This is a genomic window from Candidatus Brevundimonas colombiensis (genome assembly GCA_029202665.1).
Classification (GTDB): domain Bacteria; phylum Pseudomonadota; class Alphaproteobacteria; order Caulobacterales; family Caulobacteraceae; genus Brevundimonas; species Brevundimonas colombiensis.
The window spans coordinates 2818440-2930901 of record CP119326.1 but is presented as its reverse complement, the minus strand read 5'-3'; the positions used below and the strand labels follow the sequence as shown (position 1 = coordinate 2930901).

The 112462-nt window shown below is 67.0% G+C and carries 107 protein-coding genes and 2 tRNA genes (2 of these 109 only partly in view); 56 read left to right on the top strand and 53 right to left on the bottom strand.

All coding sequences use genetic code 11. The features are described from left to right. Nucleotides 1-1411: the beginning of a monovalent cation/H+ antiporter subunit A gene (locus P0Y50_14370; protein ID WEK39700.1), read on the bottom strand. Its footprint begins 1508 nt before the window's first position; 1411 of the gene's 2919 nt are visible here — the first part of the coding sequence; it begins with the start codon at nt 1409-1411; the stop codon falls past the left edge of the window. A 276-nt stretch (nt 1412-1687) separates the two neighbouring features. Next, nucleotides 1688-1762 (bottom strand) — tRNA-Asn (locus tag P0Y50_14365). Between the two features lie 49 nt (nt 1763-1811). Here P0Y50_14365 and P0Y50_14360 point away from each other — a divergent pair. After that, nucleotides 1812-2636 carry an RNA methyltransferase gene (locus tag P0Y50_14360; GenBank protein ID WEK39699.1) on the top strand — a complete coding sequence of 275 codons (825 nt, stop codon included), beginning with the start codon at nt 1812-1814 and terminating at the stop codon, nt 2634-2636. A 47-nt stretch (nt 2637-2683) separates the two neighbouring features. Here P0Y50_14360 and P0Y50_14355 read toward each other — a convergent pair. Then, nucleotides 2684-2757 (bottom strand) — tRNA-Cys (locus P0Y50_14355). Between the two features lie 136 nt (nt 2758-2893). Here P0Y50_14355 and P0Y50_14350 point away from each other — a divergent pair. From P0Y50_14350 to P0Y50_14330, 5 genes are all read left to right on the top strand, one after another. Further along, entirely contained in the window at nt 2894-3523 is a 630-nt protein-coding gene (locus P0Y50_14350) for a protein-L-isoaspartate O-methyltransferase (GenBank protein ID WEK39698.1), read from the top strand. A gap of 138 nt (nt 3524-3661) precedes the next feature. After that, nucleotides 3662-5197: a TolC family outer membrane protein gene (locus P0Y50_14345; protein WEK39697.1), complete on the top strand. Its 1536-nt coding sequence runs from the start codon at nt 3662-3664 to the stop codon at nt 5195-5197. Between the two features lie 164 nt (nt 5198-5361). Further along, nucleotides 5362-5973, top strand: coding sequence for a DUF2497 domain-containing protein (locus P0Y50_14340; protein ID WEK39696.1), 612 nt, complete (start codon nt 5362-5364; stop codon nt 5971-5973). 123 nt (nt 5974-6096) lie between these two features. Next, nucleotides 6097-8829, top strand: a complete 2733-nt coding sequence (locus tag P0Y50_14335) for a valine--tRNA ligase (protein ID WEK39695.1) — start codon at nt 6097-6099, stop codon at nt 8827-8829. A 142-nt stretch (nt 8830-8971) separates the two neighbouring features. After that, complete coding sequence (locus tag P0Y50_14330) at nt 8972-9721, top strand: TlyA family RNA methyltransferase (GenBank protein ID WEK39694.1); 750 nt, start codon at nt 8972-8974, stop codon at nt 9719-9721. A gap of 162 nt (nt 9722-9883) precedes the next feature. Here the strand turns inward: P0Y50_14330 and P0Y50_14325 are convergent, their stop codons facing one another. Then, on the bottom strand, nt 9884-10549 hold the full coding sequence (locus tag P0Y50_14325; GenBank protein ID WEK39693.1) for a glycine zipper 2TM domain-containing protein: 666 nt from the start codon (nt 10547-10549) through the stop codon (nt 9884-9886). A gap of 201 nt (nt 10550-10750) precedes the next feature. On the opposite strand from P0Y50_14325, the gene P0Y50_14320 reads away from it, so the two are divergent. After that, a complete protein-coding gene (locus P0Y50_14320; GenBank protein ID WEK39692.1) occupies nt 10751-11995 on the top strand; it encodes a class I SAM-dependent RNA methyltransferase in 1245 nt (414 codons plus the stop codon). Between the two features lie 7 nt (nt 11996-12002). After that, complete coding sequence (locus P0Y50_14315; protein ID WEK39691.1) at nt 12003-12410, top strand: hypothetical protein; 408 nt, start codon at nt 12003-12005, stop codon at nt 12408-12410. Nucleotide 12411: 1 nt separating this feature from the next. On the opposite strand, the gene P0Y50_14310 is transcribed toward P0Y50_14315, so the two are convergent. After that, the gene (locus P0Y50_14310; GenBank protein ID WEK39690.1) at nt 12412-13494 is read right to left on the bottom strand and encodes a PA0069 family radical SAM protein; all 1083 of its coding nucleotides are present in this window, start codon (nt 13492-13494) and stop codon (nt 12412-12414) included. A gap of 62 nt (nt 13495-13556) precedes the next feature. Continuing rightward, nucleotides 13557-15071: an SPOR domain-containing protein gene (locus P0Y50_14305; GenBank protein ID WEK39689.1), complete on the bottom strand. Its 1515-nt coding sequence runs from the start codon at nt 15069-15071 to the stop codon at nt 13557-13559. Nucleotides 15072-15380: 309 nt separating this feature from the next. Between P0Y50_14305 and phaP the strand changes: the two genes are divergently transcribed. The 3 genes from phaP (at nt 15381) to clpA (ending at nt 18686) form a co-directional block, all read left to right on the top strand. Continuing rightward, nucleotides 15381-15872, top strand: coding sequence for a TIGR01841 family phasin (phaP, locus tag P0Y50_14300; GenBank protein WEK39688.1), 492 nt, complete (start codon nt 15381-15383; stop codon nt 15870-15872). A 167-nt stretch (nt 15873-16039) separates the two neighbouring features. Further along, nucleotides 16040-16369 (top strand): ATP-dependent Clp protease adapter ClpS, encoded by a 330-nt coding sequence (clpS, locus tag P0Y50_14295; protein ID WEK39687.1) that lies wholly within the window; start codon nt 16040-16042, stop codon nt 16367-16369. Between the two features lie 13 nt (nt 16370-16382). Further along, nucleotides 16383-18686, top strand: a complete 2304-nt coding sequence (gene clpA / locus P0Y50_14290; protein ID WEK39686.1) for an ATP-dependent Clp protease ATP-binding subunit ClpA — start codon at nt 16383-16385, stop codon at nt 18684-18686. Between the two features lie 54 nt (nt 18687-18740). Here clpA and P0Y50_14285 read toward each other — a convergent pair whose 3' ends face one another. Continuing rightward, a complete protein-coding gene (locus P0Y50_14285; protein ID WEK39685.1) occupies nt 18741-19886 on the bottom strand; it encodes a GNAT family N-acetyltransferase in 1146 nt (381 codons plus the stop codon). Nucleotides 19887-20031: 145 nt separating this feature from the next. Then, nucleotides 20032-20490, bottom strand: coding sequence for a RidA family protein (locus P0Y50_14280; protein ID WEK39684.1), 459 nt, complete (start codon nt 20488-20490; stop codon nt 20032-20034). A gap of 108 nt (nt 20491-20598) precedes the next feature. Here P0Y50_14280 and P0Y50_14275 point away from each other — a divergent pair, with 108 nt between their 5' ends. Next, on the top strand, nt 20599-21492 hold the full coding sequence (locus P0Y50_14275) for a hypothetical protein (protein WEK39683.1): 894 nt from the start codon (nt 20599-20601) through the stop codon (nt 21490-21492). 119 nt (nt 21493-21611) lie between these two features. Here the strand turns inward: P0Y50_14275 and P0Y50_14270 are convergent, their stop codons facing one another. The 3 genes from P0Y50_14270 to P0Y50_14260 form a co-directional block, all read right to left on the bottom strand. After that, nucleotides 21612-22352, bottom strand: a complete 741-nt coding sequence (locus P0Y50_14270) for a polysaccharide deacetylase family protein (GenBank protein WEK39682.1) — start codon at nt 22350-22352, stop codon at nt 21612-21614. Between the two features lie 36 nt (nt 22353-22388). Further along, entirely contained in the window at nt 22389-23684 is a 1296-nt protein-coding gene (locus P0Y50_14265; protein WEK39681.1) for a nicotinate phosphoribosyltransferase, read from the bottom strand. 177 nt (nt 23685-23861) lie between these two features. Then, nucleotides 23862-25130, bottom strand: coding sequence for a DNA polymerase IV (locus P0Y50_14260; GenBank protein ID WEK39680.1), 1269 nt, complete (start codon nt 25128-25130; stop codon nt 23862-23864). Nucleotides 25131-25236: 106 nt separating this feature from the next. Between P0Y50_14260 and P0Y50_14255 the strand changes: the two genes are divergently transcribed. Both P0Y50_14255 and P0Y50_14250 read left to right on the top strand, forming a co-directional pair. Then, nucleotides 25237-25602: a response regulator gene (locus P0Y50_14255; protein ID WEK41586.1), complete on the top strand. Its 366-nt coding sequence runs from the start codon at nt 25237-25239 to the stop codon at nt 25600-25602. Beyond that, nucleotides 25599-26960 carry a PleD family two-component system response regulator gene (locus P0Y50_14250; protein ID WEK39679.1) on the top strand — a complete coding sequence of 454 codons (1362 nt, stop codon included), beginning with the start codon at nt 25599-25601 and terminating at the stop codon, nt 26958-26960. The genes P0Y50_14255 and P0Y50_14250 overlap by 4 nt, the downstream gene beginning before the upstream one ends. Nucleotides 26961-27072: 112 nt before the next feature. On the opposite strand, the gene rpmG is transcribed toward P0Y50_14250, so the two are convergent. Further along, a complete protein-coding gene (gene rpmG / locus P0Y50_14245) occupies nt 27073-27240 on the bottom strand; it encodes a 50S ribosomal protein L33 (protein WEK39678.1) in 168 nt (55 codons plus the stop codon). A gap of 126 nt (nt 27241-27366) precedes the next feature. On the opposite strand from rpmG, the gene P0Y50_14240 reads away from it, so the two are divergent. Beyond that, nucleotides 27367-27933, top strand: coding sequence for a hypothetical protein (locus P0Y50_14240; protein ID WEK39677.1), 567 nt, complete (start codon nt 27367-27369; stop codon nt 27931-27933). Between the two features lie 4 nt (nt 27934-27937). Here P0Y50_14240 and P0Y50_14235 read toward each other — a convergent pair whose 3' ends face one another. From P0Y50_14235 to rnr, 3 genes are all read right to left on the bottom strand, one after another. After that, the gene (locus P0Y50_14235) at nt 27938-28351 is read right to left on the bottom strand and encodes a DUF5990 family protein (protein WEK39676.1); all 414 of its coding nucleotides are present in this window, start codon (nt 28349-28351) and stop codon (nt 27938-27940) included. Nucleotides 28352-28355: 4 nt separating this feature from the next. Next, nucleotides 28356-29066 carry an NUDIX domain-containing protein gene (locus P0Y50_14230; GenBank protein ID WEK39675.1) on the bottom strand — a complete coding sequence of 237 codons (711 nt, stop codon included), beginning with the start codon at nt 29064-29066 and terminating at the stop codon, nt 28356-28358. Nucleotides 29067-29205: 139 nt separating this feature from the next. Then, nucleotides 29206-31515, bottom strand: a complete 2310-nt coding sequence (gene rnr / locus P0Y50_14225) for a ribonuclease R (GenBank protein WEK39674.1) — start codon at nt 31513-31515, stop codon at nt 29206-29208. A 118-nt stretch (nt 31516-31633) separates the two neighbouring features. Here rnr and P0Y50_14220 point away from each other — a divergent pair, with 118 nt between their 5' ends. The 4 genes from P0Y50_14220 to P0Y50_14205 are packed head-to-tail and all read left to right on the top strand — an operon-like array spanning nt 31634 to nt 34867. After that, nucleotides 31634-33034, top strand: coding sequence for a cystathionine beta-synthase (locus P0Y50_14220; protein ID WEK39673.1), 1401 nt, complete (start codon nt 31634-31636; stop codon nt 33032-33034). A gap of 8 nt (nt 33035-33042) precedes the next feature. Further along, complete coding sequence (locus tag P0Y50_14215; protein WEK39672.1) at nt 33043-33270, top strand: DUF4160 domain-containing protein; 228 nt, start codon at nt 33043-33045, stop codon at nt 33268-33270. Next, entirely contained in the window at nt 33267-33704 is a 438-nt protein-coding gene (locus tag P0Y50_14210; protein ID WEK39671.1) for a DUF2442 domain-containing protein, read from the top strand. The genes P0Y50_14215 and P0Y50_14210 overlap by 4 nt, the downstream gene beginning before the upstream one ends. Further along, nucleotides 33704-34867 carry a cystathionine gamma-synthase gene (locus tag P0Y50_14205; protein ID WEK39670.1) on the top strand — a complete coding sequence of 388 codons (1164 nt, stop codon included), beginning with the start codon at nt 33704-33706 and terminating at the stop codon, nt 34865-34867. The genes P0Y50_14210 and P0Y50_14205 overlap by 1 nt, the downstream gene beginning before the upstream one ends. Nucleotides 34868-34888: 21 nt before the next feature. On the opposite strand, the gene P0Y50_14200 is transcribed toward P0Y50_14205, so the two are convergent. The 5 genes from P0Y50_14200 to P0Y50_14180 form a co-directional block, all read right to left on the bottom strand. Further along, nucleotides 34889-35143 (bottom strand): hypothetical protein, encoded by a 255-nt coding sequence (locus P0Y50_14200; GenBank protein WEK39669.1) that lies wholly within the window; start codon nt 35141-35143, stop codon nt 34889-34891. Nucleotides 35144-35166: 23 nt separating this feature from the next. Continuing rightward, on the bottom strand, nt 35167-35361 hold the full coding sequence (locus tag P0Y50_14195; GenBank protein ID WEK39668.1) for a hypothetical protein: 195 nt from the start codon (nt 35359-35361) through the stop codon (nt 35167-35169). Between the two features lie 51 nt (nt 35362-35412). Continuing rightward, on the bottom strand, nt 35413-35625 hold the full coding sequence (locus P0Y50_14190) for a cold-shock protein (GenBank protein WEK39667.1): 213 nt from the start codon (nt 35623-35625) through the stop codon (nt 35413-35415). 176 nt (nt 35626-35801) lie between these two features. Continuing rightward, nucleotides 35802-36515, bottom strand: coding sequence for a TorF family putative porin (locus P0Y50_14185; GenBank protein ID WEK39666.1), 714 nt, complete (start codon nt 36513-36515; stop codon nt 35802-35804). A gap of 35 nt (nt 36516-36550) precedes the next feature. Further along, nucleotides 36551-37483 (bottom strand): nitronate monooxygenase family protein, encoded by a 933-nt coding sequence (locus P0Y50_14180; protein ID WEK39665.1) that lies wholly within the window; start codon nt 37481-37483, stop codon nt 36551-36553. A gap of 370 nt (nt 37484-37853) precedes the next feature. Here P0Y50_14180 and queF point away from each other — a divergent pair, with 370 nt between their 5' ends. Beyond that, the gene (queF, locus tag P0Y50_14175) at nt 37854-38315 is read left to right on the top strand and encodes a preQ(1) synthase (protein WEK39664.1); all 462 of its coding nucleotides are present in this window, start codon (nt 37854-37856) and stop codon (nt 38313-38315) included. A gap of 550 nt (nt 38316-38865) precedes the next feature. On the opposite strand, the gene P0Y50_14170 is transcribed toward queF, so the two are convergent. Both P0Y50_14170 and P0Y50_14165 read right to left on the bottom strand, forming a co-directional pair. Further along, on the bottom strand, nt 38866-39528 hold the full coding sequence (locus P0Y50_14170; GenBank protein ID WEK39663.1) for a DedA family protein: 663 nt from the start codon (nt 39526-39528) through the stop codon (nt 38866-38868). 72 nt (nt 39529-39600) lie between these two features. Beyond that, entirely contained in the window at nt 39601-40194 is a 594-nt protein-coding gene (locus P0Y50_14165; protein ID WEK39662.1) for a nitroreductase, read from the bottom strand. Nucleotides 40195-40239: 45 nt separating this feature from the next. On the opposite strand from P0Y50_14165, the gene P0Y50_14160 reads away from it, so the two are divergent. Together P0Y50_14160 and cysE are read left to right on the top strand one after the other, a co-directional pair. Continuing rightward, nucleotides 40240-40866, top strand: a complete 627-nt coding sequence (locus P0Y50_14160) for an NUDIX hydrolase (protein ID WEK39661.1) — start codon at nt 40240-40242, stop codon at nt 40864-40866. A gap of 20 nt (nt 40867-40886) precedes the next feature. Then, nucleotides 40887-41714, top strand: coding sequence for a serine O-acetyltransferase (gene cysE / locus P0Y50_14155; GenBank protein ID WEK39660.1), 828 nt, complete (start codon nt 40887-40889; stop codon nt 41712-41714). Nucleotides 41715-41724: 10 nt separating this feature from the next. On the opposite strand, the gene P0Y50_14150 is transcribed toward cysE, so the two are convergent. Further along, nucleotides 41725-41868 (bottom strand): hypothetical protein, encoded by a 144-nt coding sequence (locus P0Y50_14150; protein ID WEK39659.1) that lies wholly within the window; start codon nt 41866-41868, stop codon nt 41725-41727. Nucleotides 41869-42059: 191 nt separating this feature from the next. On the opposite strand from P0Y50_14150, the gene P0Y50_14145 reads away from it, so the two are divergent. Then, nucleotides 42060-42269 (top strand): DUF3126 family protein, encoded by a 210-nt coding sequence (locus P0Y50_14145; protein WEK39658.1) that lies wholly within the window; start codon nt 42060-42062, stop codon nt 42267-42269. A gap of 92 nt (nt 42270-42361) precedes the next feature. Here P0Y50_14145 and P0Y50_14140 read toward each other — a convergent pair whose 3' ends face one another. Then, nucleotides 42362-43162 (bottom strand): DUF4198 domain-containing protein, encoded by an 801-nt coding sequence (locus P0Y50_14140; GenBank protein WEK39657.1) that lies wholly within the window; start codon nt 43160-43162, stop codon nt 42362-42364. A gap of 123 nt (nt 43163-43285) precedes the next feature. Between P0Y50_14140 and P0Y50_14135 the strand changes: the two genes are divergently transcribed. Further along, a complete protein-coding gene (locus P0Y50_14135) occupies nt 43286-43987 on the top strand; it encodes an AIM24 family protein (protein WEK39656.1) in 702 nt (233 codons plus the stop codon). A gap of 6 nt (nt 43988-43993) precedes the next feature. Here the strand turns inward: P0Y50_14135 and P0Y50_14130 are convergent, their stop codons facing one another. Both P0Y50_14130 and P0Y50_14125 read right to left on the bottom strand, forming a co-directional pair. After that, nucleotides 43994-44236 (bottom strand): DUF2164 domain-containing protein, encoded by a 243-nt coding sequence (locus P0Y50_14130; GenBank protein ID WEK39655.1) that lies wholly within the window; start codon nt 44234-44236, stop codon nt 43994-43996. Beyond that, a complete protein-coding gene (locus P0Y50_14125) occupies nt 44233-46122 on the bottom strand; it encodes an ABC-F family ATP-binding cassette domain-containing protein (GenBank protein ID WEK41585.1) in 1890 nt (629 codons plus the stop codon). The genes P0Y50_14130 and P0Y50_14125 overlap by 4 nt, the downstream gene beginning before the upstream one ends. Before the next feature lie 46 nt (nt 46123-46168). Between P0Y50_14125 and P0Y50_14120 the strand changes: the two genes are divergently transcribed. From P0Y50_14120 to P0Y50_14105, 4 genes are all read left to right on the top strand, one after another. Further along, entirely contained in the window at nt 46169-46510 is a 342-nt protein-coding gene (locus P0Y50_14120; protein WEK39654.1) for a type II toxin-antitoxin system Phd/YefM family antitoxin, read from the top strand. An 8-nt stretch (nt 46511-46518) separates the two neighbouring features. Further along, nucleotides 46519-46926 carry a type II toxin-antitoxin system VapC family toxin gene (locus P0Y50_14115; protein WEK39653.1) on the top strand — a complete coding sequence of 136 codons (408 nt, stop codon included), beginning with the start codon at nt 46519-46521 and terminating at the stop codon, nt 46924-46926. Nucleotides 46927-47018: 92 nt separating this feature from the next. Further along, on the top strand, nt 47019-47438 hold the full coding sequence (ndk, locus tag P0Y50_14110; GenBank protein WEK39652.1) for a nucleoside-diphosphate kinase: 420 nt from the start codon (nt 47019-47021) through the stop codon (nt 47436-47438). Nucleotides 47439-47569: 131 nt separating this feature from the next. After that, on the top strand, nt 47570-47770 hold the full coding sequence (locus P0Y50_14105) for a hypothetical protein (protein ID WEK39651.1): 201 nt from the start codon (nt 47570-47572) through the stop codon (nt 47768-47770). Between the two features lie 79 nt (nt 47771-47849). Here the strand turns inward: P0Y50_14105 and P0Y50_14100 are convergent, their stop codons facing one another. Both P0Y50_14100 and purN read right to left on the bottom strand, forming a co-directional pair. Further along, nucleotides 47850-49904, bottom strand: coding sequence for a peptidase M13 (locus P0Y50_14100; protein WEK39650.1), 2055 nt, complete (start codon nt 49902-49904; stop codon nt 47850-47852). Between the two features lie 244 nt (nt 49905-50148). Beyond that, the gene (gene purN / locus P0Y50_14095; GenBank protein ID WEK39649.1) at nt 50149-50751 is read right to left on the bottom strand and encodes a phosphoribosylglycinamide formyltransferase; all 603 of its coding nucleotides are present in this window, start codon (nt 50749-50751) and stop codon (nt 50149-50151) included. A gap of 140 nt (nt 50752-50891) precedes the next feature. Here purN and P0Y50_14090 point away from each other — a divergent pair, with 140 nt between their 5' ends. Continuing rightward, on the top strand, nt 50892-52502 hold the full coding sequence (locus P0Y50_14090) for a peptidase S10 (protein ID WEK39648.1): 1611 nt from the start codon (nt 50892-50894) through the stop codon (nt 52500-52502). A 55-nt stretch (nt 52503-52557) separates the two neighbouring features. Here P0Y50_14090 and purM read toward each other — a convergent pair whose 3' ends face one another. Then, nucleotides 52558-53595: a phosphoribosylformylglycinamidine cyclo-ligase gene (purM, locus tag P0Y50_14085; GenBank protein WEK39647.1), complete on the bottom strand. Its 1038-nt coding sequence runs from the start codon at nt 53593-53595 to the stop codon at nt 52558-52560. 79 nt (nt 53596-53674) lie between these two features. Here purM and rnd point away from each other — a divergent pair, with 79 nt between their 5' ends. Then, on the top strand, nt 53675-54823 hold the full coding sequence (gene rnd / locus P0Y50_14080) for a ribonuclease D (protein ID WEK39646.1): 1149 nt from the start codon (nt 53675-53677) through the stop codon (nt 54821-54823). Nucleotides 54824-54980: 157 nt separating this feature from the next. On the opposite strand, the gene P0Y50_14075 is transcribed toward rnd, so the two are convergent. The 5 genes from P0Y50_14075 to P0Y50_14055 all read right to left on the bottom strand — a co-directional run bounded on the left by P0Y50_14075 (nt 54981) and on the right by P0Y50_14055 (nt 60458). Beyond that, the gene (locus P0Y50_14075; protein ID WEK39645.1) at nt 54981-56468 is read right to left on the bottom strand and encodes a Ppx/GppA phosphatase family protein; all 1488 of its coding nucleotides are present in this window, start codon (nt 56466-56468) and stop codon (nt 54981-54983) included. Next, nucleotides 56468-58684 carry an RNA degradosome polyphosphate kinase gene (locus P0Y50_14070; protein ID WEK39644.1) on the bottom strand — a complete coding sequence of 739 codons (2217 nt, stop codon included), beginning with the start codon at nt 58682-58684 and terminating at the stop codon, nt 56468-56470. The genes P0Y50_14075 and P0Y50_14070 overlap by 1 nt, the downstream gene beginning before the upstream one ends. A 96-nt stretch (nt 58685-58780) precedes the next feature. Further along, a complete protein-coding gene (locus tag P0Y50_14065; GenBank protein WEK39643.1) occupies nt 58781-59281 on the bottom strand; it encodes a DUF3617 family protein in 501 nt (166 codons plus the stop codon). A 127-nt stretch (nt 59282-59408) separates the two neighbouring features. Next, nucleotides 59409-60083, bottom strand: coding sequence for a DnaA/Hda family protein (locus P0Y50_14060; protein ID WEK39642.1), 675 nt, complete (start codon nt 60081-60083; stop codon nt 59409-59411). An 87-nt stretch (nt 60084-60170) separates the two neighbouring features. Further along, nucleotides 60171-60458 (bottom strand): YciI family protein, encoded by a 288-nt coding sequence (locus tag P0Y50_14055; protein WEK39641.1) that lies wholly within the window; start codon nt 60456-60458, stop codon nt 60171-60173. A 163-nt stretch (nt 60459-60621) separates the two neighbouring features. Here P0Y50_14055 and aspS point away from each other — a divergent pair, with 163 nt between their 5' ends. Next, on the top strand, nt 60622-62454 hold the full coding sequence (gene aspS / locus P0Y50_14050; protein ID WEK39640.1) for an aspartate--tRNA ligase: 1833 nt from the start codon (nt 60622-60624) through the stop codon (nt 62452-62454). Nucleotides 62455-62513: 59 nt separating this feature from the next. On the opposite strand, the gene P0Y50_14045 is transcribed toward aspS, so the two are convergent. From P0Y50_14045 to P0Y50_14035, 3 genes are all read right to left on the bottom strand, one after another. Further along, the gene (locus P0Y50_14045) at nt 62514-63401 is read right to left on the bottom strand and encodes a pentapeptide repeat-containing protein (protein ID WEK39639.1); all 888 of its coding nucleotides are present in this window, start codon (nt 63399-63401) and stop codon (nt 62514-62516) included. An 81-nt stretch (nt 63402-63482) separates the two neighbouring features. Beyond that, on the bottom strand, nt 63483-63977 hold the full coding sequence (locus P0Y50_14040) for a pentapeptide repeat-containing protein (GenBank protein ID WEK39638.1): 495 nt from the start codon (nt 63975-63977) through the stop codon (nt 63483-63485). Between the two features lie 57 nt (nt 63978-64034). Beyond that, nucleotides 64035-66683 (bottom strand): TSCPD domain-containing protein, encoded by a 2649-nt coding sequence (locus P0Y50_14035; GenBank protein WEK39637.1) that lies wholly within the window; start codon nt 66681-66683, stop codon nt 64035-64037. Nucleotides 66684-66899: 216 nt separating this feature from the next. Between P0Y50_14035 and P0Y50_14030 the strand changes: the two genes are divergently transcribed. From P0Y50_14030 to P0Y50_14020, 3 genes are read left to right on the top strand one after another with little or no spacing between them, the layout of a single operon-like run. Then, nucleotides 66900-67292: an NADH:ubiquinone oxidoreductase subunit NDUFA12 gene (locus tag P0Y50_14030; protein WEK39636.1), complete on the top strand. Its 393-nt coding sequence runs from the start codon at nt 66900-66902 to the stop codon at nt 67290-67292. An 11-nt stretch (nt 67293-67303) separates the two neighbouring features. After that, complete coding sequence (locus tag P0Y50_14025) at nt 67304-67948, top strand: DUF2155 domain-containing protein (protein ID WEK39635.1); 645 nt, start codon at nt 67304-67306, stop codon at nt 67946-67948. 17 nt (nt 67949-67965) lie between these two features. Beyond that, nucleotides 67966-68307, top strand: coding sequence for an EF-hand domain-containing protein (locus P0Y50_14020; GenBank protein ID WEK39634.1), 342 nt, complete (start codon nt 67966-67968; stop codon nt 68305-68307). A 191-nt stretch (nt 68308-68498) separates the two neighbouring features. Here P0Y50_14020 and lepB read toward each other — a convergent pair whose 3' ends face one another. The 5 genes from lepB to aroQ all read right to left on the bottom strand — a co-directional run bounded on the left by lepB (nt 68499) and on the right by aroQ (nt 72446). After that, nucleotides 68499-69260: a signal peptidase I gene (gene lepB, locus P0Y50_14015; protein ID WEK39633.1), complete on the bottom strand. Its 762-nt coding sequence runs from the start codon at nt 69258-69260 to the stop codon at nt 68499-68501. Between the two features lie 146 nt (nt 69261-69406). Beyond that, nucleotides 69407-70132 carry a leucyl/phenylalanyl-tRNA--protein transferase gene (aat, locus tag P0Y50_14010; GenBank protein WEK39632.1) on the bottom strand — a complete coding sequence of 242 codons (726 nt, stop codon included), beginning with the start codon at nt 70130-70132 and terminating at the stop codon, nt 69407-69409. Beyond that, the gene (gene accC / locus P0Y50_14005; protein WEK39631.1) at nt 70102-71454 is read right to left on the bottom strand and encodes an acetyl-CoA carboxylase biotin carboxylase subunit; all 1353 of its coding nucleotides are present in this window, start codon (nt 71452-71454) and stop codon (nt 70102-70104) included. Before accC ends, aat begins: the two co-directional genes overlap by 31 nt. Before the next feature lie 9 nt (nt 71455-71463). Next, on the bottom strand, nt 71464-71952 hold the full coding sequence (gene accB / locus P0Y50_14000; protein ID WEK39630.1) for an acetyl-CoA carboxylase biotin carboxyl carrier protein: 489 nt from the start codon (nt 71950-71952) through the stop codon (nt 71464-71466). Between the two features lie 47 nt (nt 71953-71999). Further along, nucleotides 72000-72446, bottom strand: a complete 447-nt coding sequence (aroQ, locus tag P0Y50_13995; GenBank protein ID WEK39629.1) for a type II 3-dehydroquinate dehydratase — start codon at nt 72444-72446, stop codon at nt 72000-72002. A 199-nt stretch (nt 72447-72645) separates the two neighbouring features. Between aroQ and thiS the strand changes: the two genes are divergently transcribed. Both thiS and P0Y50_13985 read left to right on the top strand, forming a co-directional pair. Next, a complete protein-coding gene (gene thiS, locus P0Y50_13990; GenBank protein WEK39628.1) occupies nt 72646-72846 on the top strand; it encodes a sulfur carrier protein ThiS in 201 nt (66 codons plus the stop codon). Between the two features lie 425 nt (nt 72847-73271). Then, entirely contained in the window at nt 73272-76613 is a 3342-nt protein-coding gene (locus P0Y50_13985; protein ID WEK39627.1) for a polysaccharide deacetylase family protein, read from the top strand. Between the two features lie 5 nt (nt 76614-76618). Here the strand turns inward: P0Y50_13985 and P0Y50_13980 are convergent, their stop codons facing one another. Both P0Y50_13980 and P0Y50_13975 read right to left on the bottom strand, forming a co-directional pair. Continuing rightward, nucleotides 76619-77950 (bottom strand): sigma-54 dependent transcriptional regulator, encoded by a 1332-nt coding sequence (locus P0Y50_13980; GenBank protein ID WEK39626.1) that lies wholly within the window; start codon nt 77948-77950, stop codon nt 76619-76621. Beyond that, on the bottom strand, nt 77950-79779 hold the full coding sequence (locus P0Y50_13975) for a cache domain-containing protein (GenBank protein ID WEK39625.1): 1830 nt from the start codon (nt 79777-79779) through the stop codon (nt 77950-77952). The genes P0Y50_13980 and P0Y50_13975 overlap by 1 nt, the downstream gene beginning before the upstream one ends. A gap of 241 nt (nt 79780-80020) precedes the next feature. Between P0Y50_13975 and P0Y50_13970 the strand changes: the two genes are divergently transcribed. From P0Y50_13970 to P0Y50_13950, 5 genes are all read left to right on the top strand, one after another. Then, nucleotides 80021-81373 carry a dicarboxylate/amino acid:cation symporter gene (locus P0Y50_13970; GenBank protein WEK41584.1) on the top strand — a complete coding sequence of 451 codons (1353 nt, stop codon included), beginning with the start codon at nt 80021-80023 and terminating at the stop codon, nt 81371-81373. Nucleotides 81374-81440: 67 nt separating this feature from the next. Beyond that, the gene (locus P0Y50_13965) at nt 81441-84509 is read left to right on the top strand and encodes a TonB-dependent receptor (protein WEK39624.1); all 3069 of its coding nucleotides are present in this window, start codon (nt 81441-81443) and stop codon (nt 84507-84509) included. Between the two features lie 21 nt (nt 84510-84530). Further along, nucleotides 84531-85862 (top strand): hypothetical protein, encoded by a 1332-nt coding sequence (locus P0Y50_13960; protein WEK39623.1) that lies wholly within the window; start codon nt 84531-84533, stop codon nt 85860-85862. Nucleotides 85863-85981: 119 nt separating this feature from the next. Next, complete coding sequence (locus P0Y50_13955) at nt 85982-88504, top strand: TonB-dependent receptor (protein WEK39622.1); 2523 nt, start codon at nt 85982-85984, stop codon at nt 88502-88504. Nucleotides 88505-88514: 10 nt separating this feature from the next. Continuing rightward, a complete protein-coding gene (locus tag P0Y50_13950) occupies nt 88515-90185 on the top strand; it encodes an alkaline phosphatase D family protein (protein WEK39621.1) in 1671 nt (556 codons plus the stop codon). 82 nt (nt 90186-90267) lie between these two features. On the opposite strand, the gene P0Y50_13945 is transcribed toward P0Y50_13950, so the two are convergent. Continuing rightward, nucleotides 90268-91620 (bottom strand): MFS transporter, encoded by a 1353-nt coding sequence (locus P0Y50_13945; GenBank protein WEK39620.1) that lies wholly within the window; start codon nt 91618-91620, stop codon nt 90268-90270. A gap of 212 nt (nt 91621-91832) precedes the next feature. Here P0Y50_13945 and cyoA point away from each other — a divergent pair, with 212 nt between their 5' ends. From cyoA to P0Y50_13910, 7 genes are read left to right on the top strand one after another with little or no spacing between them, the layout of a single operon-like run. Next, a complete protein-coding gene (gene cyoA, locus P0Y50_13940) occupies nt 91833-93050 on the top strand; it encodes a ubiquinol oxidase subunit II (protein ID WEK39619.1) in 1218 nt (405 codons plus the stop codon). A 13-nt stretch (nt 93051-93063) separates the two neighbouring features. Next, nucleotides 93064-95067 (top strand): cytochrome o ubiquinol oxidase subunit I, encoded by a 2004-nt coding sequence (cyoB, locus tag P0Y50_13935; protein WEK39618.1) that lies wholly within the window; start codon nt 93064-93066, stop codon nt 95065-95067. Between the two features lie 2 nt (nt 95068-95069). Then, on the top strand, nt 95070-95696 hold the full coding sequence (gene cyoC, locus P0Y50_13930) for a cytochrome o ubiquinol oxidase subunit III (GenBank protein ID WEK39617.1): 627 nt from the start codon (nt 95070-95072) through the stop codon (nt 95694-95696). Then, the gene (gene cyoD, locus P0Y50_13925) at nt 95693-96082 is read left to right on the top strand and encodes a cytochrome o ubiquinol oxidase subunit IV (GenBank protein ID WEK39616.1); all 390 of its coding nucleotides are present in this window, start codon (nt 95693-95695) and stop codon (nt 96080-96082) included. Before cyoC ends, cyoD begins: the two co-directional genes overlap by 4 nt. 46 nt (nt 96083-96128) lie before the next feature. After that, entirely contained in the window at nt 96129-96845 is a 717-nt protein-coding gene (locus tag P0Y50_13920; protein WEK39615.1) for an SURF1 family protein, read from the top strand. Beyond that, nucleotides 96842-98161, top strand: coding sequence for an ATP-binding protein (locus P0Y50_13915; GenBank protein WEK39614.1), 1320 nt, complete (start codon nt 96842-96844; stop codon nt 98159-98161). Before P0Y50_13920 ends, P0Y50_13915 begins: the two co-directional genes overlap by 4 nt. Next, nucleotides 98158-98706 carry a response regulator transcription factor gene (locus tag P0Y50_13910; GenBank protein WEK39613.1) on the top strand — a complete coding sequence of 183 codons (549 nt, stop codon included), beginning with the start codon at nt 98158-98160 and terminating at the stop codon, nt 98704-98706. Before P0Y50_13915 ends, P0Y50_13910 begins: the two co-directional genes overlap by 4 nt. Before the next feature lie 4 nt (nt 98707-98710). On the opposite strand, the gene P0Y50_13905 is transcribed toward P0Y50_13910, so the two are convergent. Beyond that, the gene (locus tag P0Y50_13905; protein ID WEK39612.1) at nt 98711-99148 is read right to left on the bottom strand and encodes an HIT family protein; all 438 of its coding nucleotides are present in this window, start codon (nt 99146-99148) and stop codon (nt 98711-98713) included. Between the two features lie 108 nt (nt 99149-99256). Here P0Y50_13905 and P0Y50_13900 point away from each other — a divergent pair, with 108 nt between their 5' ends. Then, on the top strand, nt 99257-99616 hold the full coding sequence (locus P0Y50_13900; protein ID WEK39611.1) for a phage holin family protein: 360 nt from the start codon (nt 99257-99259) through the stop codon (nt 99614-99616). Between the two features lie 16 nt (nt 99617-99632). Here the strand turns inward: P0Y50_13900 and P0Y50_13895 are convergent, their stop codons facing one another. Genes P0Y50_13895 through P0Y50_13885 form a run of 3 tightly spaced genes read right to left on the bottom strand, consistent with a single transcriptional unit; the run spans nt 99633 to nt 101757 of the window. After that, on the bottom strand, nt 99633-100265 hold the full coding sequence (locus P0Y50_13895; protein ID WEK39610.1) for a hypothetical protein: 633 nt from the start codon (nt 100263-100265) through the stop codon (nt 99633-99635). After that, nucleotides 100266-101270 carry a cobaltochelatase subunit CobS gene (gene cobS / locus P0Y50_13890; GenBank protein WEK39609.1) on the bottom strand — a complete coding sequence of 335 codons (1005 nt, stop codon included), beginning with the start codon at nt 101268-101270 and terminating at the stop codon, nt 100266-100268. 58 nt (nt 101271-101328) lie between these two features. Continuing rightward, nucleotides 101329-101757, bottom strand: a complete 429-nt coding sequence (locus tag P0Y50_13885) for an organic hydroperoxide resistance protein (GenBank protein WEK39608.1) — start codon at nt 101755-101757, stop codon at nt 101329-101331. A 171-nt stretch (nt 101758-101928) separates the two neighbouring features. Here P0Y50_13885 and P0Y50_13880 point away from each other — a divergent pair, with 171 nt between their 5' ends. Together P0Y50_13880 and prfB are read left to right on the top strand one after the other, a co-directional pair. Beyond that, the gene (locus tag P0Y50_13880) at nt 101929-104307 is read left to right on the top strand and encodes a penicillin-binding protein 1A (protein WEK41583.1); all 2379 of its coding nucleotides are present in this window, start codon (nt 101929-101931) and stop codon (nt 104305-104307) included. A gap of 95 nt (nt 104308-104402) precedes the next feature. Further along, a protein-coding gene (gene prfB, locus P0Y50_13875) for a peptide chain release factor 2 (GenBank protein WEK39607.1) occupies nt 104403-105525 on the top strand; the annotation gives its coding sequence in 2 pieces (ribosomal slippage) (nt 104403-104471 and nt 104473-105525; 1122 coding nt in all). 158 nt (nt 105526-105683) lie between these two features. On the opposite strand, the gene P0Y50_13870 is transcribed toward prfB, so the two are convergent. The 4 genes from P0Y50_13870 to tyrS form a co-directional block, all read right to left on the bottom strand. Beyond that, nucleotides 105684-106232, bottom strand: a complete 549-nt coding sequence (locus tag P0Y50_13870) for a polymer-forming cytoskeletal protein (protein ID WEK39606.1) — start codon at nt 106230-106232, stop codon at nt 105684-105686. A 113-nt stretch (nt 106233-106345) separates the two neighbouring features. Continuing rightward, nucleotides 106346-106807, bottom strand: a complete 462-nt coding sequence (locus P0Y50_13865; protein ID WEK39605.1) for a peroxiredoxin — start codon at nt 106805-106807, stop codon at nt 106346-106348. Further along, nucleotides 106800-107162 (bottom strand): GIY-YIG nuclease family protein, encoded by a 363-nt coding sequence (locus tag P0Y50_13860; GenBank protein ID WEK39604.1) that lies wholly within the window; start codon nt 107160-107162, stop codon nt 106800-106802. Before P0Y50_13860 ends, P0Y50_13865 begins: the two co-directional genes overlap by 8 nt. 44 nt (nt 107163-107206) lie before the next feature. After that, nucleotides 107207-108460: a tyrosine--tRNA ligase gene (gene tyrS, locus P0Y50_13855; protein WEK39603.1), complete on the bottom strand. Its 1254-nt coding sequence runs from the start codon at nt 108458-108460 to the stop codon at nt 107207-107209. 363 nt (nt 108461-108823) lie between these two features. Here tyrS and P0Y50_13850 point away from each other — a divergent pair, with 363 nt between their 5' ends. From P0Y50_13850 to ahpF, 5 genes are all read left to right on the top strand, one after another. Then, nucleotides 108824-109330, top strand: coding sequence for a DOMON-like domain-containing protein (locus P0Y50_13850; GenBank protein ID WEK39602.1), 507 nt, complete (start codon nt 108824-108826; stop codon nt 109328-109330). Continuing rightward, the gene (locus P0Y50_13845) at nt 109327-110529 is read left to right on the top strand and encodes a DUF1343 domain-containing protein (GenBank protein WEK39601.1); all 1203 of its coding nucleotides are present in this window, start codon (nt 109327-109329) and stop codon (nt 110527-110529) included. Before P0Y50_13850 ends, P0Y50_13845 begins: the two co-directional genes overlap by 4 nt. 30 nt (nt 110530-110559) lie before the next feature. After that, nucleotides 110560-111267, top strand: coding sequence for a hypothetical protein (locus tag P0Y50_13840; GenBank protein ID WEK39600.1), 708 nt, complete (start codon nt 110560-110562; stop codon nt 111265-111267). 115 nt (nt 111268-111382) lie between these two features. Further along, nucleotides 111383-111946, top strand: coding sequence for an alkyl hydroperoxide reductase subunit C (gene ahpC / locus P0Y50_13835; protein ID WEK39599.1), 564 nt, complete (start codon nt 111383-111385; stop codon nt 111944-111946). A 180-nt stretch (nt 111947-112126) separates the two neighbouring features. Beyond that, nucleotides 112127-112462, top strand: partial view of an alkyl hydroperoxide reductase subunit F gene (ahpF, locus tag P0Y50_13830; protein ID WEK39598.1) — the 5' portion only. The gene runs 1251 nt beyond the window's last position; 336 of the gene's 1587 nt are visible here — the first part of the coding sequence; its start codon is at nt 112127-112129; its stop codon lies beyond the right edge, outside the window.

The window sequence follows — 112462 nt, the reverse complement described above, 5'->3', positions numbered from 1 at the left end:
CGACCAGACACAAGGCCACCAGCACTTCGACCGGCCGACGCATCCAGGCGGGCGGCTCGTGCGGCGTGCGGTCCAGTTGGGTCGGCGGCGGGCCGAAGAATGTCGTGTGGATGAAGCGCAGCGAGTAAAGGACGCTGAAAGCGCTGGCCAGGGTCGCCAGGGCGGGCAGGATCAGGTTCAGGCCGTGGGTGTTCACGCTGGCCACGGCCTCGGCCAGGAACATCTCCTTGGATAGGAAGCCGTTCAGCAGGGGCACGCCCGCCATGGCCGCCGCCGCCACCATGGCCAGGGTCGCGGTAAAGGGCATGAAGCGGAACAGGCCGCTCAGCTTGCGCATATCGCGGGTGCCGGCCTCATGGTCGATGATGCCGGCCGCCATGAACAGCGACGCCTTGAAGGTGGCGTGGTTCACCGTGTGGAAGATGGCGGCGATACAGCCCAAGGGACTGCCCAACCCCAGCAGCAGGACGATCAGCCCCAGGTGGCTTATGGTCGAATAGGCCAGAAGACCCTTCAGATCATGCTGGAATATGGCGCACCAGGCGCCGAGCAACAGGGTGGCCAGACCCATGCCGCCGACAATCAGATACCAGCTCTCTGTCCCCGCGAAGACCGGCCAGAACCGTATCAGCAGGAAGACGCCCGCCTTCACCATGGTCGCCGAATGCAGATAGGCGCTGACCGGCGTGGGCGCGGCCATGGCGCGCGGCAGCCAGAAGTGGAAGGGGAACTGGGCGCTCTTGGTCATCGCCCCCGCCAGCAACAGCAACAGCGCGGGCAGATAGAGGGGGCTTTGCTGGATCGCCTCGCGCGAGGCGAGCACGACATCCAGATCGTAGCTGCCGACGATCCGCCCGATCAGGATCATGCCGACCAGCAGCGCGATCCCGCCCGTCGCCGTGACGGTCAGGGCCATGCGCGACCCTTCGCGCGCGGCCGGATTCTGATGCCAATATCCGATCAGCAGGAAGGAGAAGAGGCTGGTCAGCTCCCAGAAGACCACCAGCTGGATCAGGTTGCCCGACAGCACCACCCCCTGCATCGCACCCATGAAGGCCAGCAGGAACGAGAAGAAACGCGGCACCGGATCCTTAGGCGACATGTAGTAGCGGGCGTACAGCACCACCAGGGCGCCGATGCCCAGGATCAGGGCGCTGAACAGCCAGGACAGTCCGTCCAGCCGCAGCACCAGATTGACACCCAGCGAAGGCAGCCAGGGAATCTCGAACTTCAGCGTCTCGCCGTCCTGAAACATCGGCCACAGCGCCGCCAGACACCCCAGGCTGATCAGGGCCACGATCCACGACAGGATGGCGGCGGCCGTTCGGGCGTGACGCGGCAGGCCGGCCGCCGCGATCGCGCCCATGAAGGGCAGGATCAGAATGATGACGAGAAGAAAGCTGATGGACATCGAGGCGGCGCGTCTCTCCGAATGATCGCGGGTGGTTTGGGCGAACGCTCAAGGTTCGCCAAGGTTCTCACCTACGGACTGGAAAGCGGGGCGTCAAAGCGACACCAGGGCGCGGCGTTTGGGCGATCTTTCAAGACCAGTCCTTCGTGGAGCCCGCTTTCCCGATTCGATGGGCGACATCGGTCGAACGGTCTTCATAAATGAAGAACCGAATACTCAAACGGCTTGATGATTTTCAGGTGGAGGGGTCGAAACCTGTCGACCTTTACACCAGAGTGGCTCCGCAGGTAGGATTCGAACCTACGACCAGCCGATTAACAGTCGGCTGCTCTACCACTGAGCTACTGCGGAACATCTGCTCGGGAGGCGGGCCTATAGCAGCGGGTGTTCCAATCTTGCAATGGGAAATCGAACCATCGAGCCGATAATTGTCGAAGACCCCGAGGACCCGCGCGTCGCCGCCTATCGCGACATTCGCGAGCGTGATCTGACGGGGCGTCAGGGTCTGTTCATTGCGGAAGGGGAGGTGGTGGTGCGCGGTCTGGCGTCCGGCGCATCCCTGTGTCGGCCGCTGTCGCTGCTGCTGGCGGAAAAGCGCGTGGCCGCGTTGGATGACGTCATCCGGGCGCTTCCGGCGGACGCATCGGTCTATGTCGCGGGCCAGGCGGTGCTGGATCGGATCGCCGGGTTCGAACTGCACCGGGGCATTCTGGCCCTGGGCGAAAAGCCTGCTCCGCCGCCCTTGGAGGCGCTGCTGCAAGATGTGGCGGCGGACGATGTCTTCGTCGTCGCCAGCGGCATCGGCAATCACGACAATATGGGCGGCCTGTTCCGCAACGCCGCCGCCTTCGGGGCCAGGGCCGTCCTGCTGGATTCGACCTGCTGCGATCCCTTTTATCGCAAGGCCATCCGGGTTTCGGTCGGGGCGGTGTTGCGCACGCCGTTCGCCGTCGCCGCGTCGTCCGGCATTCTGGACGCCCTGACCCAGGCGGGGGTCGAGGTGTTGGCCTTGACCCCATCGGCGGGCGAGCGTCTGGCGGACTATCGTCGCAAAGGTGCGGTCGCCGTGGTGCTGGGCTCAGAGGGGCCGGGCCTGCCGCGGGATGTCATCGACCGTTGTCGCCCCATCGGCATCGCCATGGCGGGGGGATTCGATTCGCTGAACGTCGCGGCGACCAGCGCGGTGGCCCTGCATCATCTGACCACGACGGCGTTGGGCGCTTGAAACGAAAAGGCCGCCCGTGGGGGCGGCCTTCGTCCGTATCGTCGCAATGGAGGCCTGACCGGGAATCGAACCCGGGTGCAAGGATTTGCAGTCCTCTGCGTCACCACTCCGCCATCAGGCCGCTTTTTGATCCCCGATTTCTCAGGGGGCGGTCATTGCGAGGGGCGTTCGCTATCAGATCGGATTGTCCGCTGCAACGCACGGACCTATAAGCGCGCGAGTTTTCCTCCCGGATTATCGTTGAAGGCTGCCCACAGATGGATTTCACCGCCGAGCGCAAGGCTATGGTCGACTCGCAGGTGCGGGTGAACGACGTGACGGATCGCGCGATTCACCTGGCTATGCTGGCCGTGCCGCGCGAACAGTTCTGCGCCCCCGACCGCGCCTTCGCCGCCTATTCCGAAGAGGTCCTGGCCATCGCCGGGGACCGCCGCCTGATGCCGGCGCGCGACGTGGCCAAGCTGCTCCAGGCCGCCAATGCGCGTGAGGGCGAGAAGGCCCTGGCCATGGCCGCACCCTACGCCGCGGCCGTGTTGGCTCGGATGGGGCTGGTCGTCACCGCCCAGGAATCAGAGGAAGCCGTGTTCGGCGTCGTCGGCGACGCCCTGGCCGCAGAGGGCGTCGCGACGGCGGTGCAGCCGCTATCGCAGCCGACCGGCGAGAACTGGGATCTGATCGTGTCCGAGGGCGGGGTCGAGACCTTGCCCGAATCGTGGGGCGCCGCGCTGCGGCCCGGCGGCCGGATCGTGGTGGTGGAGCGTCGCGGCGCGATCGGCAAGGCGGCGCTGTTCGTCAAGACGGCCGAGGGGCTGTCGCGCCGCGAGCTGTTCGATTCGTCGCCGGCGGTCCTTGCCGAGTTGACGTCGGCGCCTACCTTCGCGCTGTAGCAACCTGATCGGCCGGGCGACGGATCGCGCGACCGCAACCGTGAAGAAAACTTAACTGGCGTGTGGTTCAGTCAGGCCGCAGTTACGCTTGAGAAAACATTCGGGCGTTCTTTTCGGGGCGTCGGGCAAGGACGGACAATGTTGAAACGCTCGCGTGTGCTGGCTTCGGCCGCAGTGGTCGCCGTGATGACCGGCCTGGGCGCGCCCGCCTGGGCCGAGACGCTTCAGGACGCCATCGCCCTGGCCTACCGGACCAATCCCAACCTGCTGGCCCAGCGCGCAAACCAGCGGGCCTTGGACGAATCGGTGGTCCAGGCACGTTCGGGCCTGCGTCCGACGCTCAGCGCCTCGGCCGGCGTGGACTACACCCGCAACGACTTCCCCGCCGTGACCCAGTTCGTCGACACGAACGGGGACGGCGTGCCGGACACCCAGATCTCGACCAAGTCGTCCGAAACCCAGGGCGCCAATCTCGGCGTCAGCCTGAGCCAGAACCTGTGGACCGGCGGCCGCACCGCGCGCGCCATCGATCAGGCCCGCGCCGGGGTGCTGGCCGGCCGCGAAAACCTGCGTCAGATCGAACAGTCGGTCATGCTGTCGGTCATCCAGGCCTATGTGAACGTCACCCGCGACATGGAGATCCTGCGCATCCGCCAGGAGAATCTCAGCGTCCTGCAGCGCCAGCTGGAAGAGACAAGCGCCCGCTTCGAGGTGGGGGAGATCACCCGCACCGACGTCGCCCAGGCCGAGGCGTCCCAGGCCCAGTCCGAGGCCGATCTGGCCAATGCCCAGGCCCAGCTGGCCACCTCGCGCGCCGCCTACGCCGCCGTCGTGGGCCAGTCGCCGACCGATCTGGAGGCCGCGCCGACGCTTCCGGCCGTGCCGACCGACTTCGACGTCGCCATGGAGACGGCGCTGCAACGCAATCCAGGCGTTCTGGCCGCCACCTATCAACTGCAGGGGGCAGAGGCCGCCGTCGCCGCCGCCCGTTCGGAATATATGCCGTCGGTGCGCGCCACCGCCTCCTACGGCGGATCGTCCAATGATCTGGGCGACCTGGGGCAGCTGGCTGATCGCCGCAGCTTCACCGCCGGCGCCACCCTGTCGGTGCCGCTGTTCACCGGCGGTTTGAACCAGTCGCGCGTGGCCCAGGCGCTGGAGCGCGCCAACGCTGCCCAGATGTCCATTGAGGGCGAACGTCGCACGGTGCTTCAGAACGTCAGCTCCGCCTATGCCCAGGTGCTGTCGACCCGCGCCAATGTGACGGCCGGAACCGAGGCTGTGCGCGCCGCCTCGGTCGCCGCCGAGGGCGTGCGCCAGGAGGCGCAGGTCGGTCTGCGCACCACCCTGGACGTCCTGAACCAGGAAGTGACGCTGCGCGCCTCCCAGACCGCCGTCGCCAACGCCCGCGCCGCCGAATACGTCGCCCGCGCCTCTCTGCTGGCCGCCATGGGTCAACTGGAAGGGCCGGCGCTGAATCCCACCGTTGACGCCTATGATCCCAAGACCAACTATGATCACGTCCAGGGCCGCGGCGGTCTGCCGTGGGATGGCGTGATCGAGACGCTTGACCGCGTGGCCTCGCCGCCCATCGTGGGAACTGTGGACGCGCCGGACGCGCCGATCGACGCCCAGTTGAAGGGCGAGGTCGTGCGCACCGCGCCCCGCAACTGACGCCGAACCCGCGCCCGACGAACGCGCCCGTTGATTCCAGCGGGCGAAGATGCGACGACAAGGCATAGATTCCAGACGATCCTTTGTCTGGCGTCGTCCTTTTCGCGGCGCGCGGATCGTTCCGTAAGCCACCTTTCGTCCCAGGCCACGCCCAAGGTTGCGCCATGACCGATCAGTCCGCCCAGGAACCGACCATGGAAGAGATCCTGGCGTCGATTCGCCGGATCATCTCCGAAGATGAGGCCCCGGCCGAAACCCCGGCCGCCGAATCGGCGCCTGAGGTCGCGGCGCAGGCTGAACCCGAGCCCAAGCCCGCTGCGGCCGACACGGTCTTCGCCGCCCCGTTCGAGCCTGAACCGGCCATCGCCGTCGAAGACGATGTGCTGGAGCTGACCGACCGTTACGACGCCGCCCCGACCGAGACCATCGGCGATCTGGATGTGACGCCGGCCGAAACCTATCAGGCGCCCGAGCCGCCCGCGCCTTCCCCTGTGTCGACCCCGGTCTCGGAGCCCGCCTACGACACCCTGGTCGGCGACAGCGCCGCCGCCAGCGCCGCCTCCGCGTTCGCCGGTCTGGCCGCCAGTTTCAAGAAGCCGGACCCGGCGCCCGCCGTCTCGACCGGCGATCTGCCCTTCGTCAGCGGCAATACGGTGGAGGCCATGGTCGCCGAAATGCTCCGGCCCCTGCTGAAAGACTGGCTGGACGCCAATCTGCCCGCCATCGTGGAGGCCCAGGTACGCAAGGAAGTCGAACGCATCGCGCGCAGCGCCTAGCCCTTCGCTTGACCGCAGACTAATCCGAGGGGCGGCTCCTGAAGGGGCCGCCTTTCTGCATTTTCGATATGCTCAAGGAGCGACGCGCCGCGCGCGGAGCGTTTAGCAACAAAGAAGTCCCCAATGCTTGAGAAGACTTTCGAACCCCAGGCCGCCGAGCCTCGCCTCTACGCCCAGTGGGAAGACAGCGGCCTGTTCGCGCCCCGCACCGAAGGCGCCGCAGGCGCCTATTCGATCGTCATTCCGCCGCCGAACGTGACGGGCAGTCTGCACATCGGCCATGCGCTGAACAATACGCTGCAGGACATCTTGGCCCGCTATCACCGGATGAAGGGCAAGGCGGTGCTTTGGCTGCCCGGCACCGACCATGCGGGCATCGCCACGCAGATGGTGGTGGAACGCCAGCTGGCCGCCGCGGGCAATGTCGGCCGCCGCGACATGGGGCGCGACGCCTTTATCGAAAAGATCTGGGAATGGAAGGCCGAGAGCGGCGGGACCATCGTGCGCCAGCTGCGTCGCCTGGGCGCCTCCTGCGACTGGTCGCGCGAGCGGTTCACCCTGGACGAGGGGCTGAACGCCGCCGTCCGCAAGGTCTTCGTGCAACTGCACAAGGAAGGTCTGATCTACCGTGACAAGCGGCTGGTGAACTGGGACCCGCATTTCCAGACCGCCATCTCGGACTTGGAGGTCGAGCAGCGCGAGGTGGACGGCGCCTATTGGCGCTTCGCCTATCCGCTGGCCGATGGCGTGACCTACGAACACCCCGTCGCCTTCGATGAAGACGGCAAGGCGATCGGGTGGGAGACGCGTGACTTCATCGTCGTCGCCACGACCCGGCCCGAGACCATGCTGGGTGACACTGGCGTCGCGGTTCACCCGGACGACGAACGCTACGCCGGTCTGGTCGGCAAGTTCGTGACCCTGCCGATCGTCGGCCGTCGCATTCCCATCGTCGCCGACGACTATGCCGACCCGACCAAGGGTTCGGGCGCGGTCAAGATCACGCCAGCGCATGATTTCAATGACTTCGGCGTGGGAAAGCGCGCGGGCCTGCCGTCGCTGAATATTCTGGACGCTTTCGGCCGCATCACCGACGCCGACACGCCGGATGTGCCGTCGGACTATGTGGGGCAGGACCGTTTCGCCGCGCGCAAGGCCATCGTCGCCTGCGCCGAGGAAGAGGGCTGGCTGCGCGAGATCGAGAAGACCAAACATGTCGTCCCGCACGGCGACCGCTCCGGCGTGGTCATCGAGCCGTGGCTGACGGATCAATGGTACGTCGACGCCAAGGTCCTGGCCCAGCCCGCGCTGAAGGCGGTGGAGCAGGGCGACACGGTGTTCGAGCCGAAGTCGTACGAGAAGATTTATTTCGAATGGCTGAGGAACATCGAGCCGTGGTGCATCTCGCGCCAGCTGTGGTGGGGCCACCGCATCCCGGCATGGTACGGTCCGAACGGCGAAATCTACGTCGCCGAAACGGAAGAGGACGCCCGCGAACAGGCGATGGCGGACTATGATTCCGAGGTCGCTCTGACCCAGGACGAGGACGTTCTGGACACTTGGTTCTCCTCGGCCCTGTGGCCCTTCTCGACCATGGGCTGGCCCGAGAAGACCGAGGATCTGGAGCGGTTCTATCCGACCAGCGACCTGGTCACGGCGGCGGACATCATCTTCTTCTGGGTCGCCCGGATGATGATGATGGGCCTGCACTTCATGGACGGCGAGGTTCCCTTCAAGCGGGTCATCATCAACGGTCTGGTCCGCGACGAGAAGGGCCAGAAGATGTCGAAATCCAAGGGGAACGTCATCGACCCCCTGGGCATCATCGACGAACTGGGCGCCGATCCGTTGCGCTTCACCATGGCCATCCTGTCGGGCACGCGCGACATCAAACTGTCGAAACAGCGGATCGAGGGTTACCGCAACTTCGGCACCAAGCTGTGGAACGCCGCCCGCTTCAGCCAGATGAACGAAGCGCGCCGCGTCGAGGGCTTTGATCCCGCGACAGTCGAACAGACGATCAACCGCTGGATTCGCGGCGAACTGACCAAGACCGAACGCGCCGTGTCCGACGCCATCGAAGGCGGACGGTTCGACGATGCGGCGGGCGCCCTGTACCGCTTCGTCTGGAACGTCTTCTGCGACTGGTATCTGGAACTGGCCAAGCCGGTGTTCCAGGGATCGGACGAGGCCGCCAAGGCCGAGACGCGCGCCATGACCGCCTGGACGCTGGACCAGACGCTGAAGCTGTTGCATCCGGTCATGCCCTTCATCACCGAGGAGCTTTGGGCCGAACTGGGCAAGGAAGGTCCCGCTCGTGATGGCCTGCTGATCGGCGCCGAATGGCCGGTTCTGCCGGATGCCTTCATCGACGCCTCGGCCGAGGCCGAGATCGGCTGGCTGGTCGATCTGGTCGGTGAGATTCGGGGGCTGCGCGCCGAGATGAACGTGCCGCCGTCGGCCAAGCCGCCGCTGGCCTTCGTCGCGCCCGACGCCGTGACCGCCGAACGCATCGCCCGCCATCGCGATCTGATCCTGACCCTGGGTCGGGTGTCAGAGGTCGGGTCGGCGGATGCTGCCCCGACGGGCGCCGTGACCTTCGTCTCGGGCGGCTCGACCGTCGCCCTGTCGCTGGCGGGCATCATCGACCTGACCGCCGAACGGGCGCGTCTGGAGAAGGAGATCGCCGCCTTCGACAGCGACATCGGCCATGTGAACAAGAAGCTGGGCAACCCCAACTTCGTCGCCCGCGCCGCGCCGGAAGTCGTGGACGAACAGCGCGCCAAACTGGCCGAGGCCGAGGCCGGCAAGGCCAAGCTGCAGGCGGCGCTGGCCCGTCTCAGCGAGATCGGATGACCGTCTTCTTTCCGCTCATTCCCGCGAAAGCGGGGACCCAGTTATTTCGCGGCATCAATGCCTTGGATCAGGCAGGGCGAGACCAGCCAGACGCCGGAACGCCCAAGGCGCTGGGTCCCCGCTTTCGCGGGGATGAGCGGAGATGAAGGGGCGCGTTGATCAGCTTCTGGTCGCGCGCGGTCTGTTCGACAGCCGCGCGCGGGCAGCGGCGATCGAGGCCGGTCTGGTGCTCGCCGACGGCGTGGCGGTGCAGAAGCCGTCCGAGCAGATCGACGCGGACGCGGTGCTGGAGGCCCAGCCCGCGCACCGCTGGGTCGGACGCGGCGCATTGAAGCTGGATCATGCGCTGGGCCTGTGGCCGATTGCGGTCGAGGGACGGGTGGCGCTGGACGTCGGCGCCTCGACCGGCGGCTTCACCGAGGTCTGTCTGGATCGAGGCGCGGCGCGGGTTTTCGCCGTCGATGTCGGTTTCGGTCAGATGCACGACCGGGTCGCCGACAACCCGCGCGTGGTCAATCTGGAGCGCACGGACGCCCGCGATCTGCGCCCGGCCCTGATCCCGCAGGCGCCGTCCCTGATCGTCTGCGACGCCAGTTTCATCAGCCTGTCGAAGGTGCTGCCCGCCGCCCTGGCGCTGGCGGCGGACGACGCCGATCTGGTGACGCTGGTGAAGCCCCAGTTCGAGGCGGACGGCCCGGGCGGCGTCGGCAAGAAGGGCGTGCTCAAGGACCCGCAGGCCCATGCGGCGGCGGTTCAGCGGGTCTCCGACTGGCTGGAAAGCGTCGGCTGGACCGTGCAGGCCACGACCGAAAGCCCGATCACGGGCGGCGACGGCAATGTCGAGTTCCTGCTCTGGGCAAGGCGCGCCTCAAGCAGCGCGACGGCGCGATAGGCCCCCGAAATCCAGTCTCAAGCAGCGCGACCGCGCGATAGGCCCACGAACCCGGCCTCAAGCAGCGCGACGGCGCGATAGGCCCCCAATAAAGAGAAACCGCCGGAGGACTGATCCTCCGGCGGCTCCCGTCACATCGTCGATCGACAGGGGGGCTGAAAATTAATCGACGACGCGATAGCGGCCGTATTGGTCGGGGCAGGTGCGGACATAGCGGGTGTCCGTGCGACCATCGGGCAGACGGATCTGGCTCTCGGCCAGGCGGCATCCGTCGGAGTTGCGATAGGAATCGACCGGGCGCGAACGGTCGTCGTAGTAGCCGCCGCCATCATAGGCATAGTCGCTGCGACGGTCGTAGTCGTCGTAACGATAGCCCTGATCACCAGAGTAACGGTTGTCGTAGTAGCCGTAGGTCGGCTGGCTGTAACCTTGGTTGTAATAGCCGCTGGAGCCATAGCTGCTCTGATAGCTGCGGCAGGCGTCGGAGCTGGACCGACCGACCTGCGACCCGACCACGGCGCCGAGCACGCCGCCCAGGATGCTGCCTTCCGTGCGACGACCGCGCGCCGCCAGTTGCGAGCCGATGACGGCGCCCGCGCCGCCGCCGATCACCGCGCCGGCGCCGGTCCGACCCTGGCGCTCGCGCGAGCAGGGGTCGTAGGACGGGTAGCCGCGACCATAGTTGTAGGATGGCGAATAACCGCCGGTGCCGTAGTTCTGGCTATAGCCCTGACCGTAATAGTTCTGAGCCGAGGCCGCCATCGGGGCGGCGGTGACGCCCAGCGCCAGGGCGGCTGCGGCGGCGAGCGAAGACTTGGAGAGACGCATTTTTCAACCCTTCCGAGGACCGAACGATTTCCGTCAACGGTTAACGGCAAGCCTCGTGTCTCGTTGCAGTCCGATTTAAGACAGCGAAGCTGAACGGCATTTGAGCGTTATGTTCATCTTCGTTCATCTTTCAGGCGAGTGGCGCGCGGTCGGCCCGGACGCGACTTGAGCGGCCTTTCGGCGGCGGCTAGAAGCCCGGCGATGGAGACTTTCATCATCGACCGCGTCGGCGGCCAGGGCGACGGCGTCGCCCGCTCGGCGGCGGGGCCGGTGTTCGCGGGCCTGACACTGCCCGGCGAGACCGTGCGTGGCCAGATCGTGGACGGTCGGCTGGAAGGCGTCGAGATCGTCACGCCCAGCCCGGATCGGATCGCGCCGGTTTCGCCGCAATATGGCGATTGCGGCGGTTGCTCGCTGCAGCATTGGGCCGAGGGGCCCTATCTGGACTGGAAGCGCGAGCAGGTGCGCCTGGCCCTGACGCGCGAACGGATCGAGACTGAGATCGAGGCGACAATCGCCACGCCTCCGGGCAGCCGTCGCCGCGTCGCCCTACATGCCCGGCGTGATGCGGCAGGCCGCGTGGCTCTGGGGTTCAAGGCGCGCCGATCCTGGCGGCTGGTGGAAGTCACGGCCTGTCCGGTTGCCGATCCTCGCATCGTTCAGGCCATCCCCGCCCTGACGCAGGTGGCGGCGGCCTTCTTCGAACACCCCAAGTCCGCGCCGACACTGCACGTCACCTGGACCCTGGCTGGGTTGGACGTCGATGTAACGGGCGTGGAGCGGCGTTCGGGCGGCGGCCTGTCCGCCGACGCCCGCACCCAGGCGGTTCAGGCCGCGCATCGGGCGGACCTGGCGCGGCTGAGCCTGGCGGGCGAGATTCTGGTGATGGCGCGACAGCCGACCGTGGCCTTCGGACCGGCGACGGTCGCCTTGCCGGCCGGCGGCTTCCTGCAGGCTGCGCCCCCGGCCGAGGCGGCCATGACGGCGCGCGCGGTGGCGGCGGTGAAGGGCGCCAAGAAGGTGGCGGACCTGTTCTGCGGGGCGGGGACCTTCACCTTCCCCTTGGCGACGGTCGCCCCCGTGATCGCCGCCGATGCGTCCAAGCCCGGCATCGACGCGCTGAAATCCGCCGTCGGTTCGGCCAGGGGCATGAAGGCGATCACGGCAGAGGCCCGTGATCTGTTCCGGCGTCCGATGACCCCCTATGACCTGAAGGGCTGCGACGCCATCGTGTTCGATCCGCCCCGCGCCGGGGCCGTTGGCCAGACGGCCCAGATCGCCACGACCAAGGCCGCTGTGGTCGTCGGCGTATCGTGCAATCCCCAGACCTTCGCGCGTGACGCCCGCGTCCTGATCGACGCCGGGTTCCGGCTGGAGACGGTGACGCCGATCGACCAGTTCCTGTGGTCCGCCCACGTCGAACTGGTCGGCGTTTTCAGACGATAGGACGACCATGACCGAGATGACCGATGATCTGCATGAGGAAGACGGCGGCGGCTTCGACGCCGACGATTGGAGCCGCCTGAAGCCGTTCAGGGGGGCGGTCGCGACGCTGGAGGACGTGCAGGCGCGCCGCGCCATCTTCGCCCTGGGCGACACCGACGATCCGCGCCCTATCGCCATGGACCTGCCCCAGCCGGTGATCTGGTGGGACGAGGACGGTGAACAGGCGGCCGTCGCGGTCCAGGCCGAAAGCCATCTGGGGGATGACGGGCAGGAGATGGAAGTCCTGGGCCTGGTCCTGCCGGACGGTGAGGGGGCGGTCGCCCTGATGGAGGACGTCGATCTGGTCGACGACAGCGACCCGACATGGCGCGATCTGGTGACCCGCGCCATCGACCCCACGGCCGCCGACGATTAGTTCAGATCGCGGCCTGCGGCAGGTCGAACAGGTCCATCTGCGGTCGCGCATCCGGCGGCACGCGGAACTGCGTCTCGTCCAGCAGGCGGTGGGGCGTGTCCAGGCCATAGCGTTTGACCGCCGCCTTGAACCGCGCGCCGACCAGTTCAGCGACCGGACCCGTGCCCTTCATCCGCTGGGACCAGTCGGCGTCGTAATCCTTGCCGCCGCGCGTCTGGCGGATCAGCGACATGACCCGCGCGGCGCGGTCGGGACGGGCGTCGGCCAGCCATTCGCGGAACAGATCCTTGATCTCCAGCGGCAGACGCAGCGTCACATACATGGCGCGCGTCGCGCCCGCCTTGGCCGCAGCCTCCAGAATCGACTCCAGTTCATGATCGTTCAGGCCCGGAATGACGGGTGCGAACCCCACCCCGACCGGACACCCCGCATCGGCCAGCCGGGAAATGGCCTCGAGCCGTTTGGCGGGGGTCGATGCGCGCGGCTCCATCGCGCGGGCCAGTCCGCGGTCCAGGGTGGTGATGGAGACGAAGGCCGAGGCCAGGCCCGCCTTGCCCATCGGCCCCAGGATGTCGGCGTCGCGTCCGATCAGCACCGACTTGGTGATGATGCTGAACGGGTGGTTGAACCTTTGCATGACCTCCAGGATCGAACGGGTCGATCCCAGGTCACGCTCGACCGGCTGATAGGGGTCGGTGTTGCCGCCTATGTGGATGCGTTTGCATCGGTATCGGGGTGCGAGGAAGGCCTGTTCCAACAGACGCGCGGCCTGGGGCTTGAAGAAAATCCGGCTCTCGAAATCCAGGCCCGGGGATAGGCCCATCCAGGCATGGGACGGACGGGCGTAACAGTAGATGCAGCCATGTTCGCAACCTTTGTACGGGTTGATGGAGCGGTCGAATCCGATGTCCGGGCTGTCGTTCCGGGCGATGATCGTGCGGGCGTGTTCCGGCGTGAGGGTGGTGCGCAGGGGCGCGGCCTCGGCGTCGTCGCGCGTCCAGCCGTCGTCGAACGACAGGTGCTGCTCAGGTTCGTAGCGGCCGGTGGCATTCGAACGCGCGCCTCTTCCCTTGGCGATTTCCATGGGAAGGACGATGCGGCATCAGATGGAACAAATCAAGAACATTTGTTCCGATCTATTCCGGCCTATCCTTCGGGGCCGATGACCATGCAGGTGACGCGACGCTCCGCCAGGGCTTCGCAGGCTGTTTTGGCGGCGGTTTCCGTCAGGCCCGTAAATCGTGATCGGTACCAGTCGCCAGCCGTCTGGACGTTGCGTTCGGCGGTGGAGAACTGGGCTCGGAAGCGGCGGTTCAGCTCGGTCAGCCAGTCGTTGGCGACCTTTTCGTCGCGGAAGGCCCCGACCTGAACGGACCAGCGTCCGGCGGGGGTGCGGGCGGCCGAGCGCGCCGGCTCTCGTGCGGGCGGCGGCGTGGCGCGACGCGGCGTGGTCGAAGGGGCGACGGTCGCGCTGGCTGGCGCGCCGTTCAGGGAGGCGGTGACATTGTGGGGCGCACGGGGCGCCGCGGCGACCCTGCCTGCGCCCTGGCCCGCAGCCTGGCCCGCAGCCTGGCCCGCAGCCTGGGCTGTCGCGGCGGCGCGTTGGCTGGCCGCGCGCTCGGACGGCGAGGGCGCGACGCGGGTCGGCAGGACCGCCGGCGCCGGGGCGGCCGTATAGGCGACGGCGGTGGAACCGGCGGCTTCTCCATCCTCGTCGTCGCGGATCGAGGCATAGGCGATGGGCGCGTCGCCAGTCGCGGACTCGCCTCCGACGCCGAAGCCGCGCTGTTCGAAGAAGGTTTGTGCGACCTGAATGCGCTCGCCCTGGGCGCGGCGGCGTTCAACCTCGAATCCGGTGTCCATCAGTTCGGCGACGTGTGCGTTGCGGCTGGCCGTCGAGCGCCCGCCCAGGACCACGGTGATCAGGCGACGACCATCACGAACCGCCGACGCCGCCAGATTGTAGCCCGAGGCGTTGGTGTAGCCGGTCTTCATCCCGTCATAACCGCGTCCCGTCGGCAGCAGGCCGTTGGTGTTGCGATAGTTGCGGCCGTTATAGGCCCAGTCGTGCAGGCCGAAATAGCTGTAGTACTGAGGGAAATCGCGCATGATGGCCCGCGCCAGGATCGCCTGATCCCGCGCCGAGGTCAGTTGGCGTGCGTCAGGCAGGCCGTTGGCCGTGACGTAGCGGGTCTGGGTCATGCCCAGCTGTTCGGCCTTCGTCGTCATCATGCTGGTGAAGCGCGCCTCGGACCCGCCGATATGTTCACCGATGGCCAGGGCCATGTCGTTGGCCGAACGGACGGCCGTGGCCCGCATGGCGTTGTCCAGGGTGATGGTCTGCCCCGCCGCCAGCCCCAGTTTCGACGGCGGCTGAGAAGCGGCGCGCGGCGAAATGGTCAGGACGTCGTTCAGGTTCGCCTTGCCCTGCTCCAACGCCTCGAAGGTCAGATACAGGGTCATCATCTTGGTCAGGGACGCGGGATAGCGGCGGCTGTCGGCGTGGCGCGCGAACAGAACCTCGCCGGTCGCCGCATCGATCACGATGGCGGCATAACGGCTGCTCTCCTGAGATTGGGCCTCTATCGGACGGACATTGGCGCCCAACACCAGCGAAGCGGCGAGAAGGGCGAACAGTCCGCGGCGGAGGAAAGCGATCATGGGCGATACAACCCCTTGGTAATCAAGCCCTTGGCGAGCAGGGTGCGGCAGGCCCCCCGGCCGACGCGACGAAAGGGTTAGCATAGGAACCGGGGGTTTCATGGTGGTTAACCGCCCGTCAACGTGAATTTGAACCGCCTATCGGGGTTATGCCTGCAACCTGATCGGCGATAATATTGTGCAGCGCACAAAGCAGCCTTGCATTCATTTCGCACTTGCAGCATATTGCGGTTCTGCGAGGGTTCGCCTCGCGTCAGATTTTCCGCACCGCCGCCATCCCCCAGGCGGGCACCAACCGGAGAGACGATCATGGCCGACGCCGCCGAAACGATTAAGAAGACCGCCGACCAAGCCGCCGCCGCCACCGCTTCGGTGGGTGCGAAGGTCAAGGCGCAAGCCGAAACCATCCAGGCCGCCGGAACCCAGGCTTTCCGCGAAGGCATTGACAAGTCGGTCGCCTCGCTGGGCGAACTTAACGCCCACGGCAAGAAGAACCTGGAGGCCATGGTCGAGTCGGCCACCGTCGCCCAGAAGGGCGCAGAGGCCCTGTCGCAACAGGCCCTGGGCTTCGCCAAGACGTCGTGGGAAGAGGGCGTCGCCGCCTCCAAGGAACTGTCGACCGCTCGTTCGGTGCAGGAGTTCTTCGAACTGCAGACCGCCTGGGCCAAGAAGTCGATGGAACGCTACGTCGCTGAAATGACCAAGACGAACGAGATCGTCGCCAATACAGTCAAGGACAGCCTGAAGCCGATCAACGAGCGCGTCACCGCCTCGGTCGAAACCTTCCAGGCCGCCCGCTAAGCCGCAGCGGCTTGGAAATCGAAAAGGCCCCGGGGTTCGCTCCGGGGCCTTTTTTCGTTCTGCGTCCGTGATTTGCCATTCACGCAATCCGTGACTGGACGCCGCTTCAAATCAGGCCATCATTCCCTATCTGTTAGCCAAGACGACTCCCCGATTACGGAACACGAATGCCCATTCAAAGGCCCGGCGACACGGGCGGCGGTCAAGGAACCGCCGTCGTCACCGAAACCAAGCCGAAACTTCAGAAGCCCTCGCTGTATCGGGTGCTGATCCTGAACGACGATTATTCGCCGATGGAATTCGTCGTCTATGTGCTGGAGCGGTTCTTCCAGAAGAGCCGCGAGGAAGCGACCCGCATCATGCTGCATGTGCACCAGCATGGCGTGGGCGTCTGCGGCGTCTTCACCTACGAGGTCGCCGAGACCAAGGTCGCGCAGGTCATCGAGACCGCGCGCCGCCACCAGCACCCTCTGCAATGCACGATGGAAAAGGACTGAGAGGAGCCTCCCGATGCCTTCATTTTCCCGTCCTCTCGAAGAAACCCTGCACCGCGCGGTGGGATACGCCAATGCGCGCAGGCACGAATACGCCACGCTGGAGCATCTGCTCCTGGCGCTGATCGACGACCCGGACGCGTCCGGCGTCATGGGCGCCTGCAATGTCGATCTGAATGCGCTGAAAGCGGCGCTGACCCTGTATGTCGACAATGATCTGGCCGCCCTGGCCACGGCCGACGGCGAGGACGCCAAGCCGACCGCAGGCTTCCAGCGCGTGATCCAGCGCGCCGTGATCCACGTTCAGTCGTCCGGCCGCGAGGAAGTGTCCGGCGCCAACGTCCTGGTCGCCATCTTCTCGGAACGCGAAAGCCACGCGGCCTACTTCCTGCAGGAGCAGGACATGACGCGCTATGATGCGGTGAACTTCATCGCCCACGGCATCGCCAAGAAGGCGGGCGCGTCAGAGGGCAAGTCGGCCAAGGGCGCATCCCCCGAAGAGGCCGAGGACCAGTCGGCCGTCAAACAGGGCGGCGAGGCGCTGGAAGCCTATTGCGTCGACCTCAATGAGAAGTCGCGTCAGGGCAAGGTCGATCCCCTGATCGGTCGTCAGGCCGAGGTGGACCGCTCGATCCAGATCCTGTGCCGCCGCACCAAGAACAATCCGCTGCTGGTCGGCGATCCCGGCGTCGGCAAGACCGCCATCGCCGAGGGTCTGGCGCGCAAGATCGTCAATGGCGAAGTGCCCGACGTCCTGAAGGACGCCACCATCTACAGCCTGGACATGGGCGCGTTGCTGGCAGGCACCCGCTATCGCGGCGACTTTGAAGAACGCCTGAAACAGGTGGTCAAGGAGTTGGAGAACCACGACAACGCGGTTCTCTTCATCGACGAGATTCACACGGTGATCGGCGCGGGTGCGACCTCGGGCGGGGCGATGGACGCCTCCAACCTGCTGAAGCCCGCCCTGGCTTCGGGCACGCTGCGTTGCATGGGTTCGACGACCTACAAGGAATATCGCCAGCACTTCGAGAAGGACCGCGCCCTGGTGCGGCGCTTCCAGAAGATCGACGTCAACGAGCCGACGGTCGAGGATACGGTGAAGATTCTGAAGGGTCTGAAGACCTATTACGAGCAGCACCACAAGGTCCGCTATACCGACAGCGCCATCCGAACCGCGGTCGAACTGTCGGCCCGCTACATGACCGACCGCAAACTGCCGGACAAGGCGATCGACGTGATCGACGAGGCGGGCGCCGGCCAGATGCTTCTGGTCGAATCCAAGCGCAAGAAGGTCATCGGCCAGAAGGAGGTCGAGGCCGTCATCGCCAAGATGGCCCGCATCCCGGCCAAGTCGGTGTCCAAGTCCGACACCGAGAGCCTGCGCGAGCTGGAAACTGATCTGAAGCGCGTCGTCTTCGGTCAGGAACAGGCCATCGAACAGGTGTCGGCGGCGATGAAGCTGGCGCGGGCGGGTCTTCGCGACCCAAACAAGCCCATCGGCAGCTTCCTGTTCAGCGGCCCGACCGGCGTGGGCAAGACCGAGGTGGCCAAGCAACTCGCCGCCACCCTGGGCATCGAGATGCAGCGGTTCGACATGTCCGAATATATGGAGCGGCATACGGTCAGCCGCCTGATCGGCGCGCCTCCCGGCTATGTCGGCCATGACCAGGGCGGCCTGCTGACCGACGCGGTTGATCAGCATCCGCACGCCGTCATCCTGCTGGACGAGATCGAGAAGGCGCACCCGGACGTCTACAACATCCTGCTGCAGGTGATGGACAACGGCACGCTGACCGATGCGGTCGGCAAGAAGGTCGATTTCAGGAACGTCATCCTGATCATGACCACCAACGCCGGGGCCGCCGACAACGCCCGCGCCTCCATCGGCTTCGGCCGGGGCAAGGTCGAGGGCGAGGACGACAAGGCCATCCAGCGTCTGTTTGCGCCCGAGTTCAGGAACCGCCTGGACGCCATCGTGGCCTTCAAGCCGCTGGGCGCCGAGACGATCCGCTCGGTGGTGACCAAGTTCGTGCTGCAGCTGGAAGCCCAGCTGGCGGACCGCAACATCACCATCGAACTGACCGACGAAGCCGCCGACTGGCTGGCCAAGAACGGCTTCGACGAACTGTATGGCGCCCGCCCGCTGGCGCGGGTCATTCAGGACTCGATCAAGAAGCCGTTGGCCGACGACATCCTGTTCGGTCGCCTGACGCGCGGCGGACACGTCAAGGTCCAGCTGAAGGACGGCAAGATCGACTTCGACATCGCCAGCCCCTCGGGCGCCCCGGCGAAGGCCGAGGAAGAAGAGACGGCCTGATCGTCGGCAGGCAAGACGGCAGAAGGCCCGGCTGGAAACAGCCGGGCCTTTTTCTCAGCCCTGTTTGAACGGCGACAGTTCGGCGGTCATTGCGGCCCTTTGTTCCTCCACCGCCGGGCCTTCGCCCTCCAGATAGCGGGCGACGGGGTCGCGCAGGGCGGGGTCGGCGATGAAGTGGGCGGAATAGACGGGGGAGGGCAGGTAGCCGCGCGCGATCTTGTGCTCGCCCTGCGCTCCTGCCTCGACGCGGGACAGGCCCTGCGCGATGGCGAAGTCGATGGCCTGATAATAGCAGAGCTCGAAATGCAGGAAGGGCACATCGTCCAGCGTGCCCCACTGGCGGCCATACAGGGCGTCGCGGCCGATGAAGTTCAGGGCCCCGGCGATGGGCGCGCCGTCCCGAAACGCCATGACCAGGGCGATCCGGTCGGCCATGGTCGCCCCGACGCGGGCGAAGAAGTCGCGCGTCAGATAGGGCCGACCCCATTTGCGCGAGCCGGTGTCCATATAGAAGGCGAAGAAGGCGTCCCAATGCGCCTCGGTGATCTCGACGCCGGTCAGGATGCGGATGTCCAGGCCCGCCTGGGCATCGCGCCGCTCGCGCCGAATCGATTTGCGGCGGTTGGCCGACAGGGCGGCCAGAAAATCGTCGAAGGTCTTATAGCCGTCGTTGCGCCAGATGAATTGAATGTCCTGACGCGGCAGCAGACCCGCCTCGGTCATGGCCGCCCATTCCGCCTGCGTCGGGAAGTTGACGTGCAGGGACGAGACGCCCAGCCGCTCCACCAGTGTCAGGGCGCCCTGCAACAGGGCCTGGCGCACCGTGGCGGCGTCCGCGTCGGGATGGGTCAGGAAGCGCGGCCCGGTGGCGGGCGTAAAAGGCACGGCGCCCAGCAGCTTGGGATAATAGCGGCCGCCCGCCCGCTCATAGGCGTCGGCCCAGCTGTGGTCGAAGACGTACTCGCCCTGGCTGTTTCCCTTCAGATACAGCGGCATGACGCCGAGGACGTCGCCACTGTCACCCCGCAGGGCCAGATGACGCGGCGCCCATCCCTGACGCGGCGCGGCGCTCTCGGACGCCTCGCAGGCGTGCAGGAAGTCGTAGGAGACGAAGGGATCGCCGGTGGAACGCGCACAGGCGTCCCAGGCGTCGCGGCCTATGTCGGCGATCCCGTCGTGAACGGTGATGTGAAAACTCATCCCCGCTCATCCCCGCGAAGGCGGGGACCCAGAGCTTTGGGCGAACCCGCTCGTCCCTTCGTCCCCGCTGATCGTCCAAATCTTGGCCGAGCAAAAGAACTGGGTCCCCGCCTTCGCGGGGATGAGCGGATCATGAGGTCGCCGATCAGCGGATCTCCACGATCGCGTCGATCTCGACCGCGAAGCCCAGCGGCAGCTTATAGACGCCGACGGCCGAGCGGGCGTGCTTGCCCGCGTCGCCGAAGACCTGGACCATCAGGTCCGAACAGCCGTTGATGACGGCGGGGATGGCCTCGAAGTCGGGGCCGGCCTGGACGAAGCCGCCCAGTTTGACGATGCGGACCACCCGGTTCAGGTCGCCGTCGCAGGCGGCCTTGATCTGGGCGATCAGGTTCAGGCCGCACAGGCGGGCCGCGTCCACGGCCTGTTCCGGCGTCACATCCACGCCGACCGTGCCCTTGATCCCGCCGTTGGCGTCGTTCGACAGCTGGCCCGAGATGGTGATCTGATCGCCCGACCGGACGAAGGAGACATAGCTGGCCACCGGCTTGGCGGGTTCCGGCAGGGTGAGGCCGAGTTCGGCGATGCGGGCTTCGATGCTCATGGGGGCTCCTTTTGTCTGGTGGCGGTTTAGCGCGGGGCAGGGGCGGCGTCACGCCTTGACGGGTTAAAGGTTCGCCAACCGCTGTGTGCCATGCTGGCGAACATGGATATGCACCTGACCCCCGATGTCGCCGCCTTCCATGCCGTCCTGGCGCGCCTGTCGCCTGACGACCGGGCGCGGGTCGACGCCGCCGCCGGCCCGGCCGCGCAGAAGGCCGCCGAGGCCGCGCCCCACTGGGATTTCGAAATGCCGGCCAAGGCGGTGGACGCCCTGCTGGGGCCGGACGCCTCGGACGACGTGCGACGCGGCCTGGTCGCCGCCTGGGCGCTGCAACTGCCGGACCGTGTGGCGGCGATGCGCCTGCCGTCCCAGGTCATGGCCCTCTATCCCTATTGGATCGAACAGCTTGCCGCGTTCCTGGACAAGGCTGAGGGCGACTATGTCTTCGACCACTGGTCCAAGGATGTGCGTTTCACCCTGGCGCTCAGCGTGCCGGGGGCCAAGAGCCAGGTCATCGACCTGTCGTCGCCGGTTGGGCCGGGCCAGATCGTCAAACATGTCCGCGACGGCTGGGGCGTCAAGCCGCTGTTCCGCTATCTGGCGGCGGGGGCGAAACGCGAGCCGTGGCTGGAGGTGCATACCGAAAGCCGCTGGCTGCGCGGCTTCAACGAGGACGGCTGGAACGAGGCCTGGGCGACGGCGGCCGAGCTGTGCCGGGCGCGGCCGGAGCTGGCGGGCATGATCGGCTCCAGCTGGTTCTACGACCCGCCCCTGACCGAGATCAGCCCGCGTCTGGCCCACCTGCGGCTGAACCCGCTTAACGGCGGCGCCTTCATGGTGCATCAGGGGCCGGCCCCGATCCACACCGAGCGCGCCGGCACGGCCTCGCCGTCCAGGAAGGCGTTGATCGACAGCGGCGAATACACCGCCCGGTCGTGGCTGATGATCTGGCCGCGCAAGGAACTGATCGCCTGGGCGGATCGGCGGAAGGCGGCGGCTTGACCCACCTCCGTCATCTTCGGGCCTGACCCGAGGATCGGATGCGGATCGGGCTGTGCATCATCCCTGACGCAATGCCGCTGAACGCTCGGCCCTCGGGTCAAGCCCGAGGGTGACGCGTTTTATTGGGCCGCCAACCGCCACGCCGCCGCGACCGGCTGGATGTCCAGATCGGCGGCCTTGGCCAGTCGGATCAGCCGGTCGATGTCCTCGGGACGGCAGCCATACGGGGTGGGCGCGTCGCTGACATCGTGGCCATAGGCGATCAGCCAGGCTTTCGACGCCGCTGTTTGCGCCACCAGCGCCTCCAGATCGTAACCGGGCAGGCGGCGGCTCTCCAGCCCCACGGCCTGCAGCAGGTTGCGGTCGGCCCGAGCGGCGTTGACGCCGTCGCGCACGCCGCGCCCGCACAGGAACCGCCCGTCGATGACCGGCTTGGCCCCCAGGGCGCAGTCGCCGAACGGATAGGCGAAGGTCGTCATCTGATAGCCGTCCAGCCGCTCGGCCACCCAGGCGGCGTTGCGGGCCAGGCTGGCGTCCAGTTCGGCGGGCGTCAGGGTCAGGGTCGAGACATGCTCATAGGTGTGGCATCCGACCTCATGCCCGGCGTCGTGCAGTTCCTGCAGATGCTCGACCTCGAATTGGGGCAGGTCCATGTTGCGCCCGCCCGACAGGCCGCCGCAGACATAATAGGTCGCCTTGATCCCATGCTGGGCCAGGATCGGCCCCGCCTCGGTCCAGGCCGAGACGGGGATGTCGTCGAACGACAGGCTCAAGATGCCGCGCGCCGGTCGAATGGCGACGAGGCGGATGTCGAGGTAGCGGCCGGCGCGGCGGCGCATCTTGTCGATGAAGGCGCTCATGCGGGCCTTATGTCACGACGAGCTTAAGGCCGGGTTTCACACCGTGACGGGCTGTGTCGTCAGGCCGCGCACGCCGAAGACGCGGCGATAGCGCTCGATCTCGGCTGGATCGCCCACGGCCTTTTCAGGATTGTCGGACAGTTTGACGGCGGGGCGTCCACCGGCCTCGACCACCTTGCAGACCAGTGAGATCGGCTCCAGCTCCGGCGCGAAGGCGGGCGAGCAGTCGCGGAAGTCGTTGGTCAGATTGGTGCCCCAGCCGAAGCTGAGACGGGCGCGGCGGTGGAAATGGGCGTGGGTCGCCTCGATGCCTTCGATGTCCATGCCGTCCGAGAAGATCAGCAGCTTCTCCCTCGGATCGCGGCCGCGGGCTTTCCACCAGTCGATCAGACGTTCGCCCGCAGGAATGGGCGGGGCGGAATCCGGGCGGAAGCCGGTCCAGTCGGCCACCCAGTCGGGCGCCTGTTCCAGAAACGCCTCGGTGCCGAAGGCGTCGGGCAGGACGATCAGCAGATTGCCCGCATAATGCCTGCGCCATTCGTCCAGCACGGCATAGGGCGTCTGAGCCAGGGCCGCGTCGTCGGGCGCCAGCGCCGCCAGCACCATCGGCAGTTCGTGGCCGTTGGTGCCGATGGCCTCCAGATCGTTCTCCATCGCGTGCAGCACATTGGACGTGCCGATGAAGGACGATCCCAATCCCTCCTTCAGCGCCTGAATGCACCAGCGTTGCCACAGGAAGCCGTGGCGACGCCGCGTGCCGAAGTCCGACAGGGCCAGGTCGGGCAGGGCGCGCAACCGTTCCACCTTGGACCACAGCCGGGTCTTGGCGCGCGAATACAGGATGTCCAGCTCGAACCGGCCCAGCCGCCGCATCCCGACCCGGCAACGCAGCTCGTTCAGGATGGCCAGCGCCGGGATTTCCCACAGGGTCACATCGGCCCAGCCGCCCGAGAAGGTCAGGACATACTGTCCATCCTCGACAGACAGGTCATAGTCCGGCAGGCGGTAGTCGGTCAGCCAGGCGATGAAATCGGGCGAGAAGATCTGCTTCACGCCATAGAAGCTGTTGCCCGCCAGCCAGACCAATTCCTTGTTGGTGAAGCGCAGGGTCCGGGCGTGATCCAGCTGTTCGCGCAAGGTCGCGATGTCGACCTCTTCGGCCAGCCGCACGCGTCTGGTGCGGTTGATGACCTGAAAGACGACCGGCACATCGCGATGCTCGCGCCAGATCATCTGCAGCATCAGCAGCTTGTAGAAGTCGGTGTCCAGCAGGCTGCGGACGATCGGGTCCAGGCGGAAGCCGTGGTCATAGGCGCGTTTGGCGAGGTCCATGCGGGCATTTGAGCCGATGGGGCGGGGGAGTGCACGTTCTTTTCCGCCTATTCCGCCGTCATCCTCGGGCTTGACCCGAGGATCGGAGGTTGGACGGACCGTGCGTCAGCTCGGGCGCAATGCGGCGGAAACCTCGATCCTCGGGTCAAGCCCGAGGATGACGAAACGGGGACCGCCTCACCCCTTCAGCGCCCGGCCCGCCACCACCGCGTCCTTGCCGAACTTCTCGCGCAGGGCGTCGATGGCGCGTTCGGTCTTAAGAGTGCGGGTCTCGGTCGTCTGGAACAGACCGGCGGGGGCGTCTTCGGCGTCCTGGACATCGGCCATGCCGATGCCGATCAGGCGATAGGGCCGGCCCAGTTCGGGTTTCAGCAGGTCGCGCCCGGCCGCGAACAGGGCGCGCGCCGTCTGGACCGGATCGGGCAGGGTGATGCGGCGGGTCACGATCTTGAAGTCTGCGCGCCGCAGCTTCAGCACCAGGACGCGGCTGGCCACCCCGTCGCGCCGGGCCTTGGACGCCAGTTTCTCGCACAGGGGCCACAACTCGGCCTCCAGCGCCTCGGCCGTGGTCAGGTCCTCGTTGAAGGTGGTCTCGGCGCTCATCCCCTTGCGATCACGCTCGGGGTTCACGGCGCGGGCGTCGCGGGCGTGGGCCAGGTCGTGCAGGCGCAGACCCGATTCGCCATAGCGTTTGACCAGGTCGCGCACGTCCGCCCGCGCCAGATCGCCGATGGTGGAATAGCCGTCGCTGCGCAGCGCCTTGCCGAACACCGGCCCGACGCCGGGCAAGGCGGTGACGGGGCGCGGCGCCAGCAGGCTTTGCGCGTTCGCCGCTCCCACGACCGAAAAGCCCCGCGGCTTGTCCATCTCGGACGCCATCTTCGCCAGGAAGCGGTTGGGCGCCAGGCCGATGGAGACGGTCAGGCCGGTCTCGTCCTCGATCCGCTTCTGGAACCGGATCAGCTGAAGCGCTGGCGGGCCGCCGTTCAGCCGCTCCGTGCCCGACAGATCGACCCAGGCCTCGTCCAGCGACAGCGGCTGGATCAACGGCGTCAGCTGGCCCAAGGCGCCCAGGATGCGTTGGGATTCGAAGACATATTTGGTGAAGTCGGGCTTGATGACCACGGCCTCGGGACAGGCCTTCAGCGCCTTGAACATCGGCATGGCCGAACCGACGCCGTACTGGCGCGCGACATAGCAGGCGGTGGAGACCACGCCCCGCTTGCCCCCGCCGACGATGACGGGCCGGTCGCGCAGTTCGGGCCGGTCGCGCTTCTCCACCGAGGCGTAGAAGGCGTCGCAGTCCATATGGGCGATGGACAACTGGTCCAGTTCGGCATCGGCGACGATACGTCGCGATCCGCATGCCGGACAGCGGCCATCGGGCGGCCCGGCGGGGTCCGGCCCGGTCCACAGACAGTCGCGACAGATGGCCTTGATGGCCACGTTTAAGGTCTCCGTAAGTTTGGCTTCACCCCAACTTAAGACTGGCCGGCTACCAATGCGACCAACGAGGCGTCCCGCGTTCCAGGGGCGCGCAGGTCAGGTGATGATGTCCAAGAAAGTCCTCATCGTCGAGGATAACGAGCTGAACATGAAGCTTTTTCATGATCTGCTCGATTCCCAGGGCTATGAGACCCTGCAGACCCGCGAGGGCCTGCAGGCGCTCGCCCTGGCCCGCGCCCACCACCCCGACCTGATCCTGATGGATATCCAGCTGCCGGAAATCTCGGGTCTGGAAGTCACCAAATGGCTGAAGGACGACGAGGAGCTGAACCACATTCCCGTCATCGCCGTGACCGCCTTCGCCATGAAGGGCGACGAGGAGCGGATCCGCCAGGGCGGCTGCGAGGCCTATATCTCCAAGCCGATCTCGGTCATGCACTTCCTCGAAACCATCCGGCAGCACCTGGGATGAGCGCGCGCATCCTCGTGGTCGACGACGTGGACGTGAACGTCCGTCTGCTCGAGGCCAAGCTGACGGTCGAATATTACGACGTCCTGACCTGCAACGATGGGGCGGCCGCCCTGGCGATGGCGGTCGAGCATCAGCCCGACCTGATCCTGCTGGACGTCATGATGCCCGGCATGGACGGGTTCGAGACCTGCCGTCGACTGAAGGCTCAGGCCGAGACGCGTCACATCCCGGTGGTTCTGGTCACCGCTCTGGATGGGCGTCAGGATCGCATCCGCGGGCTGGAGGCCGGCGCCGACGACTTCCTGACCAAACCCATCGACGACGTCATTCTGTTCGCGCGGGTCAAGTCGCTGACCCGGCTGAAACAGGTGATGGATGAACTGCGCGAGCGCGAGGAGAGCGGTCGGCGGCTCGGCGTCGATTTGGAAGGCGCGGCCCGGCTGCGCAACGAAGGCGGGCGCGTGCTGATCGTCGACGACGACCTGCGCCAGGCTGAGAAAATCGCTAGGGAATTGGGCGTCGAACATCGCGTCACCATCGAATCCGATCCCGACGCAGCGCTGGCGGCGGCGCGGGGCGTGCTGGATCTGATCATCGTCAATGTGGCGGCGGCGGCCTTCGATGGTCTCAGGATCGTGGCCCATGCCAAGTCGGGCGACGCGCGGCGGGCGCCGATCCTGGCCATCGTCGATCCGGCCGAGCGGCCGCGCATGGTCAAGGCGCTGGAGCTGGGCGCCGCCGACATCCTGCCGCGCCCGGTCGACACCGAGGAGCTGTCGGCGCGGGTCCGCACCCAGATTCGGCGCAAGCGTTACACCGACTTCCTGCGCCAGAAGCTGGACAGCAGCATGGAGATGGCCGTCACCGACGCCCTGACCGGCCTGCATAACCGCCGCTACATGACCGGCCAGCTTCAGGCCCTGGTGGGCCGCGCGGCCCAGGGCGGCGCGCAGGTGGCGGTGCTGGTGCTGGACATCGACCACTTCAAGTCGGTCAACGACGGCTTCGGCCACGATGCGGGCGACGAGGTGCTGGTCGAGTTCGCCGTCCGCCTGGCCACCAATGTCCGCGCCGTGGACCTGCCCTGTCGCATGGGGGGCGAGGAGTTCGTGGTCGTCATGCCGGGCGCCAGTCTGGAGGACGCGGGCCGCGTCGCCGAACGCATCCGCCGCGACGTCGCCTCCGCCCCGTTCCGCGTCATGGGCGGCAAGGAGCAGATCACCATCACCATCTCGATCGGCGTCGCCGCCACCGTCGGCGACGGCGATACGCCCGAGGGCCTGCTGAAACGCGCCGACGAGGGGGTCTATGAGGCCAAGGCCGCCGGTCGCAACAAGGTCATCGCCAAGGCGGCTTAACGCCCATCCGTCATCCTAGGGTCGAGCCCGAAGATGACGAACGCCATCGCCACAACAAAAAACGCCCGGCTGGAGACCAGCCGGGCGTTATCGATTTCAGCCGATCAAGTGTTTACTTGATCTTGCCTTCCTTGAACTCGACGTGCTTGCGCACGACCGGGTCATACTTCTTGACGACCATCTTTTCGGTCATGGTGCGGGCGTTCTTCTTGGTGACATAGAAGAAGCCGGTGTCGGCCGTGGAGTTCAGGCGGATCTTGATGGAAGCCGGTTTGGCCATCGGAATTACCTCTGCGACGGCGAAAGCCGCTTAAAATAAGAGGCGCGGAACATACTCAGGATCGCCCCAAAGTCAACGGTCGCGATGCCGCGTTGATGCGGTCGTCCGTACAGTTAGGGTGACGCCATGAAAATCGCACCCCTGCTGGCCGCTGCGGCCCTGGTTTCCCTGTCGCCCGCCGGTGTCGCGGCCGCATCCTCGGCTCCGGCTCAGGACGATTTCATGGCGCGACTGAACGCGCTGTGCGGCCAGCGATTCGAAGGCCGGGTCGTCACGACCGACGCCGCCGACGCCGGATTCGCCAGCGAGCGGCTGGTCATGCATGTGCGCGACTGTTCGGCGGATGAGGTCCGCATTCCCTTCGCGGTGGGCGCGGACCGGTCGCGCACCTGGGTCGTGACCCGTACGGATACCGGCCTTCGGCTGAAACACGATCACAGGCACCAAGACGGAACGACCGATGTCCTGCATTGGTACGGCGGCGACACGGCCAGCGCCGGCACGGCCGAGCGGCAGACGTTCCCGGTCGACGCCGAATCGATCGCCCTGCTCAACGCCAATGACGCGGCGGTCTCGACGACCAACGTCTGGGCGATGGAGGTCCATCCCGCAGGGATGTTCGCCTATGAACTGAGGCGCCCCAACCGGCATTTCCGTGTCGAGTTCGACCTGACCCGGCCGTTGGCTGACTGAGGGTTCAGACGGCGCGCCAGGTCTGAAGCGGGCGCACGGTGGCGCAGGCCGGGCCGTCGTCCTTGGCGCGACCGGGCAGGACGACTTCCAGGACATGACCCTGACGCGCCAGAGCCAGAAGGTCGGCGGAAATGTCGTGGACGTCGATCTTGGCGCGGCGGCTCCAGACGCTGTCGTGCTGACCCGCCGAGGTTCCGATGGCGATATAGACGAACCGCCGCGTCGGCCCCTCGCGCCGCACGAAAGGACCCGTCGGACGCCCGTCATCGGACAGGGTGATCGGGACATCGAAATGGATCGGACCGTCGTGGGCGGTGCGCGAATCGATAGGCCTGTTCGCCTTGTCCTGCAGGCTGTAGGCGACGCCCGCGACCGGATCGGCGATGGTCAGGCGCAGGATGATGGCGGCGCCGGTCATGACGTCAGTCCCTGTGATCGACCAGATGCCGCCCGTGCACCATGCGCACGAAGGGCAGGGGGCGGTTCGGCTGGGCCAGCCGCTCGGCCAGTTCCCCCAGCACGAACCGCGTGATGGCGGGCAGATCCAGCGCCCGCGCCCGATCCAGAGGAAGCCAGGCGATCTCGTCCAGTTCGCCCGATCCGGCCGTCGGTTCGGGCGTCAGCAGCGCCTCGGCCGGCGCCATGAAGAACCGGGCGTCGAACCGCCGCGTACGGCCGGGCGGCGTGATGGCGCGGGCCACATAGGTCAGGACCGACAGATCGGGCAGGGCGCCCGCCTGACGATAGTCGCGCCATGGCCCGGCGACAGATGTGCTTGGCGCGGACCGGCCCAGGATCAGGCCCGTCTCCTCGAACGTCTCGCGCACCGCCGTCAGGGCCAGGGCGCGGGCGCGCCGCGCCGGCAGTTCGTTCTCCAGCCGCCGGGCCACGTCTGACGACAGATCGCCCGTTGCGGCGGCGGTGAAGTCGCTGCGGTCGATCCGCCCGCCCGGAAACACCCATTTCGAAGCCATGAACACATGCCCCGGCGCCCGGCGCCCCATAAGCACCTCGGGCGTCTCGCCGCCCCGCGTCAGGATCAGGGTCGCGGCGTCCTTGGGCCTCTGACGCGCGCGCGACACGCGCGGGGCGTCGGCCAAATCCTGAGCGGCGTCGAAGGGTTGATCTCTCATTCCGTTCATCCCGGCGAAAGCCGGGACCCAGTGCTCTCGTCTGCACCGGCGGCCGGAACCCTGGCGCGCGCATCATCTCGGACGCCTATCGCCCACAGGACTGGGTTCCGGCTTTCGCCGGGATGAGCGGATGTTCGGGTCACTTCCGTTTACCTTTGCGGACGCCCTTCAGGCCGCCAGAGGGTTTGGAGCCGTTGCGGGGCTTGGGGCCGCCAGGACGGTTCTTGCCGCGCATGGGCGGGCCATCGCCACCGCGTCCGCGGACGCCATAGCGCGGGGCCGGGGCGTTGGGATCGCGGGGCTCGGGCTCGCTCAGCATTTCGAACACCAGTCCGCCGGTGACGGGCGTGGCCTCGCGCAGCTTGACCTCGACCATTCGGCCCAGGGTGAAGCGTTTGCCGGTGCGTTCTCCGACCAGGGCGTGGGCGCGGTCGTCGTGGGTGAAATATTCGCTGCCCAGCGTCGAGACGGGGACCAGACCGTCCGCGCCCGTGTCCTCCAGCCGGATGAACAGGCCGAACCGGGTGACGCCGGTGATGCGCCCGTTGAAGGTCGCGCCGATGTGCTCCTCCAGATAGGCGGCGATGTAGCGGTCCATGGCGTCGCGCTCGGCGGCCATGGAGCGGCGCTCGGTCGTCGTCACCTGTTCGGCGATAGCGGGCAGTTCGGCGATCTCGCGATCCGTCAGCCCGTCCTTGCCCAGGCCCAGCGCGCGGATCAGGCCGCGGTGGACGATCAGGTCGGAATAACGCCGGATCGGCGAGGTGAAGTGGGCGTAGCGGTCCAGGTTTAAGCCAAAGTGGCCCACGTTCTCGGGGCTGTAGATGGCCTGCATCTGGGTGCGCAGGACCACCTCGTTGACCACGTCGGCGTGTTCGGTGTCGCGCGTCTCGTCCAGCAGCTTGTTGAACCGCTTGGTCGTGCCCGGCTCGCCCTTGTTCCACGGCTTGCCGATGGTGTGCAGGAAGTCGGCCAGATTGAAGATCTTCTCCTGACTGGGCGCGTCGTGGATGCGGTAGATCAGGGGCGTCTTCTTCTGCTCCAGGGTCTCAGCGGCGCAGACGTTGGCCTGGATCATCATTTCTTCGATCAGCCGGTGGGCCTCCAGCGAGGTGCGCTTCTCGATGGAGGCGATGCCGCCATCCGGCGCCATGCGGATGCGGCGTTCGGCCGATTCGATCTGCAGCGGGCTGCGCTTCAGGCGGCCCTTCAGCATGGTGTGATAGGCGTTCCACAACGGATAGAGGATGGCCTCCATGATCGGGCCGGTGGCGTCGTCTGTCTGGCCGTCGATGGCCGCCTGGGCCTGTTCGTAGCTGAGCTTGGCGTGCGACCGCATTAGGCCGCGCACGAACCTGTGGCCGGTCTTGCGCCCCTCCTTGTCGAAGACCATCCGCACGGCCATGCAGGCGCGGTTCTCGCCCTCCTTCAGGCTGCACAGGCCGTTGGACAGCACCTCAGGCAGCATCGGCTCGACGCGGTCGGGGAAATAGGTCGAGTTGCCCTTTTCGCGCGCCTCGCGGTCCAGCTGAGAGCCGGGCCGGACATAGGCGGCGACATCGGCGATGGCGACCCAGACGATCCAGCCGCCGGGGTTCTTGGGGTCTTCGTCGCGGGCGGCATAGACGGCGTCGTCGTGGTCGCGCGCATCGGCGGGGTCGATGGTGATGAAGGGCACCTCGCGCAGGTCCTCGCGGCCCTTGAGGGTCGGCAGGGCCTGATCCTCGGCCTCGCGCTCGACGGCCTCGGAGAAGCCGGTCGGGATGCTGTGGGCGTAGATGGCGATCAGGGAGGCGGCGCGGGGATCGTCCTCCTTGCCGATATGCTCCAGAATCTTGCCGCGCTTGGGACCATAACGCTGGTCGCCTTTCTCGACGGCGGCCAGCACCAGATCGCCGTCACGCAGGTCGCCGGACTGGGCCAGGGGCACCAGCAGCACGTCCTTGGATCGGCGGTCGACCGGCTCGACGCGGGTTTCGCGCGCCGATTTGCGGATCACGCCCAGGACGCGGTTGGTCCCGACGTCCAGCTTCTTGATCAGCCGCGCCTCCCAGCCCTCGGCGCCGCGCTGGAATTTGACTAGCACGCGGTCGCCCATGCCTGGCGCGGCCTTGGTCTTGTCGGGGATCAGCAGGGCGTGGGGCGCGTCGGGGCTGGCCTCGACCAGACGGACGTACAGTTCGCCGTCCGCATCGCGCTCGATCACATCGGCGACGCCGACGGGGGGCAGGGCGCCGGCCTCGGAAAAGCCCTTGCGGCCGCGCTTGCCCAGCCGGCCTTCGGCTTCAAGTTCGCGGATCATTTCGCGCAAGGCCCGGCGGTCGCCGCCCTTCAGCCCGAAGTGGCGGGCGATATCGGTCTTCTCGGCCGATCCGGCCTCGCGCAGGAACGCGACGAGCGTGTCTTTGTCGGGGAGACCGGCGGGCGGCCTCTTGGATGAATTGGTCATTATGTCTTTCGTAGCGCGGAACCGCGCCATTTGGTCAAATCTTGAAGGTCAAAACTTGCGTGAGTTGACCCTGTGAAGGCAGGGCGTCAGCTTGCGCCGATCCCGAATGGAGTCTTCGATGTCCCTCAACGCCCCCGCCCTGAGCGCGACCGTGTCGTCGCCGCTGGATCTGATCGGCAAGACGCCGATGGTGGAGGTGACGAAGATCGACACCGGCCCGTGCCGCCTGCTGCTCAAGCTGGAATCCCAGAACCCCGGCGGCTCGATCAAGGACCGGATCGCGGTGGAGATGCTGGACGCGGCCGAGCGGGAAGGCTGGCTGAAGGAAGGCGGCACGATCGTGGAGGCGACGGCCGGCAACACGGGCCTGGCCCTGACGCTGGTGGGCCGTGCACGGGGATATAAGGTGCTTCTGGTCATCCCGGACAAGATGTCCAAGGAAAAGATCCAGCATCTCAGGGCCATGGGCGCCGATGTTCGCCTGACCCGTTCGGACGTGCCGCACGGCCACCCGGAATATTACACCGACATGGCCGAGCGCCTGTCGCAGGCCATTCCCGGCGCCTATTACGTCAATCAGTTCGCCAACCAGTCGAACGCCGACGCCCATGTGAAGACGACGGGGCCGGAAATCTGGGAGCAAACGGACGGCGACATCGACGCCTTCGTCGCCGGCATCGGCTCGGGCGGCACCATCACCGGCACGGCCCGCTATCTGAAGAGCGTGGGATCGAAGGCCCAGATCATCCTGGCCGACCCTGTCGGCTCGACCCTGGCGGGCATCGTCAACGACGGCGTGCCGGGGCCGGAGGGCGGCTATACGGTCGAGGGCATCGGCCAGAACTTCGTGCCCGACACGGCGGACATGAGCCTGATCGACAAGGCCTATTCCATCCCCGACGCCGAGGCCATCGCCACGGCGCGCGAACTGCTGCTGAAGGAAGGCATTCTGGCGGGGTCGTCGTCCGGCACCCTGATCGCGACGGCCCTGCGCTGGTGCCGCGAGCAGACGGAAGCCAAGACCTGCGTCACCTTCGTCTGCGACACCGGGGCCAAGTATCTGTCCAAGGTTTATAACGACGCCTGGCTGGCCGATCAGGGGCTGGGCGAGCGCGAAATCCACGGCGACCTGTCGGACCTGATCAACCGCAAATACGAGAAGGGCGATGTGGTCGTCGCCGGACCCGGCGATACGCTGGACACCGCCTTCAAGCGGATGAAGGGCGCCGACGTGTCCCAGCTGCCGATCATCGACGACGGGCGGCTGGTCGGCATTCTGGACGAAAGCGACCTGATCCAGGTGATGAACACCGACGAGATCACGCGCAAGGAACGGTTCGCCAAGCCGGTGTCCTCGGCCATGACGCGCGATCTGGACACGGTTCAGGTCAACGAACCGCTGGACGCCCTGATCCCCGTCTTCGACCGCGACCGCGTGGCCATCGTGCTGGACGGCGAAACCTTCGTCGGCCTGATCACCCGCACCGACCTGATCAACCACCTGAGCCTGAATCGCTAGGCTCGTTCATGGTGACGCTGCACCGAGCGCCGGCCTGGAAGATCGCCGTCTATGGCCGCGATCATGGCGTGCCGCACTTCCACGTCGAGGGGCGCGGCTGGCGGTGTTCGGTTGCAATCGCCACCCTGGAGGTCATCATAGGAACCTATGATGCGAGATCGCTCGCCGCCGCCATCGCCTGGGCCAGCGAGCGGCGGGGCGAGTTGGCGGACACCTGGAACGAGTTGAACCCATGATGGGCGTCGAAGACCAACATGAACTGACCGTAGTCAAGGCGTCCGCGCCCTGCTGGCTGGATCTGCTCTGGGGCGACGGTCGCGAGGCACGGATCGACCTGACCAGGACGCTGGAGGGCAAGGCGTTCGAGGCGTTGCGCGATCCGGCCGTCTTCACGGCCGTCGATCTGGGCGATTGGGGTCATAGTCTGGTCTGGCCCGGCGACATCGAGATCGGCGCCGACTCCCTGTGGCTCGACAGCCTGTCGGCCTGGGGCAGGGAGGATACGCGGTCGTTCCTGGAATGGCGTCTTCGCAACGGTTTCTCCGCCACGGCGGCCGCCGAAGCCCTGGGCATCTCTCGGGCCAGCGTGATCCGATATTCGACCGAGGCCACGGTGCCTCGCTCCATTCAACTGGCCTGCAAGGGCTGGGATGCGTTGAAAGCCGCGTAATGACTGACAAGAAAAACAGCCAGGGTTTCTCGACCCGCGCCATCCATGCCGGCCAGCGTCCCGATCCGACGACGGGGGCGGTGATGACGCCGATCTACGCCACCTCGACCTATGCCCAGGAAAGCCCGGGCGTGAACAAGGGGTATGAGTATGCGCGGGGCAAGAACCCGACGCGCGAGGCGTTCGAGGCCTGTGTCGCCGATCTGGAGGGCGGGACGCACGGGTTCGGCTTCGGCTCGGGCATGGCGGCGACCTCGACGGCGCTGGAGCTGTTGGACGCGGGCGATCATGTCGTGACCGGCGACGACCTTTACGGCGGATCGTGGAGGCTGTTTGAGCGGGTGCGTCGGCGCACCATGGGGCTGGACTTCGCCTATGTGGACCTGAGCGACATCGCGGCGGTCGAGGCGGCCATCAAGCCCAAGACGAAAATGCTGTGGGTCGAGACTCCCACCAATCCGCTGATGAAGCTGGCCGATATCGCCGCCCTGTCCAAGGTGGCCAAGGCGCATGGCCTGCTGCTGGTCGTGGACAACACCTTCGCCACCCCCTTCTGCCAGCAGCCGCTGAGCCTGGGCGCGGATGTGGTCATGCATTCGGCGACCAAATACCTGAACGGCCATTCGGACATCATCGGCGGGGTGCTGGTCACGGGCGACGCCGATCTGGCGACGCGGATCAAGTTCCTGCAGAACTCGGTCGGCGGGATCATGGGGCCGTTCGACGCCTTCCTGGCCAACCGGGGCCTGAAGACCCTGGCGCTGCGGATGAAGGCGCATTGCGAAAACGCCCTGACCATCGCCCGCTGGCTGGAGACGCGGGCCGGGATCGCCAAGGTGATCTATCCCGGCCTGATCGCCCACCCGCAGCATGATCTGGCCGCGCGCCAGATGAGCGGCGGCTTCGGCGGCATGGTGACGGTGATCCTGGACGGCGATCTGGAGCGCACCAAGCGCGTACTGGAGCGGGTGCAGGTCTTCACCTTGGCCGAGTCGCTGGGCGGCGTCGAAAGCCTGGTCAACCACCCGGCCATCATGACCCACGCCTCGGTGCCGAAAGAGGTGCGCGAGGCGGGCGGCGTGACCGACAATCTGATCCGGCTGTCGGTCGGCGTGGAGAACGTCGAGGACCTGATCGCCGATCTGGATCAGGCCCTGGGCTGATCGATCGGGCCCAGGCCAGCCTCAGCCCGGCAGGGCGGTCTGGTGGCCGGTGACCGGCGGCAGCTTCTTCTTGGGCGCGGCGCGCTTCACCGGGGCCTTGGCGGGCTTGGGCAGGGCGGCGCGGCGGGCGATCTCGACGTCGATGATCGGAATGATGTCGCTGGCGGCCAGGACCTGGGTCGAGGCGCCGTGCTCCACCAGACGCGCGGCGTTGGCGCGCAGGGTGGTCAGGTCGGCGTCGGTCATCGCGGGAATCATGTCGGCGAGCGGGGTCATTTGGGCATCCGTATGTAGAGGCGTCAGGGCCGGCGCGACAGGCGCCAGCCCTTCAGCGAGTTGAAGGCGATTTCCACCGTCACACGGTCACCCGGCCGCGAGACGCGCGTCCGATCGTCCAGCGAGGGCAGGGCCGTGATAAGATGGCCGTTGTCCAGACGAACCCGTCGTCCGCCGAGCGGCGTCAGCTTTAGGACTTCGCCGTCGAAGGCGATCATGCCGGCTGTAGTCGGGGCCGGTTCGTTCGTATTGGACGCCTGGAGCGTGTCCTACTCCGCCGCCTTGAGGCGACCGGCGGATTCCTTGCCCGAGCGTGCGTCGCGCTCGATCTCGTACGAGATCTTCTGGCCTTCGTTCAGCGAACCCACGTCCGAGGTTTCGACGGCCGAGGCATGGACGAAGACGTCCTTGCCGCCGTCATCGGGAGCGATGAAGCCGTAGCCCTTGGTGGGGTTGTACCATTTTACAGTGCCGGTAGCCATTTGGAGACCTCCGTCTGGCGTTGACCGCAGGGAGGGATCCCTGGTCGGCCTGTCGGATCTGAATGGGATCGGCTTTTGGACCTCGGTGCGTAGATGCAAAGGGAGCAGCAGCGTTACGCAGAGAGAGATCGACAGACACCAGATGGGAAGTCCCCCGTCCTCGCGCAAGGGCGGCGTCAGAAGTCGTAGGCGACCTTGGCCACCAGCGCCTGCTTGTACTGCTCGCCATAGGTGTCGGCGTCGGTGTCGTGATAGCGCACGTCCACCGACAGGGCGTCGGTCAGGGCATAGGTGACGCCCGCGTTCCAGCCGGTGTAGTCGGGGCCGCCCTTCTGGTCGCGCCGCCCCACCGCCGCCGTGCCGTTCAGGCGGGGGGTGAAGTCCCAGCCGATCTGGCCCTCGACCCAGGTGAAACTGTCGGTCGGGCCGGCGGCGTCGGGGGAATACTGGATCTGCAGCCGGGCGCTGGCCGGGCCGATGGCGCGGCTGACGTTGCCGGTCAGCTCCCAGGCGTCCTGGTCGTAGCCGCTATCTGCGCCCAGGCGGTTCTTGTAGGCGAGGTTGAAGTCGAACTGATAGCCGAAGGCCTCTGGCTGATAGCCGGCGACGAACTCGGCCTCGAGGTTCGAGCCGCCGGACTGGATCGTCTCGAAACCGGGGCCGGCGTAGAACAGGCCGTCCGCGCTCTGCCAGGTCGCCGAGCCGAAGGCGTAGCCGTCGCCGCCCGACTTGGAGGCGTTCTTGGAGCGGTTGTCGGTGCCGGCGCCCAGTTCGAACGACCAGGCGTCCCGAGCCGACGGAGCCGGGGCGGATTGAGCCAGGGCGGGCGTCGCCAGGGCGGCGGCGGCGAGGGCGGCGGCGACGAACGCGGGGACGGCGGTGCGGATCATGACGGCTCCAACGCGCGAGATGCGGTTCGGCGCCTTTAGCGTGCTCCGGTCTTGATGGCGAATTGATCCGTGGCCTGAGTGAACTCCTGTCGCAGGCGCGCGACCAGTTCGGCGGTCGGCAGGACGTCATGGATGGCGCCCGCGCCCTGGCCCGCCGACCAGACGGTCTTCCAGGCCTTGGCCTCGTCGCCCATGTCCAGCTTGTGTTCGGGCAGGGTCTTTGGATCGATTCCGTTTTCGATCAATGACTTGCTCATGAAGTTGGCCGGAATGCCCGAGACGGCGGGCGTATGGACGATGTCGGTCGACCCGCTGTCGACGATCATCTGCTTGTAGGCAGGGGCGGCCATCGCCTCGTTCGTGTTGATGAAGCGGGTGCCCATATAGGCGAAGTCGGCGCCCAGCATCAGGGCGGCGGCCACGTCCTGACCCGTGGAGAGCGCGCCCGACAGGATGATGGTCCCCTCGAAGAAGCTGCGGACCTCGTTGACCAGGGCGAAGGGATTGATGACGCCCGCATGGCCGCCCGCGCCGTTGGCGACCAGGATCAGGCCGTCGACGCCCGCCTCTGCGGCCTTTCGCGCGTGACGGATGTTGGCGATGTCGTGGAAGACCTGACCGCCATAGCCATGCACGGCGTCCACCACGTCACGCACCGCGCCCAGCGAAGTGATGATCAGCGGCACCTTCTCCTCGACCGACACCATCATGTCGGCCATCAGCCGGGGATTGGTCGGGTGGACGATGTGGTTGACCCCGAAGGCGGCGGCGTCGGGCTTCAGCCGGCCCTTGATCTCGTGAATCCAGTCGCGATAGCCCTCGGTCGTGCGCTGGTTCAGCGACGGAAAGGCGCCGATGACGCCCGCATTACAGGCCTCCACCACCAGATCCGGCCCCGAGACCAGGAACATGGGCGCCGAAATGACCGGCAGGGTCAGGCCCTTTTGCAGCGATGCGGGAATGGCCATGCGCGTCTCCTTGGTTTTCTTTCGCTACGGATAACCGGCTATCGTGGGGGAAGGCAATCGGGGCGTTTTCAGACGGCGGTCGGAAATACACCGTCTCAATCGTCTGAATCGTCTGAAATCCGGGCGGGGCGAAATTGCACTGCACCGGCGAAAACAGTGCAATGTGCAATAAGGTGCAATTCGCGGGGCCTCCAACAATCTGAAACCGCCTATCGTACAGCCGTTTGCGGCCGGGGATGGTCGATTGACGCTGGCGCCGTGCAGGGTGTTGAAACGATGCGGGAAGTTCGCGACCGATAGGATGGCGGGGAAAGACATCCTTCCGATGGGGAGGATTTTCATGTGCGCCGCAAACGCCTAAATCCCGCTCATGACCCATTACACCGACAACCTCAGCCAGCTGGGCGCCCAGACCGCCGCCCCGACCAGCCCGGAAACCGCCGTGCTGGAGCGGGTGCCGAACCCCCACGCGGACACCCTGTATCTGGCGCGGTTCACGGCGCCGGAGTTCACCAGCCTGTGTCCGGTGACCGGCCAGCCGGACTTCGCCCACATCGTCATCGACTATGCGCCGGGCGAGTGGCTGGTCGAGTCCAAGAGCCTGAAACTGTACCTGACCAGTTTCCGCAACCACGGCGCCTTCCACGAGGACTGCACCGTCGCCATCGGCCGCAAACTGGCCGACCTGCTGGCCCCGAAATGGCTGCGCATCGGCGGCTACTGGTACCCCCGCGGCGGCATCCCCATCGACGTCTTCTGGCAGACCGGCGCCCCGCCCGAGGGGCTGTGGCTGCCCGACCAGGGCGTGCCGACCTATCGTGGGCGGGGGTGAGGGGCGGCGCCTGTTCTCTAAGAACGATGCTTCCGTATTGGAATGAAACAGTGTTTCGAATTGGCTGTTGTCGCTAGGCAGGCATTATCCAGTTCGGCGACAAAGGCTCGAAATACCCAAGGTTCCGCCATTGCTTTCGGGCTCTATCAAACTCGGCCAACTCCCATTCCGGCTCCTCCCATCCGCGAGGGACGACGAACAGTAGTTTGGAGCCCTGCTCAGTGACGTATCCATATCCCCCGTGTTTGGCATGAGTGAATTCGCCGCGCATGGGTTTTGAGGGCCAGTCTTCTGGACGGGCCCGGCGCCATTCGATTTCTATCCGCCAGTGGTTTTCGATCTGTCGCTTCAGATCGAACCGCCTGAAAAGCCCTGCTGGACTAAACGGCGCCACCCAATAGAGCCCTGGATCTTGTCTGGTCATCGCGCGAGATGATGGTTCGTGACGAATTTGGGCGCAATAAGAATATCGCTGTTCGTGAAGGGCTCCTGCTGATGATCATTTCGGTGGTGCTGGTTTCGATCGTGCACCGACCGGAAGACGAACCGTTCAGCGGCTCTGCAACGCCCCGCGCATGATGGCCGACTTGCGGCTCATGCGGGCCTTGACCAGGCGATAGACGACGGCGACGACCAGGATGGTCGCGGCCAGGGCGCCGATCAGCAGGGTGGGGCCGTGGGCCTCGCTGAGGATTTCCATCCGGGCCAGGCCCTGGGCGGCCAGATAGCCGGGCGCCAGCATGGCCAGGACCCAGACGATCCCGGACGTGACATTGCCCAGCTGGAAGGCGCGCTGGCGCATCCTGAGCATCCCCAGCGTCAGGGGCACGAAGGCGCGCAAGGGCCCGAAGAAGCGACCGACGAAGATCGACATGACGCCGTAGCGACGGCAGTACAGGCGCGTCCAGGCGATGCGGCGGCGGTGCGGCTTGAACATGGGGCGCTGCAGGAACCGCACCCCCAGGCGCCGCCCGGCCCAGTAGGAGACGGCGTCGCCGATCACCGCGCCGATGACGCAGCCGACGATGACGTTGACGGGGTCCAGCACCCCGGCGGCGATCAGGCCGCCCGCCGCGACCAGGAGGCCGGTGGCGGGCACGAAGGCGCCGATGACGGCCAGCGACTCCAAGAAGGTGATCAGGCCCAGCAGAACGCCGGCCCACATATGGTTGCGGGCGATGAAGTCGCCCACGGCTTGCAACAGGGAATCCATACGAAGGCCTTGGGGGAGAAAGGCGGGGTCGGTCGAGGGCGAACCGACGCAGGGCGACCTTATGTCACCGGCTTACGGCAGGCGTGTGACCTTGGCTGACATCTCCGGGCGGGGACGCTCCAGCGCCGGTTCGTTCAGCGTGCCGATGTGGATGAAGCCCGCGACGCTTTCGCCCTCGCCGACGCCGAACAGCGGCAGGGCCTGCGGATCGTAGCTGTACCAGTCGGTAATCCAGCTGGCGTGGTAGCCGAAGCCGCCGGCCGCGTGTTCCAGGTTCATGCAGACCGCCCCGGCCGACAACTGCTGCTCCCAGATCGGCTTGGCGTCGGGGACGGGGGTCGACACGACCAGAATGGTGATGGGCGCGGCGGTCAGCTTGGCCAGGACCGCCTGATCCTTGGCCGGGCCGTTCCTGAGTTCGACCAGCACCGCCAGCCGGGCCGCGATCTCGGCGCGCGACTGCGGCCCCAGCACCACGAAGCGCCAGGGGAACAGCTTGCCGTGATCCGGCGTGCGGGCGCCCAGGGCCAGGATGTGATCCAGCTCGGCCTGCGACGGGCCGGGGGCCGTCAGGGCCTGGGCCGGCGCCGAACGGCGCTGGGCCAGCCGGTCCAGAAAGGCCTTGGACGGAACGGGCGGGGGGAGGGGCTCGTTAAGCGCGGTCATGCCGTCTAGCTAGGCTTTCGACCCCTCATCCGCCATAGGTGGCCCATGCGCAAAAGCGACGAACCGAAATGGGCCCAAGGGCTGGCCAAGCCGCCGGCGTGGCGCAGCGACGGAACCGAGACGGTGTTCGACAGCCCGTGGATGGCCCTGACGCGGCATCCCGCGACGGCGCCCACGGGGATGAAGGCCGACTACGCCGTGGTGCGGTTCAAGAATGTGGGGACCGGCGTCCTGCCCGTCCACGACGACGGAACCGTGACCCTGGTGGGCCAGCAACGGTTCGCCCTGGCCAACTATTCCTGGGAAATGCCCGAGGGCGGGGCGCCGCTGGACGAAGACCCGTTCGACGGGGTGCGGCGCGAACTGGCCGAAGAGGCGGGGCTGCACGCCGAACACTGGGCGCCCGCGTTGAGCGTCGAGATGTCCAACTCCATCACCGACGAGATCGGCATGACCTGGATCGCCTGGGGCCTGACGCCGGCGCCGACCGCGCCCGATCCGACCGAGATCATCGCCGTGGCGCGCGTGCCGTTCCTGGACCTGCTGGACGAAATCGAGCGGGGGACGGTGCGTGATGGACTGACGGTGGCGACGGCCTACAAGGCCTATCATATGGCTCAGAACGGCGATCTGCCCGAGGCGCTGGCGCGCGCCTTGCTGGGACGCGTATGATGAGCGGGAAGGAGCGGGTCATGGCCAAGCTGGAAGTCGTCGCGGAAACCGGAATCGACAGCGTGTGGCGTCAGCTGCGCGCCTCGGCCGAGGCCGCCTCACGCGAGGAGCCGCAACTGGGCTCGCAGATGAATGCGGTGATCCTGTCGCACGACGATCTAGCGGGCGCGCTCAGCTTCCAGATCGCGCGCAAGCTGGCCGACGGCGAGATGAGCGCCATGTCGGTGCGCGAGGTCTGCCTGTCGGCGTTCAAGGCCGATCCAGCGGTGGTCGAGGCGGCTGAGGCGGACCTTCAGGCCGTCGCCGAACGCGATCCGGCGATCCGGAACCTGTTGCAGCCCTTCCTGTATTTCAAAGGCTTTCAGGCGCTGCAGGCCTGGCGCGTGGCGCACTGGCTGTGGGGACAGGGGCGCGAGACCCTGGCCTTCCACTTCCAGAGCCGGATTTCGGAGCTGTTCCAGCTGGACATCCATCCGGGCGCGCGTCTGGGCAAGGGACTGTTCCTGGACCACGGCACGGGCATCGTCATCGGCGAGACGGCGGTGGTCGGCGACGACGTCTCGATGCTGCACAACGTGACCCTGGGCGGAACGGGCGCCGAACGCGGCGATCGTCACCCCAAGATCGGCAAGGGCGTGCTGCTGGGCGCCGGGGCCAAGGTGCTGGGCAATATCCATATCGGCGACTACGCCAAGGTTGCGTCAGGCTCGGTCGTGCTGAAGGCCGTGCCGACCGGCTGCACCGTGGCGGGCGTGCCCGCGCGTCTGGTCAACTGTCCGACCGGCGCCGAGCCGGCGCGCACCATGGACCATACCCTGGCCGACGTGGTCTATGACTTCGTGATCTGAGAGGGGAGCGTCAGCCGTGCGGCGAGACCGGCCCGTGATGGAATAGGGCCATGGCCGTCGCAGCGCAGGCCAGAACGACCGGCGAGGCCAGAAGCGCCCGTCGACAGCGGTGAGCGATATAGAGCGCTTCGCCGACCATGATCGACAACAGCATCGGCGTTTCCCTCGAAACGAACGGTGACGTTTATTTGACGTCGCCGAGGGCCGGGGGCCGTAAAGGAAAATGAACGGCGAGGCGGATTTTTCGTTCGACGGATCGCGGCGGCGGAAAATGACCGGCGGCGGTTCCCCTGACCCCCGGACTTCTCTAGGGTCCGCCGCCAATCCAAGACCATGAGGCCATCCGTGAAAGACACCGACCTGAAGCGCATCGAGGGCCACCTCAAGCGCACCTTCAACACCGGCGGCATCATCGTGAAGGCCCGCCCCAAGCAGAATGATTCGGCCGAGGTCTATGTCGGCGACGAGTTCATCGGCATCGTCTTCGAGGACGAGGACGAAGAAGGCTCGTTCATGTTCGAAATGGCCATCCTGTCCGAAGACCTGCCGGACTGAGATCGATAGGTTCGATCGATATTCGATAGATAGCCGTCATTCCGGGGCGTCCGAAGGACGAACCCGGAATGACGTTCTGCCGCGCGCGTCCTTCACCCCGCGTGGGCGATGAAGGTCAGGGTGTGGGTGTAGCTGCGCCAGGGGGTGGCCGCGCCGGGCGGTGCGGCGATGCGGTGACGCACCTGGGTCATATAGGCCCCCGGCTCGGCGACCTTCAGCGTGATCCGGCCGGCGCCGTCGGTGCGGGTTTCGCTCTCGACCTTGCGCCCGTCATACTGGCCCGCCTCGCGAAATACGGTCACATCGGCGCCCGCCACCGGCTGGCCGTCAAACAGCAGGCGGAAGGGCGCATCCTCGCCCGCCACGATGTCGCCCGGCTGGATCAGCGGCTGAAGCTCCAGCCCGTGGCCCGAAGGCTTCAGCGCCGCCTCGTCCGGCGCGCCCCTCACCACATAGACATCCGCGACGGTGATGCTCTGCACATCGACCAGTTCTGCGCCGGGCGGGGGCGGCGTATCTTCTTCCCCGACCATCTTCCAGCCCGAGGGGGTCTGGTACATCTTGGCCGCACGGCCCTCTCGCGCGCCGGACGACAGGCGGTAAAGGCCGTCCACCGGCGTCGGCGCCTCGAACACCGCCAGATCGCGCAGATAGGTGACGGTGGTGATCGGCGTGTCGCCGTTCGGCCCCACGACATGGAAATGATCCGAGCGCATGACCACCTCGGCGTTGAACACGTCCTCGGTGAAGGCCGCCTCGACCGTCACATGGTCGCGGTTGGTGGCGTCGAAGACATTGGGCCGCAGATAGGGGGAATGGGCCTGGGCGGCCCCTGCGCTCCAGACGGCCAGCAGGCTGGCCAGAAGACTGGCGTGGAGGATGGGTCTGCTCATGCTGCGCCTCTCGCGTTCGGGCGGATAGTATAAGATTGCGAGGCGTTTGCAATATTTGGGGCTTGCATGAAGCAACCCTGTTCGCCCAGGTTCGCCGTCCCCCAAACCGTTCCAGAGATCGCCATGCCCGTGAAAACCGTCGCCGAGTTTGTCGCCGCCTATAAGGAAAAGGATGTCAGCGCCGAAGCCTTCGAGCTGGAGAACGCCTATCTGCTGGAAGTCCGCCTGAACGGTTCGGTCTGGGCCAAGTCCGGCGCCATGGTGGCGCGGACCGGACAGGTGAAGTTCACCCGTCAGGGCCTGATGGAACAGGGCCTGGGCAACCTGCTGAAGAAGGCCGTCAGCGGCGAGGGAATGGTGCTGATGAAGATGGAGGGCCAGGGCCGCGTCTATCTGGCCGACACCGGCAAGAAGATCACCCTGCTGCGGCTGGATAACGAGACCATCTTCGTCAACGGCAACGACGTGCTGGCGCTGGAAAACGGCATCAGCAACCAGATCACCATGATGAAGCGCGTCGCGGGCATGCTGTCCGGCGGCCTGTTCAACGTGAAGCTGAGCGGCAGCGGCATCGTGGCCATCACCTCCCACTATGATCCGCTGACCCTGAAGGTCAGCGCGGCGACCGGCCCGGTCTTCACCGACCCGAACGCCACCGTGGCCTGGTCGGGAAGCCTGTCGCCCGAAATCGCCACCGACATCTCGCTGAAGACACTGGTCGGCCGAGGCTCGGGCGAGAGCATCCAGATGAAGTTCGCCGGCGAGGGCTGGGTCGTGGTCCAGCCCTATGAGGAAACCTATATGCAGGCCAACAACGGCGGCTGACGGACCCTATTCGGAGCGTTCCAGGCCGGCGACCGCCTCGGCGAGGTCGTCGGCCTTCTTCTTCAGCACGGCCTGGGCGTCATAGAGGGCGCGGTTGTAGAAGAAGGGGCCGATCTCGCGGGCCAGGAAGTCGATCAGCATCTCGGCCGGAAGGTCGCGCAGCTCGACGTCCAGCTCGTCGCGGAAATAGGGGCGCAGCTTCGCCGTGATGGCGGCGACCTCCTCGCGGCTGAAGCGGATCGGCTTCATGCGACCTCGGCCAGGGCTTCCTCGGCCGCGACCCAGGCGGCTTCGGCGGCGGCGAGATCGGCCTCGGTCTTGGCGCGGGCGCGGGTCAGGCCCTCCAGCGCCTTGGGATTGCTGACCGAGGCCGTGGCCATGTCGTCGTCGATGCGGGCGATCTCGGCGGTCAGGCGGCTCATGGTCTCCTCGGCCTTCTTGACCGCGTGACGGAGAGTGGACGGCGAAGGGCCTGATTTCTTGTCGTTCTTCTTGCCCTTGTTGTTCTGAACCGGCGCGGCCGCCGCAGCCTCTTCCTTCTTGATCTGGCTGGGTTTGGCGATGGCCTGTTTGGCGCGGTCGAGCACGAACTTGGCGTAGTCGTCCATGTCGCCGTCGAAGGGTTTCACCGTGCCGTCGGCGGCCAGCCACAGCCGGTCCGCCACCATCTCCATCAACGAGCGGTCGTGGGTGATCAGGATGACGGCGCCATTGTAGTCGTTCAGGGCGTCCAGCAGCGCCCGGCGGCTGTCGATGTCCAGGTGGTTGGTCGGTTCGTCCAGGATCAGGACGTGCGGCGCATCCATCGCCACCATGTTCAGCAGCAGGCGCGCGCGTTCGCCGCCCGACAGGCTGTCGACCGTGGTTTCCTGCTTCTCATAGCCTAGGCCGAACTGAGCCAGCTTGGAGCGGCGCGCGCTTTCGGGTGCATCCGGCATGGCGCGGCGGATGATCTCCAACGGCGTGTCGGTGGGGTCCATCGCCTCGATCTGATGCTGGTGGAACCAGCCCACGCGCATCTTCTTGTCACGGTGCAGTTCGCCCTCGGACACGTCCAGGGCGCCGGCGATCATCTTGGCGAAGGTGGACTTGCCCGCGCCGTTGACGCCCAAGAGGCCGATGCGGTCGTCCAGGTCCATCCGCAGGTTCAGGTTCCGCAGGATCGGCTTGCCGGTCTCATACCCGACATTGGCGCGCTCCAGCCGGATCAGCGGCGGCGCCAGAGGACGCGGCGGCGAGGGCAGGGTGAAGGGGGCGACGCGCTCCTCGATGGTCGTCGCGACCGGCTGCATCTTCTCCAGCCGTTTCATGCGCGACTGGGCCTGGGCGGCCTTGGACGCCTTGGCCTTGAAGCGATCCACGAAGGACTGGAGGTGGGCCCGTTCGGCGTCCTGCTTGGCCTTGGCCGACAGCTGCAGCCTAGCCTTCTCGGCGCGCGCCTTTTCGAAGGCGTCGTAGTTGCCGGTGTAGAGGGTCAGGGTGTGGTTCGCCAGGTGCAGGATATGGGTGCAGACCTCGTTCAGCATCTCCCGGTCGTGGGAGATGATCAGGGCGGTGTGCGGGTATTTCTTCAGCCGCGCCTCAAGCCACAGGGCGCCTTCCAGATCGAGGTAGTTGGTCGGTTCGTCCAGCAGCAGCATGTCCGGCTCGGCGAACAGGGCCGCCGCCAGGGCCACGCGCATCCGCCAGCCGCCCGAGAACTCGGACATCGGCCGGGCCTGGTTCTCCTGATCGAAGCCCAGGCCGACCAGGATTTCGGCGGCGCGCGCGGGGGCGGCGTCGGCGTCGATCTCGATCAGGCGCGACCAGATCTCGCCCATCTCCTCCGGCTCGGCGGTCTCCAGACGGCCCAGCAGGTCGTGGCGCTCGACGTCGGCCTCAAGGATGGTGTCGATGACGCTGACGGGGGTCGCGGGGTGTTCCTGATCGACCGAGCCGATGCGCGCGGTCTTGGGCAGGCTGATCTCATCGCCATTGGCGTTCAACTCGCCGAGAATCAGCTTGAACAGCGTCGACTTGCCGATGCCGTTACGCCCCACCAGCCCGACCTTGGCGCCGGGCGGCAGGCTGACGGAGGCGTCCACGAGGAATTTGCGGCCCCAGGCGTTGAAGGTCAGGTCGGTGATCTGGAGCATGGCAGGCGCATGGACTTTCTGACTGGTCATCTCTATATGACCAGTCATGACGTATGATCTTGTAAGCGGCGAGGTCGTCATAACGGCGACGGAGTTCAAGGCCAAGTGCCTGGACCTGCTGGACCGCGTGAACTCGGGCGAGATCCGCAAGGTTCATATCACCAAACGCGGCAAGGAGGCCGCCGTTCTGGTTGCTCCTGATGCCGCGATCAAGGAGCCTTGGGAGCCGCGCAGCATGTTCGGGAGCATGAAGGGGTCGCTGACAATCGACCCGGGCATCGATCTGGCGAAGCCAATTTACGAACAGGTGTTCGGAACGACGGTCGAGGCCGATATGGGCCTGAACGATCCTGACTATGATCTCGGGCTCGGGCTGCGCGAGGAATGAGTGACGGTGTGCTGCTCGACACCCACGCCTTGATCTGGATCGTTTTGGGGGAGCCTATCCGGAAGGAAGCCGCGACTGTGATCGTGGCGGCCAGCACCGCCGGCGGTGTCCACATCTCCGCAGCAACGGCCTGGGAACTTGGAATCATCAGCCAGAAACGATCATTGGAGGTCGTGATCGCGGGGGACGTCAGGGGCTGGCTGGCCAAGGCGATAAGGGCCACGCGCGCGCGGCTGCTGGCGCTTGATTTCGATCTCATGATCGATGTGGGCGAGTTGCCCGATCTGGCGCACAGAGATCCGGCGGATCGGATGCTGATCGCAACGGCGCGATCTCACGACCTCATCCTCGTCACCCGCGACCGCGCCATCCTCGACTACGCCGCCGCCGGCCATGTGCGGGCGATCGCCTGCTGAAGACAGCGGCTTGGCGCGGGGGTTGGCGCAGGTGCGGGGCGTCGCTATAAGCCCGCGACCCTCAATCGACTAAAACAGAAGAAGTCACTCCCATGACCGAACGCACCTTCTCGATCATCAAGCCCGACGCCACGCGCCGCAATCTGACCGGCGCGGTCAACGCCGTGATCGAAGGCGCCGGCCTGCGCATCGTCGCCCAGCGCCGCGTCAAGCTGACGACCGAGCAAGCCAAGAAATTCTACGAAGTCCACGCCGAGCGCCCGTTCTACGGAGAACTGGTTGAGCAGATGACCGCCGAGCCGGTCGTGGTGCAGGTGCTGGAAGGCGACAACGCCGTCGCCGCCTATCGCGAAGTCATGGGCGCCACCAACCCGGAACAGGCCGCCGAAGGCACCATCCGCAAGCAGTTCGCCCTGTCGATCGGCGAGAACTCGGTCCACGGCTCGGACAGCCAGGACAACGCCAAGATCGAGATCGCCCAGTTCTTCACAGACGACCAGATCGTCGGCTAAGCGCTGAAGCCGGGCCTGGGACCGCGTCCCGAGCATAGCGACACCATAATGAAAGGCCCGCGTCCGGAACCGGACGCGGGCCTTTTCCGTTCGGTCAACATCGTCCCCTCTCGCTGTCTCGGAGAAGACCCATGAAGACCCTCATCAAACTGGCCCCGGTCGTCGGCGTCGTGGCGCTTCTGGCCGCCTGCGGTCAGACCATGGAACAACGCGCCGCCACCGGCGCCCTGGGCGGCGCGGTCGCCGGCCAGGCCATCGGCGGCAACACCGGCTCGACCGTGGCGGGCGCCGCCATCGGCGCCGTCGCCGGCGCGGCGACCAAGCCCCGCTAAATCCAGGCGCCAGGCCCGGATGACAAAAAGGCCCGGAGCGTGCGCTCCGGGCCTTTTCTGCGTCTGAAGTCCGGCGCGCCTACCAGATGCGCGCGCGGGCGTCGGGCGCGATATATTCCTTCTGGTCGGGCGACACGCCGAAGGCGGCGTACCAGGCGTCGATGTTGCGGGGCGAGGTGGCGGCGCGCACCGGGCCGGGCGAGTGGGGATCGGTGGTCAGCTGCTCCTTCAGCGCCGCCTCGCGCGATTTCTCGCGCCAGACCTGCGCCCAGCCCAGGAAGACGCGCTGATCGCCGGTCAGGCCGTCGATGACCGGCGCGGGCTGGCCGTTCAGCGACTTGTGATAGGCGTCCAGCGCCAGCAACAGGCCGCCCAGGTCGGCGATGTTCTCGCCCATGGTCAGCTCGCCGTTGACGTGCACGCCGGGGATCGGCTCCAGCTTGTCGTAGATGGCGCCCAGAACCTTGGCGCGTTCCTCGAAGCGGGCGGCGTCCTGCGGCGTCCACCAGTCGCGAAGCACCCCGTCGCCGTCCGACTTCCTGCCCTGATCGTCGAAGCCGTGGGTGATCTCGTGCCCGATCACCGCGCCGATGCCGCCGTAGTTGACGGCCGGGTCCGCGTTCGGATCGAAGAAGGGCGCCTGCAGGATGGCGGCCGGGAAGACGATCTCGTTGCGCGGCGGGTTGTAATAGGCGTTCACCGTCTGGGGCGTCATGCCCCATTCCAGCGGATCGACGGGCTTGCCGATCTTGCCGCGCTTGTAATCCCATTCGAAGGCTGCCGAGCGCTCGACGTTGCCGTACAGATCGTCGGGCTTCAGCTCCAGTCCGTCATAGCTGCGCCATTTGTCGGGATAGCCGATCTTCACCCCGAACTTGGACATCTTGTACAGGGCCTGTTCGCGCGTCGGCTCGCTCATCCAATCGACGTGCTTCAGCCGCTCGGTCATGGCGTCGCGGATGTTGCCGACCAGGGCCTCCATCTGGGCCTTGGACGAGGCGGGGAAGTGCAGGCGGACATATTCCTGGGCCAGAACCTCGCCCAGCTGGCCATCGACCAGGGCCACGCCGCGGTTCCAGCGCGGACGATTCTCGGGCTGGCCGCGCAGGGTCTTGCCCCGGAACTCGAAGCGACTGTCGACGAAGGCCTGCGACAGATAGGGGCTGGCCTGATCGACCACATTGAACGCCTGCCAGGCCTTCAGCGTCTCGATGGGGGTGTCGGCGAACACCTGGGCGATGCCGGGGATGGCGGTGTTCTCCATCAGCACCAGGGTTTCCACGTCCGACACCTTGGCGCCGGACAGGAAGGCGGCCCAGTCGACGCCGGGGGCCAGGGTCGGCAGGTCCGCCGCCTTGGCCGGGTTGTACAGCTTGTCGATCTGGCGGCGTTCGACCGTGGTCCATTGTTTGTCGGCCACCTTGGTCTCGAAGGCCAGGATGTCGGCGGCGGACTTGGCCGGGTCGGTCCAGCCGATGGCCGTCAGGGTGCGGGTCAGATAGGCCAGATAGGCTTCGCGCTGGGCGGCGAAGTCAGGCTTCAGATAATAGTCGCGGTCCGGCAGGCCCAGCCCGCCCTGACCCAGATAGGCCGAGTTCATGTCCGGCTTCTGCAGGTCCTCGAACACGTCGATGCCGAACAGGGAGGCGCCGAAGCCCTCATGGCTCTGGCCCATCAGCCGCGCCATGCCGGCGTGGTCAGTCACAGCCTTGACCGCCGCCAGATCGGCGGCCAGCGGGGCGGCGGCCAGTTGGTTGACGCGGGCCTCGTCCATGAAGCTGGCGTACAGGGCGCCGACCTTCTGGGCGTTGGCGTTGACCGGATTGGCCGCGCTGGATTCGATGATGGCTTTCAACTGGCCCTGGGCGTTTTCGTACAGGACGTCGAACGGGCCGAAGCGGGCCTTGTCCGCCGGGATTTCCGTCGTCCGCAGATAGGTCCCGTTGGCGTATTCATTGAAGTCGTCGCCCGGCTTCACCGCCGTGTCGCGTCCGGCAAGGTCGAAGCCCCAGGTTCCGAACGGAGACGGCGCGCCCGGCAGGCCGTGCGAATGCTCCTGGGCCGAGGCGGCGCCGCCGGTCAGGGCGACGACGATACAGGCCGAACAGGCGGCCATCAGACGAATGCGTGTCATGGAGGAAATAGGTCCCGATTTTGGTCGGCGGCACCATCGCGCCGGTGCGGCGGTCTGTCGCATGACGTTTTTGTAATCTTCGGGGCGGGTTGATCGGGACCAGCGCAGCCCAATCTTGAATCCGTCATCCTAGGCCTTGCGCCTAGGAGCCATACGCTCGCTATTCGAACAGGGCGCACGCTGCGGACAGGCCGGGATTATGGATCCTAGGCACAAGGCCTAGGATGACGCATGGGGAAGGGGCCTAACCCCGCTCCAAATCCCGACAAAAGCCATCCAGCACGCGCGGATAAAGCGCATGTTCCGCCGTCTTGACCCGTTCGGCCAAGGCCTCCGGCGTGTCGTCCGCCACGATCGGCACGCGCGCCTGGCCCAGGATCGGGCCTTCGTCGACCCCCTCGGTGACCAGATGCACGGTGCAGCCCGCCTCGGCGTCGCCGGCGGCGATGGCGCGGGCGTGGGTGTCCAGGCCCGGATAGAGGGGCAGCAGGCTGGGGTGGATGTTCAGCATCCGCCCGCGCCAGCCGCCGACCAGCCAGGGCGTCAGCACCCGCATATAGCCGGCCAGGGCCACGACCTCGATCCCGGCATCCCGCAACACCGCGTCCACGGCCCGCTCATGCGCCTCACGGTCCTTGCCGAACGGCCTGTGCGGCACTGTCGCCGTCGCCACCCCCTTGGCCGCCGCAACGGCCAGCCCGCCCGCGCCCTCGATGTTGGACACCACCAGCGCGACCTCATAGCCGCTGTCGGCCGCCTGACCGGCGTCGATCAACGCCGCCATATTCGATCCGGCCCCGGAGATCAGGACGGCGACGCGGACGGGCGGCAGGGCATGGAGTGACATCGCCCCGCATTGGCCGGGCGGGCGGCGCTTGGCAAGGCGAAACGCGAATGGCCCTTGTCGTCGCCTTCGCCAAGACGTTAGCGTGTAACGTCGATCACGCGGCGAGGGGTTGCGGGTCGGCGCGTACAGGGGAGTATCGCATGAACAGACTGATCTGCCTCGCGGCCATCGCCGCGATGCTGGGCGCGCCCGTGGCGGCGCTGGCTCAGGACAGCGGCGCCAACAGCAGCAGCAACAACGGCGGGGGCGCGTCCATGCGCTCGGCGACCGACCGTTTCCGCAACGCCAACGCCGAGGCCATCGAGAAGGACTGGGCCCGCGCCCCGGTGCAGGAAACCGAGGTCGTCACCGCCCATTCGGTCAACGCCCACGGCAAGACCCTGCGCTATCACGCGACGGCGGGGACCCTGACCATCCGCGACGATGCGGGAATGCCGACCGCCAGCCTGTTCTACACCGCCTATACGCTGGACGGTCAGCCGGTCGGGACGCGGCCGGTGACCTATCTCTACAACGGCGGGCCGGGCTCTCCGACCGTGTGGCTGCACATGGGATCGTTCGGGCCGATGCGGGTTCAGACCGACGAACCGACCGTGGTGCGGCCCGCGCCCTTCGCCTTCGGACCCAACGACCAGACCCTGCTGGATCAGACCGATCTGGTCTTCATCGACATGGTGGGGGCGGGCTTCTCGCGTCCGCTGGGCGAGACGCCGGGTTCGACCTTCTGGGGTGTGGACGGCGACGCCGACGCCTTCGCCCGCGCCATCATGCGCTACACGACCAAGTTCAGCCGCTGGTCCAGCCCGAAATACATCATCGGCGAATCCTACGGCACCCTGCGCACGGGGGCGGTGGCCTTCCAGCTGGAAGACCGGGGGATGTCGCTGAACGGGGTGGTGCTGCTGTCCTCGATCATGAACTACGGCGTGCGCCAGCCGGGCTATCCGCAGAACTTCGTCACCCTGCTGCCGACCTATGCGGCGACGGCCTGGTATCACCACAAGCTGGCCAATCCCGCCGCGACGGTGGAGGAACAGGTTCAGCGGGCGCGCGACTTCGCCCTGGGTCCATATGCTTCGGCCCTGGCCAAGGGGCATATGATCTCGGACGCGGAACGCGCCCAGATCGTGCGTCAGATGAGCGAACTGACCGGCCTGTCGACCACCTTCATCGACAACGCCAATATGCGGGTGGATCTGAGCAGCTTCCGCAAGGAACTGCTGCGGGACCGGCGCCAGACCATCGGTCGGCTGGACACCCGTTATCTGGGCCTGGACGAGGATGCGTCAGGCGGCGAGCCGGAGGATGATCCGTCCAGCTCGGCGGTCACGGGGGCCTATTTCGGCATCTTCCGCGACTATGTGGCCAATCAGCTGAACTACAAGACCGACGTCGAATACCGGATGTCGGCGCGGGGCCTGCCCGGCTTCAACTGGAACTGGAACCACCGTCCGCCGGTCGGCGGGCCGCAGACAACACCCAACACCGCTGTCGATCTGGCCACGGCGATGCGGCGCAACCCGTATCTGAAGGTGATGTCGCTGAACGGCTATTACGACGCCGCCACGCCGTTCTTCTCGACCGAATTCGACCTGGCGCAGATGATGCTGGAACCCAGCATCCGGCCGAACCTGGAGTTCACCTACTATGCGGGCGGGCACATGATGTACCTGAGCCACGACGCCCTGGTGAAGCTGCACGCCGACCTGTCGCGCTTCTATGCCGAGACGGCGAACGGCGGCGCGCGATAGGGCTAAAAATTCATCCGTCACCCTCGGGACAGGCCCGAGGGTGACGAGGTGATGCTCAGGCCGCTTCCAGTTGGCCGCAGACGAAGGCGACTTCTCCCGCGTTCAGCAGGGCGGCCAGGACCGGCTCGGCGTTTTCGGGCGAGACGATCAGGATGAAGCCGACGCCGCAGTTGAAGGTGCGGCGCATCTCGTGGTCGCTGATGCCGCCGGTTTCGGCCAGCCACTGGAAGACGGCGGGCATGGGCCAGGCGTCCCAGTCGAAGCGGGCCTGAAGACCCTCGGCGATGCAGCGGGGCGGGTTCTCGATCAGGCCGCCGCCGGTGATGTGGGCCGCGCCCTTGACCAGGCCCGCCTTCATGATCGGCAGGACCGGCTTCACATAGATGCGGGTCGGCTCCATCAGGGCCTGGGCCAGCGAGCGGTCCTTGGCGAAGGGGGCGTCATCGCCCCAGGCCAGGCCGGACTTCTCGACCACCTTGCGGACCAGCGAATAGCCGTTGGAGTGCGGGCCGGTGGAGGCCAGGCCGATGATGACGTCGCCCGCCGCCTGACGGTCCAGATAGGGCAGGGCGTGGCCGCGCTCGACCGCGCCCAGGCTGAAGCCGGCCAGATCATAGTCGCCCTCGGTGTACATGCCCGGCATTTCGGCGGTCTCGCCGCCGACCAGGGCGGCCCCGGCCTGACGGCAGCCCTCGGCGATGCCGGCGACGACGCGACGGGCGGCGTCGATCTCAAGCCGGCCGGTGGCGTAATAGTCGAGGAACAGAAGCGGCTCGGCGCCCTGGGCCAGCAGGTCGTTGACGCACATGGCGACCAGATCGACGCCGACGCCGTCGTGACGGCCGGTCTCGATGGCGATCTTCAGCTTGGTGCCGACGCCGTCGGTGGTGGTGACGATCAGCGGGTCCTCGAACCCGGCGGCCTTCAGGTCGAACAGGGCGCCGAAACCGCCCAGCGACGGCTCCGATCCCGGGCGCGCCGTCGATTTGGCCAGGGGCTTGATATGTTCGACCAGCATTTCGCCGGCGTCGATGTCCACGCCGGCGTCGGCGTAGGTCAGGCCGTTTTCGAGAGGCTTTTGGGTGTCGCTCATGGATCTTGGGCCTGGAATCGGGGCGGAAATGCAGCGCGGGTCTTGCCACACATGGGTTGCGGGGGGCTATAGCATCGGAATGACGCCGATCACCACCAATGAGGCGCTGGCCGAGTTCTGCGCCCGCGTATCCTCCGCTCCCTTCATCACGGTCGATACCGAATTCATGCGGGAAACGACCTATTGGCCCCGACTGTGCCTGATCCAGGCCGCCTCGGCCGACCACGCCGCCATCATCGACCCGATGGCGGACGAGCTGGACCTGGAGCCGTTCCTGGACCTGTTGCGCGACGAGAGGATCGTCAAGGTCTTCCATGCCTGTCGCCAGGACGTGGAGATCTTCGTGCGGCTGGGCGCCATGCCCAAGCCCCTGTTCGACACCCAGGTCGCGGCGATGGCGGCCGGGTTCGGCGAGCAGGTCGCCTATGATTCGCTGGTCCGGCAGACGCTGCGGATCGAGGTGGACAAGGGCAGCCGCTTCACCGACTGGGCGCGCCGACCGCTGTCGGAGAGCCAGCTGGTCTATGCCCTGGGCGACGTGACCCATCTGGCGGCGCTGTATCCCAAGCTGCGCGACCGGCTGCAGAAGGAAGGCCGGCTGGACTGGGTGATGTCGGAAATGGAGGGGCTGACCGACCCGGCCCTCTATGACACCAATCCAGAAAACGCCTGGAAAAGGCTGAAACCCAAGAAGTTCTCGGCCAAATACCTGGCCGCCTTCAAGGCCGTCGCCGTCTGGCGCGAGCGCGCGGCGCAGGAGCGGGACCAGCCGCGCGGCCGCATCCTGAAGGACGAGGGCGTGGACGAGATCGCCCAGCAGACCCCGACCGACCCGGACGCCTTCAACCGCCTGCGGTCCGTGCCAAAGGGTTTCGGCGGCTCGCGCCTGGGGCTGGAGCTGGCTGATGAGTTGAAACGCGTCCTGGCCGATCCCGAAGCCTTCGCGCCCGAGATGGAGCGCCCGGCCCACCGACAGCCCGCCCCGCCTTCGGTGGTCGAACTGCTGAAGGTGCTGTTGAAGGCCAAGAGCGACAACGCCGGCGTGGCCTCCAAACTGATCGCCACGGTCGCGGATCTGGAGAAGATCGCCATCAGCGACGACGCCGACATCGACGCCATGAAGGGCTGGCGCCGCCAGATCTTCGGCGAGGACGCGCTGAAGCTGAAACGCGGCGAAATCGCCCTGGTCCTGAACGGCGCGCGTGTCGAGGTCGTCGAGATCGAATAGGACCGACCGTCTCCTCCCCACGTGTGGGGAGGGGGACCGCGAAGCGCTGGAAGGGCTCTTGAAGTCCCACAGGCGCGGGTGATGCGGTGACAGCCCCTCCGTCTCTCCGCTGCGCTCCGAGCCACCTCCCCGCAAAGCGGGGAGGAGACGGGTCGCCTCAAATCTTCAGACCCAGCTCCATCGTCTCGGCCAGGGCCTTGGCGCGCTTCTTCGTCTGTTCGCCCAGCAGGACGTCGGCATAGCCTTCCGTCGCGGTCAGGCGCAGGTCGGCGCCCTTCACCTTGGCCGTCGCATTGGCCAGCAGCTGGGGCGAACGCCCGGACAGGTCGCAGGCCAGGCGGATGGCCAGGCCCAGGGCGCGGGCGCGTCTGGCCGCGTCGCCGCCCAGCAGCCGGTCGATGACCTCGGGCTGGGGTGTGGCGGGCGCCCCGCCGTACCGGGCGTTCAGGGCGCTGGCCAAGAAGGCGCGTTCGACGTGGCTGATGCCGGCGACCGGCGCGCGCAACACCTGGTCGAACACCAGCTCCAGCCGGTGGTCGGGATGCAGACGCGCGCCCAGGTCGGCCAGACGGCAGGCGGCGGCGGTCAGAACCGCATCGCGTTCCTGACCGAAGGCTTCGGGCAGGGCGGCGACGATTTCGGAAATCCAGCCGTTCAGGGCGCCGGGCAGGGCCGGGGCCACGCCCTGGCGTCCGCCCAGCGCGGTGCAGCCCGCCAGCAGCGGATCGGCCATGCGGGTCGCCTCGTCCAGCGTCTCGAACAACAGGCCCTCGCGCACGCCCCAGGCCGACATCTCGATCTGTTTCAGACCCAGGCGCCTGATCAACCCCTCCAGCACCAGGCCGGCGTAGGGCAGGGTTTCGGCGCGCTTCTTGGACACGCCGGGCAGTTTGGCCAGGCTGGCGACGGACTGTTGCGCCACCAGCCGCGCCGTCTCCAGCGCGTCCTCGGCCGACATCTGATACTGATGCACGACCCGCAGCGGATAGGATTTCAGCGCCATCTGAACCTGGGCCAGGGTGCGCCAGGCGCCGCCCACGGCATAGAGGCGGTCGCTCCTGAACTGGGCGGCGACGGGTTTCAGGGCCTGGTCGATCCGAGCCTTGATGCGATCAGCGTCGAACCCCTTGCCGTCGGCCAGGGCGAACGGCCCCAGCGGCAGGGTCAGTCCATGCTCCACCCCGTCGCCGTTCAGCCGCGTCAGCTCCAGACTGGCGCCGCCCATGTCGGCCGAGACCCCGTGGGCCAGGGGCGCGCCCGCCAGAACGCCCATGGCGGCGTATTTGGCCTCTTCCTCGCCTGACAGGACGCGGATGTTCAGGCCGGTTTCGGCGGCGACGCGCGCGCAGAACTCCGGCCCGTCCAGGGCCTCGCGCACGGCGGCGGTGGCGGCGATCAGGGTCGCATCCGGCCGCACGCCCTCCAGCACGGCGGCGAAGCGGCGCAGCGCGGTCATCGCCATGACCACCCCTTCGGGCGACAGTTTGCGCGTCGTCGGCAGGTCGCGGCCCAGGCCGGCCAGCACCTTCTCGTTATAGACGGTCCAGATCGCCCGGCCCTCCAGCCGGTACAGGACCAGCCGCACCGAGTTGGAGCCGATGTCGATGGCCGCGACGTCGCGGTCGGTCAGCACGGCGTCGGGCATCAGCGGCCGGGACGCTCGTAGCGCAGCACGGCGGGCAGGCTCTTGGCCTTGCGGCCGCGTCCGGACAGGCTGGGATTGGTCATGAAATATTTGTGGGCCGAGAAGGGCCGCTCGGGATCGGCGGGCGCGACGCGGGTATAGCGTCCTTCGGCGTCCAGAACCCAGGATTGCGCGTCGTCCTTCAGATTGGCGACCATGATCTGGTCCAGCACCTGGTCGTGGACGGTGGCGTTCCGGATCGGCGTCATCAGCTCGACCCGGCGATCCAGATTGCGCGTCATCCAGTCGGCCGAGGAAATGAACACCTTGGCCTTGTCGTGCGGCAGGTCCTTGCCATTGGCGAAACAGACGATGCGGCTGTGTTCCAGGAAGCGGCCGACGATGGACTTGACCCGGATATTCTCCGACAGGCCCGTCACGCCGGGCCGCAGGCAGCAGATGCCGCGCACCACCAGGTCGATCCGCACGCCCCACTGGCTGGCGCGGTAAAGGGCGTCGATGATCTCCACATCCACCAGCGAGTTCAGCTTGACCCAGATGGCGGCGGGCTTGCCCATGGCGGCGGCCGACATCTCCTTGCCGATCAGCTCGATCAGGGTGGACTTCATGTTCAGCGGCGACACCACCAGGGCTTCCAGATGGTCAGGCGTCGCATAGCCGGTGATGTAGTTGAACACCTTGGTCGCATCGCGCCCCAGCACGGGATCGCAGCTGAACAGCGACAGATCGGTGTAAACCTTGGCCGTGACCGGGTGATAGTTGCCGGTGCCGAAGTGGCAGTAGGTCCGCAGGCCCTCGCCCTCTCGGCGCACCACCACGCTCAGCTTGGCGTGGGTCTTGTATTCGACGAAGCCGAACACGACGTGGACGCCCGCCCGCTCCATCGCCCGCGCCCAGCGCAGATTGGCCTCTTCGTCGAACCGCGCCTTCAGCTCGACCAGGGCGGTGACGTTCTTGCCGTTCTCGGCCGCCTCGATCAGGGCGGCGACGATGGGGCTGTCTTTCGACGTGCGATACAGGGTCTGTTTGATCGCGATGACGTTGGGATCGCGCCCCGCCTGACGCAGGAACTGCACCACCACGTCGAAGCTCTCGAACGGGTGGTGGATCAGCATGTCCTTTTCGCGGATGGCGGCGAAGACGTCGCCGCCATTGTCGCGCACCCGCTCGGGATAGCGCGGCTCATAGCCCTTGAACTTCAGGTCGGGATGGCCGCCGCCGATCAGGTCCGACAGCTGGGCCAGACCCAGCATCCCGTCCACCAGAACCACGTCCTGGGGCGCGGCCTCCAGTTCGCCGACGATGAAGTCGCGCAGATCGGCGGGCATGGACGCCTCGATCTTGACGCGCACGACCGAGCCCAGGCGACGCTGTTTCAGCGCCTCCTCGAACTCCAGCACCAGATCCTCGGCCTCTTCCTCAATCTCGATGTCCGAATCGCGGATCAGGCGCAGCACCCCCTTTTCCTGGACCTCGCAGCCGGGGAACAGGTGGTCGATGAACAGCAGCAGCACGTTTTCCAGCGTGATGAACCGCTTGTGCCCCGGCGTGGACCGGCCGTCGGTCGGCAAGGCCCAGAAGCGTCGAACCTGGGTCGGCACGGGCACCAGGGCGTAGAAGGTCTTGGTCTCGCCCTTGCGCTTCAGCTTTAGCGCCAGCGAGAAGCCTAGGTTGGGCAGGAAGGGGAAGGGGTGCGCCGGGTCGATGGCCAGGGGCGTCAGAACCGCGAACAGCTGGTTCAGGAACTCGGGCTCCAGCCGTTCGCGCTCGGTCTTGGTGATGCGCTGGCGGTCGACGACCTCGATGCCGGCGACGGTCAGCTCCTTCTTCAGCTGACGCCAGCGCAGCTGCTGCTCGGCCATCAGCTCGCCCGCCGCGACGTTGATCCGCTCCAGCTGTTCGGCGGGGGTCAGGCCGTCGGCCGACAACACCCGAACCCGCTCGCGCAACTGGCCCTTCAGGCCGGCGACGCGGGTCATGAAGAACTCGTCCAGATTATTGGCCGAGATCGACAGGAAGCGCAGGCGTTCCAGCAGCGGATGGTTGGGGTTGGCCGCCTCTTCCAGCACCCGCTCGTTGAAGGCCAGCCACGAGGTCTCGCGGTTGAAGAACCGGCTGGGCGAAGCCATCAGCTCTTCGCTGAGGGCCAACTGGGGGGCGCGAGAGGCGGGAACCTCCTCGCCTCGGGTGTCGTCATGGATCGCGGCGTCGGTCATGGTCCGGTTCTCGCGCGCGTCTGTGACGGCCGCAAGCGGGCGTGACGAAAAACGTGAAGGGCCGGGACGATCCGCAGACCGCCCCGGCCGCTCCGGCTATTGGACGATGGTGTTCGGCGCGGTTCCGGCCGGGCAGTCGCCCAGACGCTTGGCGTCCATGGTCATCTTCATGTCGGCGATGGCGGCCGGCACGTTCGGGCCTGTGGTCTTGGTGGTGATGTCCACCTTATAGGCCGTGCGCATGTCGCCGGACACCTTGCCGTCCGACGTCACCGTCATGCCCTGCGCATTGCAGACGGCGTGGAATTCGGCGCCGCCGGGCACCGACTTGACCGTGTTCTCGCTGCAGGTCACGCCTTGTTGCGGGGCGTTGAAGGGGTTGGAGCCGGGCGCCGTCTCGCCGATGCACATCTTTATGGTCGTCGGCTGGGGCATACTGGCGCTGGACACGGTCTGTTGCCACAGGCCGGGTTGCGGCGCCGGCATAGAGGCATTGGTCGGAGCCGCCGTTTCCTCTTTCTTGGTCTTGGCTTCGTCGCTGTTGGAACAGGCCGCAAGCAGGGCGACGGTGGAAATCAGGACAAGCTGAGCACGCATTTGGACGTTTCCCGTTTGTAGGAGCGCAAGGCCGCTCCATCGACCCTAACGAAAAGGCCAAGCTGAGCGTTCAAAATTAAGCTGCGCTTTTGATCGGGAAACTGTGGGTATCCCGAACTTTGGCCGTTCAGGGCGCGTCCAGGCCGTCCAGAACCTGCCGGGCCAGAACGCGCGTCACCGGGCGGTGCAGGGCGTCCAGCCGCTCGACCACCTGGGCCGCGGCGTCGCCGGATCGGTCCAGACGGCGCACCAGATAATCGATCACCTCGTCAGCGGGCGTGATGCTGCGCTCGGAGAACCGGGCGCGCAGGATGGCCGACAGCACGGCGTCGTCGGGCGGCTGGACCGCCACGCTCCGCATCGCATCCAGCCGCGAGCGCAGATCGGGCAGGGCGACCGACCACTGGCGCGGCGCCGGGCGCGAGACCAGCAGCAGCGCCCCGCCGCCCGCGTTCGCCAGGTTGATCAGGTGAAAAAGACTCTCGTCGTCGGCCTGGTCCGCGTCGTCCAGCAGAACGGGCCGGCCTTCCAGCTCTTGCGGGTCGATCAGGGCCGCCTCCGCGCCGGTCAGGGGCGACGCCCCCACCCGCTCGGCCCAGTCGGCGGCCAGACGGCTCTTGCCCGATCCCGCGGGGCCATGCAGCGCCAGCACCGTCCCGACCCCGTCCGGCCAGCGGGCCAGGACGGCGGCGGCCTCGGCATTGCTGTCCGACACGACGAAGGCCTGGCCCACGGCATGGCGCTCCAGCGGCAAACGCAGCTGTTCGGCGGTCGGACGGGACGGGGCGCTCAGCGCGGTCATGGCCCCGTCTTAGCAGAGGCCGGGATCAACCGCGTCGGCGCCCCTCTGTTGGTTTCGGGGAGGGAAGCCGCGTCGCTGTGGATGAAATCAGGCGAATGGCGCCATTGCGGGGTTCAGCTTGCCCGCCTTGAACTCGGTCACGACATAGTCGGCCAGACCGTGAACCTGGAAGGGATCGTCCTTCAACAGGGTCTCCAGCGCGTCCTTCGTGCCTCGGCTGGCGACCACCAGAACGCCGCCCGTGCGCGGAACCATCGGCCCGGCAGCCACGATCAGGCCGCTGGCCACGTGCTGGTCCAGCCATTCGCGATGCTCGACCGTCCTGGCCTCGATGGCTTCGATCGGCTGGGTGTAGGTGATGGTGACGATGAACATGGCGGCCTCATGTGAGAGATGCGGGTGGGTATGATGCGCGGCACGGGCCTTTGCAACGGCTGAAACCTTGACTTTCCGGGGCGATGATGCGCCCTACGCCGCTTCGATTTCCGGCGCCGACGGCGACGGATTCCACCGCCAAAGTCTCCAGACGGTTCGTTCCATGCACGCCTATCGCTCTCACACCTGCGGCGCGCTTCGCGCCTCCGACGCCGGTTCCGCCGTCCGCCTGTCCGGCTGGGTGCACAGGAAGCGCGATCACGGCGGCCTGTTGTTCATCGACCTGCGCGACCACTACGGCCTGACGCAGTTGGTGCTGCACCCCGAGACGCCCGGCTTCGCCGCCGTCGAGCGCCTGCGCGCCGAGAGCGTCATCAAGGTCGACGGCGAGGTTGTCGCCCGCGACGCCGCGGTGGTGAACCCGAACCTGCCGACGGGCGAGATCGAAGTCCGCGTCCAGGGCGTCGAAGTGCTGTCCGAGGCCGCCGAACTGCCGATGCCGGTCTTTGGCGATCAGGAGTATCCCGAGGATATCCGCCTGGCCAACCGCTTCCTGGACCTGCGCCGCGAGCGTCTGCACAAGAATATCGTCCTGCGCTCGCGCGTGATCTCCTCGATCCGCCGCCGCATGGTCGATCAGGGCTTCCTGGAATATCAGACCCCGATCCTGACGGCCTCGTCGCCGGAAGGCGCGCGCGACTTCCTGGTGCCGTCGCGCCTGCATCCGGGCAAATTCTACGCGCTGCCCCAGGCGCCGCAGCAGTTCAAGCAACTGCTGATGGTCTCGGGCTTCGACCGTTATTTCCAGATCGCGCCCTGCTTCCGCGACGAGGACCTGCGCGCCGACCGTTCGCTGGAATTCTACCAGCTGGACGTCGAGATGAGCTTCGTGACCCAGGAAGACGTCTTCGCCGCCATCGAACCCCTGATGCACGGCGTGTTCGAGGAGTTCGGCGAAGGCAGGCCCGTCTCGGCCATCGACGGAACCCACGTCTTCACCAACGATTTCGGCGAGACGTTCGAGCATAAGGGTTTCGAACGCCTGACCTACGCCCAGTCGATGGCCTGGTATGGTTCGGACAAGCCCGACCTGCGCAACCCGATCAAGATGCAGGTGGTGTCCGACCACTTCCGCGACGGCGGTTTCGGCCTGTTCGCCAAGATTCTGGGCGCCGACGACAAGAACGCCGTCTGGGCCATCCCGGCGCCGACCGGCGGATCGCGCGCCTTCTGCGACCGCATGAACAGCTGGGCGCAGGGCGAGGGCCAGCCGGGCCTGGGCTATATCTTCTGGTCCGAGGACCAGGGCGCCTGGGGCGGCCCCATCGCCAAGAACCTGGGTCAGGAGCCGACCGAGGCCCTGATGTCGTCGCTGGGTCTGGGCCAGGGCGACGCCGCCTTCTTCGTCGCCGGCCTGCCCGCCACCTTCGCCAAGTTCGCCGGGCTGGCCCGCACCCGCGTCGGGACCGAGCTGAAGCTGGTCGACGAAAACCAGTTCAAATTCTGCTGGATCGTCGACTTCCCCATGTTCGAATGGTCCGAGGAAGAGAAGAAGGTCGACTTCAGCCACAACCCCTTCTCGATGCCGCAGGGCGGCCTGGAGGCCCTGGAGGGTCAGGACCCGCTGACCATCCGCGCCTATCAGTACGACATCGTCTGCAACGGCTATGAGCTGTGTTCGGGCGCCATTCGGAACCACAAGGCCGAGATCATGCTGAAGGCCTTCCAGATCGCCGGCTACGACGCCTCGGTGGTCGAGGAACAGTTCGGCGGCATGTTGAACGCCTTCCGCTTCGGCGCCCCGCCGCACGGCGGTCTGGCCCCCGGCATCGACCGCATCGTCATGCTGCTGGCGGGCGAAACCGCCATTCGCGAGGTCATCGCCTTCCCGCTGAACCAGCAGGGCGAGGACCTGTTGATGAACGCCCCGACCGAGGCCGAGGAGCGTCAGTTGAAGGACGTCCACATCCGCACCGCCCCGCCGATCAAGGTCTGATCGGCGCGATCGCTGATACGAAGAAGGGGACGCCCGCCGGGCGTCCCCTTTTTTGCGGCTCAGTTCTCGGCGACCGAGACGAAGTTCCTGACCCGGGGCGGCACAGGCGGCGTGGGGGTTCGGATGACGCGGATCGAGCCGCTGCGGCAGGACTGCGCCGTCAGGCCGCCGGGCAGCCGGGTCGAGCCGTCCCCGCAGGCCGTCCTGATCTGTTCCTGCGTCAGGCCGCGCGCGCCGGATAGATCGGCCCCGCGGATGTCGGTGCGGTGAAGCGAGGCTTCTGAGAAGTCCGTCCGGTTGAAGCGCCCGCCGGTCAGACGCGCCCCGTCCAGCGTGGCGGAGTTGAAGCGGGCGCTGCTGAAATCGCCGGACGACATGTTGGAGGCCTGAACCTCCGCGCCGGTGAAGTCCGCCCCGACCGCCACGACATTGGCCAGGGTCGCGCCGAACAGTTCCGCGCCGATGAACCTGGCGCCGGACAGGGTGGCGCCGTTGAAGTTGACGCCGTGCATTTCGGCGCCCGAGATTTCGGCCCGGCTCAGATTGGCGCGCACGAACACGGCGCCCTGGGCCTCGGCCCCGGTCAGGACCGCGCTGGTGAAGTTGGTCGAGCTGAAGTTGGCGCCCACGATCTGCACGCCCGACAGATTGGCCCGGCTGAAGTCGCTGCCCGAGAAGTTGGAGCCCATCATCTCGGCCCCGCGCAGATTGGCCCCGACCAGGGTGGCGTTCATGAAGCTGGCGCCGGTGAAGGTGGCGCCCGACAGGTTTCGACCCGACAGTTCGCAGCGGTTGCACGACCCGCCGAGCGACACGGTTCGGGCCACGTCGCGGTCCTGCATCGACATCTCGACCCCGGCCATGGCGGGGGACGCCATCAGCGCCGCGCCGAGCGCCAGCAGGGCCAAGGAAGGTCGGAACCGGATATGTTCAGCGATCTGTTTCACCAGACCTGAATGCCTCGAAACCCCCACGCCACCTACTTAAATCGAGGTAACTTCGTTAAATCGCGGCAAGGTCGGCGCCCCTCAGCAGGCGGGAATGCGAAGGCCGCGCGGCAGGACGGTTGAGCCGTCGCCGCACGCCTGGTTCAACTGCCCCTGGGTCAGGCCGGTGGCGCGCGCCAGCTGGGCGCCCGACAGGTTGGTCCCCGACAGGGTCGCGCCCGAGAAGTTGGCCCCTTCCAGATAGGCGCCCACGAAACTGGCGTTGGTCAGGTTGGCCCGCGTGAAGTTCGAGCCGGAGAAGACGCCGCCATAGCCTTCCACGTCGCGCAGGTCGGCGCCCGAGAACCGGGTGCGGTTCATCACGCTCAGGCTCATGTCCGACTGACGCAGGCGCGACCCGGCCAGGTTCAGGCCGCGCGCCTCCAGGCCCGAGAAATCGCCCTGGAACAGGTTGCAGCCGGCGCAGGAGGCGCCGCGCCTCACGCTGGCGATCTGGCCCGCGTTCTGGGCCAGGACGGGCGTCGCCGCAGCCAGGAAGGCGGTTGCGATCAGGCCGAGAGAGAGTGTGCGTTTCATGGACCGGGCTCCGACGTTTGATCGTCCTGAAGCAAACCCTAGGCCATAACCCTTAACCTAGCCCTGATCGCCGCCCTTCAATGCGGAGACGGGGGCGGGGGCAGGGGCGGGCGCCGCCCCGCAGGTGTCGCAGGTCCAGCCGCCGCCGCGCTGCTGGAGGGTGAAGTCGCCGCAGGCGGGGCAGGCGACGGCCTCGCCTCCGGCCGCCGCGCGGGTTTCCGGTTCGGTCTTCTTGCCGAACGGCAGGACCACCAGATTGTCGGGCGCCGAACCCCGCGCGAACCCCTTGGAGATGAAGCGGGCGGCGGGCACGGCCTGGCCCTGCGGCGCGGCGCCCTCCAGCCCGTCGCCGTCCAGCGCCTCGGCCTCGCCATTGGCCAGTTCGTCCCGGTCCAGATAGGAGACGCCCAACTCGCGGAAGATGTAGTCCAGGATCGAGGTGGCCGAGCGGATGGAATCGTTGCCGGTCACGCGACCGGCCGGCTCGAACCGCGTGAAGACGAAGGCGTCCACGAACTCGTCCAACGGCACGCCGTATTGCAGGCCGATCGAAATGGCGATGGCGAAGTTGTTCATCAGGCTGCGGAAGGCGGCGCCTTCCTTATGCATGTCGATGAAGATCTCGCCCAGTTCGCCGTCTTCATATTCGCCGGTGTGGATATAGACCTTGTGGCCGCCGACGGCCGCCTTCTGGATATAGCCCTTGCGGCGGTCGGGCAGTTTGCGGCGGGCGCGCTCGCGCTCGACCACCCGCTCCACCACCCGTTCGGCCGGACGCGGCGCCTCGCGCGCCGGTTCGGGCCGCGCGGCGGTCTCGACGGCGGGCAGGGTCAGCAGCGGGCGGGCGGGCGGCTCGGCGCGTTGCAGGCGGATGGCGCGGCGGCCGTCCAGCGCCGCCTGGCCCATCAGCCGCGCCGCCTGACCCGCCGTGGTGCGCCAGTGGGTGATCTCGGGCGCGATGTCGGCCAGGTCGCTGAACGGCGCGACGGCATGGCGCAGCGCGGCGGCGGCCCCTTCGGGATCGGCCAGCAGGGCGGCGACCGCGGGGGGCGCCTCGGGCCATGTCGCCAGGTCGCCATGACCGAAGACCCAGCGCGCGGCGGCGGCCTCGGCCTCGTCCGACACGCCCAGCAGGGTCAGCAACAGGCCGTCGCCGTCCTCGATCCCCAGGACGTCGCGGATGAAACCGGGGTCCAGCACGGGGGCCGAAAACACCGCGTCGAAATCCTCGGCCCAGGCCAGGGCCTGTTCGATGGCCGCCAGTTCGATGTCGGTGAAGCCCAGCGCACGCAGCGCCGCATGATCCAGCCCCGGCGCCTCGACCAGGGTGCGACGGCCGAAGACATGGCGTTCGGCCGCCTGGACGTCGCCGCCCGCCGCGCTCAACGCCGCCGCCAGGGCCGGATGCAGCCGTCGCCCGATCTCGCCGTCCGCCGTCTGGAACAGATCGACGGCGGCGATCCGCCCCCGGCCCAGCCGCAGCCGCGCCTCCGCATCGTCGACGAACAGGCCGATGGCCGAATGCCGACGCGGCCGGGATTTCGCGTTCAAAGCCATCAGGGCGGCGGCTGCGACCGGATCGGCGCTGTCCTTCAACGCCTCGCATCGCGCGACCTGAGTGTCCTGTGCTGTGGCCCGAACGTCGTCCCAGTCGGGCGCCGCGCCTCGGATCGCCGCCAGATCGGCCGAGGTCTCGCCCGCCGTCGCCGCGACCAGGGCCGCCAGGGCTTGCGCCCGCGCCATTCCCGCCTCGCCCAGCGGCGCCACGGCCTCCAGCAGGCCTTCAAGCCCCAGCGTCAGGACGCCGGGCGTCGGGCTGGCCAGGTCCAGCGCCGTGGTCAGCAGGCGCGTCAGGGCGGCCAGATCGTCCGCCGTCTCGCCGTCCAGCGCCGTCACGGCGGCCAGGTCGATGACCATGCGCGCGGTCGCCGGGGCCGTCGCCGCCTCCGCATCGCGCGGTTCGAAGGCCAGGATCAGCCCGCCGTCCAACGCCGCCCTGGCCGCCAGCAGGGCCTCGGGCGCGCCCGCCGCGATCTGCGTCCGGTCCGCCAGCGCCACCAGGGGCGGGCTTTCGACGGCGGGGCTCAGGTCGGGCAGGAGGCGTTCGCCATCCACCGCCCGCAGGATGTCGGCGTCCGACGCGCCGCAGCGTCGGGCCAGGGCCGCCGCCCGTCCCAGGGCCGGATTGCGCGAGGGATCGCCGCAGTCGCCGCGCGGCCCCTCGCACCGATCCACGGCATCGGCCACACCGGCCAGGGCGTCGGCCAGGGCCTGGGCCGCCTGGGCGCCCAATCGTGCGGCGGTGCGGCGCCCGCCGTGGTCGGCCAGCACGGCGGCCGCGCCCGGATCGTTCAGATCGACCACGCCCGCCGCCGCCGCGCCCGACCGCGCCGGCGCCGCCAGACCCAGTTTGATCACGGCCGTCAGGTCTTCGGCGAACACGGCGGCCTGGGCCGCGTCGAACACGCCCTCGGACAAGCCCGTCCTGGCCAGCCCGGCGGCCCAGGCGTCCACGCCCCCGTCCAGCCAGTCGCCCGTCTCGTCCGACAGACCCTGGGCCGCGATCCAGTCCAGCCACGCCTCGATCTGCGCGTCCGACCAACCGGCGGGCGCCAGCACCGGTCGCACGCCGGCAAGCCGTTCCACGACGCGGTGCTCCATCGCGACTCGTTCGGCGCGAGCGGCGAAGGCGGATTGAAGGCGCATGGCGGTCCCTCCGATGGGTTGGCGCCAGCCTAGGTCGAACACTGTCTTTCGCCAATACATCTGGTGTCGCAGCAGCGGTTTGCCCACAAGATATCGATTCGTCCCTGCGTCGCGCCGTCGCCGCCTGGACGCTGGACGAAGCGTGTCGGTGTTTCTATGATCCGGCCGAGCGTCGGGCCCTGAGTCCGGCGACCCCTTACGGTTGGAATTCACGACGTGTTGAGCAAGATTTTCGGCTGGTGGGAGGGCGCCACGATCGGCACCCGCTTCACCATCGCCAAGCGCGGTCGCTTTGTCGGTCAGGACGAGAACGGCAATCGCTATTACGAGAGCCGCGACAACGCCAGCTATGATGGCCGCAAGCGTCGCTGGGTGATCTACGACGGCTATGCGGAGGCGTCCAAGGTCACGCCCGACTGGCACGGCTGGCTGCACTACACCTTCGACCTGCCGCCGACCGAGCAGCCGCTGCCGCGTCGCGCCTGGGAAAAGGAACACCTGCCCAACCTGACGGGCACGCCCCTGGCCTGGCGTCCGCCCGGCTCTTTGGCCGCCGAGGCCAGGCGCCCGGCCGCGACCGGCGACTATCAGGCCTGGACGCCCGAGTGAAAATCCGCCGGATGCTGATGGGCGCCGGCGCCCTGATCGGCGTGCTGAGCGCGGGGGCCGTGACGGCCAGCGTGCTTCAGGACGCGCCGCGCGACGCGCGCCCGGTCCAGGACCCCATCGGCGACATCCTGCGAAAGACCCCGGCCCAGCCGGCCAACGCCGTGCCGACCGAAACCCCGCCCGCCGGCGCGCCCGCCCCGCGCGCGCCCATCGCGGTGACGCCGCCCCCCGCCGTCATCGTCGCCGAGGACGCCGCCGTCGAGGAAAAGGCCGAGGCGGAGGTCAAGGCCGAACGTCCCGTGGCCGAAAAGGCCATCGACCAGCCCGCCACGCCCGGCCGTCGCCAGCGGCGCAAGTTCGCGGTCATCCAGGCCATCGACAAGGTCACGGCCGAGACGATGAAGTTCGAGGTCGAGGTCGGCGGCCGCCCCGTGCGCTTCAACCGCAATCTGGTCTTCGCCGCCCGCGCCTGCGAGGTCACGACGCCCGACGAGCTGACCGAGGACGCCATCGCCTATATGGACGTCTCGCTGCAGCCGCGCGGCCAGACCGCCTCGCGCCAGATTTTCCGCGGCTGGATGTTCGCCTCGTCCCCGGCGGTCAGCGGCGTTCAGAACCCCTATTACGACGCCTGGGTGGTCGGCTGTAAGAACTGACCGACGCGGAGACCGGCATGGATCGCGACAGACCGCTGAAGAAGGACGAGACGGTGGAAGTCCGTCTGTCCCACGCCGCCAAGACCGCCTTCATGGCCCGGTGCCAGGCCGAGGGCCGCACGGCCAGCGAGGCCATCCGCTGCTTCATCGACGCTGAACTGAGCCAGACCACGCGCCGGTCCGTTCCCGCAGGCTGGCGTCAACTGGCCGCCGCCGCCCTGGCCGGTCTGGCCCTGGGCGCCGTCGCCGTTCCGGCCCTGGCGCAGTCCCATGCGACCTCGTCAAGCCGCGCCGCCTTCGACCGTCTGGACCGCAACCATGATGGCGTGGTCAGTTTCGACGAATACCGCGCGGGTTAGGCCCAGCCTTCCGCCCGCCGTCATTCCGGGGGCCGCGCATCGCGTGGAACCCGGACCCGGAGGGCGGCGCGTAGCAGCCAAGCCAGGGCTGCGGATTCTCTCTCAAACGCATCGAAAGACGTGACGCCCGCCTGGCTTCCGGGTTCGTCCTACGGACGCCCCGGAATGACGTCGGAAGCTGACGCATCGCCCTACCGCACCCGCACCAGAAACCTGTCCGCTTGCAGGTTCAGCCAGGTCCAGGGCTTGAACAGGCTGGCGCCGGGCTTCCACGACGCCAGCACGATCTCGGCCCGCCCCACGATGTTCTCGGCCGGCAGCAGGCCCACGCCGATCGCGGGCGGCCAGCGGCTGTCCAGCGAGTTGTCGCGATTGTCGCCCATCATCAGATACTGGCCGGCCGGCACGCGGCGGGACGGCGTGTCGTCGCCCGGCAGGTTCGGCCCGCCGTCATAGGTGACATAGCTGCGGCCGTCGGCCAGGGTTTCGCGCACCCGCTGCACGCGGCGACCCGGCGCATCGTGATCGGCGACGACGTCCAGCCGCGTCTGGCGCACCGCCGCGCCATTGACGAAGACCACGCCGCCCCGCACCTGAACCGTATCGCCGGGCAGGCCCACGACCCGCTTGATCCAGACCTGTTTCGGATCGCTGGGGCGGCGGAACACCACCACGTCCCCGCGTCGCGGCTGTCCCCCCATCAGCCGCCCCGGCCGGATCGGCGGGTTCAGCGGCAGGGACGCTGTGCTCCAGCCATAAGCAAACTTGGACACGACGATATAGTCGCCTGTCACCAGCCCCGGCTCCATCGACGAGGACGGGATGGTGAAGGGCTGAAAGACCGCGATGCGGAACAGCGTCGCCACGATCAGGGCGACCAACAGCGTCAGGACGATCTCTCCGGCTTCGTTGAAAGCGGACGGGCGGGGCGGGTTTGGCGTGATGTCGGTCATGCCGCCATCGAGGCCGGAATGATTGAGGGACGCCAGCGCATCCGTGTCGGGACAGGCCGGAAATCGTGTCCGGACAAGCCCCCGACGCCACGCCCTGCGTCATTCCGGGGCGTCAGCAGGACGAACCCGGAAGCCAGAAGGCTGATTCAGCGGGTGGGTGCGCCTGGCGCCAGCGCCGCCTCGACCGCCTCGGCGCCGGTCAGGGGCGCGGTCAGGGCCGTCTGGTCGGGCGTGACCTTCAGGGCGGGCGCCAGACGGCGCAGATAGGCCGCCTGGGGCGTCTCGACCGCCCCGAACTGGCTGAGATGCTCGGTCAGGAACTGGGCGTCCAGCAGGGTCCAGCCGCCCTTCCTCAATCGCGCGACCAGATGCACCAGCGCGACCTTGGAGGCGTCGCGTTCGCGGCTGAACATGCTTTCGCCGAAGAAGGCGCCGCCCAGCGACACGCCGTACAACCCGCCGACCAGCCGCTCGTCCCGCCAGCATTCGATGGAATGGACGAACCCTTGCGCGAACAGGGCCGCATACAGCCGCCGGATCGGCGCATTGATCCAGGTGTCCTCGCGATCAGGACCCTGCGCCGCCGCGCAGCCGTCCAGCACCGCCTCGAAGGCGGTGTCGACGCGGATGTCGAACGGCTCGCCGCGCACGGTGCGGCGCAGGCGGCTGGGGATGTGGAAGGCGTCCAGCGGAATGACGCCGCGCTGGTCCGGCTCGATGATGAAGACGCGCGGATCGTCGCGCGCCTCGGCCATCGGAAACACGCCCCGGGCGTAACAGGCCAGCAGGTCCTCGGGGCCGAAACCGCCGAAAGGCCCGCTGGCGCTGAAATCGGGGTCTGTCAGCTTTCGCCCTTCTGACGGGCCGCCCATTTCTCCAGCCAGTGGATGTCGTAGTCGCCCGACAGGATGTCCGGCTCGGCCAACAGCTTCTGGAACAGGGGGATGGTGGTGTCGACGCCGCCGATGACGACCTCGTTCAACGACCGCTTCAGGCGCGCAATCGCCTCCTCGCGGTCGCGGCCATGGACGATCAGCTTGCCGATCAGGCTGTCGTAATAGGGCGGGATCGAATAGCCGGCGTAGATGGCGCTATCCAGACGCACGCCCAGGCCGCCCGGCGCGTGGAAGTCGGTGATCTTGCCCGGCGACGGGGTGAAGGTTTCGGGGTTCTCGGCGTTGATCCGCACCTCGATGGCGTGGCCCTTGAACGCGATGTCGTCCTGGGTGAACGACAGCGGCAGTCCGGCGGCGATCCGCACCTGTTCGCGCACCAGGTCGACGCCGGTTATGGCCTCGGTGACCGGGTGTTCGACCTGCAGGCGGGTGTTCATCTCGATGAAGAAGAACTCGCCGTCCTCCCACAGGAACTCGATGGTGCCGACGCCCAGATAGCCGATGGCGGCGATGGCCTTGTTGACCGTTTCGCCGATCCTGGCGCGACCCTCGGCCGACAGGGCGGGCGAGGGGGCCTCTTCCAGCACCTTCTGGTGACGGCGTTGCAGCGAGCAGTCGCGTTCGCCCAGGTGGACGACATTGCCGTGGCTGTCGGCGATGACCTGGATCTCGATGTGGCGCGGCTTCTGGAGATAGCGCTCCATATAGACGGCGCCGTTGCCGAAGGCGGCCTTGGCCTCGGACTGGGCGGTCTGGACCGCCTCGACCAGATCGTCGGGCGTCAGGGCGACCTTCATGCCGCGTCCGCCGCCGCCCGCCGCCGCCTTGACGATCAGGGGGAAGCCGATGGCCTTGGACGCCTCGATGGCGGCCTCGACCGTCTCGACCTCGCCGTCGGAGCCGGGAACGACCGGGATGCCCGCATCCTTGACCGTCTGTTTGGCGCTGATCTTGTCGCCCATGACCCGGATGTGGTCGGGCTTGGGACCGATGAAGGTCATGCCGTGGGCTTCGACGATCTCGGCGAAGCGCGCGTTTTCGGACAGGAAGCCGTATCCGGGGTGGATCGCCTGGGCGCCGGTGATCTCGGCCGCCGCGATGATCGACGGGATGTTCAGGTACGACTTCGCGGCCGAGGCGGGGCCGATGCAGACGCTCTCGTCGGCCAGCCGAACCCACATGGCGCCGCGGTCAGCCTCGGAGTGAACGGCGACGGTGGAAATGCCCATCTCCTTGCAGGCCCGGTGGACCCGCAGCGCGATCTCGCCCCGGTTGGCGATCAGGACCTTGGTGAACATCAGGGCGCCTTAGGCTTCCAGCAGGACGAGGGCTTCGCCGAACTCGACCGGCTGGGCGTCGCCCACCAGGATGTCGGCCACCACGCCGTCACGCGGCGCCTGGATCGGGTTCATCGTCTTCATCGCTTCGACGATCAGCAGGGTCTGGCCCTTTTTGACCTTGTCGCCCGGCTGAATGAAAGCCGGAGCCTCGGGCGAGGCCTGCAGATAGGCGGTGCCGACCATCGGCGACTTCACCTCTTCACCCGCACGGGCGACGATGGTGGCCGGGTCTGATGGCATGGAAACGGGAGCGGCGGCGGCGGCGGGGGCCGCGACCGGCGCCGGGGCGGCGGCATACTGCACCGGAGCGGCGTTGACGGTGATCTCGCGCGCGACGCGGATTCGCAGTTCGCCGCGCTCGACCTCGACCTCGGTCAGGTCGGTCTCGTTCAGGATTTCGGCCAGCTGGCGAACCAGGGCGGCGTCGATTTCCGCGTGTTTCTTGTCATCGGCCATTGGAGTGCGCCTTGTCTTTCGTGGTCTTTAAGCAAACGGGACGGGCCTCAGCCGCGTTCCCGAACCTTGGTGAGAGCCGCCTGAACGGCCAGTTCATAGCCCGCCGCGCCGAACCCGGCGATGACGCCGGTCGCCGCTGAGGACACATAGGAGTGATGGCGAAACGCCTCGCGCGCCGCCGGATTGGACAGATGCAGTTCAATCACCGGAATCGACAGCGTCTTCAGCGCATCGTGCAGCGCCACCGACGTATGCCCATAGGCCGCGGGATTGAGGATCAGGGCGTCCGCGCCTTCTCGCGCTTCCTGAATCCAATCCACCAGCACGCCTTCGTGATTGGTCTGGCGGAAAACGACCACAGCCCCGGCCGCGGCTTTGAGGCAGCGCTGTTCGATGTCCGCCAGGGTGTCGCGGCCATAGACATCCGGCTCCCGAACCCCGAGCAGGTTCAGATTGGGGCCGTTCAGCACATGAATGACGGGCGTTTCAGCCATGGGGCGCGTGAAAGTGAGTTTCCGGGAATCGAGCCTGCGCATCGCAGCACAAGAGGGGCCTTTTAGCGGACGCGGCTCGCGGGTCAAACGGTCCCCGTATCGAAGTTTACGCCGGGGCAATGGCGCCCGAGGGTCAGGCGCTCTGGCGAAGCCGCCCGTCGGCGTCTATCTGCCCCTCGAGGCCAGACGGAGACGCGCGATGACCCAGATCCAATTGAACGGCGAACCCCGCCTGGTCCAGGCCGTCACCATCCTGGCCCTGGTCGAGGAACTGGCGCTGGACCCGCGCAAGGTGGCGGTCGAGCGCAATCTCGAGATCGTGCCCCGCTCACTTCACGCCTCCACCCCCATCGCGCCGGGCGACCGCATCGAACTGGTTCAGTTCGTGGGCGGCGGCTGATCGCGATCAAATCGGGCGTGGTCGCGGCCGCGTCGCCGGTGGCGATGTCGTCAATGATCCCGTCCTCGGTTTTAGGGGCGTATCGTCGGCGATCGCGCGCCGGCAGGGCGGCGAACAGAGCACAGGCAGATCCAAGGCGTTCCCGGCTGTCGGTGCTGATCGTCATCGGCCATGGCCAACCGGTCATCTCATCTTACTGACGTCGTAATCCGATCATTCGAGACGGCCCGAGAAGCGGCACGCCTCGCCCTCGGCGCGGCTTCGCCCACATCCCGCCGTTCTTGATGGATATGCGACCGAATGACGCGGGATCGGCCGCGTGGGGCTGGGCTCGGCTTGGGATGACTTCTGACGCTTCTAAACCGCATGGCGACGGGCCGGCGGTGTTTTTGGACGCGACCGGGCGACGGGCGCGACGGATGCGGATGGCCGCGCTGGCCGCGGCGATCGTGGCGGGCGTCGTTCTGGCGGGCTTTGTGGCCAGCCTGATGATCCTGCCCAGCCTGACGGGACTGTCGGTCGTGTCGCCGGCGGCGGCGGTGGTCGCGCGGCGTACGCACGGGGCCGAACGGGCCTTGCTGAACTATATCGCCCATCGGGAGCGTCGGCCCGTCCGCGCCGTGTCGACAGCCGGCGCGCCCATCGCCGGCGCCTGGTTTGCGCCGTGGGAGGACGGGGCGCTGGATTCGTTCACGCGTCATGCCGGCGACCTGACCCATGTCTATCCGACCTGGATCGAGCTGCGCGACGACGGCGGCGACATCCTGACCAAGGATTGGGACCCGGCGCGAAACCCCACCACCAAGCCCCTGATTGCGGCGGCGCGGTCGCATGGGGTCAAGATCGTGCCGGTGGTCGGCAACGCCACCGAGGGCCATTTCGACGCCGGCCGCATCGACCGGATGCTGGCGCCCGCCAATGCCCAGAACGTCATGAATCACCTGCTCGACTTCGTGCGGGTGAACGGATTCGCGGGCCTGCAGATCGACTTCGAACAGGTGACGCCGGAACAGATCGAACGGCTGACGCCGTGGCTGGACCAACTGCGCCAGCGGCTGCACGCCCAGGGCGGCGAACTGTCCATCGCCCTGGAAGTCGGGCTGAGCGATCACGACATCCGCGCCCTGTCCGGCGTGGTCGATTACGCGGCCATCATGGCCTATGACGAGCACGGGGAAGACAGCATGCCTGGGCCGATCTCCTCGGCCCTGTTCGTGGACAAGGCGTTGACGCGGTTCACGCGTCTGGTGCCGGCGGACAAGCTGATCCTGGGCATCGGGGCCTATTCCTACGACTGGCGCGACGGGGACCGTTCGGCCGAATCCCTGACGACGACGGCGGCGCTGGCGACGGCGCGCGGCTATCGGCCCGAAGACAATCCCGCCAATGTGATCGATTTCGATCCCCAGGCGCTGCAGCCCACATTCCGCTACACCGACGATCAGGGGCATGCCCACGAAGTCTGGATGCAGGACGCCGCCTCGGTCGCCAACGCCATGACGATGGGGCGGGAGAGGGGGCTGCGCGGCGCGTCCCTGTGGGCGTTGGGCGAAGAAGACCCCGCCAGCTGGAAGGTGTTCGGCCGTCAGGCCGCGCCGGCGATCACCGTGATCCCCGCGCTGGAGCACGTCGCCCTGACCCAGCAGATCGCCTTCACCGGCCAGGGCGAACTGCTGAACGTGATCGACACGCCCCATCCGGGCGAAAGGCGCATCGCCGTCGATCCGGTCAGCGGACTGGTCAGCGACGAGGTCTGGACGCGCTGGCCCTCGGCCTGGACCGTGCGGCGCACCGGCGCGCCGGATCGCACCCTGGCCCTGACGTTCGACGACGGCCCGGATCCCGAATGGACGCCAGAAATCCTGGACGTGCTGAAGGCCAAGGGGGTGAAGGCCACCTTCTTCATGATCGGCGGATCGGCGGCGGCCAACCCCGCCCTGGTTCGGCGTGTGCGCGACGAGGGCCATGAGGTCGGCAACCACTCCTTCACCCACCCCAACATGGCCCATGTCGATGAGGAGCGGGTGCGGCTGGAGCTGACGGCCACGGACCGGGCGTTGGAAAGCATTCTGGGGCGCCAGGTCACCCTGTTCCGACCGCCCTACAACGCCGATTCCGAACCGGAATCCTATGGTGAAATCCTGCCGATCGCCGTGGCGTCCAAGCTGGGGTACACGACCGCCGGGGAATCCATCGATCCCAACGACTGGAACCTGAGCCGACCAAACCCGGACGGGAGCACGCACCGCCTGCGCCCGGACGAGATCGTGTCCGAGGTGCTGGCCCAGGCCGACGCCGGCCACGCCATTCTTCTGCACGACGCCGGCGGCGACCGTTCGGCGACGGTCAAGGCCCTGCCGGTGCTGATCGACGCCCTGCGCGCACGCGGCTATCGCCTGACGACCATCGGCGGGCTGGTCGGACGCACGCCGGATCAGACCATGCCGGCCCTGCCGAAGGGCGAGCGGTCGCTGATCGCGGCGGATTCGGCGGCCTTCGGCTTCTCGCACGCGGTCGGGGTGGTTCTGTTCGTCGGCTTCAACCTGGCCATCGGCCTGGGTCTGGCGCGGATCGTGCTGATGCTGGCGCTGGCGTCGCGGCGCAGGCGTCGGGCCGCGCCGTTAGACCCGGCGGCGCCCAAGCCGCGCGTGGACGTTCTGGTCGCGGCCTATAATGAGGCGACCGTGATCCGGCGCACCCTGGACAGTCTGTTGGCCAGCCGAGACGTGGATGTTTCGGTGCTGGTGGTGGACGATGGATCGACGGACGGCACCTATGATGTCGTGGCGGCCGCGTTCGGCGATGATCCGCGCGTGCGGCTGAAGCGCAAGGCGAACGGCGGCAAGGCCTCGGCCCTGAACCTGGCTCTGACCGAGGCGACGGCCCCGGTGGTGGTGGGCGTGGACGCCGACACCCAGTTGTCGGGCAACGCCCTGGCGCTTCTGGCCGCCTGGTTCGCCGATCCCAAGGTCGGGGCGGTCGCGGGCAATGTGAAGGTCGGCAATCGCAGCAATCTGGTCACGCGCTGGCAGTCCATCGAATACATCACCAGCCAGAACATCGACCGGCGGGCGCTGGCGCTGCTGAATGCGGTGACTGTGGTGCCGGGCGCCATCGGGGCCTGGCGCACCGAGGCGTTGAGAAGCCTGGGCGGCTATCGGTCCGACACCCTGGCCGAGGACATGGACCTGACCTGGCGGGTGCGCGAGGCGGGCTGGGTCATCGCCAACGAGCCGACGGCTCTGGCCTTTACCGAGGCGCCGTCATCGCTGGGCGGTCTGTTGAAACAGCGGTTCCGCTGGAGCTTCGGCACGCTGCAATGCCTGTGGAAACACCGGCGCTCGACGTTCCGGCACGGCTGGTTCGGCGGGCTGGCCCTGCCCAGCCTGTGGCTGTTCCAGATCGTGGGCCAGGTGCTGGCGCCGCTGATCGACCTGCAGCTGGCGATGGCGATCCTGATCCAGGGGCTGGCCTGGCTGGCGGCGGCGCAGCACGCCGATTTGGACGCGGCGCCCAATCCCACGCTGTGGTTCACGCTGGGAGTCTATGTCGCCTTCACCCTGCTGGAGCTTGCGGCGGGCTGGATCGCCTACGGCTTCGACCGGGAGAAGCGCGGCGATCTGTGGCTGCTGCCCACCCAGCGGTTCGTCTATCGCCAGATCATGTATGTGGTCGTCTGGCGTGCGCTGGAGCGGGCGCTGTCGGGCCTGGGGCAGACCTGGGGCAAGCTGAAGCGCACCGGAGACGTCCAGGCGCCGGCCGGCTGAGGCGGCTAGCGGAAGGCGGCCGGCTTCAGGCCGTAACGGGCCAGTTTGTCGTACAGCGTCTTTCGCGGCACGCGCATCTCGGCCAGGACGGCGGCGATATCGCCCCGGTGCGCCTGAAGAGCATCGCGCAGCAGTTCCGCCTCGAACCGGTTCAGGCGGTCGGGCAGGCTGAGGCCCTCGTCGGCCGGGCGGGTCGCGTCGTCCAGCGACAGGGCGACACGCTCTGCGAAATGGGCCAGTTCACGGATATTGCCCGGCCAGTCCGCCTCGACCAGGCGACGGCGCACGCTGTCCGAGAGGGCGGGCGGCTCGACCCTGTGACGGTCGGCGGCGCGGCGCAGGAAGTGGGCGAACAGCAGGGGAATGTCCTCGCGTCGCTCCCGCAACGGCGGCACGCGCAGCCGTACGACGTTCAGCCGATAATAGAGATCCTGGCGAAACACCCCCGCGCGGGCGGCCGCCTCCAGGTCGATCTTGGACGAGGCCAGAACCCGCAGGTCCAGGGCGCGCGGCTCGTTGGCGCCGATGGGATGGACCTCCCGCTCCTCCAGCACCCGCAGCATCTTGACCTGAACAGCCATGGGCATGCTCTCGACCTCGTCCAGGAACAGGGTGCCGTTGTGAGCGCGTTCGACATGGCCGACGCGGCGGCGCAGGGCGCCGGCGAAAGCGCCCAGTTCATGCCCGAACAGTTCGCTTTCGATCAGGCCGTCGGGCAGGGCGCCGCAGTTGACCGCGACGAAGGGGGCCAGCCGACGCCGGCCGCCGTTGTGCAGGGCGCGGGCGACGGCCTCCTTGCCCGTGCCGGTCTCGCCCTCGATCAGCACGTCCATGCGGGCGTCGGCGATCTGGGCGATGGTGGCGCGCAGGGCGACGATGGCGTGCGAGGCGCCCGCCAGCGGGAGTTCCTGGCCGCTGTCAGAGGCCATGGCCAGCAGGCGTCGGTTCTCCAGCACCAGGCCCCGTTTCTCAAGCGCCCGGTTCAGACTGTCCTGCAACCGCTCGAACGGAAAGGGTTTCGCCACGAAATCATAGGCGCCCGCCTGCATGGCCGCGACCGCATCGGCGACGTCGCCGTGGCCGGTGATCATGATGACCGGCAGGGTGGCGTCCAGCGCCTGCAGCCGGTCCAGCAACTGGCGCCCATCCAGGCCCGGCATCCTCAGGTCGGTGACGACCACGCCGGGGAAGTCCGCATCGATGGCCTTCAACGCCGCATCGCCGCCGGCGAAGGCGCGCACGTCCAGACCCTCCAGCACCAGCCGCTCGACCAGAGCCTGGCGGAAATCGGCGTCGTCCTCGATCAGGGCGACGGCGGTCGGGCGGGCGAACTGCATCAGGCGATCCTCAGGGTGGCGACGAAGATCGCGCCTTCGTTCGTGTCGATCAGATCCAGCTCGCCGCCGAACCCGGCCACCAGATCGCGACAGATCACCAGACCCAGCCCCAGGCCGTTGGCGCGGGTTGTGACAAAGGGTGTGAACAGCTGGGCGCGAACCGGGTCCGGCACCCCCGGACCGTTGTCGGCCACGATCAGGCGGACGCGATCGGCCGATTGTTCGACCCGCAGCGTCAGGCGGGCGCCGACACGACCCTCCAGCGCCTCGGCGGCGTTCTTGACCAGATTGACGATCACCTGTTCCAGGCGGAAGCGGTCGGCGCGCACGGCCACGTCGGCGTCGCCCTCACGGATCAGGGCGACGCCGCCCTCGTCCAGGCGGCCGCGCGTCAGCAAGAGGGCGCCGTGGATGGCGTCGTCCAACCGCACCACGCCGATCTTGGGGTCCGTCTTGCGCGAGAAGGTGCGCAGGTTCTCGGTGATTGATCCGATCCGCTGCGTCAGGTCGCCGATGCGGGAGAGGGCGGTGCGGGCCGTCACGGCGTCCTGGCGATCCAGCAGGACGGCTGCGGTCTCGGCCTGGGTCTGGATGGCGGCGACGGGCTGATTGATCTCGTGGGCGACGCTGGCCACGATCTGGCCCAGCGCGGCCAGTTTGCTGGCCTGCACCAGTTCGTCGCGCAGCCGCTCGCGCGCCGCCTCGGCGCGCCGCCTTTCCTCGATCTGGCCGCTGAGGGCGGCGTTGGCGTCGCTGAGTTCGCGGGTGCGCTCGTCGATGCGGCGTTCCAGTTCGTGCCGGGCGTCCTCCTCGGCGCGGGCCCGGATCAGGGCCTGCTGGCGGCGGCGCAGCACGACCGCGGCCAGACCCGCCAGCAGGGTCACGATCAGGGCCGCCAAGGCGCGTGCGCTGGCCACGGCGGCCTCCACCGCGCCCCGGCTGGGCGACAGCAGGTGCAGCGTCCAGCCCGGCGTATCGGTGGCGACTGCGGCGTGCATCCAGCGCTGCTCCCCGCCGATGGGGGCCGTCCGGATCAGGCGCGGCCGCCCGTTCGCGGGCGTGTCGAAGGGCAGGGGGCGCAGCGCCTCGGGCCGAAGCGTCTGGCCGGTCAGGGTCAGGCGACGGCGCGCCTCGTCCAGCGGATCGAGGGTTCTGAACCGCCAGTCGGGAACGCTCGTGATCAGGACCACGCCCGTCGGATCGGCGACATAGGCCGGCTCGCCCGACGCCCGCCATTCGGCCTCAAGCGCGTCGAACTCCACCTTGACCACAACCACGCCCAATGGCGCGCCATCGGCGGCGTCGACGCGCCGCGCCAGATAAAGACCGGGGCGGCCGGATACGGTGCCCAGAGCAAAGAACTCGGCCTGACCGCTTCGCATCGTATTGATGAAATAGGGCCGGAAGCCGTAGTCGGCCCCGACGAAACTGGTCGGCAGGCGCCAGTTGCTGGCGGCGCGGGTGCGGCCGCCGGCGTCGATGACATAGATGGCCGCCGCCCGCGTCTGACGCGCCAGGCCCTCCAGCTTCGCATTCACCGCGTCGGCGGCGTTCGTGCGCGATCTGAGCAGGCTCGCGATGTCGGGATCACCGGACAGCGCCAGAGGCAGGGAGCGATGCTTCTCCAGTTCGCTGCGCAGGACGGCGGCGTGAAGGGCCGCTGCGGCCTGGGCCTGGCGGGCCAGCTCCGCCTGTGCGTCGCGTCGCGCCACTTCGCCCGTCGCCACGGCGGCGAGAAGGGCGACGACGATCCACGCAGCCAAACCCAGCCACAGATTCGTCCGGGCGGGTTCCTGGCGAGCGGCGCCCGATGAAGATAGCCACGACATGGCGGGATTGTGCGGATAATCGCACGCCAATGCTAGACGTCTGCGCGAAATATCGCACTAACGCGGCGCGTCTCATCGGCTGGCGACGGATATAATTCAACAAGAACAGAAGTTTGGTCAAATATTCGGGATGCGCTTGGCCGCTTCTGCGCAGTGCGGAATGGTCTTGTGAACGGAGCGCGGCGAAGATCGCGTCCATCGAGGAGACTGCGGCCCCGCCGCATATCAGGAGCCTTTCGTGATCCCAGTTCCGTCAGAGACCGCGCCGGTGGTGCGTCGGCCGTTCTATCGGCACCTGTATTTCCAGGTGTTGATCGCCATCGCGCTGGGCGCGCTGATCGGCCATTTCTGGCCCGATTTCGGCGAGCGTCTGAAGCCGCTGGGCGACGGCTTCATCAAGCTGGTGAAGATGGTGATCGCGCCGGTGATCTTCCTGACCATCGTGACCGGCATCGCCGGAATGCGCGATCTGGGCAGCGTCGGGCGGGTGGCGGCCAAGGCCTTCGCCTATTTCCTGGTCTTCTCCACCCTGGCCCTGATCATCGGACTGATCATCGCCAATGTCGTGCGGCCCGGCCACGGGCTGAACATCGACCCGGCGACGCTGAACGCGGGCGCGGTGGAGCAATACGCCGCCGCCGCGCATGAAAGCACCATCGTCGGCTTCTTGATGGGGGTCATTCCCGACACGCTGGTCAGCGCCTTTTCGACCGGCAATATCCTGCAGGTGCTGTTCGTCTCCATCCTGTTCGGCGTCTCTCTGGCGTTGATCGGCGATCGCGCCCAGCCTGTGCTCGACCTGTTCGAGACGTTGAGCGTGGCGGTGTTCAAACTGGTGGCCATCGTCATGAAGGCCGCGCCCATCGGGGCGTTCGGCGCCTTCGCCTTCACCATCGGCGCCTATGGCATCGCCTCCATCGCCAATCTGGCGGCGCTGATCGTCACCTTCTACGCCACGGCCATCATCTTCGTGGTCGGCGTGCTGGGCCTGGTGGGGATCGCCAACGGCTTCTCGATCCTGAAGCTGATCCGGTATCTGAAGGAAGAACTGCTGCTGGTGCTGGGCACCTCCAGCTCCGAGGCCGCCCTGCCCAGTCTGATCTCCAAGATGGAGCGGGCCGGCGCCGCCAAGTCGGTGGTCGGCCTGGTCGTGCCCACCGGCTATTCGTTCAATCTGGACGGCACCAACATCTATATGACGATGGCGGCCCTGTTCATCGCCCAGGCGCTGAACATCGACCTGACGATCTGGCAGCAGATCACCCTGCTGCTGGTGGCCATGCTCAGCTCCAAGGGGGCGGCGGGCATCACAGGCGCGGGCTTCATCACCTTGGCGGCGACCCTGTCGGTCGTGCCGGACGTGCCGGTCGCCGGCATGGCGCTGATCCTGGGCATCGACCGCTTCATGAGCGAGTGCCGGGCCCTGACCAACTTCATCGGCAACGCCGTGGCGACCATCGTGGTGGCCCGCTGGGAGAACGCGCTGGATCGCGACGCCCTGACCGCAGCGCTGAACGGACAACCACAGCCGATCGCCGCCGGACCCGATCCAGCGGCCGGACCCGGAGACGATCTGGTCCTCGCCAAGGACTGAGGCGCGAGGACGACAAACAACAGCAGACGGGACCGCCGACATAACGGCGGCCCGGGAGGAGGAAACCATGAAGACCCAATCCAAGTTCGCCTTGATGGCGGGCGCGGCCACGGCCGTACTGATGATCTCGACCGCCGCCGCCGCGCAGCAGACGCCGCCGCCATCGCCATCTACCGACGACGACGCGCAGACGGCCCAGGTCGAGGATATCGTCGTTGTCGGCTCTCAGATCCGCGGCGCCTCGACCACGGCGGCCCTGCCGGTGACGGTCGTCACCCAGGAAGAGATCGTCGCCACCGGCGCGGTCAGCGGCGACGACCTGCTGCGCTCCATTCCCCAGATGGGCGACGTGATGTTTTCCAGCGCCAATAATCCGCAGACGTCCAATGCGGCGCGCGGCGACGTCAACTCGGTCAACCTGCGCTCGCTGGGCGTGGGCAACACCCTGGTCCTGCTGAACGGCCGCCGCATCGTTCAGCACCCCACCAGCCAGGGTACGTCGGACACCGGCACGGTGCCGGTCCTGAGCTATAACTCCAACGCCATTCCCGTGTCGGGGCTGGAGCGGCTGGAGGTGCTGCTGGACGGGGCGGCGGCCATCTATGGCGCGGACGCGGTCGCAGGCGTGGTCAATACGGTGCTGCGCGAGGATTTCGACGGGCTGGAGATGAAGGCCCAATACGGCGGCGCCGAGGGCACCCATCGTCGCGAGTTCACCCTGGGCCTGTTCGCCGGCAAGGATTTCGAGCGCGGCAATCTGTCGGGCTTCCTGGACTACACCAACCGCACGGCCCAGCAGGCCAGCGACGAACCCTATACCGCCAGCGACGACCGTCGCAGCCTGTTCGCCAATGTGCCGGGCTATGAGAATTCGACCGACGCGGATGGTCGCTCATCCTACACCCCTTGGGCGAACTTCCTGACGCCGTTCCAGGTGAAGCGCGGATCGACCAATCTGACGACCGGCGCCGGGGCCTTCCATAATCAGCCGTCCAGCTATGGCTGCACGGCGCCCGTGGGCGGCGATGTCTGTCTGGCCAGCGGCAACATCAGCTACACCAACTCGCGCGAGCTGCGTTACGACGGCGCGCGCGGCACGACCCAGTCCCCGGACATCGAGCGATTGAACCTGTTCGTGTCTGGTCACTATGATCTCGACAACGGCGTCACCGCATTTGGCGAGTTGGGCTATTACACGGCGACCACCCAGAATATTCAGCCGCCGACCATTCTGCTGAACCAACTGTGGATTCCGGCCAGCAACTATTGGAATCCGTTCGGGCCGGTGACTTTCGCCGATGGCACGCGCAACCCCAATCGTCTGTCGGGGCTGACCAATGTTCCCGTCGCCGGGACGCCGGTGAAGCTGGTGCGCTATCGGTTCAACGACCTGGGCGCCCAGGTCGTGGACGTGGACAACTGGCAGTCCCGGTTCCTGGGCGGCCTGCGCGGCGAATGGCGCGGCTTCGACTGGGAAAGCGCGCTGCTGTATTCGGAGGCCGAGGCGACGGACAGCTCCAACGCCGTCAACCTGACCGCGCTGCAGGCCAATCTGGCCCTGTCGACGCCGGACGCCTACAATCCGTTCAGCGGCGGGTGCGTGAACGACACCAACTATGGCGACTGCACCCCCAGCTCCCAGGCAGCCATCGACGCCATCACCACCGATCTGACACGCGTGTCCAAGACGACGCTGGCGCTGTGGGATTTCAAGGTCAGCCGGCCGGACGTCTTCACCCTGCCGGGCGGGCCTGTCGGCATGGCCCTGGGGGTCGAGGCGCGCCGGGAAACCCAGCGTGACGACCGCGACGCCGATCTGGACGGGACCAATGTCTTCCGCGACAGCGTGTCGGGCGATGTCAGTCAGTCCAATATCGCCGCCGTCAGCTCCAACCCCGACACCTATGGCAAGCGCGAGGTCTATTCGGCCTATATCGAGTTCGCCGTGCCGGTGGTCTCGCCCGAGATGAACATCCCGCTGGTCCGCAGCCTGGATCTGCAACTGGCCGGTCGTTACGAACACTATTCCGACTTCGGCGACGTGGCCAAACCCAAGATCGCCATGGCGTGGGACGTGATTGAGGGGGTGCGTATCCGGGGTTCGTATTCCGAAGGCTTCCGCGCGCCGAACCTGGAGCAGACTAATGCAGCCCAGTATGGCCGCCTGGCCACGACCAACGACTATGTGCGGTGCGAGGCGCAGCTTCGGAAGAATCCCAACTTCAAGTTCAACGAGTGTTCGCAGCCCGCCAGCGCGTCATTGCTGGTGTCGGGCAATCCCGATCTGCAACCCGAGGAAAGCACCAACCAATCCATCGGCCTGGTGCTGCAACCCTGGTTCATTCCCGAGCAGTTCGGTCGTTTCACCTTCACCGTCGATCGCTGGAAGATCGAGCAGGAGAAGATCGTCGGCCTGCTGGGGGCGCAGCCCAATGTGGTGCTCGATTATCTGAACATCCTGCAGGGCACGCGAAACCCGAACGTGACCCGCGCGCCCGTCAACGCCGACGATATCGCCTTGTTCGACGGCACGGGCATCACGCCTGTCGGACAGATCGTCTCGATCAGCGATCAGTTCATCAATCTGCTGCCGCAGACGGTCGAAGGCGTCGACATCGGGATGCAATGGCGACTGCGCGGCACGCCGTGGGGCAACTTCCGCGCCAGCCTGAACGCCGCGCATCTGACGAAGTTCGATCGGTCGCCGGGCGCCCTGGTGGACTCGCTGTTCGAAGCGCGCCAGGCGGGGCTGATCAACGCCCTGACGCCTCTGCCTTTGTCGCAGACCCTCCTGGCCCGCAACGGCCGGCCGGAATGGCGAGTGACGGGCTCCTTCACCTGGTCGCAAGGTCCGTGGCAGGTCGGCGCCTTCACCCAGTACAACAGCGCCGTGACCGAAACCGGCTTCTTGAGCGCCCAGGGCGATTCCTGGCAGGTCGACAGCCAGATCACGGCCAATCTGTACGGCCAGTATGAGTTCGGGAAAGCCGCCGGTTTCGCCTCGGACGCCACCATCCGCGTCGGCGCGCGCAACATAACCGACGAGCAGCCTCCGTTGACTTCGTCGGGCTATCTGGGTGCGCTCTACAATCCCTATGGCCGCTACTGGTACGTCAACGTCTCCAAGACGTTCTGAGGAAAAGAGAAGGTCGGCGCGATGAAGCTTCCTGTGCTTTCGACCCTGGCGGCCATGATCGCCGCCCTGGTCGCGCCGGCCGCCTCGGCGTCGACGCCTCTCGCCCCCGCCCCGGCGGCCGCAACCTGTCCCGACTACCTGCCGGCGCAGACCCGGTGCTGGACGGGCAGGGCGGCCAAGGGCGGCTTCTACTGGATCGCCGTGCCCATGACCTGGAACGGCGTGCTGGTGGTCCACGCCCACGGCGGGCCCCGCACCGGCGCGCCAGAGGCGAACGATCCGCTGGAGGATCTGGAACGGTTCTCCATGACGGTCCAGGAGGGTTTCGCCTGGGCCGGATCGACCTATCGTCGGGGCGGCTACGGCGTGCGGATGGCGGCGGAGGACACGGACGACCTGCGCCAGATCTTCTGGGACGCTTTCGGCCGGCCGCGCCGCACACTGCTGCACGGCCAGTCGTGGGGCGGCAATGTCGCGGCAAAGACGGCCGAACTGTATGCCCGCGACGCAGAGGGCAAGGTGGTGTGGGACGGGGTGATCCTGACCAATGGCGTGATCGGCGGGGGCACGCGCACCTATCGGTTCCGCGCCGATCTGCGAGCCGTCTATCAGTTCTATTGCCGCAATCATCCGCGCCCGGATGAAATGCAATATCCGCTGTGGCAGGGCCTGCCGGCGGACGCCGACATGACCCGCGCGCAACTGGCGGAGCGGGTCCAGACCTGCACCGGCGTCGGCCTGCCGGAAGTACGGCGCACCGCCGTCCAGAAACGCAATCTGGCCGATATTCTGGCCGTGACGGGCATCCGCGAGGATCAGCTGGTCGCCCACCTGTCCTGGGCCACCTTCCTGTTCCGCGACATGGTTCAACGTCGCCTGGCCGGGCTGAATCCCTTCGACAACAGCCGGACAGTCTATCAGGGGTCGCATGACGATGCGGCGTTGAACGCTGGGGCAGCGCGGTTCACCGCCGATCCGATGGGCGTGGCGCGTCTGGCCTATGACGCCGATCTCAGCGGCCTGATCGTGGCGCCGACCCTGACCATTCACGCCAAGAACGACCCGACGGCCTTCGTGTCGAACGAGGCGCTGTATCGCGATACAGTCGCCGCCGCCGGTCGGTCCGACCTGCTGGTTCAGACCTTCACCGATGAAGACCAGCACAGCCGGCTGGCGACGCCGGAATATGTCGGTCTGTTCCAGGCGATGATGCATTGGTTGGACGACGGCGCCAAACCGACGCCGGCCAGCGTGGCGGCCCTGTGTCATACGGCGGCGCAGCGGTATGATGGCGGTTGCCATTTCGACCGGGATTTTAGCCCATCGGCGGACGGCGTCTTACCTCGTCGGTAAACGGATCAATCGTCGTCAGTCTGTCGTTCCAGCGTTGCGAAGACGACGCGGCGGCGTCGTTCGGCCGACATGGCCGGCGCGTAGGCACGGCCCCAGCTTAGCCGAATCTGGGGAATCCGATGTTCAAGACCACGCTGAAGGCGCGCCTGCTGGCCGCCGCGACCCTGACGGGCGTCACGATGGGCGCAACCGCCGTCTGGGCGCAGGAGGCCGCGCCGGTCAGCACCGTGGACGAGGTGATCGTCACCGCCCAGCTGCGCGAACAGAAGACCATCGACGTGCCCTTCGCCCTGACCGCCTATTCCGGTCAGTTCCTGGAGAACCTGGGCATTCAGGAGTTCGACCAGCTGTCGGCCTTCGTGCCGGGCTTCCTGGTCCAGAACCAGTCGCCGAACAATCCGGGCTTCGTGATGCGCGGCATCACCTCCGACTCTGGATCGGCCACGGCCGAGCCGCGCGTGTCGGTGTTCCAGGACGGGGTGTCGATCTCCAAGTCGCGCGGGTCCTATGTCGAACTGTTCGATCTGGAGCGGGTCGAGGTGGCCAAGGGGCCGCAGTCGACGCTGTACGGACGCGGCGCCCTGATCGGTGCGGTCAATCTGGTGCAGAACCGGGCGCGGCCGGGCATGACCGACGCCTACGCCAATATCGAGGCCGGCAACCAAGGCTATCGGATGGTGGAGGGCGCGCTGAACCTGCCGGTCGGCGAGACCGCGGGCCTGCGTCTGGCCACGCGACTGAAGACCCGCGACGGTTCGGTCGACAACCTGCTGGGCGGCGAGGATTATAACTCCATCGAGACCCGCGCCCTTCGTCTCTCGGGGGCCTGGGCGCCGTCCGACGCCATGCGGTTCGACGTGATCGGCAACTATCAGAAGGACAACGCGTCCGGCACTTCGTTCAAGTCGATCGCCTATGCGCCCGCTGATCCGAACACCGGGGCGGTCCTGGGCGGCAAGGCTCCGTGGGACGGCGCGGCCCTGACGCCGGGGGCGGCCTTCGACGGCGGCAAGGCGCTGGGTCTGGACCGCAAGGTCTGGGGTGTGACGGGTCTGGCGCGGTTCAATCTGAACGCCGACTGGACGCTGAACTCGACCACCGCATACCGCGAGTTCACCAACTACGAGACCTTCGACGCCGACGGCGTTTCCCTGCCGATCCTGACGGCCGCCGAGGACACGCATGGCGAACAATGGAGCCAGGACCTGCGTCTGGGCTTCGATAACGGCGGGCGGCTCAGCGGCTTCGTCGGCGCGGGCTGGTTCCATGAAAAGGGCTATCAGCGCACCCCGACCCAGTTCGACGAACGGCTGCTGCTGGCCCAACTCGCCGGCCTGCTGGACGGTTCGGCGACGACGGTGGGGGATCGCACCCTGCCGATGGCCGCCTATCCGACCGTCGCCCAGCTGGCGCTGGGCGGGCTGCTGACGCCGCTGGGCGCCGGCGCCTTTGCGAGCCCCATCGCCGACAATCTGAAGCCGGCGCACATCGAGACGCCGATCAACAACTCGGAGCTGACGTCCTATGATGTCTTCGCCGATGTGACCTACGCCTTCACCGACCGGTTCGAGATGTCGGCGGGCGTTCGCTACACCCGCGACGACAAGACGACGGGCTTCGCCAGCTCGGTGCAGAGCCGTTCGACCCTGGGCGGTCTGCTGGCGCTGCAGGCAGGCGCGATTCCGGCGGGGCAGATTCCGACCTTCCTGGGCGCCCTGGCCAATCCGGCCTATCTCGTCTTGCCGGCCAACCTGTTCCCGCTGTTCGGTCTGACGTCGCAGCCGACGGCCAATAACGGCGACTTCAGCTATTTCGACTCCAAGGACGACGGCGTGACCTGGCGCGTCACGGCCCGATACGCCCTGACGGACGACACCAATGTCTATGCCAACTATGCGCGTGGCCGCCGTCCCGAAGTCGTCAGCGCCCGCCCGCCAGCGGCGCCGGGCGGGGCTGCCCGCTTCAGCACCGTCGACGCCGAGACGGTCGACAGCTACGAGGTCGGCGCCAAGTCGGCCCTGATGGGCGGACGGCTGCGGCTGGACGGGGCGGTCTTTTTCTACAACTACGAGAACTTCCAGACGACGGTGCAGCAGGGCACGACCTTCGTCACCACCAATGCCGGCGAGGCCAAGTCCTACGGCTTCGAGGGGCAGGCCAACTTCGCCCTGTCGCCCGTGTTCGACCTGTTCGCCACCTACGCCTACAACCATTCGCGGTTCGAGAACGGCGTCTATGACGGCAACCAGTTCCGCCTGTCGCCCGACCATGCCGCCTCGATCGGCGCGACCTGGCGACTGCCCACGGCCGGCGGCGAGATCGAGGTTCAGCCGACCTACACCTGGCAGTCCAAAATCTTCTTCGACGACGACAACGACCGCCCGGACCTGCAGACGGTGGCCCGGGGCTCGATCATCGCCGATCTGATCCAGGATGAATACCAAGACGCCTACGGCCTGCTGAACCTGCGGGTTCGCTACACGCCGGACGGCGCCAACTGGGGCGTGGAAGCCTTTGGCGACAATATTCTGGACGAGAAATACATCAAGGACGCCGGCAATACCGGCGACGGTCTGGGCATGCCGACCTTCATCGCCGGCCGGCCCGCATCATACGGCCTGACGTTCAAGCTGAAGCTCTGAGGATCTGACAATGAAACTGGATCGCCGCAGTCTCCTGGGTCTGATGGGGGCGGGGGCTGCAACGCCCGCCCTGGCGCAGGGCGCCGCCACCGGCCGGGTCGCCTTCCTGCACGGGGTGGCCAGCGGCGATCCTGACACCCGTTCGGCCGTCTTCTGGACGCGCGTCACCCCGGCCGATGGGGCGAGCGGCGACGTGGCCGTGGTGCTGGAGGTGGCGCGCGATGCCGACTTCCGCGACATCGTTCGCCGCGCCGCGGGTCTGCAGGCGTCGGCCGAGCGGGATTTCACCGTCAAACATGACCTGGACGGGCAGGGCCTGGCGCCGGGTCAGGACTATTTCTACCGCTTCGTCGCGGGCGAGGTCGTCTCGCCGGTCGGACGGGTGCGGACGCTGCCGGAAGGGGCGACGCCGGAGCTGACGCTGGGCGTGGTGTCGTGCCAGCTCTATCCGGGCGGCCTGTTCAACGCCTATGACGCCTTGTCCAAACTCGAACGTCTGGACGCGATCGTGCACCTGGGCGACTATATCTATGAATACGGGGCGGCGGCCGGGGATTACGGCATGACCTCGGGGGCGGCGCTGAACCGCGCGCCTCAGCCGCCGCATGAGATCGTGACCCTGGCCGACTATCGGACGCGTCACGCCCAGTGCAAGACCGATCCCGACCTGCAGGCCGCTCACGCCCGCGCGCCGTTCATCTGCGTGTGGGACGATCACGAGGTGGCCAACGACACCTGGATGACGGGGGCGGAAAACCATCAGCCCGCGACCGAAGGCGATTTCGCCACGCGCAAGGCCGCCGCGCTTCGCGCCTACTATGAATGGATGCCGATCCGCGAGCCCAAGGCGGGAACGCTGAAGGAGGCGATCAACCGCAGCTTCGATTTTGGCGATCTGGCCAGTCTGACGATGGTCGAGACGCGGCTGCTGGCGCGGGGCCAGCAGATGACCTTCGATGATATTCCCAAGACGGCCGAGGGCGCGCCGGACGTCGCGGCGTTCGAGGCCCTGCGCCAGGCGCCCGATCGCGACCTGCTGGGCGAGGCGCAGCGGCGATGGGTCGGCGAGACGCTGAGCCGATCCAAGGCGGCGGGCCGTCCGTGGCAGATCATCGGCAATCAGGTGATCATGGCGCGGGTCAAGGGACCGGACATCACGCGCATGATGCCGGCCGAGCAGGTGCAGCAGATGGTCGCCAGCCTGCCCGCCGACGTGCGGCCCCAGGTCGAGGCGGCGATCCAGCTGTTCAAGCTGGGCCTGCCGTTCAATTTGGACAGCTGGGACGGTTATCCGGCCGGGCGCGAGCGTCTGTACGAGACCTTTGCGGACGCGGGCTTGTCGCCGGTCGTGCTGGCGGGCGACAGCCACGCCTTCTGGGTCAACGAACTGTACGACAACGCCGGTGCGCGGCGGGCGGTGGAGTTCGGGACCTCCTCGATCTCCAGCCCGTCGCCGGGCGATCATGTCGGCGGTCTGCCGTTAGGCGTGGCGCTGTCGGCGGCCAACCCCGAGGTCAAGTTCTGCGACCAGACGGCCAAGGGCTATATTCTGCTGAACATCACGCGCGAGCGGATGACGGGCGAGCTGTGGGCTGTGTCCACCATCATGGCCAAGCCCTATGAGCTGAAGCGGCTGAAAGCCTTCGTCGTCACGCCGGAAGGCGATCTGACGGAAGCCTGATCTCGGCGAACAGGCTGCAACGAAAACAGGGCCCGCAGTCGCTGCGGGCCCTGTTCTTTTGTGCGGGGTTCGGGATCTTGGTTCAGACCGGTTTGACGCGCGTCTTGTCAGAGGAGCTGCGCGCCAGTTCGCGGTTCAGCCACAGGGCGATCAGGGTGCAGATCGCGCCGGACAGCAGATAGGCGCCGGCCGCGATCAGGCCGAACTGGCTGGAGATCCACAGGGCCGCCAGCGGGGCGAAACCGGCGCCGAACAGCCAGGCCAGGTCCGAGGTCAGGGCCGAGGAGGTGTAGCGGTTCGTCAGGCTGAAACTGGACGCCACCGGACCCGAGGCCTGGCCGAAGGACAGGCCCAGCAGGATGAAGCCCGAGATCATGAAGGTCAGTTCGCCGATCGCGCCGCCGTTCAGCAGTTGCGGCGCAAAGCCCGAGAAGGCGGCGATGCCGGCGGCGGTGACGGCCAGCAGCGTGCGGCGTCCGTAACGATCGGCCAGGACGCCCGAGGCCAGGATGGCCATCAGGCCGAACACGGCGCCGACCATCTCGATCAGCAGGAAGCGGACCGGCGTCTCGTTGGTGAACAGGAACACCCACGACAGCGGGAAGACGGTGACCATGTGGAACATCGCGAAGCTGGCCAGGGGGGCGAAGGCGCCGATCGCGATCTTGGGGCCTTCGTCACGCAGGGCCTGGGAAACCGGCGTCGGTTGCAGTTCGCGCGTTTCGAACAGCTTCTGGAAGGCGGGCGTCACCACGATGCGCAGCCGGGCGAACAGGGCCACGACGTTGATGGCGAAGGCCACGAAGAACGGATAGCGCCAGCCCCAATCCAGGAAGTCGGGCGCCGACAGGGTGTTCAGGAAGAAGGCGAACAGGGCCGAGGCCACCAGCAGCCCGATCGGCGCGCCCAGTTGCGGGATCATGGCGTACCAGCCGCGCTTCTTTTCCGGCGCGTTCAGGGCCAGCAGAGAGGCCATGCCGTCCCAGGCGCCGCCCAGCGCCACGCCCTGGCCGATGCGGGTCAGGGCCAGAAGGACCGGCGCCCACATGCCGATGCTCTCATAGCCGGGGATGAAGGCGACCGACACCGTGGAGGTGCCCAGCAGCAGCAAGGCGGTCGTCAGCTTGGCGCCGCGACCGAACTTTCGGTCGATGGCGATGAACAGGACCGTGCCCAGCGGCCGGAACAGGAAGGCCAGGGCGAAGACGGCGAACGACAGCAGCGTGCCGCCCACCGCGCCCGCATAGGGGAAGATAAGCTGGGGGAAGACCACCACCGACGCGATGGCGTAAACAAAGAAGTCGAAAAACTCCGACGTTCGGCCGATAATGACGCCGATGGCGATCTCGCCGGCGTCAACCTTGCCATGCCCGGTATGAAGGGCTGCGGCGTCGCGTTCCAGCGACTCGGACGAAGGGGTCGTCGAGGCGGACATGGGCTTGGTCGCTCCGTGTGAGACAGTAATCTTTGAGGCGTACGGTGGTGCGCCGCATTATGAACGGGCGCCCTTTGCGATGAAAGCGGCCTCAAGAGGATAGGACAGATTGTCCAATGTCGTTCCAGATCGAAGCTGACTATCGGGCGCAGTTCGAACGCCAACCGTCGCGGCGCCTCCCCCTTGCCCGACGCTTTCCGATTGGATCCGCCTTGCGCCGTCTGCGCCTACTCTTGCTCGCGCCCGTCGTGGCCCTGCTGTCGGCCTGTGACCTGGTCGTCCTGAAACCCGCCGGCGACGTGGCGGCCCAGCAGGGCGACCTGCTGATGGTCTCCACCCTGCTGATGCTGATCATCATCCTGCCGGTGATGGGGCTGATCGTCTTCTTCGCCTGGAAGTACCGGGCGTCGAACAGGGACGCTGAATATCAGCCGGACTGGGACCACTCGACCTCGCTGGAGCTGGTCATCTGGGCCGCGCCGCTTCTGATCATCATCTGCCTGGGCGCCCTGACCTGGGCCGGCACCCACCTTCTGGACCCCTATCGTCCCATCGACCGGATCAAGCCGGGCCAGACCGTCGCCGAAAACGTCGAGCCGCTCCAGGTCAATGTCGTGGCCTTGGACTGGAAGTGGATGTTCATCTATCCGCAGTACGGCGTCGCCACGGTCAACGAGCTTGCCGCGCCGGTGGATCGCCCGATCCGTTTCCACATCACCTCGTCCTCGGTGATGAACAGCTTCTACATTCCCGCGCTGGCCGGTCAGATCTACGCCATGCCGGGCATGGAGACCAAGCTGCACGCCGTGATCAACCGTCCGGGCGAGTATGAAGGCTTCTCGGCCAACTATTCCGGCGACGGCTTCTCGCACATGCGCTTCGCCTTCCATGGCCTGGACCAGGCCGGGTTCGATCAATGGATCGCCGGTGTGCGCCAGAGCGGCCAAGCGCTGGACCGCGACCGTTATCTGGAGCTGGAAAAGCCCAGCGAGAAGGTCCCGGCCATGCATTTCGCCAGCGTCGACGGCAGGCTGTGGGACGCGATCCTGAACATGTGCGTCGAACCCGGAAAGATGTGCATGGGCGAGATGATGGCCATCGACAAACAGGGCGGCATGACCCTGGCCTCGGTGCGCAACACCATGCCGCTGGTCTATGACAAATACGCAGGGCGCGGTAAGTCGCCGGCCTATTTCGGCTCCAACGACAGCTATGTCATGACCATCTGCACGCCGCTGCAGGCCGAGGCCGCCGCCGCAGACCGCGTTCGCCGCGCCGCACTGGACACCGTCGTGGCGCCGACCAGCCTGGATCGTCTGACCGGGCAGGGGCTGTCGCCCAAGCGGCCTTCCCTGGCCGCCCTGACCAATGGGGCGCCCGGCGCCTTCGCTGCGGAGCCGACCGGCGTCCGCTCCGCACCCAACGCCTGAGCGATCGAGTTCGATGAACGCTGACCAAATCCTTCCGCTGATCTTCGGGCGCCTGACGCTTGAGGCTCTGCCCTTGCACGAACCGATCCTGGTCGTGACCATGATCGTCGTGGCCCTGGGCGGCGTCGCCCTCCTGGGCGCGCTGACCTATTTCAAACTGTGGGGCTATCTCTGGAAAGAGTGGTTCACCACGGTCGACCACAAGAAGATCGGGATCATGTACATGATCCTGGGATTGATCATGTTCGTGCGCGGCTTCGCCGACGCCATCATGATGCGGATCCAGCAGGCCATGGCCTTCGGCGGGTCCGAGGGTTATCTGAACGCCCACCACTACGACCAGATCTTCACCGCCCACGGCGTGATCATGATCTTCTTCGTGGCCATGCCGCTGGTGACGGGCATCATGAACTATGTCGTGCCGCTGCAGATCGGCGCGCGCGACGTGTCCTTCCCGTTCCTGAACAACTTCAGCTTCTGGATGACGACGGCCGGCGCGATCATCGTCATGGCCTCGCTGTTCGTGGGCGAGTTCGCGCGGACGGGCTGGCTGGCCTATCCGCCGCTGTCGGGCATCGGCTACAGCCCCGGCGTCGGCGTCGACTACTACATATGGGCGTTGCAGATCGCGGGGGTCGGGACGACCCTGTCCGGCATCAACCTGATCGCGACCATCGTGAAGATGCGCGCGCCCGGCATGGGCATGATGAAGATGCCCGTCTTCACCTGGACCTCGCTGTGCACCAACGTGCTGATCGTGGCGTCCTTCCCGGTCCTGACCGCCGTTCTGGCCCTGCTGACGCTGGACCGTTACGTCGGGACCAACTTCTTCACGAACGACTTCGGCGGCAACCCGATGATGTACGTGAACCTGATCTGGATCTGGGGTCACCCGGAAGTCTACATCCTGATCCTGCCGCTGTTCGGCGTCTTCTCCGAGATCGCCTCGACCTTCTCCAGCAAGAAACTGTTCGGCTATACCTCCATGGTCTACGCCACGGTCGTCATCACCGTGCTGTCGTACCTCGTGTGGCTGCACCACTTCTTCACCATGGGCTCGGGCGCCTCGGTGAACAGCTTCTTCGGCATCACCACGATGATCATCTCGATCCCGACGGGGGCCAAGATCTTCAACTGGCTGTTCACCATGTATCGTGGGCGCATCCGGTTCGAGCTGCCCATGATGTGGCTGATCGCCTTCATGCTGACGTTCGTGATCGGCGGGATGACGGGCGTGCTGCTGGCGGTGCCGCCGGCCGACTTCGTGCTGCACAACTCGCTGTTCCTGGTGGCACACTTCCACAACGTCATCATCGGCGGCGTGCTGTTCGGCCTGTTCGCGGCCATCAACTTCTGGTGGCCCAAGGCCTTCGGCTTCAAGCTGGACCGGAAGTGGGGCCTGGTCAGCTTCTGGTGCTGGGTTCCCGGCTTCTGGCTGGCCTTCCTGCCGCTGTACGTCCTGGGCCTGATGGGCGTGACGCGCCGGATGCGGGCGTTCGACGATCCGTCGCTGCAGATCTGGTTCGTGATCGCCGCCATCGGCGCGGGCGTCATCGCCCTGGGTATCGCGGCCATGTTCGTCCAGTTCGCCGTGTCGATCATCAACCGCGACAAGCTGCGCGACACCACGGGCGATCCGTGGGGCGCCCGCACGCTGGAATGGTCCACATCCTCGCCGCCGCCCGACTACAACTTCGCCTACACGCCGGTCGTGCATGACGCCGACGCCTGGTGGGACATGAAGAACAAGGGCTATCAGCGTCCGCTGAGCGGCTACAAGGCCATCCACATGCCCTCCAACACCGGGGCGGGGATCATCATCTCGGGCCTGTGCCTGGTGATGGGGCTGGCGCTGGTCTGGTATATCTGGTGGCTGGCGGCCCTGTCCTTCGTCGGCGTGCTGGCGGTCGCGATCGGCCATACCTTCAACTACAAGCGCGACTACTACATCCCCGCGGATGAGGTTCGCGCCACCGAAGAGGCGCGTACGCGCGCCCTGGCCGGAACGGAGGCCTGATCATGAGCGCGACTGCGATCAAGCTGGACGACCCCACCGTCTTCCACCTGGAAGAGGAGCCGCACCACGAGGAAGGCTCCAGCACCATGCTGGGCTTCTGGCTCTATCTGATGAGCGACTGCCTCATCTTTGCGATGCTGTTCGCCGTGTTCGGCGTGCTGGGCGGCAACTACGCCGCCGGTCCGGGACCCAAGGAGCTGTTCGATCTGGAGCTGGTGGCGGTCAACACCGCCATGCTGCTGTTCTCGTCGATCACCTATGGCTTCGCCATGCTGGCGATGGATCGGAACAACAGGGGCCAGACGCTGGTCTGGCTGGCCATCACGGGCCTGTTCGGCCTGGCCTTCCTGGGCATCGAACTCTACGAGTTCGGCCATCTGATCCACGAGGGCGCAACACCCCAGCGCAGCGCCTTCCTGTCGGCCTTCTTCACCCTGGTCGGCACCCACGGCCTTCACGTCACCTTCGGCATCATCTGGCTGGTGACGCTGATGGTGCAGGTGGGCATGAAGGGGCTGATCCCCGCCAACAAGCGCCGACTGATGTGCCTGTCGATGTTCTGGCACTTCCTGGACGTCATCTGGATCGGCGTCTTCACCTTCGTCTATCTGCTGGGCATGCTGCGATGAGCGCTGAAAACCACTCGCCCGAGTCCCACGAGACCGACCATCTGGGCCACGAGGCCCACAATCACGGCTCCTTCAAGAGCTATATGATCGGTTTCGTCCTGTCGGTGATCCTGACGGCCATTCCGTTCGCCCTGGTCATGACCGGCGTCCTGCCGAAACAGGCGACGGCGCTGATCGTCATGGCCTTCGCCGTGGTGCAGATCGTGGTCCACATGGTCTATTTCCTGCACATGAACTCCAAGTCCGAGGGCGGCTGGACCATGCTGGCGCTGATCTTCACCATCATCGTGGTGGTCATCGCCCTGTCGGGTTCGCTGTGGGTCATGTATCACCTGAACACCAACATGATGCCGGCGACGCACGACATGACCCAGATGATGGGCTGACGAGGGCGCAATCAGCGGACGTTCACCAGACAGGACCCGACGACCGATGCGGCTGGCCGTATCGGTCGGCCTGTTGGCGCTGTTCGTCGGCTTCGTGGCGCTGGGCGTCTGGCAGGTTCAGCGCCTGGCCTGGAAGACCGAACTGATCGCCCAGGTCGATGCGCGGGTTCACGCCGCGCCGACACCCGCGCCGGGGCCAGGCCAATGGTCCGGCCTGACCCGTCAGAACGATCAGTATCGCCGCGTGGTGCTGCGCGGAACCTATCTGCACGACAAGGAAACCCTGGTTCAGGCCGTGACCGATGCGGGCGCCGGCTTCTGGGTGATGACGCCGCTGGTCGATGCGCGCGGCTTCACCATTCTGGTCAATCGCGGCTTTGTTCCGCCGGGCCGAAAGACGCCCGAGACGCGCGCCGACGGTCAGACGACCGGCCCCCAGACTGTCGTGGGCCTGGTCAGGATCACGGAGCCGAAGGGCGGTTTCCTGCGCGCCAACGATCCCCAGCATGACCGATGGCGGTCGCGCGACGTCGCCGCCATCGCGGGGCGGCGGGGATTGAGCGATGTCGCGCCCTATTTCGTTGATGCGGATGCGACCCCCAATCCGGGGGGCTGGCCGCTGGGCGGGCTGACCGTCATCCGCTTTCCCAACAGCCACCTGATCTACGCCCTGACCTGGTTCGGCATGGCGCTGCTGACGCTGGTCGGCCTGGCGCTGTTCCGGCGCGAATGGCGACGGGGCGCCGATCGGAGCCCGTCGTGACGACCTCGCTCCAGCGGCTGCTGGGCCTGGGCGGCCCCAGCGGCGAAGTGGCGACCCATGGCGGGGCCAACCGACGCAACATGCTGCTGCTGATCCAGCTGCGCTGGCTGGCGGTGGCGGGACAGATGGCGACCATACTGATGGTCGAATATGTGATGGGCATTCCGCTGCCCATCCTTTGGCTGCTGGCGGCGCCGGGCGGGCTGGTGCTGGTCAATCTGATCAGCGCGCCGTTGGCTGCGCGCCAGGCGGAGGTCGACGATCGCGCCCTGATGATCGCCCTGCTGGCCGATGTCGCGGCCCTGACCTGGCTGCTGTTCCTGACGGGGGGCGCGGCCAATCCGTTTGCGGCGCTGTATCTGTTGCAGGTGGTGCTGGGGGCGGTGCTGCTGGCGCCGGTTTACGCCTGGGCGCTGATTGCGGTGACGACCCTGTGTTTCGCGGGTCTTGGTCTGCATTCGCTGCCGCTGAACCTGCCGGCGGCGCGCGAGGGCTCGCTGCTGGGGTTATATCTGCAGGGCAGCCTGATCTGTTTCGTGCTGATGGCGGTGCTGCTGGTGCTGTTCGTCACGCGCATCAGCCGGAACCTGCGCGACCGCGACGCCGCCATGGCCGCGATGCGCCAGCAGACGGCCGAGCACGATCACATCGTGCGGCTGGGGCTGCTGGCCTCGGGCGCGGCGCACGAGCTGGGCACGCCCCTGGCCTCGCTGTCGGTCATTCTCAGCGACTGGAAGCGGATGCCCGCCCTGACCCAGGACGCCGACCTGGACCAGGACATGGCGACGATGCGGGCCGAGGTCGAGCGCTGCAAGGCCATCGTGACCGGCATTCTGCTGTCGGCCGGTGAGGCGAGGGGCCTGGCGCCCCAGCGCACCACCTTGCGGACCTTTCTCGCCGACGTGGTGGCCAGTTGGAGCCGCGACGGGGTGGCGGTGGATATCCGTGACGAACTGCATGACGACCCCTTGATCATCGCCGATCCCGCCCTGCGTCAGGTGTTGGGCGTCCTGTTCGACAATGCGGTGGAGGCGGGGGCCAGCCGGGTTCTGGTCACCACCGCCCGCACCGGCGACGACCTGATCATCGCCGTGCGCGACGACGGGCCGGGGTTCGCGCCCGTGGTGCTGAAGGCCTGGGGCAAGCCCTATAATTCGACCAAGCCCAGAAGCGGCGCGGGGTTGGGTCTGTTCCTGCTGATGAACGTGGTGCGGTCGCTGGGCGGGCGGGTCGAGGCTTCCAATCCGCCCGCAGGCGGCGCAGAGGTCCGTATGACCCTGCCGCTGTCGGCCCTGTCTCCAAAGGATCGTCCATGACCGATGACGCTGACGACGACGCCCGCCTGCTGCTGATCGTCGAGGACGACGACTCATTCTCGGCCACCCTGCGCCGGTCGTTCGAGCGTCGCGGCTATACGGTCGTCAGCGCAGCCAACCCGGACCAGATGGCCGATGTGCTGAAGGTGCATCGGCCCGGCTATGCGGTCGTGGACCTGAAGCTGGGCGGGGCGTCGGGCCTGACCTGCGTAGAGGCGCTGCATGCCTTTGATCCCGCCATGAACATCGTGGTGCTGACGGGATTCGCCAGCATCGCCACGGCGGTCGAGGCCATCAAGCTGGGCGCGCGCCACTATCTGGCCAAGCCCGCCGGAACCGACGACATCGAGGCCGCCTTCGCCCGGGCGGACGGCGACGCCGAGACGCCGCTGGGCGCCCGGCCCACCTCGATCAAGACCCTGGAGTGGGAGCGGATCCACGAAACCCTGGTCGAGACCGATTTCAACATCTCAGAGGCCGCGCGCCGCCTGGGGATGCATCGCCGCACCCTGGCCCGGAAGCTTGAAAAGCGCCGCGTGAACTGAGGCGTCAGTCCATTTCGGCCGCGATCCGGTCGGCCAGGGCGCGCAGGGTCGCCGTATCGGCCATCGGCGCATGGCCATGGCCCCTCATCTCCCGGTCGGCCCAGCGCGGGATGATGTGGAAATGCAGGTGGAACACCGTCTGACCGCTCGCCTCGCCGTTGAATTGCATAATGGCCAGCCCCTCGGGCTGCAGCGCCTTTTCGACGGCCTTGGCCGTACGTTGCAGGGCGGCGGTCATGCGGGCCAGAACCTCGGGCTCGACCTCCAGCAGATTGCGCGCCTGGGACTGTTTGGCGATGATCAGGACATGGCCTTCCGACTGAGGAAAGACGTCCATGAAGGCCAGGACGTGGTCGTCCTCCCATATCGCCACCGACGGAATATCGCCGCGCAGGATCTTGGCGAAGATGTTGTTCGGGTCATAGGCGCTGTGCAGGCTCATGGGCGGTCTCCGTGCGATGTGCGCTTTCGATAGCAGCGGTAGACGCGAAGGGGGAGCCTTCGTCCGCCCAATGCGTTATGGTCACGCTTGAACACTTCGAGGGACGTCATGATCCGTTTCATCATCCAGGCTCTGGTCACCATGGCGGGGCTGTGGCTTTCCGCCAAGGTCGTGCCGGGGGTGCATTTCACCAACACCGGCTCGCTGATCGCTGCAGCCGTTATCCTGGGGCTGGTCAACGCCTTCGTGCGGCCGATCCTGGTCGTCCTGACCTTCCCGATCACCGTGGTGACCCTGGGCCTGTTCCTGCTGGTCGTGAACGCGGCCATGATCGGCCTGACGTCCGTCTTCCTGGGCGGCTTCGTGGTCGACGGTCTGTGGGCCGGCATCGGCGCGGCCATCGTCACCGGCGTCGTCAGCTGGATCGCCGGCGCCTTCATCGGCGGCGGCGAAGAGGCGCGGGGCTGATAGACGTCGCCGAAGCCTAGGTCGAGGACGCCTTGTAGGACGCCGTCGTCTCGATGATGAGAACCAGGCTGAGCATGTCCTTTGCGACCAGCCGAAGGCCATTGTGACCATTGCAGCATGGCGGCGGTATCGGCGTTCCGATCGCAGTCACCGTCCAGCCCGCACGGGTGAACGCCGCTGTCGACTGGATGACGATGCGCGGCGGCCGCGACAAGGCGCAGGTTAAGGGCGCGATCGGCTCGCCATCGACGGACGGCGGGGCAAGGCCTTCCGGCCAAGGCCCGACCTGATCATATTGCCGGATGCCCGGAAGCATCGGCCCCATTTGCAGCTTCAAGGCTTGCGGCAGAGACTGGCAGTATTGATCCGTCAGGGCCGGGCCGTTCGCTCTTGAGAAACGCAGATAGGCGACGGGCTTTCCGGCTTCCTGATATTCGCAATAGGCCCCGTCGGCCGTGGCGTCGCCCGGTGCGCCGGGGCGAGACCCTGACAGGGTCGCGTCGGGTAGGCGGGATGGACAAAAGAAGCCGGAAGCCACGTGCCGAAGGCCGCCGGCTTCGACCGCGAAAGCCTCGGGCGCCGTGTTGTTCACGGTGGACTGCGGCGCCAGCGCGCCGAGGATCAGGGCGGACAGCAACGCTGCGGACATTTAGCCGACCTTTACCCGCGTCGCCGCCTCGGGCAGGTCCTCGCCGAAGGCGCGCTGGTAGAACTCCGCGATGGTCGGGCGTTCCAGTTCGTCGCACTTGTTCAGGAAGGTCAGGCGGAAGCTGAGAGCCAGGTCGCCGTCGAAGATCTGGGCGTTCTGGGCCCAGGTGATGACCGTGCGGGGCGACATGACGGTGGAGATGTCGCCGTTCATGAAGGCGTTCCTGGTCATGTCGGCGACGCGGACCATCGCGGCGATGCGGCGACGGCCCTCGGCGTCCGACCATTCGGGAACCTTGGCGGCGACGATCTGGGCCTCAACGTCGTGGTCCAGGTAGTTCAGCGTCGTCACGATGTTCCAGCGGTCCAACTGGGCCTGATTGATCTGTTGCGCGCCGTGATACAGGCCCGTGGTGTCGCCCAGGCCGATGGTGTTGGTGGTGGCGAACAGGCGGAAATAGCGGTTGGGACGGATGACGCGGTTCTGGTCCAGCAGGGTCAGGCGCCCTTGAGCCTCCAGCACGCGCTGGATCACGAACATCACGTCGGGACGGCCGGCGTCGTATTCGTCGAACACCAGGGCGATGGGCCGTTGCAGCGACCAGGGCAGGATGCCCTCGCGGAACTCGGTGATCTGTTTGCCGTCCTTCAGGACGATGGCGTCCTTGCCGATCAGGTCGATGCGGCTGACGTGGCTGTCCAGATTGACGCGCACCAGGGGCCAGTTCAGGCGGGCGGCGACCTGTTCGATATGGGTCGACTTGCCGGTGCCGTGATAGCCCTGAACCATGACGCGGCGGTCGAAGGCGAAGCCCGCGCAGATGGCGATGGTGGTCTGGGGGTCGAAACGATAGGCCTCGTCCACCTCGGGCACATGGCTGTCGCGTTCGGCGAAGGCGGGCACGGTCATGTCGCTGTCGACGCCGAACGCCTCGCGCAGGGTCACGCGGCGGGCGGGTTCGAGCGTCATCAGGGCGTCGGGGGAGGCGTCGAGCGGGGAGGTCATGGCACTCATCTAGAGGCGCCGCGCGCGCGGCTCAACACGCGCGCGGCCCCCGCTGCGCTTATTTCGCGCTTAGACGCACATCGACATTGCCGCGCGTGGCGTTGGAATAGGGGCAGACCTGGTGCGCCTTTTCGATCAGGTCCTCGATGACCGCCTGGTCCAGACCGTGGTCGGACACCGTCAGATCGACGTCCAGGTTGAAGCCTTCGCCCCTGGTGTTCTTGCCGAAGCCGACCCCGGCGGTGATCTTGGTGTCGGGGCCGACCGGCGTGCCGGCCTTGCCGCTGACGAGCCGCAGCGCGCCGAGATAGCAGGCGGCGTAGCCGGTGGCGAACAGCTGTTCGGGATTGGTCCCGTCGCCGCCCTTGCCGCCCATTTCCTTGGGTGTGGACAGCTTCACGTCGATCTTGCCGTCGTCGGTGGCCGAACGGCCGTCCTCGCGGCCTCCGCCGGACGCCGTGGCCTGGGCGCGATACAGAACTTCCATGATGGCTCCTTGGGTTGGGGACGCTTGAGATGGGCGTTTAACGGCAGGCGCCAAGGGGCGTTGCATCGCGGCTCTAGCCATCGACCGGCGACGCGGGCTAAAGCACGCCTTCGGGGCGCGTCGTCGGAGTACGCAGTGAAGATTGCCGAACGCTGGTTGGTGTGGGCGGGCATGGTTCTGCTGGGCGCCATCGCCCTGGCAGGGCTGGTGGTCGCCGTCTATGCGGCGTGGCTGTTCCACGACCTGCCCGATGCGTCGGATCTGGCCGACTATCGCCCGCCGACCGCGACGCGGGTTTACGCCGGCGACGGCACCCTGATCGGCGAGTTCTCGGACGAACGGCGAATCTATGTGTCCTACGACCAGATTCCGACGCCGGTGATCCACGCCTTCCTGGCGGCCGAGGATCGCAACTTCTTCCAGCATGGCGGCATCGACGTGGGCGGCATCGGCCGTGCGTCGCTGAAGAACGTCTTCAACCTGGCGCAGGGGCGGCGGCTGGAGGGCGGTTCGACCATCACCCAGCAGGTGGCCAAGAACGTTCTGCTGACCAACGAATCCAGCCTGAACCGCAAGCTGAAGGAAGCCATCCTGGCCAATCGCCTGGAGGCGACCCTGTCCAAGGAGCAGATCCTGGAACTGTATCTGAACGAGATCTTCCTGGGTTATCGTTCGTTCGGCATCGCCTCGGCGGCCTACAACTATTTCGGCAAGTCGCTGGCGCAGTTGACGCCTGACGAAGCGGCCTTCCTGGCGTCCCTGCCCAAGGGACCGAACAACTACCATCCCAAACGCCACCCCGGCGCAGCCAAGGGCCGGCGCGACTGGGTGTTGGGCGAGATGGAGCAGAGCGGCTGGCTGACCCCTCAACAGCTGGCCGAGGCGCGCGCCAAGCCGCTGGTCACGCGCGACGCCCCGCAGCGTTCGGACTACAAGGACGCGGACTTCTTCGTGGAGGAAGCGCGTCGTCAGGCGGCGGCCAATCCCCAGTTCGGCGAACAGCTTCGCGCGGGCGGCTTCTATATGCGCACCACGCTGGACCCCACGCTGCAGACGGCGGCGCGGCGCGCCCTGATGCAGGGACTGGAAAACTACGACCGGCGTCACGGCTGGCGCGGCGGCTGGGGCACGACCGAATTCGAGGAGGGCTGGCAGGCCGAGGCCCTGCGCGGCCAGATCCCGCCCGAGCGCCGCAGCTGGGAAGCCGCCGCCATCGAGAGCGTCAGCGGCGGTACCGTGCGTATCCGCACCGCCAAGACCGACAAGGCCGGAACCCTGCTGGCCGCCGACGTCGCCTGGGCCAACGCCAATCGCCCGCTGAAACGCGGCGAACTGGTCTTTGTCGAGCCCAAGGGCGGGCAATACGCCCTGAAACAGGTGCCGCGCGTCAACGGCGCCCTGGTGGCCATCGAGCCCCAGTCGGGCCGGGTGCTGGCCATGGTCGGGGGCTATTCCTACGCCTTGTCGAGCTTCAACCGTGCGACCCAGGCCAAGCGCCAGCCGGGATCGGCGTTCAAGCCCTTCGTCTATGCGACCGCGCTGGAAGGCGACTTCACCCCGGCCTCCATCGTGCTGGACGCGCCGATCAGCTTCGCCGGCGGGGCCAATGGCCAACGCTGGACGCCCGAGAACTACAGCCGCCAGTATTATGGCCCGCAGACGCTGCGGCGCGGGCTGGAGCTGTCGCGCAACGTGATGACGGTGCGCCTGGCCCAGTCGGTCGGCATGAAGAAGATCGTCGAGCAGGCGGACCGCATGGGCCTGCCGGGCATGACGCCCAATCTGTCCGTCTCGCTGGGCGCGGGCGAGGTGACGCCGCTGGATATCACCGCCGCCTATTCCGCCTTCGCCAACGGCGGGCGGCGCGTGACGCCCTATCTGATCGACTATGTGCAGGACCGCGACGGCGAGACCATCTTCCGCGCCGACGGACGCAGCTGCCGTGAATGCGGCCGTGGCTTCTCGGGTCAGGAATCGCCGCGCCTGCAGCAGCGCGGGACCCAGGTCATCGACCCGATCACCGCCTATCAGATGAGCTCGATGCTGGAAGGCGTCGTCCAGCGCGGCACCGCCGCCAGCGCGCGCGGCCTGGGGCCGTGGGTCGCCGGCAAGACCGGCACGACCAACGAATACCGCTCGGCCTGGTTCGTCGGCTTCACCACCGACATCGTGGTGGGGGTTTTCATCGGCTTCGACGACAACCGTTCGCTGGGTTCGGGCGAGGCGGGGGCGTCGGCGGCCGTGCCGGTGTTCACCGACTTCATGCAGACGGCGCTGAAGGAACGTCCGGCCCGTCCGTTCGTGCGGCCCAAGAACGCCATCTTCCGCACCGTGAACGGCATCGAGGAAGCCTTCCGTCCCGGCACCGAGCGTCAGGCCCCGCCGCCCGCGCCGACCGGACCGGCCCAGCCCGTCGGACCCCAGAACTATTATGAGGTCATCCGCCGCGAGCAGGAGGCCGCCAGCGGCGCCCCCGCATCCGCGCCCACGACGGCGGCCCCGCCGCCGCCGAAGAAGGCGCCGGCCGAGGACTTGAGCGGATTGTACTGAGGCTCTAGGTAGGCCCATCGAACGGCGCGTCCTCGTGGCGCGCCGTTTTCCTTTCATCCGCCCCGTTCGAGGGCGTTGTATCGCCGGAGATTGCGATGAGACCGGATGTCGAGGCCATGAAGGCCGACATCGAGCAGAGCGTCGCTCTGCTCAGGAGGCGTCTTTGACTGGGATGTCGCTCTAAGAAAGCTCGATGAGCTGAACGCGCGGGTCGAGGACCCGACGCTGTGGGACAAGCCCGATCAGGCCCAGGCCGTCAGCCGCGAACGCTCGCAGTTGGAAGGCAAGATCAACACCGTCAAGGCGATGGAGCAGGACCTGGAAGACGGGGTCATGCTGGCCGAGATGGCGGACGAGGAAGGCGACGAGGGCGCGCTGGAAGATGCGCGCGCGTCGCTGCGGGGCATCAAGGAGCGGGCCGCGCGCGCCGAGCTGGAAGCCCTGCTGTCCGGCGAGGCCGACGGCAATGACGCCTATCTGGAAGTGAACTCCGGCGCGGGTGGGACCGAGTCGAACGACTGGGCCGGGATGCTGTTGCGGATGTATTCGCGCTGGGCCAAGGCGCACGGCTATGAGGTCACCATCGAGGCCCATGAAGAGGGCGAACAGGCGGGGGTCAAGTCGGCCACCATCCTGATCGAGGGACCGAACGCCTATGGCTGGCTGAAGTCGGAATCGGGCGTTCACCGTCTGGTCCGCATCAGCCCCTATGACGCGGCGGCCAAGCGCCACACCAGCTTCGCCTCCATCGGGGTGTCGCCGGTCGTGGACGACGCCATCGAGATCGACATCAACCCCTCGGACGTGCGCACCGACACCTATCGCGCGTCCGGCGCGGGCGGGCAGCACATCAACAAGACCGACTCGGCGGTGCGTCTGACCCACACCCCGACCAATACGGTCGTGGCCTGTCAGGCGGGACGGTCGCAGCACCAGAACCGGGAAATGGCCTGGAAGATGCTGCGGGCGCGCCTGTATGAGCTGGAGCTGCAGAAGCGCGAGGCCGTGGCCCAGGCGCTGGCCGACGCCAAGACCGACATCGGCTGGGGCCACCAGATCCGGTCCTATGTCCTGCAGCCGTATCAGATGGTGAAGGACCTGCGGACCGAGGTGGAGACGTCCGACACCCAGGGCGTGCTGGACGGCGACCTGGATCAGTTCATGGGCGCGGCCCTGGCGGCCCGGGTCGGCGAGACGCGCGGGTCCAGCGTGGACTAGGCCCAGCATCCATCGTCATTCCGGGGCTGAGCGCAGCGAAGAACCCGGAAGCCAGGGGCCCCGTCGCGGCGTCAACCGCATCGAGCGCTGGGGATGTCTCCCTGGGTTCCGGGTTCGTCCTTCGGACGCCCCCGGAACGACGATTGTGCTGAATGGATTCAGGCCGGGGTCTTGGCGTCCGGCTTGTCCGCCTTGTCGGGCTTGGGCGCGGGGGCTTCCAGCATGGCGGCGCCGGGGGTGTCGCGCTTGGCCTGGTTGCAGCGGCCCTGGAACCAGGCGCCCTGGTCGATGGCCAACTGCTCCTGGGTGATGTCGCCCTCGACGCGGGCGGTGGCGTACAGCTTGACCTGTTTGGCCACAATGGCGCCCGAGACGCGGCCGCGCACGTCCAGAACATCGGCATGGACGGTGCCCTCGACCGAGCCGCCTTCGCCGATGACCACGCGCGAGACCCGCACGTCGCCCTTCAGCGAGCCGTCGACCTGAAGCTCGCCGGCGCCGGAGATGTTGCCTTCGTATTTCACGCCCGCCGACAGGGTGGACAGGTTGCTGGACCGGGGCGCAGGGCGCGACGGTTCCGGCGCGCGTGGAGCGGCGGCGGCCGTCAGGGGCGATGGCGCGGGCGCGGGCGCCGGCGTCGGTTCAGGCGCCGGGGGGATGCCCAGCCCCTGCGATCCGTGGTCGTGGGATTTGCTCTTGGTGAACATGGTGCGCTCCGCATCTGCCAGCCAAGGCCGGCCAAGCCCCTATAGCCCTCAGGGCGCACTAGGCCGGGACGGGCGGCCCAGGTCAAGCACGGGTTCCGAACCGTGCTCGCCGATCACAAAACCTTCACCGCCTCCAGCACGGCGGCGGCATGGTCGGCGACCTTGACCTTGCGCCAGACGCGGGCGATCCGACCCTCGGCGTCGATCAGGAAGGTGGCGCGCTCGATGCCCATATATTCGCGACCGTAGAGCGTCTTCTGGACCCAGATGCCCCAGGCCTCGCAGGCGGCGCCGTCCTCGTCGGAGGCCAGGACGACGGCGAGGTCGTATTTGGCCTTGAAGCGATCGTGCTTCTTCACCGTGTCCCTGGACACGCCGATGACGGGGACGCCCAGGGCGGCGAAGTCAGGGGCCAGGGCGGTGAAGTCCTGAGCTTCTCGCGTGCAGCCGGTCGTGTCGTCCTTGGGATAGAAATAGACCACGGCGGGCCTGCCCCGCAGGGCGGCGAGCGAGACGCGGCCGCCGTTGTCGGCGGGCAGGTCGAGGGCGGGGGCGGGATCGTTGACTTCAGGCATCAGGCATCTCCTCGTTTCCGCTCATCCCCGCGAAGGCGGGGACCCAGTCCTTTGCATCCTTCAACTCGCCAAGACGAAGATGATCGTAAAGATCGAGCCAGTCAGGATTCCGCTTCTCGATCATCTGAAGTTTCCAGAGCCGGTTCCACTTCTTGATCTGTCTCTCGCGACGGAAGGCGGCGTCACGAGTTTCGTGCAGTTCGTACCAGACCAGCAGTTGGACGTCGTACTGCGCCGTAAAGCCAGGGAAGGTCTTGTTTCTGTGCTGCGTCACCCGTTGGATCAGATCGTCGGTCGAACCCGTGTAGAGGGTTCCGTTTCGACGGCTGGCCACGATGTAGGTGAAGAAAGCCACCCTTTGACACCTTCTGGGTCCCCGCCTTCGCGGGGATGAGCGGATTAGAGGGGTTTGATGAGCACGATCTTCTTCTTGCCCGCGCTCAGCTTGATGACGCCGTCCCTGGCGTCGGCCTCGGTCAGCAGCTGGGCGCCGTCGGACACCGGAGCGTCGTTCAGGCGCAAGCCGCCGCCCTGGGCCAGGCGACGGGCCTCGCCGTTGGAGGCGGTCAGGCCGGCCTTGGTCACGACGGCGGCGATCATGGCGCCGTAAACCTCCGAAACGGGCAGTTCGATGGTCGGCAGGTCGGCGGAAACCTGACCCTTTTCGAAGGTGGTTTCGGCGGCGGCGCGGGCGGTCGCCGCGGCCTCGGCGCCGTGCAGCAGGGTGGTGGCGGCGTCGGCCAGGGCCTTTTTGGCGTCGTTGATCCGGGCGCCTTCCAGCGCTTCGAACCCGGCGATCTCCTCCATCGACAGATCGGTGAACAGACGCATGAAGCGCGCCACGTCCGCGTCCTCGGCGTTGCGCCAGAACTGCCAGTATTCATAGGGGCTGAGCAGGTCGGCGTTCAGCCAGACCGCGCCGCCCACGGTCTTGCCCATCTTCTGGCCGGACGCGGTGGACAGAAGGGTCGTGGTCAGGCCGAAGGCGGCCTTCTGGTCCACCTTGCGGGTCAGTTCGACGCCGTTGATGATGTTGCCCCACTGGTCCGATCCGCCCATCTGCAGCTGGCAGCCGTAACGGCGGTTCAGCTCCAGGAAGTCGGTGGCCTGCATCAGCATGTAGTTGAATTCGAGGAAGGTCAGCGGCTGCTCGCGATCCAGGCGCAGCTTGACCGAATCGAAGCTCAGCATCCGGTTGATGGTGAAATGCGTGCCGTAGTCGCGCAGGAACTGAAGATAGCCCAGCTTTGACAGCCATTCGTCGTTGTCGACCATGATGGCGTCGGACGGCCCGTCGCCGAAGGTCAGGAACTTCTCGAACACGCCTTTGATGCCGGCGATGTTCTCGGCGATCTTCTCTTCCGTCAGCAGTGGGCGCTGGGTGTCCTTGAACGAGGGGTCGCCGACCTTGGTCGTGCCGCCGCCCATCAGGACGATGGGCTTGTGACCCGCCTGCTGAAGACGACGCAGCAGCATGATCTGGATCAGGTGGCCGACATGCAGCGACGCCGCCGTGGCGTCAAAGCCGATATAGCCGGTGACCACGCCGTTCGTCGCCGCCTCGTCCAGCTCGGCCGGATGGGTGATCTGATTGATGTAGCCTCGCGCCTGCATGGTGCGGAGGAAGTCGGATTTGAATGCGTGTTCGGTCATGGCGAAGCTCCGTTAGCAAAGATGCCGACGGGCGTCTTCCCTTTGGTGAGCTGAAGAGGGGGGAGGGGCGGTTCAGACGCTCGGGCGAAAAAACACCGTCTGAATCGTCTGAAATGTCTGAAATCGGACTGGGGCGAAATTGCACTGCACCCGCGAAAACAGTGCAATATGCAATTGAGTGCAATTCGGCGGCTTCTCTCGAACGGGCTGGGGCGGCCATTATAGACCGGCCTCGGGTCGTGGGCGCCAAACACCGGGGCGGGCGGCGCAAACCCTTACCGGACAAGGGATTGGCGCCAAGAAATAGGACGGTTGTCGCCCCGGGCGCGTTGACCGGCGCCCCGCGTGCGATACGAAAGGGGGATGCGGCTGCCCCTGATCCCCCATCCGACATCGCGCCACGACGGCCTGACCCTGGAGGTCGAGGCGCGGCGGCAGGGCGATCGGCTCAGTCTGGATTATGCGCTGTCGGGGCCGGTGGAGACGGTGCTGTGGCCGCAAGACGCGGCGCGGGTGCGGACCGACGACCTGTGGCGCGCGACCTGTTTCGAGGCGTTCGCGGCGACGCCGGACGGCTATGTCGAATACAATCTGTCGCCGTCGGGGGCGTGGGCTGCCTATCGATTCGAAGGCTATCGGCACGGGATGCGCGCCTTCGACATGACTGCGCCCTTCATCGTGACGCGCCGGGCGCCGGGACAGTTCGCGCTGACGGCGGACGTGACCCTGCCGGACGGAGCGACGGGGGTGATCGGCCTGACCGCCGTGATCCAAGGGATGAACGGTTCTGTCGGATACTGGGCGCTGGCGCATCCTTCGGATAAGCCGGACTTTCATCATCCCGACTCCTTCGCGCTGGAACTGCCATGAACTTCGGCCTCGACCGCCTGCTGTCCGATGCTGCGCTCAGGGCGCCGTTGAAGGGGCGGCGCGTGGCGCTGCTGGCGCATCCGGCCTCGGTGACGCGCGACCTGACCCATGCGGTGGATGCGCTGGCCGCCTGTCCCGAGATCACCCTCAGCGCCGCGTTCGGGCCGCAGCACGGGATGAAGGGCGACCTGCAGGACAATATGATGGAGAGCCCGGATTACCGCGATCCGGTGCACGGCATCCCGGTCTTCAGCCTGTACGGCCAGGTGCGGCGGCCCAGGGACGAATGGATGGAGACGTTCGACGTCATCCTGATCGACCTGCAGGACCTGGGGTGCCGCATCTACACCTATGTGACGACGCTGCTCTATGTGCTGGAGGCGGCGGCGAAACACGGCAAGGCGGTGTGGGTGCTGGATCGGCCCAATCCGGCGGGGCGGCCGGTCGAGGGGCTGATGCTGCGATCCGGATACGAGAGCTTCGTCGGGGCCGGGCCGATGCCGATGCGGCATGGGATGACGATGGGCGAACTGGGCCTGTGGTTCATCGACCACTTTAAGCTGGACGTCGAATATCGGGTGATCGAGATGCAGGGCTGGGCGCCGGAGGAGGGGCCGGGCTTCGGCTGGCCCCTGGGCGAACGGTCGTGGGTCAACCCCAGCCCCAATGCGCCGAACCTGTCGATGGCGCGGGCCTATGCGGGCACGGTGATGCTGGAGGGGGCGACCCTGTCGGAAGGGCGGGGAACGACCCGGCCTCTGGAGCTGTTCGGGGCGCCGGATATCGACGCGCGGGCGATGATCGCCGAGATGCAGGGGCTGGCGCCCGACTGGCTGGCGGGCTGCGTGCTGCGGCCCATGTGGTTCGAGCCGACCTTCCACAAACACGTCGGGACACTGTGCAGCGGGGTGCAGATCCACGTCGATGATCCCGCCTATGACCATGCGACGTTTAGGCCGTGGCGCGTGCAGGCGCTGGGGTTCAAGGCGATCCGGCGGCTATATCCCGACTACGACCTATGGCGCGATTTTCCGTATGAGTATGCGTTCGGCAAACTGCCCATAGACGTGATAAACGGTGGGCCGGGCTTGCGCGAATGGGTGGACGACGCGGATGCGGCGCCGTTCGATCTGGACGCTGTGACACGGCCCGACGAGACGGCGTGGGAAGAGACGCGGCGGCCGTTCCTGCTGTACTGAAGGTCGCCCAAACTTCGCCACGAAGGCGCGATGATGTCTCCTGTCGGTTGTGGGGGTGTTATGATCGGATTGATTGTGATGGCGGCGCTGATGGCCCAGCAGCCGTCAGCCGAGTTGAGCGCCGAGGCCAGAGCCTTGGTTGCGCCTGTCGCCGAGGCTATCGCGGCCGAAAAGGCGCGGCAGGCCGCTTTGCCGCCGCCGACCTCCGATCGCGAGCGCCTTGAACGCATGGGCGCGCTGGACCAAGTCGGCAGGCGCGCCTTCACGGTTCTGGATTTCAGCGTCCTGCCTGCTGGCGAACGACACTCCGCCGAAGCCTTGGCCTGGGAATCCATGGGGGCCGTCGATAAGGCTTTGCTGGACGAACTGCTTACTATGGTTCCGCCGGAGGGGTGGTTCAAGAAATCGGTCTATGGCCAGCAGGCCGCCGGGGCCGCATTCCTGATCATTCAGCATTCCGATCTGGAGAACTGGCGACGATTTGTTCCAGTGCTGGAACCGCTTGTCGCGCAAGGGGAGGTCGATGGTCAGAGCTACGGCCTGATGTACGACCGTCTGGCGATCAATGAAGGTCGTCAACAGCGCTACGGCACTCAGATGACTTGCAAGGAGGGACGCTGGGTCGTGGACAATCTGGAAGACCCCGAACATGTCGACGAGAGACGCAAGGCCATGAATTTCCCAAGCACGATGGCCGAGTATGAGGCGCATTTCCGCACATATCCGCCCTGTACCTAAGGTGACAATTATCTATAACCAAAATCTATTGTGCATCTGCAAATAAGTGATTGGGTTTATGTGTTGCGGTGCGGTATGAGTCGGCTCTCCCAACCCCCCAGCCGATGGATTTCACATGGCCCTCATCAACACGACGATCAAACCCTTCGCGGCGACCGCCTACAAGGAAGGCAAGTTCGTCGACATCACGGACGCCGACGTAAAGGGCAAATGGGCCATCTTCTTCTTCTATCCGGCCGACTTCACCTTCGTCTGCCCGACCGAGTTGGAAGACCTGGCTGACTCCTATTCGACGCTGCAGGGCCTGGGCGTCGAGGTCTTCTCGGTCTCGACCGACACCCACTTCAGCCACAAGGCCTGGCACGACACCTCGCCCGCCATCGGCAAGATCAACTACTACATGGTCGGCGACCAGTCGGGCGTGATCACCAACAACTTCGACGTCATGCGTCCGGGCGTGGGCCTGGCCGACCGCGCGACCTTCCTGGTCGACCCGGAAGGCGTGATCCAGTTCATGGAGATCACGTCGGAAGGCGTGGGCCGCAACGCCGCGGAACTGCTGCGCAAGGTCAAGGCCGCCCAATACGTCGCCGCCCACCCCGGTGAAGTCTGCCCGGCCAAGTGGGAAGAAGGCGAAGCCACCCTGGCGCCGTCGCTCGACCTCGTCGGCAAGATCTAAGTCTCTGTTTCCCTTCGGGTCCGGCCTCGGCCGGGCCTGAGCCATCGGCGGGGGCGCGTAGCGTTTCCTGGCCCCCGCCGGTTCTGGCGCCTCGTCGGCGCACCCAGATTTTTCGCGCAGATCGCCTCGCCCGGACGCCGGGCTGGCAGGCGACGCGCCGCACCTTTTGAGGAGAAACCCATGCTGGACGCCAATCTGAAAACTCAGCTCGAGGGCTACCTCAAGAACATCGTCCATCCCGTCGAACTGGTCGCCTCGCTGGGCGCCGGGCCGAAATCGCAGGAGCTGAAGGCCCTGCTGGAGGACATCGTCTCGGTCTCGCACGGCAAGGTCGAGATGGGCCGCGACTATGACGACGAACGCCAGCCCAGCTTCCTGATCCGCAGGAAGGGCACGGACATCGGCGTGCGGTTCGCGGGCATTCCGCTGGGCCACGAGTTCACGTCTCTGGTGCTGGCCCTGCTGCACGTCGGCGGCCATCCGTCCAAGGCGGCGCAGGATGTGATCCAGCAGATC

Excerpts from the sequence above, each read along its gene's own strand:
- P0Y50_13975 (WEK39625.1), bottom strand. The coding sequence starts at position 79,779 with ATGTCGTGGCTATCTTCATCGGGCGCCGCTCGCCAGGAACCCGCCCGG.
- P0Y50_14310 (WEK39690.1), bottom strand. The coding sequence starts at position 13,494 with ATGGAAATCGCCAAGGGAAGAGGCGCGCGTTCGAATGCCACCGGCCGC.
- P0Y50_14255 (WEK41586.1), top strand. The coding sequence starts at position 25,237 with ATGTCCAAGAAAGTCCTCATCGTCGAGGATAACGAGCTGAACATGAAG.
- P0Y50_13955 (WEK39622.1), top strand. The coding sequence starts at position 85,982 with ATGTTCAAGACCACGCTGAAGGCGCGCCTGCTGGCCGCCGCGACCCTG.
- accB (WEK39630.1), bottom strand. The coding sequence starts at position 71,952 with ATGGCCGATGACAAGAAACACGCGGAAATCGACGCCGCCCTGGTTCGC.
- P0Y50_13880 (WEK41583.1), top strand. The coding sequence starts at position 101,929 with ATGGTTCTGCTGGGCGCCATCGCCCTGGCAGGGCTGGTGGTCGCCGTC.
- P0Y50_14200 (WEK39669.1), bottom strand. The coding sequence starts at position 35,143 with ATGACCCCGCTCGCCGACATGATTCCCGCGATGACCGACGCCGACCTG.
- P0Y50_13950 (WEK39621.1), top strand. The coding sequence starts at position 88,515 with ATGAAACTGGATCGCCGCAGTCTCCTGGGTCTGATGGGGGCGGGGGCT.
- queF (WEK39664.1), top strand. The coding sequence starts at position 37,854 with ATGACCCATTACACCGACAACCTCAGCCAGCTGGGCGCCCAGACCGCC.
- cysE (WEK39660.1), top strand. The coding sequence starts at position 40,887 with ATGGCCAAGCTGGAAGTCGTCGCGGAAACCGGAATCGACAGCGTGTGG.
- P0Y50_14170 (WEK39663.1), bottom strand. The coding sequence starts at position 39,528 with ATGGATTCCCTGTTGCAAGCCGTGGGCGACTTCATCGCCCGCAACCAT.
- P0Y50_14065 (WEK39643.1), bottom strand. The coding sequence starts at position 59,281 with ATGCGTGCTCAGCTTGTCCTGATTTCCACCGTCGCCCTGCTTGCGGCC.
- P0Y50_14190 (WEK39667.1), bottom strand. The coding sequence starts at position 35,625 with ATGGCTACCGGCACTGTAAAATGGTACAACCCCACCAAGGGCTACGGC.
- purM (WEK39647.1), bottom strand. The coding sequence starts at position 53,595 with ATGAGCGACACCCAAAAGCCTCTCGAAAACGGCCTGACCTACGCCGAC.
- rpmG (WEK39678.1), bottom strand. The coding sequence starts at position 27,240 with ATGGCCAAACCGGCTTCCATCAAGATCCGCCTGAACTCCACGGCCGAC.
- P0Y50_14150 (WEK39659.1), bottom strand. The coding sequence starts at position 41,868 with ATGCTGTTGTCGATCATGGTCGGCGAAGCGCTCTATATCGCTCACCGC.
- thiS (WEK39628.1), top strand. The coding sequence starts at position 72,646 with ATGACCCAGATCCAATTGAACGGCGAACCCCGCCTGGTCCAGGCCGTC.
- P0Y50_14220 (WEK39673.1), top strand. The coding sequence starts at position 31,634 with ATGTCCCTCAACGCCCCCGCCCTGAGCGCGACCGTGTCGTCGCCGCTG.
- P0Y50_14250 (WEK39679.1), top strand. The coding sequence starts at position 25,599 with ATGAGCGCGCGCATCCTCGTGGTCGACGACGTGGACGTGAACGTCCGT.
- P0Y50_14185 (WEK39666.1), bottom strand. The coding sequence starts at position 36,515 with ATGATCCGCACCGCCGTCCCCGCGTTCGTCGCCGCCGCCCTCGCCGCC.
- P0Y50_14305 (WEK39689.1), bottom strand. The coding sequence starts at position 15,071 with ATGATCGCTTTCCTCCGCCGCGGACTGTTCGCCCTTCTCGCCGCTTCG.
- P0Y50_14285 (WEK39685.1), bottom strand. The coding sequence starts at position 19,886 with ATGAGTTTTCACATCACCGTTCACGACGGGATCGCCGACATAGGCCGC.
- P0Y50_14060 (WEK39642.1), bottom strand. The coding sequence starts at position 60,083 with ATGACCGCGCTGAGCGCCCCGTCCCGTCCGACCGCCGAACAGCTGCGT.
- P0Y50_14035 (WEK39637.1), bottom strand. The coding sequence starts at position 66,683 with ATGCGCCTTCAATCCGCCTTCGCCGCTCGCGCCGAACGAGTCGCGATG.
- P0Y50_14140 (WEK39657.1), bottom strand. The coding sequence starts at position 43,162 with ATGAGCAGACCCATCCTCCACGCCAGTCTTCTGGCCAGCCTGCTGGCC.
- P0Y50_14040 (WEK39638.1), bottom strand. The coding sequence starts at position 63,977 with ATGAAACGCACACTCTCTCTCGGCCTGATCGCAACCGCCTTCCTGGCT.
- clpA (WEK39686.1), top strand. The coding sequence starts at position 16,383 with ATGCCTTCATTTTCCCGTCCTCTCGAAGAAACCCTGCACCGCGCGGTG.
- P0Y50_14180 (WEK39665.1), bottom strand. The coding sequence starts at position 37,483 with ATGGCCATTCCCGCATCGCTGCAAAAGGGCCTGACCCTGCCGGTCATT.
- aroQ (WEK39629.1), bottom strand. The coding sequence starts at position 72,446 with ATGGCTGAAACGCCCGTCATTCATGTGCTGAACGGCCCCAATCTGAAC.
- tyrS (WEK39603.1), bottom strand. The coding sequence starts at position 108,460 with ATGACCGAACACGCATTCAAATCCGACTTCCTCCGCACCATGCAGGCG.
- purN (WEK39649.1), bottom strand. The coding sequence starts at position 50,751 with ATGTCACTCCATGCCCTGCCGCCCGTCCGCGTCGCCGTCCTGATCTCC.
- P0Y50_14235 (WEK39676.1), bottom strand. The coding sequence starts at position 28,351 with ATGACCGGCGCCGCCATCATCCTGCGCCTGACCATCGCCGATCCGGTC.
- P0Y50_14360 (WEK39699.1), top strand. The coding sequence starts at position 1,812 with ATGGGAAATCGAACCATCGAGCCGATAATTGTCGAAGACCCCGAGGAC.
- P0Y50_14055 (WEK39641.1), bottom strand. The coding sequence starts at position 60,458 with ATGTTCATCGTCACCATCACCTACACCCAGCCGATCGAAGCCATCGAG.
- P0Y50_14135 (WEK39656.1), top strand. The coding sequence starts at position 43,286 with ATGCCCGTGAAAACCGTCGCCGAGTTTGTCGCCGCCTATAAGGAAAAG.
- cobS (WEK39609.1), bottom strand. The coding sequence starts at position 101,270 with ATGACCTCCCCGCTCGACGCCTCCCCCGACGCCCTGATGACGCTCGAA.
- cyoC (WEK39617.1), top strand. The coding sequence starts at position 95,070 with ATGAGCGCGACTGCGATCAAGCTGGACGACCCCACCGTCTTCCACCTG.
- P0Y50_14330 (WEK39694.1), top strand. The coding sequence starts at position 8,972 with ATGAAGGGGCGCGTTGATCAGCTTCTGGTCGCGCGCGGTCTGTTCGAC.
- P0Y50_14100 (WEK39650.1), bottom strand. The coding sequence starts at position 49,904 with ATGACACGCATTCGTCTGATGGCCGCCTGTTCGGCCTGTATCGTCGTC.
- P0Y50_13980 (WEK39626.1), bottom strand. The coding sequence starts at position 77,950 with ATGCAGTTCGCCCGCCCGACCGCCGTCGCCCTGATCGAGGACGACGCC.
- P0Y50_14070 (WEK39644.1), bottom strand. The coding sequence starts at position 58,684 with ATGACCGACGCCGCGATCCATGACGACACCCGAGGCGAGGAGGTTCCC.
- P0Y50_13985 (WEK39627.1), top strand. The coding sequence starts at position 73,272 with ATGGCCGCGCTGGCCGCGGCGATCGTGGCGGGCGTCGTTCTGGCGGGC.
- ahpC (WEK39599.1), top strand. The coding sequence starts at position 111,383 with ATGGCCCTCATCAACACGACGATCAAACCCTTCGCGGCGACCGCCTAC.
- P0Y50_14130 (WEK39655.1), bottom strand. The coding sequence starts at position 44,236 with ATGAAGCCGATCCGCTTCAGCCGCGAGGAGGTCGCCGCCATCACGGCG.
- P0Y50_13965 (WEK39624.1), top strand. The coding sequence starts at position 81,441 with ATGAAGACCCAATCCAAGTTCGCCTTGATGGCGGGCGCGGCCACGGCC.
- P0Y50_13905 (WEK39612.1), bottom strand. The coding sequence starts at position 99,148 with ATGAGCCTGCACAGCGCCTATGACCCGAACAACATCTTCGCCAAGATC.
- P0Y50_14280 (WEK39684.1), bottom strand. The coding sequence starts at position 20,490 with ATGAGCATCGAAGCCCGCATCGCCGAACTCGGCCTCACCCTGCCGGAA.
- P0Y50_14090 (WEK39648.1), top strand. The coding sequence starts at position 50,892 with ATGAACAGACTGATCTGCCTCGCGGCCATCGCCGCGATGCTGGGCGCG.
- P0Y50_14020 (WEK39634.1), top strand. The coding sequence starts at position 67,966 with ATGGATCGCGACAGACCGCTGAAGAAGGACGAGACGGTGGAAGTCCGT.
- aspS (WEK39640.1), top strand. The coding sequence starts at position 60,622 with ATGCACGCCTATCGCTCTCACACCTGCGGCGCGCTTCGCGCCTCCGAC.
- P0Y50_14195 (WEK39668.1), bottom strand. The coding sequence starts at position 35,361 with ATGATCGCCTTCGACGGCGAAGTCCTAAAGCTGACGCCGCTCGGCGGA.
- P0Y50_14025 (WEK39635.1), top strand. The coding sequence starts at position 67,304 with ATGCTGATGGGCGCCGGCGCCCTGATCGGCGTGCTGAGCGCGGGGGCC.
- cyoB (WEK39618.1), top strand. The coding sequence starts at position 93,064 with ATGAACGCTGACCAAATCCTTCCGCTGATCTTCGGGCGCCTGACGCTT.
- P0Y50_14315 (WEK39691.1), top strand. The coding sequence starts at position 12,003 with ATGACCGAGATGACCGATGATCTGCATGAGGAAGACGGCGGCGGCTTC.
- P0Y50_14265 (WEK39681.1), bottom strand. The coding sequence starts at position 23,684 with ATGGACCTCGCCAAACGCGCCTATGACCACGGCTTCCGCCTGGACCCG.
- P0Y50_14125 (WEK41585.1), bottom strand. The coding sequence starts at position 46,122 with ATGCTCCAGATCACCGACCTGACCTTCAACGCCTGGGGCCGCAAATTC.
- P0Y50_14210 (WEK39671.1), top strand. The coding sequence starts at position 33,267 with ATGATGGGCGTCGAAGACCAACATGAACTGACCGTAGTCAAGGCGTCC.
- P0Y50_14160 (WEK39661.1), top strand. The coding sequence starts at position 40,240 with ATGCGCAAAAGCGACGAACCGAAATGGGCCCAAGGGCTGGCCAAGCCG.
- P0Y50_13870 (WEK39606.1), bottom strand. The coding sequence starts at position 106,232 with ATGTTCACCAAGAGCAAATCCCACGACCACGGATCGCAGGGGCTGGGC.
- P0Y50_14205 (WEK39670.1), top strand. The coding sequence starts at position 33,704 with ATGACTGACAAGAAAAACAGCCAGGGTTTCTCGACCCGCGCCATCCAT.
- ndk (WEK39652.1), top strand. The coding sequence starts at position 47,019 with ATGACCGAACGCACCTTCTCGATCATCAAGCCCGACGCCACGCGCCGC.
- P0Y50_14215 (WEK39672.1), top strand. The coding sequence starts at position 33,043 with ATGGTGACGCTGCACCGAGCGCCGGCCTGGAAGATCGCCGTCTATGGC.
- P0Y50_14325 (WEK39693.1), bottom strand. The coding sequence starts at position 10,549 with ATGCGTCTCTCCAAGTCTTCGCTCGCCGCCGCAGCCGCCCTGGCGCTG.
- P0Y50_13885 (WEK39608.1), bottom strand. The coding sequence starts at position 101,757 with ATGGAAGTTCTGTATCGCGCCCAGGCCACGGCGTCCGGCGGAGGCCGC.
- clpS (WEK39687.1), top strand. The coding sequence starts at position 16,040 with ATGCCCATTCAAAGGCCCGGCGACACGGGCGGCGGTCAAGGAACCGCC.
- P0Y50_13920 (WEK39615.1), top strand. The coding sequence starts at position 96,129 with ATGCGGCTGGCCGTATCGGTCGGCCTGTTGGCGCTGTTCGTCGGCTTC.
- P0Y50_14120 (WEK39654.1), top strand. The coding sequence starts at position 46,169 with ATGACGTATGATCTTGTAAGCGGCGAGGTCGTCATAACGGCGACGGAG.
- accC (WEK39631.1), bottom strand. The coding sequence starts at position 71,454 with ATGTTCACCAAGGTCCTGATCGCCAACCGGGGCGAGATCGCGCTGCGG.
- P0Y50_14350 (WEK39698.1), top strand. The coding sequence starts at position 2,894 with ATGGATTTCACCGCCGAGCGCAAGGCTATGGTCGACTCGCAGGTGCGG.
- P0Y50_13945 (WEK39620.1), bottom strand. The coding sequence starts at position 91,620 with ATGTCCGCCTCGACGACCCCTTCGTCCGAGTCGCTGGAACGCGACGCC.
- P0Y50_13840 (WEK39600.1), top strand. The coding sequence starts at position 110,560 with ATGATGTCTCCTGTCGGTTGTGGGGGTGTTATGATCGGATTGATTGTG.
- cyoD (WEK39616.1), top strand. The coding sequence starts at position 95,693 with ATGAGCGCTGAAAACCACTCGCCCGAGTCCCACGAGACCGACCATCTG.
- P0Y50_13850 (WEK39602.1), top strand. The coding sequence starts at position 108,824 with ATGCGGCTGCCCCTGATCCCCCATCCGACATCGCGCCACGACGGCCTG.
- P0Y50_14230 (WEK39675.1), bottom strand. The coding sequence starts at position 29,066 with ATGAGAGATCAACCCTTCGACGCCGCTCAGGATTTGGCCGACGCCCCG.
- P0Y50_14340 (WEK39696.1), top strand. The coding sequence starts at position 5,362 with ATGACCGATCAGTCCGCCCAGGAACCGACCATGGAAGAGATCCTGGCG.
- aat (WEK39632.1), bottom strand. The coding sequence starts at position 70,132 with ATGGGCGGCCCGTCAGAAGGGCGAAAGCTGACAGACCCCGATTTCAGC.
- P0Y50_14270 (WEK39682.1), bottom strand. The coding sequence starts at position 22,352 with ATGAGCGCCTTCATCGACAAGATGCGCCGCCGCGCCGGCCGCTACCTC.
- P0Y50_13895 (WEK39610.1), bottom strand. The coding sequence starts at position 100,265 with ATGTCCGCAGCGTTGCTGTCCGCCCTGATCCTCGGCGCGCTGGCGCCG.
- P0Y50_14335 (WEK39695.1), top strand. The coding sequence starts at position 6,097 with ATGCTTGAGAAGACTTTCGAACCCCAGGCCGCCGAGCCTCGCCTCTAC.
- P0Y50_14275 (WEK39683.1), top strand. The coding sequence starts at position 20,599 with ATGCACCTGACCCCCGATGTCGCCGCCTTCCATGCCGTCCTGGCGCGC.
- P0Y50_13910 (WEK39613.1), top strand. The coding sequence starts at position 98,158 with ATGACCGATGACGCTGACGACGACGCCCGCCTGCTGCTGATCGTCGAG.
- phaP (WEK39688.1), top strand. The coding sequence starts at position 15,381 with ATGGCCGACGCCGCCGAAACGATTAAGAAGACCGCCGACCAAGCCGCC.
- P0Y50_13865 (WEK39605.1), bottom strand. The coding sequence starts at position 106,807 with ATGCCTGAAGTCAACGATCCCGCCCCCGCCCTCGACCTGCCCGCCGAC.
- P0Y50_14320 (WEK39692.1), top strand. The coding sequence starts at position 10,751 with ATGGAGACTTTCATCATCGACCGCGTCGGCGGCCAGGGCGACGGCGTC.
- P0Y50_13845 (WEK39601.1), top strand. The coding sequence starts at position 109,327 with ATGAACTTCGGCCTCGACCGCCTGCTGTCCGATGCTGCGCTCAGGGCG.
- P0Y50_14075 (WEK39645.1), bottom strand. The coding sequence starts at position 56,468 with ATGCCCGACGCCGTGCTGACCGACCGCGACGTCGCGGCCATCGACATC.
- rnr (WEK39674.1), bottom strand. The coding sequence starts at position 31,515 with ATGACCAATTCATCCAAGAGGCCGCCCGCCGGTCTCCCCGACAAAGAC.
- rnd (WEK39646.1), top strand. The coding sequence starts at position 53,675 with ATGACGCCGATCACCACCAATGAGGCGCTGGCCGAGTTCTGCGCCCGC.
- lepB (WEK39633.1), bottom strand. The coding sequence starts at position 69,260 with ATGACCGACATCACGCCAAACCCGCCCCGCCCGTCCGCTTTCAACGAA.
- P0Y50_13900 (WEK39611.1), top strand. The coding sequence starts at position 99,257 with ATGATCCGTTTCATCATCCAGGCTCTGGTCACCATGGCGGGGCTGTGG.
- P0Y50_13960 (WEK39623.1), top strand. The coding sequence starts at position 84,531 with ATGAAGCTTCCTGTGCTTTCGACCCTGGCGGCCATGATCGCCGCCCTG.
- P0Y50_14105 (WEK39651.1), top strand. The coding sequence starts at position 47,570 with ATGAAGACCCTCATCAAACTGGCCCCGGTCGTCGGCGTCGTGGCGCTT.
- P0Y50_14345 (WEK39697.1), top strand. The coding sequence starts at position 3,662 with ATGTTGAAACGCTCGCGTGTGCTGGCTTCGGCCGCAGTGGTCGCCGTG.
- P0Y50_14240 (WEK39677.1), top strand. The coding sequence starts at position 27,367 with ATGAAAATCGCACCCCTGCTGGCCGCTGCGGCCCTGGTTTCCCTGTCG.
- P0Y50_14165 (WEK39662.1), bottom strand. The coding sequence starts at position 40,194 with ATGACCGCGCTTAACGAGCCCCTCCCCCCGCCCGTTCCGTCCAAGGCC.